107 protein-coding genes, 2 rRNA genes, 1 pseudogene and 3 riboswitches (2 of these 113 running past the window's edge) are annotated in these 113,631 nt (G+C 33.8%); of the genes and pseudogenes, 59 read left to right on the top strand and 51 right to left on the bottom strand.

The genetic code is table 11. The features are described from left to right. The 5 genes from ACR9ES_RS02715 to nadB all read left to right on the top strand — a co-directional run. A 23S ribosomal RNA gene (locus tag ACR9ES_RS02715) occupies positions 1-2,564 on the top strand (it extends 309 nt beyond the left edge of the window). 156 nt (positions 2,565-2,720) lie between these two features. After that, positions 2,721-2,829 (top strand): 5S ribosomal RNA (gene rrf / locus ACR9ES_RS02710). Between the two features lie 241 nt (positions 2,830-3,070). Beyond that, a complete protein-coding gene (locus ACR9ES_RS02705) occupies positions 3,071-4,354 on the top strand; it encodes an acetyl-CoA hydrolase/transferase family protein (protein WP_435255011.1) in 1,284 nt (427 codons plus the stop codon). Positions 4,355-4,523: 169 nt separating this feature from the next. Beyond that, positions 4,524-5,450: a quinolinate synthase NadA gene (nadA, locus tag ACR9ES_RS02700; RefSeq protein WP_435255010.1), complete on the top strand. Its 927-nt coding sequence runs from the start codon at positions 4,524-4,526 to the stop codon at positions 5,448-5,450. 1 nt (position 5,451) lies between these two features. Beyond that, positions 5,452-7,035: an L-aspartate oxidase gene (gene nadB / locus ACR9ES_RS02695; RefSeq protein WP_435255009.1), complete on the top strand. Its 1,584-nt coding sequence runs from the start codon at positions 5,452-5,454 to the stop codon at positions 7,033-7,035. 83 nt (positions 7,036-7,118) lie between these two features. On the opposite strand, the gene ric is transcribed toward nadB, so the two are convergent. Continuing rightward, positions 7,119-7,838: an iron-sulfur cluster repair di-iron protein gene (gene ric, locus ACR9ES_RS02690; protein ID WP_435255008.1), complete on the bottom strand. Its 720-nt coding sequence runs from the start codon at positions 7,836-7,838 to the stop codon at positions 7,119-7,121. 5 nt (positions 7,839-7,843) lie between these two features. Further along, on the bottom strand, positions 7,844-9,079 hold the full coding sequence (locus ACR9ES_RS02685) for an alginate export family protein (protein ID WP_435255007.1): 1,236 nt from the start codon (positions 9,077-9,079) through the stop codon (positions 7,844-7,846). A 213-nt stretch (positions 9,080-9,292) separates the two neighbouring features. Between ACR9ES_RS02685 and msrB the strand changes: the two genes are divergently transcribed. From msrB to cysM, 19 genes are all read left to right on the top strand, one after another. Next, positions 9,293-9,739 (top strand): peptide-methionine (R)-S-oxide reductase MsrB, encoded by a 447-nt coding sequence (gene msrB / locus ACR9ES_RS02680; RefSeq protein ID WP_435255619.1) that lies wholly within the window; start codon positions 9,293-9,295, stop codon positions 9,737-9,739. A gap of 2 nt (positions 9,740-9,741) precedes the next feature. Then, positions 9,742-10,269, top strand: a complete 528-nt coding sequence (gene msrA, locus ACR9ES_RS02675) for a peptide-methionine (S)-S-oxide reductase MsrA (protein WP_435255006.1) — start codon at positions 9,742-9,744, stop codon at positions 10,267-10,269. 9 nt (positions 10,270-10,278) lie between these two features. Then, entirely contained in the window at positions 10,279-11,844 is a 1,566-nt protein-coding gene (locus ACR9ES_RS02670) for a protein adenylyltransferase SelO (RefSeq protein WP_435255005.1), read from the top strand. 184 nt (positions 11,845-12,028) lie between these two features. After that, positions 12,029-12,141, top strand: a riboswitch (SAM riboswitch). Positions 12,142-12,272: 131 nt separating this feature from the next. Beyond that, positions 12,273-13,565, top strand: coding sequence for an O-acetylhomoserine aminocarboxypropyltransferase/cysteine synthase family protein (locus ACR9ES_RS02665; protein WP_435255004.1), 1,293 nt, complete (start codon positions 12,273-12,275; stop codon positions 13,563-13,565). Positions 13,566-13,695: 130 nt separating this feature from the next. Next, positions 13,696-17,094 (top strand): bifunctional aspartate kinase/homoserine dehydrogenase I, encoded by a 3,399-nt coding sequence (thrA, locus tag ACR9ES_RS02660; RefSeq protein WP_435255003.1) that lies wholly within the window; start codon positions 13,696-13,698, stop codon positions 17,092-17,094. A 99-nt stretch (positions 17,095-17,193) separates the two neighbouring features. Further along, positions 17,194-18,360: a trans-sulfuration enzyme family protein gene (locus ACR9ES_RS02655; protein ID WP_435255002.1), complete on the top strand. Its 1,167-nt coding sequence runs from the start codon at positions 17,194-17,196 to the stop codon at positions 18,358-18,360. A gap of 23 nt (positions 18,361-18,383) precedes the next feature. Then, positions 18,384-18,791 (top strand): RrF2 family transcriptional regulator, encoded by a 408-nt coding sequence (locus tag ACR9ES_RS02650; protein ID WP_299002628.1) that lies wholly within the window; start codon positions 18,384-18,386, stop codon positions 18,789-18,791. Between the two features lie 117 nt (positions 18,792-18,908). Then, a complete protein-coding gene (locus ACR9ES_RS02645; protein WP_435255001.1) occupies positions 18,909-19,163 on the top strand; it encodes a DUF2061 domain-containing protein in 255 nt (84 codons plus the stop codon). An 11-nt stretch (positions 19,164-19,174) separates the two neighbouring features. Beyond that, a complete protein-coding gene (locus tag ACR9ES_RS02640; protein ID WP_435255618.1) occupies positions 19,175-19,783 on the top strand; it encodes a phosphoadenosine phosphosulfate reductase family protein in 609 nt (202 codons plus the stop codon). A gap of 11 nt (positions 19,784-19,794) precedes the next feature. After that, on the top strand, positions 19,795-20,700 hold the full coding sequence (gene cysD / locus ACR9ES_RS02635) for a sulfate adenylyltransferase subunit CysD (protein ID WP_435255000.1): 906 nt from the start codon (positions 19,795-19,797) through the stop codon (positions 20,698-20,700). 123 nt (positions 20,701-20,823) lie between these two features. Then, entirely contained in the window at positions 20,824-22,071 is a 1,248-nt protein-coding gene (locus ACR9ES_RS02630) for a sulfate adenylyltransferase subunit 1 (protein WP_435254999.1), read from the top strand. Positions 22,072-22,083: 12 nt separating this feature from the next. Continuing rightward, the gene (locus ACR9ES_RS02625) at positions 22,084-22,431 is read left to right on the top strand and encodes a 4Fe-4S dicluster domain-containing protein (RefSeq protein WP_435254998.1); all 348 of its coding nucleotides are present in this window, start codon (positions 22,084-22,086) and stop codon (positions 22,429-22,431) included. A 38-nt stretch (positions 22,432-22,469) separates the two neighbouring features. Then, positions 22,470-24,572: a HEPN domain-containing protein gene (locus tag ACR9ES_RS02620; RefSeq protein ID WP_435254997.1), complete on the top strand. Its 2,103-nt coding sequence runs from the start codon at positions 22,470-22,472 to the stop codon at positions 24,570-24,572. Positions 24,573-24,586: 14 nt separating this feature from the next. Then, a complete protein-coding gene (gene cobA, locus ACR9ES_RS02615; RefSeq protein ID WP_435254996.1) occupies positions 24,587-25,354 on the top strand; it encodes a uroporphyrinogen-III C-methyltransferase in 768 nt (255 codons plus the stop codon). Continuing rightward, positions 25,354-25,929, top strand: coding sequence for a precorrin-2 dehydrogenase/sirohydrochlorin ferrochelatase family protein (locus ACR9ES_RS02610; protein ID WP_435254995.1), 576 nt, complete (start codon positions 25,354-25,356; stop codon positions 25,927-25,929). Before cobA ends, ACR9ES_RS02610 begins: the two co-directional genes overlap by 1 nt. Positions 25,930-25,936: 7 nt before the next feature. Next, positions 25,937-26,992 carry an NAD(P)/FAD-dependent oxidoreductase gene (locus ACR9ES_RS02605; protein ID WP_435254994.1) on the top strand — a complete coding sequence of 352 codons (1,056 nt, stop codon included), beginning with the start codon at positions 25,937-25,939 and terminating at the stop codon, positions 26,990-26,992. Next, positions 26,992-27,324 (top strand): ferredoxin, encoded by a 333-nt coding sequence (locus ACR9ES_RS02600; protein ID WP_435254993.1) that lies wholly within the window; start codon positions 26,992-26,994, stop codon positions 27,322-27,324. Before ACR9ES_RS02605 ends, ACR9ES_RS02600 begins: the two co-directional genes overlap by 1 nt. Positions 27,325-27,347: 23 nt before the next feature. Next, the gene (epsC, locus tag ACR9ES_RS02595) at positions 27,348-28,091 is read left to right on the top strand and encodes a serine O-acetyltransferase EpsC (RefSeq protein WP_435254992.1); all 744 of its coding nucleotides are present in this window, start codon (positions 27,348-27,350) and stop codon (positions 28,089-28,091) included. Between the two features lie 19 nt (positions 28,092-28,110). Next, entirely contained in the window at positions 28,111-28,998 is an 888-nt protein-coding gene (gene cysM / locus ACR9ES_RS02590; protein ID WP_435254991.1) for a cysteine synthase CysM, read from the top strand. 96 nt (positions 28,999-29,094) lie between these two features. Here the strand turns inward: cysM and ACR9ES_RS02585 are convergent, their stop codons facing one another. The 6 genes from ACR9ES_RS02585 to ACR9ES_RS02560 form a co-directional block, all read right to left on the bottom strand. Next, positions 29,095-29,382 (bottom strand): type II toxin-antitoxin system RelE/ParE family toxin, encoded by a 288-nt coding sequence (locus ACR9ES_RS02585; protein ID WP_435254990.1) that lies wholly within the window; start codon positions 29,380-29,382, stop codon positions 29,095-29,097. Then, the gene (locus ACR9ES_RS02580; RefSeq protein ID WP_274633768.1) at positions 29,375-29,614 is read right to left on the bottom strand and encodes a ribbon-helix-helix domain-containing protein; all 240 of its coding nucleotides are present in this window, start codon (positions 29,612-29,614) and stop codon (positions 29,375-29,377) included. Before ACR9ES_RS02580 ends, ACR9ES_RS02585 begins: the two co-directional genes overlap by 8 nt. 78 nt (positions 29,615-29,692) lie before the next feature. After that, positions 29,693-30,151, bottom strand: a complete 459-nt coding sequence (locus tag ACR9ES_RS02575; RefSeq protein WP_435254989.1) for an SRPBCC domain-containing protein — start codon at positions 30,149-30,151, stop codon at positions 29,693-29,695. A 55-nt stretch (positions 30,152-30,206) separates the two neighbouring features. Then, complete coding sequence (locus ACR9ES_RS02570; RefSeq protein WP_435254988.1) at positions 30,207-30,563, bottom strand: hypothetical protein; 357 nt, start codon at positions 30,561-30,563, stop codon at positions 30,207-30,209. A 24-nt stretch (positions 30,564-30,587) separates the two neighbouring features. Next, the gene (locus tag ACR9ES_RS02565) at positions 30,588-31,103 is read right to left on the bottom strand and encodes a hypothetical protein (protein ID WP_435254987.1); all 516 of its coding nucleotides are present in this window, start codon (positions 31,101-31,103) and stop codon (positions 30,588-30,590) included. 177 nt (positions 31,104-31,280) lie between these two features. Beyond that, positions 31,281-31,886, bottom strand: coding sequence for a hypothetical protein (locus ACR9ES_RS02560; protein ID WP_435254986.1), 606 nt, complete (start codon positions 31,884-31,886; stop codon positions 31,281-31,283). Positions 31,887-32,155: 269 nt separating this feature from the next. Then, positions 32,156-32,260, top strand: a riboswitch (SAM riboswitch). A gap of 50 nt (positions 32,261-32,310) precedes the next feature. On the opposite strand from ACR9ES_RS02560, the gene ACR9ES_RS02555 reads away from it, so the two are divergent. The 3 genes from ACR9ES_RS02555 (at position 32,311) to metF (ending at position 37,303) form a co-directional block, all read left to right on the top strand. Further along, entirely contained in the window at positions 32,311-33,339 is a 1,029-nt protein-coding gene (locus ACR9ES_RS02555) for a homocysteine S-methyltransferase family protein (protein ID WP_435254985.1), read from the top strand. A 124-nt stretch (positions 33,340-33,463) separates the two neighbouring features. After that, a complete protein-coding gene (gene metH / locus ACR9ES_RS02550; protein WP_435255617.1) occupies positions 33,464-36,118 on the top strand; it encodes a methionine synthase in 2,655 nt (884 codons plus the stop codon). A gap of 228 nt (positions 36,119-36,346) precedes the next feature. Continuing rightward, positions 36,347-37,303: a methylenetetrahydrofolate reductase [NAD(P)H] gene (metF, locus tag ACR9ES_RS02545; protein ID WP_435254984.1), complete on the top strand. Its 957-nt coding sequence runs from the start codon at positions 36,347-36,349 to the stop codon at positions 37,301-37,303. A 172-nt stretch (positions 37,304-37,475) separates the two neighbouring features. On the opposite strand, the gene ACR9ES_RS02540 is transcribed toward metF, so the two are convergent. Beyond that, positions 37,476-39,038, bottom strand: a complete 1,563-nt coding sequence (locus ACR9ES_RS02540) for a hypothetical protein (RefSeq protein WP_435254983.1) — start codon at positions 39,036-39,038, stop codon at positions 37,476-37,478. 132 nt (positions 39,039-39,170) lie between these two features. On the opposite strand from ACR9ES_RS02540, the gene ACR9ES_RS02535 reads away from it, so the two are divergent. The 7 genes from ACR9ES_RS02535 (at position 39,171) to ACR9ES_RS02505 (ending at position 46,261) form a co-directional block, all read left to right on the top strand. After that, the gene (locus ACR9ES_RS02535) at positions 39,171-40,346 is read left to right on the top strand and encodes a 2-isopropylmalate synthase (protein ID WP_274633775.1); all 1,176 of its coding nucleotides are present in this window, start codon (positions 39,171-39,173) and stop codon (positions 40,344-40,346) included. Then, positions 40,346-41,728: a 3-isopropylmalate dehydratase large subunit gene (leuC, locus tag ACR9ES_RS02530; protein WP_274633776.1), complete on the top strand. Its 1,383-nt coding sequence runs from the start codon at positions 40,346-40,348 to the stop codon at positions 41,726-41,728. Before ACR9ES_RS02535 ends, leuC begins: the two co-directional genes overlap by 1 nt. A 1-nt stretch (position 41,729) precedes the next feature. Further along, positions 41,730-42,311 carry a 3-isopropylmalate dehydratase small subunit gene (leuD, locus tag ACR9ES_RS02525; RefSeq protein WP_274633777.1) on the top strand — a complete coding sequence of 194 codons (582 nt, stop codon included), beginning with the start codon at positions 41,730-41,732 and terminating at the stop codon, positions 42,309-42,311. A 10-nt stretch (positions 42,312-42,321) separates the two neighbouring features. Beyond that, positions 42,322-43,437 (top strand): 3-isopropylmalate dehydrogenase, encoded by a 1,116-nt coding sequence (gene leuB / locus ACR9ES_RS02520; RefSeq protein WP_435254982.1) that lies wholly within the window; start codon positions 42,322-42,324, stop codon positions 43,435-43,437. A 175-nt stretch (positions 43,438-43,612) separates the two neighbouring features. Continuing rightward, positions 43,613-44,353: a hypothetical protein gene (locus tag ACR9ES_RS02515; RefSeq protein ID WP_435254981.1), complete on the top strand. Its 741-nt coding sequence runs from the start codon at positions 43,613-43,615 to the stop codon at positions 44,351-44,353. A 70-nt stretch (positions 44,354-44,423) separates the two neighbouring features. Beyond that, positions 44,424-45,482, top strand: a complete 1,059-nt coding sequence (locus ACR9ES_RS02510) for a sensor histidine kinase (protein WP_435254980.1) — start codon at positions 44,424-44,426, stop codon at positions 45,480-45,482. Further along, the gene (locus ACR9ES_RS02505) at positions 45,479-46,261 is read left to right on the top strand and encodes a LytR/AlgR family response regulator transcription factor (RefSeq protein ID WP_435254979.1); all 783 of its coding nucleotides are present in this window, start codon (positions 45,479-45,481) and stop codon (positions 46,259-46,261) included. Before ACR9ES_RS02510 ends, ACR9ES_RS02505 begins: the two co-directional genes overlap by 4 nt. Before the next feature lie 45 nt (positions 46,262-46,306). On the opposite strand, the gene argH is transcribed toward ACR9ES_RS02505, so the two are convergent. The 9 genes from argH to ACR9ES_RS02460 all read right to left on the bottom strand — a co-directional run bounded on the left by argH (position 46,307) and on the right by ACR9ES_RS02460 (position 55,311). Continuing rightward, the gene (gene argH, locus ACR9ES_RS02500; protein ID WP_435254978.1) at positions 46,307-47,584 is read right to left on the bottom strand and encodes an argininosuccinate lyase; all 1,278 of its coding nucleotides are present in this window, start codon (positions 47,582-47,584) and stop codon (positions 46,307-46,309) included. 80 nt (positions 47,585-47,664) lie between these two features. Further along, positions 47,665-48,726, bottom strand: coding sequence for a M20 family metallo-hydrolase (locus tag ACR9ES_RS02495; protein WP_435254977.1), 1,062 nt, complete (start codon positions 48,724-48,726; stop codon positions 47,665-47,667). Continuing rightward, positions 48,723-49,499 carry an acetylglutamate kinase gene (gene argB, locus ACR9ES_RS02490; protein ID WP_435254976.1) on the bottom strand — a complete coding sequence of 259 codons (777 nt, stop codon included), beginning with the start codon at positions 49,497-49,499 and terminating at the stop codon, positions 48,723-48,725. The genes ACR9ES_RS02495 and argB overlap by 4 nt, the downstream gene beginning before the upstream one ends. Continuing rightward, the gene (locus tag ACR9ES_RS02485; protein ID WP_435254975.1) at positions 49,496-50,431 is read right to left on the bottom strand and encodes an acetylornithine carbamoyltransferase; all 936 of its coding nucleotides are present in this window, start codon (positions 50,429-50,431) and stop codon (positions 49,496-49,498) included. The genes argB and ACR9ES_RS02485 overlap by 4 nt, the downstream gene beginning before the upstream one ends. A gap of 177 nt (positions 50,432-50,608) precedes the next feature. Continuing rightward, positions 50,609-51,736: an aspartate aminotransferase family protein gene (locus ACR9ES_RS02480; protein ID WP_435254974.1), complete on the bottom strand. Its 1,128-nt coding sequence runs from the start codon at positions 51,734-51,736 to the stop codon at positions 50,609-50,611. Further along, positions 51,736-52,533 (bottom strand): pyrroline-5-carboxylate reductase, encoded by a 798-nt coding sequence (proC, locus tag ACR9ES_RS02475; RefSeq protein ID WP_435254973.1) that lies wholly within the window; start codon positions 52,531-52,533, stop codon positions 51,736-51,738. The genes ACR9ES_RS02480 and proC overlap by 1 nt, the downstream gene beginning before the upstream one ends. A 10-nt stretch (positions 52,534-52,543) precedes the next feature. Continuing rightward, positions 52,544-53,521 carry an N-acetyl-gamma-glutamyl-phosphate reductase gene (gene argC / locus ACR9ES_RS02470; RefSeq protein ID WP_435254972.1) on the bottom strand — a complete coding sequence of 326 codons (978 nt, stop codon included), beginning with the start codon at positions 53,519-53,521 and terminating at the stop codon, positions 52,544-52,546. A 3-nt stretch (positions 53,522-53,524) separates the two neighbouring features. Next, entirely contained in the window at positions 53,525-54,703 is a 1,179-nt protein-coding gene (locus tag ACR9ES_RS02465; protein WP_435254971.1) for an argininosuccinate synthase, read from the bottom strand. Then, positions 54,700-55,311, bottom strand: coding sequence for a GNAT family N-acetyltransferase (locus ACR9ES_RS02460; RefSeq protein WP_435254970.1), 612 nt, complete (start codon positions 55,309-55,311; stop codon positions 54,700-54,702). The genes ACR9ES_RS02465 and ACR9ES_RS02460 overlap by 4 nt, the downstream gene beginning before the upstream one ends. 900 nt (positions 55,312-56,211) lie before the next feature. On the opposite strand from ACR9ES_RS02460, the gene ACR9ES_RS02455 reads away from it, so the two are divergent. The 6 genes from ACR9ES_RS02455 (at position 56,212) to ilvA (ending at position 63,993) form a co-directional block, all read left to right on the top strand. Then, positions 56,212-57,099 (top strand): branched-chain amino acid transaminase, encoded by an 888-nt coding sequence (locus tag ACR9ES_RS02455; RefSeq protein ID WP_435254969.1) that lies wholly within the window; start codon positions 56,212-56,214, stop codon positions 57,097-57,099. Between the two features lies 1 nt (position 57,100). Then, on the top strand, positions 57,101-58,777 hold the full coding sequence (gene ilvD, locus ACR9ES_RS02450) for a dihydroxy-acid dehydratase (RefSeq protein ID WP_435254968.1): 1,677 nt from the start codon (positions 57,101-57,103) through the stop codon (positions 58,775-58,777). Positions 58,778-58,927: 150 nt separating this feature from the next. After that, positions 58,928-60,661 (top strand): biosynthetic-type acetolactate synthase large subunit, encoded by a 1,734-nt coding sequence (ilvB, locus tag ACR9ES_RS02445; RefSeq protein WP_435254967.1) that lies wholly within the window; start codon positions 58,928-58,930, stop codon positions 60,659-60,661. Between the two features lie 6 nt (positions 60,662-60,667). Next, positions 60,668-61,195: an acetolactate synthase small subunit gene (gene ilvN / locus ACR9ES_RS02440; protein ID WP_299002316.1), complete on the top strand. Its 528-nt coding sequence runs from the start codon at positions 60,668-60,670 to the stop codon at positions 61,193-61,195. Between the two features lie 24 nt (positions 61,196-61,219). Further along, on the top strand, positions 61,220-62,722 hold the full coding sequence (gene ilvC, locus ACR9ES_RS02435; RefSeq protein WP_435254966.1) for a ketol-acid reductoisomerase: 1,503 nt from the start codon (positions 61,220-61,222) through the stop codon (positions 62,720-62,722). A 5-nt stretch (positions 62,723-62,727) separates the two neighbouring features. Beyond that, complete coding sequence (gene ilvA / locus ACR9ES_RS02430; RefSeq protein ID WP_435254965.1) at positions 62,728-63,993, top strand: threonine ammonia-lyase IlvA; 1,266 nt, start codon at positions 62,728-62,730, stop codon at positions 63,991-63,993. A 119-nt stretch (positions 63,994-64,112) separates the two neighbouring features. On the opposite strand, the gene ACR9ES_RS02425 is transcribed toward ilvA, so the two are convergent. Further along, positions 64,113-64,478 carry a YchJ family protein gene (locus ACR9ES_RS02425; protein WP_435254964.1) on the bottom strand — a complete coding sequence of 122 codons (366 nt, stop codon included), beginning with the start codon at positions 64,476-64,478 and terminating at the stop codon, positions 64,113-64,115. 5 nt (positions 64,479-64,483) lie between these two features. Further along, positions 64,484-64,843, bottom strand: coding sequence for a hypothetical protein (locus ACR9ES_RS02420; protein WP_435254963.1), 360 nt, complete (start codon positions 64,841-64,843; stop codon positions 64,484-64,486). A gap of 110 nt (positions 64,844-64,953) precedes the next feature. Here ACR9ES_RS02420 and ACR9ES_RS02415 point away from each other — a divergent pair, with 110 nt between their 5' ends. Both ACR9ES_RS02415 and ACR9ES_RS02410 read left to right on the top strand, forming a co-directional pair. Next, complete coding sequence (locus ACR9ES_RS02415; protein WP_435254962.1) at positions 64,954-65,862, top strand: DnaJ C-terminal domain-containing protein; 909 nt, start codon at positions 64,954-64,956, stop codon at positions 65,860-65,862. Positions 65,863-65,866: 4 nt separating this feature from the next. After that, entirely contained in the window at positions 65,867-66,157 is a 291-nt protein-coding gene (locus tag ACR9ES_RS02410) for a chaperone modulator CbpM (RefSeq protein WP_299002328.1), read from the top strand. 89 nt (positions 66,158-66,246) lie between these two features. Here the strand turns inward: ACR9ES_RS02410 and ACR9ES_RS02405 are convergent, their stop codons facing one another. The 6 genes from ACR9ES_RS02405 to ACR9ES_RS02380 form a co-directional block, all read right to left on the bottom strand. After that, a complete protein-coding gene (locus ACR9ES_RS02405) occupies positions 66,247-67,293 on the bottom strand; it encodes a DKNYY domain-containing protein (RefSeq protein WP_435254961.1) in 1,047 nt (348 codons plus the stop codon). A 426-nt stretch (positions 67,294-67,719) separates the two neighbouring features. Beyond that, entirely contained in the window at positions 67,720-67,899 is a 180-nt protein-coding gene (locus ACR9ES_RS02400; protein WP_274633800.1) for a hypothetical protein, read from the bottom strand. Positions 67,900-68,125: 226 nt separating this feature from the next. Continuing rightward, positions 68,126-68,650 carry an endonuclease III domain-containing protein gene (locus tag ACR9ES_RS02395; protein ID WP_435255616.1) on the bottom strand — a complete coding sequence of 175 codons (525 nt, stop codon included), beginning with the start codon at positions 68,648-68,650 and terminating at the stop codon, positions 68,126-68,128. 138 nt (positions 68,651-68,788) lie between these two features. After that, on the bottom strand, positions 68,789-69,277 hold the full coding sequence (locus ACR9ES_RS02390; RefSeq protein ID WP_435254960.1) for a DUF1905 domain-containing protein: 489 nt from the start codon (positions 69,275-69,277) through the stop codon (positions 68,789-68,791). 140 nt (positions 69,278-69,417) lie between these two features. Beyond that, complete coding sequence (locus ACR9ES_RS02385; protein WP_435255615.1) at positions 69,418-70,218, bottom strand: type 1 glutamine amidotransferase domain-containing protein; 801 nt, start codon at positions 70,216-70,218, stop codon at positions 69,418-69,420. A gap of 55 nt (positions 70,219-70,273) precedes the next feature. Next, positions 70,274-70,858: a Crp/Fnr family transcriptional regulator gene (locus tag ACR9ES_RS02380; protein ID WP_435254959.1), complete on the bottom strand. Its 585-nt coding sequence runs from the start codon at positions 70,856-70,858 to the stop codon at positions 70,274-70,276. A gap of 283 nt (positions 70,859-71,141) precedes the next feature. Here ACR9ES_RS02380 and ACR9ES_RS02375 point away from each other — a divergent pair, with 283 nt between their 5' ends. Together ACR9ES_RS02375 and ACR9ES_RS02370 are read left to right on the top strand one after the other, a co-directional pair. Then, positions 71,142-71,768: a putative quinol monooxygenase gene (locus tag ACR9ES_RS02375; protein WP_435254958.1), complete on the top strand. Its 627-nt coding sequence runs from the start codon at positions 71,142-71,144 to the stop codon at positions 71,766-71,768. 81 nt (positions 71,769-71,849) lie between these two features. Then, complete coding sequence (locus ACR9ES_RS02370) at positions 71,850-72,713, top strand: helix-turn-helix domain-containing protein (protein ID WP_435254957.1); 864 nt, start codon at positions 71,850-71,852, stop codon at positions 72,711-72,713. 142 nt (positions 72,714-72,855) lie between these two features. Here ACR9ES_RS02370 and ACR9ES_RS02365 read toward each other — a convergent pair whose 3' ends face one another. Next, positions 72,856-73,062, bottom strand: a complete 207-nt coding sequence (locus ACR9ES_RS02365; RefSeq protein WP_435254956.1) for a helix-turn-helix domain-containing protein — start codon at positions 73,060-73,062, stop codon at positions 72,856-72,858. 2 nt (positions 73,063-73,064) lie between these two features. After that, positions 73,065-73,610, bottom strand: coding sequence for a DUF2975 domain-containing protein (locus tag ACR9ES_RS02360; RefSeq protein ID WP_435254955.1), 546 nt, complete (start codon positions 73,608-73,610; stop codon positions 73,065-73,067). A 460-nt stretch (positions 73,611-74,070) separates the two neighbouring features. Between ACR9ES_RS02360 and ACR9ES_RS02355 the strand changes: the two genes are divergently transcribed. Then, entirely contained in the window at positions 74,071-75,036 is a 966-nt protein-coding gene (locus tag ACR9ES_RS02355) for an IS110 family transposase (protein ID WP_435254953.1), read from the top strand. Positions 75,037-75,086: 50 nt separating this feature from the next. Here ACR9ES_RS02355 and ACR9ES_RS02350 read toward each other — a convergent pair whose 3' ends face one another. From ACR9ES_RS02350 to ACR9ES_RS02335, 4 genes are all read right to left on the bottom strand, one after another. Further along, positions 75,087-76,130, bottom strand: coding sequence for a tetratricopeptide repeat protein (locus tag ACR9ES_RS02350; protein ID WP_435254954.1), 1,044 nt, complete (start codon positions 76,128-76,130; stop codon positions 75,087-75,089). Between the two features lie 144 nt (positions 76,131-76,274). Continuing rightward, positions 76,275-76,688 carry a hypothetical protein gene (locus ACR9ES_RS02345; RefSeq protein ID WP_073153808.1) on the bottom strand — a complete coding sequence of 138 codons (414 nt, stop codon included), beginning with the start codon at positions 76,686-76,688 and terminating at the stop codon, positions 76,275-76,277. 52 nt (positions 76,689-76,740) lie between these two features. Then, positions 76,741-77,634 (bottom strand): IS3 family transposase, encoded by an 894-nt coding sequence (locus ACR9ES_RS02340; RefSeq protein WP_435255614.1) that lies wholly within the window; start codon positions 77,632-77,634, stop codon positions 76,741-76,743. Continuing rightward, positions 77,592-77,963 (bottom strand): transposase, encoded by a 372-nt coding sequence (locus ACR9ES_RS02335; RefSeq protein WP_099570149.1) that lies wholly within the window; start codon positions 77,961-77,963, stop codon positions 77,592-77,594. Before ACR9ES_RS02335 ends, ACR9ES_RS02340 begins: the two co-directional genes overlap by 43 nt. Before the next feature lie 384 nt (positions 77,964-78,347). On the opposite strand from ACR9ES_RS02335, the gene ACR9ES_RS02330 reads away from it, so the two are divergent. After that, positions 78,348-79,313 carry an IS110 family transposase gene (locus ACR9ES_RS02330; RefSeq protein ID WP_435254953.1) on the top strand — a complete coding sequence of 322 codons (966 nt, stop codon included), beginning with the start codon at positions 78,348-78,350 and terminating at the stop codon, positions 79,311-79,313. 24 nt (positions 79,314-79,337) lie between these two features. Here ACR9ES_RS02330 and ACR9ES_RS02325 read toward each other — a convergent pair whose 3' ends face one another. After that, complete coding sequence (locus ACR9ES_RS02325; RefSeq protein ID WP_435254952.1) at positions 79,338-79,808, bottom strand: hypothetical protein; 471 nt, start codon at positions 79,806-79,808, stop codon at positions 79,338-79,340. Between the two features lie 204 nt (positions 79,809-80,012). Then, positions 80,013-80,726 carry a hypothetical protein gene (locus ACR9ES_RS02320; protein ID WP_138259773.1) on the bottom strand — a complete coding sequence of 238 codons (714 nt, stop codon included), beginning with the start codon at positions 80,724-80,726 and terminating at the stop codon, positions 80,013-80,015. A gap of 175 nt (positions 80,727-80,901) precedes the next feature. Between ACR9ES_RS02320 and ACR9ES_RS02315 the strand changes: the two genes are divergently transcribed. Then, a complete protein-coding gene (locus ACR9ES_RS02315) occupies positions 80,902-81,966 on the top strand; it encodes a DUF481 domain-containing protein (RefSeq protein WP_138259772.1) in 1,065 nt (354 codons plus the stop codon). A gap of 41 nt (positions 81,967-82,007) precedes the next feature. Here ACR9ES_RS02315 and ACR9ES_RS02310 read toward each other — a convergent pair. From ACR9ES_RS02310 to ACR9ES_RS02265, 10 genes and pseudogenes are all read right to left on the bottom strand, one after another. After that, positions 82,008-82,586 (bottom strand): annotated as a pseudogene (locus tag ACR9ES_RS02310) (amidohydrolase family protein); the annotation flags it as partial. 383 nt (positions 82,587-82,969) lie between these two features. After that, positions 82,970-83,386 (bottom strand): DUF2541 domain-containing protein, encoded by a 417-nt coding sequence (locus ACR9ES_RS02305; RefSeq protein WP_138259771.1) that lies wholly within the window; start codon positions 83,384-83,386, stop codon positions 82,970-82,972. Positions 83,387-84,008: 622 nt separating this feature from the next. Continuing rightward, the gene (locus ACR9ES_RS02300) at positions 84,009-84,965 is read right to left on the bottom strand and encodes an META domain-containing protein (RefSeq protein WP_435254951.1); all 957 of its coding nucleotides are present in this window, start codon (positions 84,963-84,965) and stop codon (positions 84,009-84,011) included. Positions 84,966-85,137: 172 nt separating this feature from the next. After that, positions 85,138-86,910: an amidohydrolase gene (locus ACR9ES_RS02295; protein WP_435254950.1), complete on the bottom strand. Its 1,773-nt coding sequence runs from the start codon at positions 86,908-86,910 to the stop codon at positions 85,138-85,140. 13 nt (positions 86,911-86,923) lie between these two features. Continuing rightward, positions 86,924-87,646, bottom strand: coding sequence for a hypothetical protein (locus ACR9ES_RS02290; protein WP_435254949.1), 723 nt, complete (start codon positions 87,644-87,646; stop codon positions 86,924-86,926). A 162-nt stretch (positions 87,647-87,808) separates the two neighbouring features. Further along, positions 87,809-88,909 carry a tyrosine-type recombinase/integrase gene (locus tag ACR9ES_RS02285; protein ID WP_435254948.1) on the bottom strand — a complete coding sequence of 367 codons (1,101 nt, stop codon included), beginning with the start codon at positions 88,907-88,909 and terminating at the stop codon, positions 87,809-87,811. Positions 88,910-88,983: 74 nt separating this feature from the next. Next, a complete protein-coding gene (locus ACR9ES_RS02280; protein ID WP_274634880.1) occupies positions 88,984-89,775 on the bottom strand; it encodes a TrmH family RNA methyltransferase in 792 nt (263 codons plus the stop codon). A 306-nt stretch (positions 89,776-90,081) separates the two neighbouring features. Then, positions 90,082-91,380 (bottom strand): amidohydrolase family protein, encoded by a 1,299-nt coding sequence (locus ACR9ES_RS02275; RefSeq protein WP_435254947.1) that lies wholly within the window; start codon positions 91,378-91,380, stop codon positions 90,082-90,084. Between the two features lie 19 nt (positions 91,381-91,399). Beyond that, positions 91,400-94,342 carry an amidohydrolase family protein gene (locus ACR9ES_RS02270; protein ID WP_435254946.1) on the bottom strand — a complete coding sequence of 981 codons (2,943 nt, stop codon included), beginning with the start codon at positions 94,340-94,342 and terminating at the stop codon, positions 91,400-91,402. A gap of 76 nt (positions 94,343-94,418) precedes the next feature. Continuing rightward, positions 94,419-95,468: an oxidoreductase gene (locus tag ACR9ES_RS02265; RefSeq protein ID WP_435254945.1), complete on the bottom strand. Its 1,050-nt coding sequence runs from the start codon at positions 95,466-95,468 to the stop codon at positions 94,419-94,421. A gap of 64 nt (positions 95,469-95,532) precedes the next feature. Between ACR9ES_RS02265 and ACR9ES_RS02260 the strand changes: the two genes are divergently transcribed. Genes ACR9ES_RS02260 through ACR9ES_RS02250 form a run of 3 tightly spaced genes read left to right on the top strand, consistent with a single transcriptional unit; the run spans position 95,533 to position 98,135 of the window. Continuing rightward, entirely contained in the window at positions 95,533-96,486 is a 954-nt protein-coding gene (locus tag ACR9ES_RS02260; protein WP_274640001.1) for a patatin-like phospholipase family protein, read from the top strand. A gap of 2 nt (positions 96,487-96,488) precedes the next feature. Next, positions 96,489-97,382, top strand: a complete 894-nt coding sequence (locus tag ACR9ES_RS02255; RefSeq protein WP_435254944.1) for a DUF72 domain-containing protein — start codon at positions 96,489-96,491, stop codon at positions 97,380-97,382. Between the two features lie 30 nt (positions 97,383-97,412). Next, positions 97,413-98,135, top strand: a complete 723-nt coding sequence (locus ACR9ES_RS02250; protein WP_435254943.1) for a hypothetical protein — start codon at positions 97,413-97,415, stop codon at positions 98,133-98,135. A gap of 61 nt (positions 98,136-98,196) precedes the next feature. On the opposite strand, the gene ACR9ES_RS02245 is transcribed toward ACR9ES_RS02250, so the two are convergent. Next, positions 98,197-99,645: a S41 family peptidase gene (locus tag ACR9ES_RS02245; RefSeq protein WP_435254942.1), complete on the bottom strand. Its 1,449-nt coding sequence runs from the start codon at positions 99,643-99,645 to the stop codon at positions 98,197-98,199. Between the two features lie 250 nt (positions 99,646-99,895). Between ACR9ES_RS02245 and ACR9ES_RS02240 the strand changes: the two genes are divergently transcribed. The 7 genes from ACR9ES_RS02240 (at position 99,896) to ACR9ES_RS02210 (ending at position 106,648) form a co-directional block, all read left to right on the top strand. Continuing rightward, positions 99,896-100,405, top strand: a complete 510-nt coding sequence (locus ACR9ES_RS02240) for an RNA polymerase sigma factor (protein ID WP_028891866.1) — start codon at positions 99,896-99,898, stop codon at positions 100,403-100,405. Beyond that, a complete protein-coding gene (locus ACR9ES_RS02235) occupies positions 100,392-100,862 on the top strand; it encodes a hypothetical protein (RefSeq protein ID WP_274634871.1) in 471 nt (156 codons plus the stop codon). The genes ACR9ES_RS02240 and ACR9ES_RS02235 overlap by 14 nt, the downstream gene beginning before the upstream one ends. A gap of 40 nt (positions 100,863-100,902) precedes the next feature. Beyond that, entirely contained in the window at positions 100,903-101,418 is a 516-nt protein-coding gene (locus tag ACR9ES_RS02230; RefSeq protein WP_435254941.1) for a DUF4252 domain-containing protein, read from the top strand. 55 nt (positions 101,419-101,473) lie between these two features. Beyond that, positions 101,474-102,034: a DUF4252 domain-containing protein gene (locus ACR9ES_RS02225; RefSeq protein WP_435254940.1), complete on the top strand. Its 561-nt coding sequence runs from the start codon at positions 101,474-101,476 to the stop codon at positions 102,032-102,034. A 118-nt stretch (positions 102,035-102,152) separates the two neighbouring features. Further along, positions 102,153-104,600 carry a M1 family aminopeptidase gene (locus ACR9ES_RS02220; protein WP_435254939.1) on the top strand — a complete coding sequence of 816 codons (2,448 nt, stop codon included), beginning with the start codon at positions 102,153-102,155 and terminating at the stop codon, positions 104,598-104,600. Between the two features lie 107 nt (positions 104,601-104,707). Further along, positions 104,708-105,907: a hypothetical protein gene (locus ACR9ES_RS02215; protein WP_435254938.1), complete on the top strand. Its 1,200-nt coding sequence runs from the start codon at positions 104,708-104,710 to the stop codon at positions 105,905-105,907. Between the two features lie 132 nt (positions 105,908-106,039). Beyond that, entirely contained in the window at positions 106,040-106,648 is a 609-nt protein-coding gene (locus tag ACR9ES_RS02210; RefSeq protein WP_435254937.1) for an alpha-ketoglutarate-dependent dioxygenase AlkB family protein, read from the top strand. Positions 106,649-106,802: 154 nt separating this feature from the next. Here ACR9ES_RS02210 and ACR9ES_RS02205 read toward each other — a convergent pair whose 3' ends face one another. The 6 genes from ACR9ES_RS02205 to ACR9ES_RS02180 all read right to left on the bottom strand — a co-directional run bounded on the left by ACR9ES_RS02205 (position 106,803) and on the right by ACR9ES_RS02180 (position 111,523). After that, on the bottom strand, positions 106,803-107,396 hold the full coding sequence (locus tag ACR9ES_RS02205; RefSeq protein ID WP_435254936.1) for a hypothetical protein: 594 nt from the start codon (positions 107,394-107,396) through the stop codon (positions 106,803-106,805). Positions 107,397-107,568: 172 nt separating this feature from the next. Next, the gene (locus tag ACR9ES_RS02200) at positions 107,569-108,681 is read right to left on the bottom strand and encodes an ABC transporter substrate-binding protein (protein ID WP_435254935.1); all 1,113 of its coding nucleotides are present in this window, start codon (positions 108,679-108,681) and stop codon (positions 107,569-107,571) included. A 12-nt stretch (positions 108,682-108,693) separates the two neighbouring features. Next, a complete protein-coding gene (cobC, locus tag ACR9ES_RS02195; RefSeq protein WP_435254934.1) occupies positions 108,694-109,221 on the bottom strand; it encodes an alpha-ribazole phosphatase in 528 nt (175 codons plus the stop codon). Beyond that, on the bottom strand, positions 109,206-109,976 hold the full coding sequence (locus tag ACR9ES_RS02190; protein WP_435254933.1) for an adenosylcobinamide-GDP ribazoletransferase: 771 nt from the start codon (positions 109,974-109,976) through the stop codon (positions 109,206-109,208). The genes cobC and ACR9ES_RS02190 overlap by 16 nt, the downstream gene beginning before the upstream one ends. 2 nt (positions 109,977-109,978) lie before the next feature. Beyond that, positions 109,979-111,016, bottom strand: coding sequence for a nicotinate-nucleotide--dimethylbenzimidazole phosphoribosyltransferase (cobT, locus tag ACR9ES_RS02185; RefSeq protein WP_435254932.1), 1,038 nt, complete (start codon positions 111,014-111,016; stop codon positions 109,979-109,981). A gap of 3 nt (positions 111,017-111,019) precedes the next feature. After that, a complete protein-coding gene (locus ACR9ES_RS02180; RefSeq protein ID WP_435254931.1) occupies positions 111,020-111,523 on the bottom strand; it encodes a bifunctional adenosylcobinamide kinase/adenosylcobinamide-phosphate guanylyltransferase in 504 nt (167 codons plus the stop codon). Between the two features lie 101 nt (positions 111,524-111,624). Here ACR9ES_RS02180 and ACR9ES_RS02175 point away from each other — a divergent pair, with 101 nt between their 5' ends. Together ACR9ES_RS02175 and ACR9ES_RS02170 are read left to right on the top strand one after the other, a co-directional pair. Then, positions 111,625-112,563: an ABC transporter substrate-binding protein gene (locus ACR9ES_RS02175; protein ID WP_435254930.1), complete on the top strand. Its 939-nt coding sequence runs from the start codon at positions 111,625-111,627 to the stop codon at positions 112,561-112,563. Positions 112,564-112,572: 9 nt separating this feature from the next. Beyond that, a riboswitch (cobalamin riboswitch) is annotated at positions 112,573-112,767 on the top strand. A 31-nt stretch (positions 112,768-112,798) separates the two neighbouring features. Then, positions 112,799-113,631, top strand: partial view of a TonB-dependent receptor plug domain-containing protein gene (locus ACR9ES_RS02170; protein ID WP_435254929.1) — the start only. The gene runs 1,039 nt beyond the window's last position; the window shows 833 of its 1,872 coding nt (coding positions 1-833); its start codon is at positions 112,799-112,801; the stop codon falls past the right edge of the window.

Below are 113,631 nucleotides of genomic sequence, written 5' to 3'. Positions count from 1 at the left end.
AAGAGAACTGGAATCGTTTGGAAAGACGAACCGAAGAGAGTGATAGTCTCGTACAGGTAATCGAAGAGGATATAGCAGTACCCTGAGTAGTGCGGGACACGTGTAATCCTGTATGAATCCACCGGGACCATCCGGTAAGGCTAAATACTCCTGAAAGACCGATAGTGAACTAGTACCGTGAGGGAAAGGTGAAAAGAACCCTAAGTAAGGGAGTGAAAGAGAACCTGAAACCGTACGCCTACAAGCGGTCGAAGCACATTAACTGTGTGACGGCGTGCCTTTTGCATAATGAGCCTACGAGTTACTGTTACTAGCAAGGTTAAGATTTTAAGGATCGGAGCCGAAGCGAAAGCGAGTCTGAATAGGGCGCGATTAGTTAGTAGTAGTAGACGCGAAACCGAGTGATCTACCCATGGGCAGGTTGAAGCTGTGGTAACACACAGTGGAGGACCGAACCAGTTGACGTTGAAAAGTCTTTGGATGACCTGTGGGTAGGGGTGAAAGGCCAATCAAACTCGGAAATAGCTCGTACTCCCCGAAATGCATTTAGGTGCAGCGTTGAATAAAAGTTTTATAGAGGTAGAGCTACTGATTGGATGCGGGGGCTTCACCGCCTACCAATTCCTGACAAACTCCGAATGCTATAAAATGTTTTTCAGCAGTGAGGGCATGGGTGCTAAGGTCCATGTCCGAGAGGGAAAGAACCCAGACCATCAGCTAAGGTCCCCAAATATATGTTAAGTTGAAAAAACGAGGTTTGACTGCCCAGACAGCTAGGATGTTGGCTTGGAAGCAGCCATTCATTTAAAGAGTGCGTAACAGCTCACTAGTCGAGCGGTCGAGCATGGATAATAATCGGGCATAAACATATTACCGAAGCTATGGACTTTTAAAAGTGGTAGGGGAGCATTCTATATGTGCTGAAGGTGTGCTGTGAGGCATGCTGGAACGTATAGAAAAGAAAATGTAGGCATAAGTAACGATAAAGGGGGCGAGAAACCCCCTCACCGAAAGACTAAGGTTTCCTCAGCGATGCTAATCAGCTGAGGGTTAGTCGGGACCTAAGGCGAATCCGAAGGGAGTAGTCGATGGACAACAGGTTAATATTCCTGTACTTCTTATAACTGCGATGGGGTGACGGAGTAGTGAAAGCACCGCGAACTGACGGAATAGTTCGTTGAAACATTTAGGTATTAGACTGGTAGGCAAATCCGCCGGTTTAGCTGAAGTGTGATAGTACCACAAGTCTTCGGATGCGTGGATAGTGTGCCTAAAAACTTCCAAGAAAAACCTCTAAGCTTCAGGTTATAAGAACCCGTACCGTAAACCGACACAGGTAGTTGGGATGAGAATTCTAAGGTGCTCGAGAGATTCATGGCTAAGGAACTAGGCAAAATAGACTCGTAACTTCGGGAGAAGAGTCGCCAACAGCAATGTTGGCCGCAGTGAAAAGATCCAGGCGACTGTTTATCAAAAACACAGGGCTTTGCTAAATTGAAAGATGATGTATAAGGCCTGACACCTGCCCGGTGCTGGAAGGTTAAGTGGAGTTGTTAGCTTCGGCGAAGCAATCAAATGAAGCCCCAGTAAACGGCGGCCGTAACTATAACGGTCCTAAGGTAGCGAAATTCCTTGTCGGGTAAGTTCCGACCTGCACGAATGGTGCAACGATCTGGATACTGTCTCAGCCATGAGCTCGGTGAAATTGTAGTATCGGTGAAGATGCCGATTACCCGCAGCGGGACGAAAAGACCCCGTGAACCTTTACTATAGCTTCGTATTGACTTTGGATAAGTAATGTGTAGGATAGGTGGGAGACTTTGAAGCAGCGTCGCTAGGCGTTGTGGAGTCATCCTTGAAATACCACCCTTTGCTTATCTAGAGCCTAACTCAGCAATGAGAACAGTGCGTGGTGGGTAGTTTGACTGGGGTGGTCGCCTCCAAAAGAGTAACGGAGGCTTCTAAAGGTTCCCTCAGCACGCTTGGTAACCGTGCGTAGAGTGCAATGGCATAAGGGAGCTTGACTGAGAGACATACAGGTCGATCAGGTACGAAAGTAGAGCATAGTGATCCGGTGGTTCCGCATGGAAGGGCCATCGCTCAAAGGATAAAAGGTACTCCGGGGATAACAGGCTGATCTCCCCCAAGAGCTCACATCGACGGGGGGGTTTGGCACCTCGATGTCGGCTCGTCACATCCTGGGGCTGGAGAAGGTCCCAAGGGTTGGGCTGTTCGCCCATTAAAGTGGCACGCGAGCTGGGTTCAGAACGTCGTGAGACAGTTCGGTCTCTATCTGCTGTGGGCGTTAGAAATTTGAGTGGATCTGACTTTAGTACGAGAGGACCGAGTTGGACTGACCTCTAGTGTATCTGTTGTCTCGCCAGGGGCACTGCAGAGTAGCTACGTCGGGAAGGGATAAGCGCTGAAAGCATATAAGCGCGAAACCCACCACAAGATGAGATTTCTTTAAAGGGTCGTGGAAGATCACCACGTTGATAGGCTATAAGTGTAAGTGCAGTAATGTATGTAGCTGAGTAGTACTAATAACCCATAGGCTTATGTACAAGCCCCCTCTAGCTCCCCCGAAGGGGGAGGATAACTAGAGGGGCGCAGAACTCTTTGAAAGATTTATGATATGATTTTACTAATATGTTAACTTATTTGCAGCGAAGCTGCGCTATAAGCCAAAAGCTAAGAGCTACAGGCTAATAGCAACGATTTAAGGTGATTATCGCAATGGGGCTCACCTCTTACCATTCCGAACAGAGAAGTTAAGCCCATTAGCGCCGATGGTACTGCCACTGGTGGGAGAGTAGGTCGTTGCCTTTCTTTAACAAACCTCAATCTTTTACTAGATTGAGGTTTTTTTTTGCACTTTTTTTTAGAATATCATAGCATATCCGTAATAGAGAATTCTATTAAAGGTAACTTTAGAATAGCTATGAAAGAAAACCCTAGAAAAACCTATAAAATATGCTTTTGTTTTACTTAAAAATAAGCCTATGTATGATTTTTGTCATTCATTTAACTTAATTATATATGGATCTTTGTATTTTAAAACTAAAAATTCATGGCAAATAAATTGAGTATGGTTACTGTTGAAGAAGCGGTAGCATCTGTACAATCAAATAATAAAATCTTTTTTCAAGGAGCAGCAATGACTCCTAATTTATTAATAGATAGTTTATGTAATCGCTATCAAGAGCTATCAAATGTAGAAATAATTCAAATCCATACGCATGGTAATGCTAAATATTTAGAAGAGCCTTATAGTAAGTCTTTTAAGCTTATAAGTTGTTTTGTAGGCGATAATGTTAGGAAAGGAGTAAATACGAATAATGGAGATTATATTCCTATCTTTTTAAGCGAAATTCACTGGTTATTCCGTCGTAATATTTACGAGTTAGATGTAGCTTTTATTCAGGTTTCTCCGCCAGATAAGCACGGTTATTGCTCGTTAGGTACATCAGTTGATATTACATTACCTGCTATTCAAACTGCTAAAAAAGTGATTGCTTTGGTAAATCCGAATGTACCTAGAACTCATGGAGACGGAATTATTCATGTAAGTAATATCGATTATGCTGTTGAAGTAAATACACCAATACACGAATCTGTTTCAGGAACTCCTTCTGAAATAGAAACTAAAATAGGAAAAAATGTAGCAGGATTGATTGAAGATGGAGCTACATTACAAATGGGAATTGGAAATATACCAAATGCAGTATTGCATAACTTAACCAATCATCAACGTTTAGGAATTCACACCGAAATGTTTTCTGATGGAGTATTACCATTAATAGAAAGAGGTGTAATTACTGGTGAAGAAAAAGAAATTAAAACAGGAAAGATAGTAACTTGTTTTGCTGTAGGTTCACAAAAATTATACGATTTTATAGACGATAATCCTTTAGTACACTTTAAAGAAGCAGGTTATACAAATGATACTTCTATTATTAAGAGAAATCCGAAAGTAACCGCAATAAACAGTGCTATTGAAATTGATTTAACAGGACAAGTTTGTGCCGATACAATTGGGCAATACCAATATTCTGGAGTTGGTGGTCAAATGGATTTTATTAGAGGAGCTTCTTTATCAAAAGGAGGAAAGGCTATTATAGCAATGCCTTCTATTACTACCAAAGGAGTTTCTAAAATTACCCCATTTTTAAAAGAAGGAGCAAGTGTAACTACTACAAGAGCGCATGTGCATTATGTTGCTACAGAATACGGAGTTGTTAACTTGTTTGGAAAAAGTTTAAAAGAAAGAGCAAAAGCACTAATTTCTATAGCGCATCCTAATTTTAGAGAGGAGTTAGAAAGGGAAGCTTTTAACCGATTTAAAAAACTATAAAGAAAAGGGAGGGGAGTATCTAAGTACTCCCTTTTTTATTAAAAAGACCTTCTTTTTAGAAGTTTTTATCTTTTTTAAAACCGTCTTGTTAATAGGAACAAAGATGATTTAAATCATATTTTTCTTATACCCTCAATGTTATTTTTGTTACTGCTAAAAATAAAAATAGATGGACATTATAGAGGAAATTCAAAGACTAAAAAAGGAGAAAAATGCTGTGATATTGGCGCATTATTATCAAGAGCCGGCGATACAAGAAATAGCAGATTATGTAGGAGATAGTTTAGGTTTATCGCAAAAAGCAGCGGAAACAGATGCTAGTATTATTGTTTTTGCAGGTGTTCATTTTATGGCAGAAACTGCTAAGATTTTAAATCCGACTAAAAAAGTGCTTTTACCAGATTTAAATGCAGGTTGTTCTTTAGCAGAATCTTGTCCGCCAGAAGCATTTGAAGCATTTATAAAAGCACATCCAAACCATACGGTAGTAACTTATGTTAATTGTAGTGCAGAAGTAAAAGCGTTAACCGATATCGTTTGTACTTCCTCAAATGCCTTAAAAATAGTGGAATCTATTCCTGAAGAAACCCCAATTATTTTTGCTCCAGATAGAAATTTAGGAAAGTATATCATGCAAAAAACAGGTAGAGATATGGTACTTTGGGATGGAAGCTGTGTGGTGCATGAAGCATTTTCGATAGAAAAATTAATTCAATTGCATAAAAAGTATCCAGATTATAAAATTATCGCACATCCAGAATCTGAAGAACATATTTTAAAAACAGCGACTTATATTGGTTCTACAGCAGGAATGATTAATTACGTTAAAGAACATGCAGATGAAAAATTTATAGTAGCTACCGAAGCAGGAATTCTACATAAAATGCAACAAGAAGTTCCAAATACCGAATTGATTCCAGCTCCTGCTAAAGAAGATAATACTTGTGCTTGTAGCGAATGTGCGTATATGAAAGTAAATACGATACAGAAGTTATATAATTGTTTGTTAAATGAAACTCCGCAAATTGAAGTACCAGAAAATACACGTAAAAGAGCTTTAATTCCTATTGAACGAATGTTAGAACTTTCTAATTAAAATGATTACTACGGATTATTTAGTTATCGGATCAGGAGTAGCTGGTTTAACTTTTGCAATTAAAATTGCTGAACATTTTCCCCATAAAAAGGTACTTATTGTAACTAAAGGAGAAAAAGAAGAATCTAATACCAAGTATGCACAAGGAGGTGTTGCTGTGGTGATTGATAATTGTGAAGATTCTTTTCAAAAACACATTCAAGATACGTTAATTGCAGGAGATGGCCTTTGTGATAAATCCGTTGTAAAAATGGTGGTAAAAGAAGGACCTAAACGATTGCAAGAATTGGTGGATTGGGGAGCAAACTTCGATACCAATTCCAACGGAAATTATGATTTAGGAAAAGAAGGAGGTCATTCAGAATATAGAGTAGTACATCACAAAGATATTACTGGGTACGAGATAACAAAAACATTACTAAAACGTATACATCAGCTAGAAAATATAACGATATTATCGCATCATTTTGTTATCGATTTAATTACTCAACATCATGTAAAAGTAGTTCAAGAGAAAGAATTAACATGTTATGGAGCCTATGTGTTGAATGAAAATGACAATACAATCAATACAATACAAGCAAAGTACACGTTATTGGCTTCTGGAGGTATAGGTAAGGTTTACGGACATACGACGAACCCCGCAATTGCTACAGGAGACGGAATTGCCATGGCATACAGAGCGAAAGCGCGTATAAGAGATATGGAGTTTATACAGTTTCATCCAACAGCATTGTATAACGAAGAAGGAGCCTCTTTATTCCTAATTTCTGAAGCAGTTAGAGGTTTTGGAGCTTATCTTCGAAATAAACAAGGAGATAGGTTTATGTTTACTTATGATGAAAGAGCAGAATTAGCATCTCGAGACATTGTATCGCAAAGTATTGATAAGGAACTAAAAATATATGGAGAACCCCATGTGTATTTAGATTGCACGCATCTAGATATTACAGAGTTTAAAAAGCATTTCCCTAATATTTATCAAAAATGTAAAGATTTACAAATTGACATTAGTAAAGATTGGATTCCTGTAGTACCAGCATCACATTATGTGTGTGGTGGAATTGAGGTTGATACCTACGGAAGAACAAGTGTCAATAATTTGTTTTCTTGTGGCGAATGTTCAAGAACAGGGTTACATGGTGCTAATAGGTTGGCTTCTAATTCTCTTTTAGAAGCGTTGGTGTATTCACATAACATTTTTAACTACTTAACAAGTAATTCAACGGTATTTTATGAAGTAAAAATTCCAGAGTGGATTGATAGTGGAACAGAGGTGCCGAATAGCGATGTATTGATACAGCATAATTTAGAAAAGTTGCAATCACTTATGAGAAATTATGTAGGTATAGCTCGTAGTAATAATGAATTGAAAGAAGCCAAAACAAAGCTTAATAGTATATACCAAGAAGTAGAAGAGTTATATAAAATTTCGAAGGTAAACACAGCGCTTTGTGAATTACGGAATATGATAAATGTAGCGCATTTAATTATTAATCAATCTTTAGAGCGAAAAGAAAATAAAGGAGGTTATTTTAATATTGATAATGAGCACAACAATATTTTAGTTACTAGTAATAACTAACGTCTAGATAAATAAAATATTTAAAAAAAACAGCGTACTAAAACTTATATGTTTTGTTACGCTGTTTTCTATTGTAACATCTATTATGAAATACTCTTTTCCAGTAAAATAGCTTTAGGATGTAAAATATTATTTTCTAGATGTATATGTTTGTATAAATCTTGTTCAAATTCTTCTAACTTGGCATATAACGCTTTAAAAGTATTACAAGCTTCTTTTGGAGGAGTGTAATTATTAGACAGCCTTGTTATTTCTTTAAAAATATTTCCAGCACTTTCATGCTCGTGTTCCATCATTAGTATAGGGTTGATAACAGTTCCAAAAGAAAGTGTTGTATTTTCCTTTCCTTGTTTTTCTGCTTTTACTAATTGTTTTATAAAAGGAAATAAGACCTGTTCTTCTTTTTGCATATGCGATAAAAGCTCATTAGCAGCCTTATGAAACAGCTGATTTATTTCTACTACTTCAACATAATGATGTCCGTGTACTTTAGCAACTTTATTAGCGTATTGTGAAATGATAGGAAGACTTTCTCTAATATATGTATGATGAACATTTTCAATATAAATCATTAAAAAATTCAATTCCCATTTATCATAATCTTCAATAAGATCTTTTACAACGTCTACTTCAGCAAGCTCTTTTTCAAGAGTTACTTGATCTACATTATTTTTTGTGCAGGCTTTTTCAATTGTTATACCACCTCCACAGCAAAAATCAATTCCGTGTTTCTTAAAAATATGTGCTGTTTTTATATTTTCAGTCACATAATCAGCCACTGTTTTGTTACTAGATATTACCATGATTTTTAGTTTTTAGATGTAAATAAAGTTGGTTTAATAGTTACCATAACCCAAGCCCAGTTATTCGTATTGTTATCTGAGTTTGCTTTTAAAACTTCCAATCCTTCAGAAGGAAATAAGTGAGAGTATCCAGCTTTAAAGCCAATATCTTTTGTAAAAGTATAGTTATATACAAGATCTATTTCTGTACCTAATTGATTAGAAACAGAGTTGCTAATATCTGCAGCTGCAGAAAAATTATGAACAAAAGCTGTTAATCCAGATTTAGAATTTAATGTAAAGTTAGCTTTGGCATATAGGTCTAGTAAACCAACACTGTTTATATGATTTCCTACGTAGAAATAATCCATAAAACCATTAAACTTATGATTTGTTCCATAAAAAGGAGTAAAAGCGTTGTTTTCATCAGTAGGAGTGTTGTAATCGTTCCCACTTTGCAATTCAACACCTAAACCAACTTTTGTTTTGTCAGAAGCCTTAAACATAGCTTCTAAACCAAGTAAGTAAGCACTTAATTCTCTATCCAAAGCATCATTTCCTAATTGATAATACAAGTTGGTAGCAATATTGAACTTATCTTTTTTAAAGGTTAAATGTGTTCCTAGGGTTTGACTATACTTAAGTCCGTTAGGAGATTGCATTCCGTTGTTTAAAAACAGAAAACTACCAGAAAAGTCACTCCAGTCTTTATGCAACCATGCATATTGCATTGCTTTATAAGTATTTGGTGTAGTTAAATCTGTACCTGTTAAATTTTCACTAGATTGATTGAAAGCCAAACCAATATCAAGCTTAAAATCATTTTTTGCATACTTCAACATTGCCATATCGTGGCTACGACCTTGTTGAGCCCAGTTGACATTACCAAAAATTCTGCTATCGTCATAAATTACTTCTTGACGACCTAGTTTTACAGAAAAATTAGCATCTAATAATAGTTCCCCCCAAGCTTGGTGTACACTTAAACCATTATTATCAGCAGTATTTAGTTGCGGAACATCTCCCCAAACTCTTACATCTTGAAAACTAAGATAAAAGTTTAGTTTTTCAGTTTTATAAGTAGTATTAAGTCGAGTTCTTTGAGAAACAAAAAGAGCAGGATTAGCATTATCGGGAAATAAAGTTTTAAATCCATGTCTATATTCAGCACGAGGGCGTAGTTCTGCATCAATTGTTAATTGAGCAAATGTTGTAGAAGTAGCAAAAAAGAGGAATGCTATTAGTATTTTTAGTGTTTTCATGATTTTTTAAATTACCATTACCCCAAATTTCTAGATAAATGCTAGGATAAAACATGATAAAAATCAGGTAGATGTAAAAAAGGATAAAAACATCCTTTATAAATAATAGAAATTAAAATGAGTATAGTTAATAATGAATCATAGATTTGTAAGTAGTAATAAAAAGAAGCTACTAATAAGATAATAATAGAATTTTTAGGAATGAGCGATAAAATATTAACTTGGAAAGATATTATTTACTTTGCTGTAAACGGAAATCCAACACCTGATAGCAGAGTAGAAAAAACTCCTGAAGAATGGGCAGCAATACTAACTCCTGAACAATTTAGAATAACAAGAGAAAAAGGAACAGAGCGACCAAATTCCGGAGCTTTATGTAGTGTGTACGATGCAGGTAAGTATAAATGTGTATGTTGTGGTACTCCTTTGTTTGATTCAACGATTAAATTTAGTTCAGGTACTGGTTGGCCTAGTTTTACACAACCCATTAAAGAAAATGTCATTCAATATGAAAAAGACACTACTTTTGGTATGGTGCGAGTAGAAGTGATGTGCAATACTTGCGATGCGCATTTAGGTCATGTTTTTCCTGATGGACCAGAACCAAGTGGCTTACGTTATTGTATCAACTCTGCATCAATGATATTAGATACCGAATAAATATGGAAGTATTAACTGTTGGAGGTGGTTGTTTTTGGTGTGTTGAAGCCATTTTTAACCAAATAAAAGGTGTAGAGAAAGTAGTTTCTGGTTATATGGGAGGAACTGTTCCAGGTACACCAACCTATAGAGAAGTATGTTCTGGATTAACAGGACATGCAGAAGTAATTCAAGTAACGTATAATCCTGAGATTATAAGTTATGAAGAGCTATTGGTGATTTTTATGACGAGTCACGATCCTACAACTTTAAATAGACAAGGAGCCGATGTAGGAACTCAATATCGTTCGGTTATTTTTTATCATTCTGATGAACAACGAGCAATAGCAGAACAAGTAATTAAGGAGTTAAAACCTTATTTTGAAAGTACTATTGTTACAGAAGTTAGTCCAGCTACTACATTTCATGCTGCGGAAGAATATCACCAAAATTATTACGAAAACAACAAAGAACAGATGTATTGTGCAGCAGTGATTTCTCCTAAGTTGGCTAAACTGAGAAAACTGCATGCAAGCAAATTAAAAGAATAATAAAACGTGTTGAAATTCAATATACAAAATACCTTTACAAACGAATTACCTTCGGATCCAATTCAAGAAAATACAAGAAGACAGGTAACAGGAGCTTGTTTTTCGTATGTAACACCTAAAAAAACTTCCAACCCTAAAGTTTTACATGTTTCTGATGAAATGGCAAAAGAATTAGGGCTTTCAGCAGAGGAAATAACTTCCGAAGAGTTTAAAAATGTATTTACAGGTAATAAAGTGTATCCGAATACAGAACCATATGCAATGTGTTATGGAGGACACCAGTTTGGGCATTGGGCAGGTCAGTTAGGAGATGGAAGGGCTATTAATTTGTTTGAGACAGTTCATAAAAATAAAAACTGGGCATTACAATTAAAAGGAGCTGGAGAAACACCGTATTCACGTACGGCAGATGGATTGGCGGTATTGCGATCTTCTATTCGTGAGTATTTGTGTAGCGAAGCCATGCATCATTTAGGTGTACCTACTACAAGAGCTTTGTCGTTGGCATTGTCGGGAGATCAGGTGTTAAGAGATGTGATGTACAACGGAAATGCAGCCTACGAAAAAGGAGCTATTGTATGTAGAACCGCCGAATCTTTTTTGCGCTTTGGAAACTATCAAATTTTAGCAGCTAGAGGAGATGTGAAAACCTTGAAAACACTGGTAGATTATACGATTACTCATCGTTTTTCTCATTTAGGAAAACCTTCCAAAGAAACGTATATTTCTTTTTTTAAAGAAGTTGCAGATCGCAGTTTAGAAATGGTGATTCATTGGCAGCGCGTTGGATTTGTACATGGAGTAATGAATACTGATAACATGTCGATTCTTGGGTTAACTATTGATTATGGTCCTTACGGATGGTTAGAAGGTTATGACCATGGGTGGACGCCAAATACCACCGATAATACCCACAAACGTTATCGATATGGTTCGCAACCAGAAATAGTTTTATGGAATTTATACCAGCTAGCAAATGCCTTGTATCTTCTAATTGAAGAAGCTAAACCTTTAGAGGCTGTTTTGGAATATTATCAAGAGAAATTTCCTGAAAAGTATATGCAAATGATGCGAGATAAATTAGGGCTTTTTTCTTCAAATGAATCAGATGGAAAATTAGTTTCAGATCTTGAAGAAGTACTTCAAAAAACAGAAACGGATATGACTATTTTTTTCCGATTATTGGCAGAAATTTCAAAAGAAGATACAGTTGAAAATGCCATCAAAAAAATAGAAAAAGCATTTTATACACCATCAGAAATTGTTGATGAAGTTAAATTATTTTGGGAAACTTGGTTTCAAAATTACTTGGATAGATTGCAAAGTGAAACTGTTTCAAATGAGGAGAAGGTGACTAAAATGAATGCTGTAAATCCGAAATATGTACTTCGAAATTATATGGCTCAACTAGCAATAGATGATGCTGATAAAGGAAATTATTCGCTGTTAAATGAGTTATATTTGCTCCTTAAAAATCCCTACGATGAGCAAGCAGAAAACGAAAAATGGTTTGCAAAACGACCAGAATGGGCTCGAAATAAAGTAGGATGCTCCATGTTATCTTGTAGTTCTTAAGATAAAACAGGTGTTAAACAAATTATTTAAGTTATTGTTTTTAAGTTGCTGGTTTTGAGTGTTTTTATTTTTTGTTTTAAAAATAATTCAAAAAGATTTTTTCAATAAAATTCAAAATAAATTTGGAAAATCCATTTTTATAATTAAATATTTGTGCTCGTAAAAGTTCAAACACTTATTGACGATGTTATCAAGAAAGGTGGAGGGATTAGACCCTATGAAGCCTTAGCAACCCTTTATGAAAATAAAGAAGGTGCTAAATTCTACCAGAGTGCAAAACTCGAGGATAGATAACCCAAAGAAGTTTCTTTAATAACTACAAGAAGCTCCTTATAATTTCTTAATAACATTTTTCTAGTAAGCAACATCTAACAAAGATGTGTTTTGGCTTTTGGTTTAATTTTTTATTAACTCAAAAAACAAGAAAAATGAGTACACAAAAATTCGCAACAAATGCGTTGCATTCAGGTCACGATGTAACACAAACAAGTGGAACGCGAGCAGTTCCAATTTATCAAACTACGTCGTATGTTTTTAACGATGCAGAACATGCAGCAAATTTATTTTCGTTAAAGGAACTCGGGTTTATTTATACCCGATTAAACAACCCAACCAATCAAATTTTACAAGATCGTTTAGCTGCTATTGAAGGTGGTATTGGCGCTGTAGTTTTTGCTTCGGGTACGGCAGCAATTTCAACAGGATTATTAACCTTGTTAAAAGCAGGAGATCATATTGTAGCTTCGAGTAGTTTGTACGGCGGAACCTACAATTTATTAAATGTTACTCTCCCAAGATTAGGAATTACCACAACCTTTGTAGATGCTTCAAACCCTGATAATTTTGAAGGAGCAGTACAAGAGAATACCAGGGCTTTCTTCGTAGAATCTTTAGGGAATCCGAAGTTAGATGTATTGGATTTAAAAGCGATTTCTGCTCACGCTGAAAAAGCAGAAGTTCCTTTTATTGTAGATAATACCGTAGCAACTCCAGCTTTGTTAAATCCGATTGAACACGGAGCGAATATTGTAATTCACTCATTAACAAAATATATTGGCGGACAAGGAAATTCGTTAGGTGGAGCCATTATTGATGCAGGAACTTTTAACTGGGCAAATGGAAAGTTTCCTGAGTTTACAGAGCCTTCAGCAGGATATCACGGATTGGTATACCACGAAGCTTTAGGAGTAGCATCGTACACGTTTAAATTAATTTTAGAAGGATTACGTGATTTTGGTGGCGCTTTAAGTCCTACAAATGCTTTTAATATTATCCAAGGATTGGAAACCTTAGACGTGCGAATTAAAAAGCATAGTGAAAGTGCTTTGGAATTAGCGAAATGGTTACAAGAGCAAGAAGAAGTTGCTTGGGTAAATTATCCAGGACTGGAAGGAAACCAATACAAAGCTTTAGCAGATGAATACTTACCAAAAGGTCAAAGTGGATTGGTAACTTTTGGTGTTAAAGGAGGTTACGAAGCCGCTAAAACGATTGCCGATAACACAAAATTGTTCTTATTACTAGCAAATATTGGAGATACTAAATCCTTAATTATTCATCCAGCGAGTACTACACACCAACAATTAAGTGATGAAGCACAAGGAAATGCAGGAGTAACAAAAGACTTAATCCGTTTATCGGTTGGTTTGGAAAATATTGAAGATTTAAAAACCGATTTACAAGAAGCATTTGCTAAAATTTCTAAAGAAATATTGGCTTAAAACACCCCGCGTTAGGGATTGAAGTGGAAATCCTTTTTGTGTTGTCATTCTGAGCTTGTCGAAGAAAGCAATATAAAAAGATTGAAACGGAAAGCCCGACCCTTTAGGGTAACGCCCAAAAATATCGGTAATGAAAAGCGATTTACAACACATACATATTCTTAGTTATACCACCACAAGCGGTACACAATTCGATACAATTCCGTTGAGCTATCAAGTTTTCGGAAAAGCATTAGGTACCGCTCCTGTGGTATTGATTAACCATGCACTTACAGGAAATAGCAATGTTGCTGGAGCCGAAGGTTGGTGGCAAGATTTAATAGGAGAAAACAAGGTTATTAATACTAATGAGTATACCATTTTGTGCTTTAACATACCGGGAAATGGGTATGACGATTTTTTAATTGATAACTATAAAAGTTTTGAAGCACGCGATATTGCCAACATCTTTTTACAAGGACTACAACAGTTGCAAATTGAAAAGCTATTTGCATTGATAGGAGGTTCTTTAGGAGGTGGGATTGCGTGGGAAATGGCCGTGATGAATCCGAAAATTACCGAGCATTTTATTCCAGTAGCGACTGATTGGAAATCGACCGATTGGTTGATAGCGAATTGTCAAATACAAGAACAATTTTTAACCAATTCTAGCAATCCGGTACACGATGCACGTATGCATGCCATGTTGTGTTACAGAACACCAGAATCGTTTAAAAAACGTTTTCAGCGTTCAAAAAATGAAGAATCCACGCTTTTTAATGTAGAAAGTTGGTTGTTACACCATGGAAAAAAGTTACAAGAGCGCTACCAATTAGCTTCTTACAAATTGATGAATCAGTTATTAAAAACCATCGATGTAACCAAGGGAAGAGAAGGGTTGGATGTATTAGAAACCATCGAAGCAGACATCCATATTGTTGGCGTAGATTCCGATTTGTTTTTTACTGCGGAAGAAAACAGAGAAACACACAAACAACTGGCATCATCTCATGCGAATGTAACCTATAATGAGATTAATTCAGATCATGGGCATGATGCTTTTTTAATAGAGTATAAGCAATTAGAAAAAATTATTGAACCGATATTCAATCAAAAATCAACAAATAAGAGAATGAAAATTTTAAAGTTTGGCGGAAAATCTTTGTCGAATGAAGGAATACAAAATGTAGTATCTATCATAGAACAGAAAATTAATGAAGGAGAAAAAATAGCTGTAGTAGTATCTGCAAGAGGAAATGCTACGGATGAGTTGGAAGATCTGTTAGAAAAAGCCGCTAAAAATGAAACTTTTAAAGAACAATTAGAGGCGTTTCGATTTGAGCAAACCAAATTAACTCCGTTGGTAGATTTTTCTACGGAATTTAATCGCTTAGAAAAGTTGTTTGAAGGAGTGAGCTTGTTAGGTGATTATAGTCAAAAAATAAAGGATGAAGTACTAGCACAAGGTGAGTTATTGTCTATAAAAACGGTAACCGACTTGTTGCAGCAAAAAGGAATTAAAGCGCATGCAACGGATTCAAGAGCGTTGTTAAAAACAGATGAGATAGTTGGAAAAGGGCAATCGATTGTTGAAGTTTCTAAAGAAAATGTGTTAAATCACTTTAAGCAACACAACGGAACAACAGTGAATGTAGTAGCAGGATTTATAGCGTCGAATTTAAAAAATGAAACTACTACTTTAGGTAGAAACGGAAGTAATTATACAGCTTCGTTGTTAGCAAACTATTTAGATGCTGAAGAGTTGCAAAACTACACACATGTAGATGGAATTTTTACTGCAAACCCTGATTTGGTTGCTGATGCTAAGAAAATAGAAGTATTATCATATTCTGAAGCGAATGAATTGGCAAACTTCGGAGCGAACATTTTACATGCTAAAACCATTATTCCGTTGTTAGAGAAGAACATCAATCTTCGAATTTTAAATACCTTCAATCCTAACGATAATGGGACATTGATTACAGCAAAATCAACTTTAAAAGGTATTAAATCTTTATCGGTTTTAGACAAGGTTGCTTTGATCAATTTTGAAGGAAGAGGTTTGTTAGGAAAAGTAGGAGTAGATGCACGTATTTTTAAGGCGTTAAGCAATCACGGAATTAGTGTAAGTATCATTTCACAAGGTTCATCAGAAAGAGGTATTGGTTTGGTGGTAGATAAATCGAATGCAATTGCAGCAGTAAAAGCTTTAGAGCAAGAGTTTGAAAACGATATACAAACAAAAGATGTAAACCAGATTTCGATTCAAGATGAAGTATCGGTAATTTCAATAATTGGTCAAGATTTAAGCGAGTTTCATCACCCGTACAATGCGTTGATTAAGAATCAAATAGTTCCGTTATTGTTTAACAATACCATTACAGGTAAAAATGTGAGTTTGGTAGTGAAGAAAGAGCAATTACACAAGGCGTTGAACGTGATTCACGGTCAAGTATTTGGGGTTGCTAAAAAGATAAACATTGCTGTTTTTGGTAAAGGATTAGTTGGCGGAACTTTGATTGAGCAAATTCTAGAGAACTCAAAATCAATTTTAGAAAGACGTAAAATACACCTGAATATTTTTGCCATTGCCAACTCTAAAAAAGTGTTGTTGACTAAAAACGGAGCTGATATAAATTGGTCAAACGAGCTTGAAAAAGCAGTAGGAGATGAGCATACAGTTGATAGTGTAATTGACTATGCAAAAGAACATCATTTAGAAAATTTAATCGCAATAGATAATACGGCGAGTTTAGATTTTATTGAGAATTACATTCCGTTAGTCAATGCTGGATTCGATTTAGTTTCTTCTAACAAAATAGCCAATACAGTTTCGTACGATTTTTATAAAGAGTTACGAAAAACCTTAGATAAAAATAAGAAGAGTTACCTGTATGAAACCAATGTAGGTGCAGGGTTACCGTTGATAGATACGATTAAACTATTACACGATTCAGGAGAGAATATAACCAGAATTCGAGGAGTATTCTCAGGGTCTTTAAGTTATTTGTTTAATAAGTATTCTGCGGAAGACGTACCGTTTTCAAGGGTGTTACAAGAAGCCATTGATAAAGGATTTACAGAACCAGATCCTCGTGAAGATTTATGTGGAAATGACGTCGCTAGAAAACTATTGATTTTAGCTCGAGAATTGGATTTAGAAAATGAATTTGAAGATATTCAGATAGAAAATTTGATTCCAGAGGAGTATAGAGAAATATCTTCTGATGAGTTTTTAGGAAACTTAGAAAAACTAGACACTACGTTTCAACAACAAAAAGAAACACAAGAAGAGAAGCATGTACTGAGATACATTGGTGATTTACACGGAGATCTACAACAATCGAAAGGAGAATTGGATGTAAAATTAGTATCGGTACCAGAGAGTTCGCCTTTAGGAAGTTTAAAAGGGTCTGATGCAATTTTTGAAATTTATACAGAGTCATACGGAGCACAACCTATTGTCATTCAAGGAGCAGGAGCAGGATCAAAAGTTACTGCAAGAGGCGTATTTGGAGATATTTTACGATTAGCAAAGAATAATAACTAGATAGACTAGAGAATAAAGAAGTGAGAATAGAGAGAAAAAATAAGAGAGTCTCACTTCTTTGTTCTAACAGCGAAGCGGTCTAACATCTAAAAAAACAACATGAGTCAACATTTCGAAACCCAAGCCATACGAACGCAAACAGAGCGCACTCAATTTTCAGAACATTCAACACCCTTATACTTAACCTCAAGTTTTGTGTTTGATGATGCTGAAGATATGCGAGCATCGTTTGCCGAAGAAAAGGAGAAGAATTTATACAGTAGATTTTCAAATCCGAATACCACAGAATTCGTTAATAAAATGGTAGCAATGGAAGGAGCAGAGGCAGGATATGCTTTTGCAACAGGTATGGCTGCGGTGTTTTCAACGTTTGGGGCTTTGTTAAATGCAGGGGATCATATAGTTTCATGTCGTTCTGTTTTTGGGTCAACCCATAGTTTGTTTACCAAATATTTACCAAAGTGGAATATTGAAACGAGTTACTTTAAAATTAATGAAGTAGATAAAATTGAAAGCCTAATTCAGTCGAATACCAAAATATTATATGCAGAAACTCCAACCAATCCAGCAGTAGATATTTTAGATTTAGAGTTGTTGGGAAGTATTGCAAAGAAGCACAATTTATTGTTGGTAATTGATAATTGCTTTGCAACGCCTTATTTACAGAACCCAATCAAGTTTGGAGCAGATTTGGTCATTCATTCAGCAACGAAGTTAATAGACGGTCAAGGGCGTGTTTTAGGAGGAGTAACAGTAGGAAAAGAGGAATTAATCAGAGAGATTTATTTGTTTTCAAGAAACACTGGACCAGCAATGTCGCCATTCAATGCTTGGGTATTATCTAAGAGTTTAGAAACCTTATCGATACGAGTAGAAAAGCACTGTGAGAATGCGTTGAAGGTAGCACAGTTTTTAGAAGAACACCCAAAAGTAAATTTGGTAAAGTATCCATTTCTAAAATCACATCCACAGTATGAAATCGCAAAAAAACAAATGCGACTGGGAGGAAATATTGTCGCTTTTGAAGTAAAAGGAGGTATTGATGCTGGACGTAATTTTTTGAATAGCATAAAACTATGCTCATTATCAGCAAATTTAGGAGATACACGAACGATTGTAACGCATCCAGCATCAACAACGCATAGTAAGTTAAGTGAAGCAGACCGATTAGAAGTAGGAATTACTGATGGTTTAGTACGATGTTCGGTAGGATTAGAAAATGTAGAAGATGTAATTAACGATTTAAATCAAGCATTAAATAATTAGGAAGTAAAGTATATATTTGTAATATGCTTTCTAAGAAAACAAAATATGGAATTAAGGCGCTTACTTTTATTGCTAGGCAAGAAAAGGGCACTATGGTACAAATTGCGACCATTTCAGAAAATGAAAATATTTCGCACAAGTTTTTAGAAAGCATATTACTTACCTTACGAAAATCAGGAATTTTAGGAGCAAAAAAAGGAAAGGGTGGAGGCTATTATTTGCTTAAGCCATCCAACGAAATTAAAATGACTGAGGTTATTAGAACACTTGAAGGACCCATAGCAATGGTACCCTGTGTTAGTTTGAATTATTATGAAAAATGTGATGACTGCCCTGATGAGGAGGCATGCTCAGTACACAAATTAATGATTCAAGTAAGAGATAATACGCTACAAGTACTTCGTAATAACACACTTGCAGATTTAGTGTAGTATTAACAAATTGTAAAATTCAAATATTTTTTTGATTTCCCCTTGGAGAATTAAAAAGCATCTGTATATTTGTCGACTTAAAACCTAGTATTCCGATAGGGTAATGGTATTTTAAAAATGATTGTAGAACAAGTAGTAGAAAATAAAGCTAATTATAAAGAAGATAAGCTTTCTGAAAAACCAGTAAGAAGCATTATAAAGTCAATAAGTTGGAGAGTTGTTGGTACCGTAGATACAATATTAATATCATGGGTAATTACAGGACAAGTAAAAACAGCTTTTTCAATTGGAGCTGTAGAATTAGTAACAAAAATGCTATTGTATTTTTTTCACGAAAGAGTTTGGAACAGTATTAAATGGGGCAAAAAATGAGTATAGAAACAATGAATTTAGAAGCAGTAAATGCAGAGTTAAAAAACAAATCTCCAAAAGAGATTATTGTTTGGGCATTACTACAAGCAAATAAAGCCGTAGTAACTACAAACTTTCGTCCCTATGAAGGAGCCATTTTACACGCAGTAGCATCAGTAAAAAGTAGTATAGATGTTATTTGGTGTGATACAGGATATAATACACCACAGACCTATAAACATGCTGAAGAGTTAATTGAAAAACTACAGTTAAACATTCAGTTGTATGTTCCTAAACAAACGGTAGCACACAGAAATATCACTTTAGGGTTACCAACAGTTGATGATCCTAAACATGCGGTATTTACTGAGCAAGTGAAGTTAGAGCCTTTTAAAAGAGCGATGGAAGAACATAAGCCAGATGTTTGGTTTACGAACTTAAGAAAAGGACAAACAGCTTTTAGAGATAGTATTGATATTGTTTCAAGAAGTAAAGATGGAATATTAAAAGTGAGTCCGTTTTACCATTGGTCAGATGAGAAGTTAGATGCTTATTTAGAAGAGCATCAATTACCTAACGAGTTTAAGTACTTCGATCCCACAAAAGTAGAAAGTAACAGAGAATGTGGTTTACATATTTAAAGAACATGATTATGAATACAGAAACGATACAAGTAGGAGCTTTAGAAAGTGAAGCCATATATATATTAAGAGAAGTAGTCGCGCAATTTGAAAAACCGGTGTTATTGTTTTCGGGGGGCAAAGATAGCATAACACTGGTGCGACTTGCTCAAAAAGCATTTTATCCAGCAAAAATTCCATTCCCTTTATTACATATCGATACAGGACATAATTTTCCTGAAACGATTGAATTTAGAGACCGTTTGGTAGAAGAATTAGGTGTTGAGTTAATAGTACGTCAAGTACAAGACAATATTGATGCTGGTAAAGTAAAAGAAGAAACAGGAAAGTACGCTAGCCGAAACATGTTACAAACCGAAACGTTATTAGATGCCATTGAAGAATTTGGTTTCGACGCATGTATCGGTGGAGCGCGTAGAGATGAAGAAAAAGCGAGAGCTAAAGAGCGTATTTTTTCAATACGAGATGATTTTGGACAATGGGATGAAAAGAATCAGCGCCCAGAGTTGTTCGACATGCTAAATGGAAGAATTGATTTAGGTCAAAATGTACGTGTTTTTCCAATTTCTAACTGGACAGAGTTAGATGTATGGTCGTATATACAACAAGAACAAATTGAAATTCCATCCATCTATTTCGCTCATAAAAGAGCCACTTTTATTAGAGATGGGTTAATTTGGTCTGCAAATGATGAAGTTGTGTATAGAGAAGAAGAAGAAGAAGTACGTGAACGCATGGTACGTTTTAGAACCGTAGGAGACATGAGTTGTACAGCAGCAGTCTTATCAAATGCGATAGATATTGATACGGTAGTAGATGAAATTAGAGAGTCAACTATATCTGAAAGAGGAGCAAGAATAGACGATAAACGCTCTGAAGCAGCGATGGAAAAACGTAAACAACAAGGATATTTTTAAAAAAAAGATGTTAGCTATTAGTCTTTGGCTGTTAGCATTATAAAACTTAATAATATAAACTAAGCAAAAGTAGCTAAGAGCTAAAAACCAAAAGCTAATAGCCTATTGCCAACAACATAAAAAATGAACGTAGTAAAAATAGCAACAGCAGGAAGTGTAGATGACGGGAAGAGCACACTAATAGGGCGAATTTTATACGATACAAAATCATTAACCCAAGACAAATTAGAAGCGATAGAAGAAAAAAGTAAACAACGTGGATTTGATTACTTAGACTTTTCTTTAGCAACAGATGGATTGGTAGCAGAACGCGAACAAGGAATCACTATTGATGTAGCTCATATATATTTTTCAACACCAAAAACCAGCTTTATCATAGCCGATACTCCAGGTCATATAGAGTACACTAGAAATATGGTTACAGGAGCTTCAAATTCTCAAGCTTCTATCATTTTAGTAGATGCAAGAAACGGAGTAGTAGAGCAAACCTATCGTCATTTCTTTATCAATAATTTATTGAGAGTAAAAGACGTGATAGTAGCTGTAAACAAAATGGATTTGGTAGATTTTTCAGAAGATAAATTCAACCAGATAAAAGGAGAAATAGAATATCTAGCTAAGAAGAGTGAGTATCAAAATCAAAATATAACATTCATACCGCTATCAGCTTTAAAAGGAGACAATGTCGTGAAGTCTTCAGAAAACACTCCATGGTATAAAGGAGAAACATTATTGAACCATCTTGAAAACTTAGGGGCTGAAGATACACAAGAAGAATCAAAAGCACGTTTTCCTGTGCAAACAGTAATCCGCCCTAAAACAGATGAATACCATGATTTTAGAGGATATGCTGGGAAATTGTACGGAGGAGATTTAGCAGTAGGAGATCCTGTAACGGTATTACCATCGGCAACAAAATCTACCATAAAAAGTATTCAGTTTTTTGATAAAGAATATGCAAGAGCAAAAAGAGGAAGCTCTGTAAACATCACTTTAGAAGATGATGTAAATGTAAGTAGAGGAGATATGTTGGTTAAAACAGGTGAAGAACCATCTGTGGTAAAACAGTTAGAAGCTACTATTTGTTGGATGGATAAGGCACCATTACAAGCCTCTCAAAAATATTATATCAAACACGGAGTAAATGATGTACAAGCAAAAATAACCGAACTAACAGCTTTAATTCGTACTGATTTTACAGGAAAAGAAAAAGCTCCATCTCAATTATTACTAAATGAAATAGGAGAGGTGAGTTTAAAGGTTAGCAAACCTTTGTTTGTTGATTCGTATGAAGAAAATAAAGCAAACGGAGCATTTATAATCATCAACCCTAAAACCAATACTACCTCAGGAGTTGGTTTTATCAAGTAAATAATAAAAGTTATGGCAATAATCATTACAGATGAATGCATCAACTGTGGAGCTTGCGAACCAGAATGCCCAAATACAGCTATTTATGAAGGAGCAAGTGATTGGAAGTATAGTGAAGGAACTTCATTACAAGGTAATATAGAGTTACTTGATGGAACTTCTGTAAATGCTGATGAAGATAATGAACCAGTATCAGACGAATACTATTTTATAGTACCTGATAAATGTACTGAATGTAAAGGATTTCATGAAGAACCTCAATGTGCAGCAGTATGTCCTGTAGATTGTTGTGTGCCAGATGATGCACATGTAGAAACCGAAGAGCAATTGTTAGCAAAACAAGAACTCTTACATAACTAATATCAACGCTTTTACAAGCAAATTAAGGAGTATAACAGATGCAAAGTTTTAGATCAGAAATAGAAAACCCTTTAGTAGAAAAGGATATCCTAGAGTTAGAGCGTAAAATACGCTTGTTTAACGAAGGAAAAATAGATGAAGAACGTTTTAGAAGCTTACGCTTAGCCCGAGGAATTTACGGACAACGCCAATTAGGAGTACAAATGATTCGTATCAAATTACCGTACGGTAAAGTAACGAGTGAACAGTTACATAGAATAGCAGATGTTTCTGATGAGTATTCACGTGGCCGTTTACATATTACCACACGTCAAGATATTCAAATTCACCATGTAAGTTTAGACAGAACGCCTGAGTTATGGGCGCAGTTAGAGAAAGACGATATTACGTTGCGTGAAGCATGCGGTAATGCTGTACGAAATGTTACGGCTTCAGAAACTGCGGGAATCGATCCGAAAGAACCGTTTGATGTAACACCATACGCACATGCTACTTTCCAATTCTTCTTACGTAATCCAATCTGTCAAGAAATGGGAAGGAAGTTCAAGATGTCTTTTTCTGCAACAGAAGAAGATACCGCATTGAGTTTTATTCACGATTTAGGATTTATTGCTAAAACAAAAATAGTAGAAGGTAAAGAAGTAAAAGGATTCAAAGTATTATTAGCTGGTGGATTAGGTTCACAGCCACGTCATGCAGATGTAATTTATGACTTTTTAGAAGCAGACTTATTAATACCAACTATCGAAGGTGTTTTACGAGTGTTCGATCGTTATGGAGAGCGTGCTAAAAGAGCCAAAGCCCGTTTAAAATTCTTGGTAAAAGATTTAGGAGTAGAAGCTTTTCTAGAATTAGTAGCTGAAGAAAGAGCAGCATTAGCGTATAAAACGTATCCGATAGATACTACCGATTTTGAGCAAGACTCTGTTTTTGAAACCAACGAGGTTCCATCTGTAGTAATAGAAGATGAAGAAGCATATCAAAACTGGAAAGCAACTAATGTTTTCAAGCAAAAGCAAGACGGACTATATGCTGTAGGGATTAAAGTACTTTTAGGAGATTTTTATACCGATAAAGCACGTTTGTTAGCAGATTTAATCAAGAAATATGCAGCGAATGAATTACGCTTTACGTTACGTCAAAATATTTTAATTCGTCACGTAAGAGAAGAGTTTTTACCGTTTTTCTATAGTGAATTACAAAAATTAGGCTTTGCAGATGCAGGATATAATAGTTTGAATGATATCACAGCATGTCCGGGAACGGATACGTGTAACCTAGGTATTGCAAGTAGTACGGGAATTGCAGCAGAGTTAGAGCGTGTGTTAAAAGCTGAATATCCACAGTATGTAAATAACAAAGACATCACTATTAAAATTAGCGGATGTATGAACGCATGTGGACAACACAACATGGCACATATTGGTTTTCAAGGAATGTCTGTAAAAGTAGGTAAATTGTTAGCTCCTGCCTTACAAGTATTGGTAGGCGGTGGAGTTTTAGGAGATGGAAGCGGACGTTTCTCTGATAAGTTAGTGAAAATTCCAAGTAAAAGAGGACCAGAGTCCTTACGAGTTTTGTTAAACGATTTTGAAAGTAATAAACAAGAAGCGGAAGACTTTTTAAATTATTATGATAGACAAGGAAAATCGTATTTCTATGATCTTTTAAAAGAACTATCAGACACTACCAATTTAACAGAAGACGATTTTATTGATTGGGGACACAATAAAAACTATGTAAAAGCCATAGGAGTAGGAGAATGTGCTGGAGTGGTGATAGACTTAGTAGCAACCTTATTATTTGAAAGCGAAGAAAAGCTAGAAAATGCATCAGAAGCCTTGAGTAGTCAACAATGGTCAGATAGTATTTACCACGCTTACGCAGCTATGGTAAACACAGCCAAAGCTTTGTTAACAGCAGAAGGAGCAAAAACAAACACACAAGCAGGAATTATAACCAATTTTGATGAACTGTTTGTAGCAAATAAAAAAATAGAATTATCAAGTTCATTTGCAGAATTGATTTATCAAATCAATGAAAATGAACCTACGGAAGCCTTTGCAAAAAGGTATTTAGAAGAAGCGTCATCATTTTATAAAACCATTGATGCGTACCGTAAAGTAGCCGTAGAAAGTTAAAAAAAGAGAGTCCAATGAAAAATCAACCGAAATTAACCGTATTAGGTGCAGGACCAGGAGATGCTGATTTAATCACCTTAAAAGCTATCAAAGCATTAGAACAAGCCGATGTGGTATTGTATGATGCGTTGGTAAATAACGAATTGTTAGAATATGTAAATCCGAGTGCAGAAGTAATCTTTGTAGGAAAACGCAGAGGATGTTACCGATATCAACAAGAACAAATTAATGAGTTGATTGTTGCAAGAGGATTTTCTCACGGACATGTAGTACGTTTAAAAGGAGGTGACCCTTTTATTTTTGGTAGAGGATCAGAAGAAATGGAATACGCAGCTAAACACGGGTTAGAAGTTGCTGTAGTACCGGGAATTTCATCTTCATTAGCAGTACCAGCATATCAGAATATTCCATTGACAAAAAGAGGAAGCTCAGAAAGTTTTTGGGTAATAACAGGAACTACAAAACAGCACCAATTGTCAAACGATGTTGCTTTAGCAGCAAAATCAAGTGCAACGGTTGTTATTTTAATGGGTATGGGGAAACTCTCAGAAATCATTCATCTTTTTAAAGAAGAAGGAAAGAATGAATTACCGGTAGCAATTATTCAAAATGGAACAACTCCTGAAGAAAAAATAGGAATTGGTACTGTAGATACGATAGAAGAAGTAGTGGCTAAAAACAACTTGAGTAACCCTGCTATTATTGTGTTAGGAGAGGTGGTAAATCACAGGCAGCAATTGCTTCAAGTGCAACAAGAAGTAGCTTTAAAAGAGGTGGTGTAATGGAAGAAAGAAATAATTTATACCCAATTTTTTTAAAGACTAAAGAATTGGAAGTGCTAATTGTTGGAGGAGGATTTGTAGCAGAGGAAAAACTACGATTTTTATTAAAATCGAGTCCAGATGCTAAAGTAACGATGGTCGCTCCTTTTTTTAGAGATGAAACTGTTGCTATTGCTCAAAAAGGTAAGGTGAATATGATAAAGGATAGCTATAACGATACGTATTTACAAGAAAAACATTTGGTGATTGCAACTACAGATGTTCCAGAGGTAAATATGCAGGTGTATAAAGATTGTAGAAGCCAACATAAATTGGTGAATGTAGCAGACAATCCACCGTATTGTGATTTTTATATGGGTGGAATTGTCACCAAAGGGAACGTAAAAGTAGCTATTTCAACCAATGGAAAATCACCCACAACGGCTAAGAGATTGCGTCAGTTTTTTGAAGAAGTAATTCCAGAAGACATCAATCAATTAGTACAAAACTTAAATAGTTATAGAAAAACCATCAAAGGAAACTTTGAACAAAAAGTAGAAACATTAAATAAACTGACAGAGAGTTTAGTGAAATAGAGTAGAAATGATACAAACAGATATATTAATTATTGGAGCGGGTCCAACAGGACTATTTACAGTTTTTGAAGCAGGATTATTAAAACTACGTTGTCATTTAATTGATGCCTTACCGCAACCAGGTGGGCAGTGTTCAGAAATTTATCCGAAGAAACCTATTTACGATATTCCGGCATATCCAGAGATTTTAGCAGGAGATTTAACCAAGAACCTGATGGAGCAAATCAAACAATTTGAACCAGGATTTACCTTAGGAGAACGAGCGGATACTATTGAAAAGCAAGACGACGGAACGTTTATCGTAACTACCAATAAGGGAACAAAACATCAAGCACCTGTGGTAGCGATTGCAGGTGGGTTAGGAAGTTTTGAGCCACGTAAACCTATCATCCCAAATATTATCGATTTTGAAGATAAAGGAGTGGAGTACATGATTAAAGAACCAGAATTGTATCGTGATAAAGATGTGGTAATCGCTGGAGGAGGAGACTCTGCTTTAGATTGGTCTATTTTCTTAACAGATGTGGCTAAATCGGTAACCTTAATTCATAGAAGAAACGAGTTTAGAGGAGCGTTGGATTCTGTAGAAAAAGTTCAAGAATTAAAGAATTTAGGAAAAATCAATTTGATAACGCCTGCTGAGGTAAAAGCAGTGTTAGGGAAAGAGCACGTAACAGGAGTTGTAGTAGAGGAAACAGGTAAAGAACCATTTATCATTGATACAGATCATTTCATTCCATTATTTGGATTGGCACCAAAGTTAGGACCGATTGCCAATTGGGAATTAGAAATTGAGAAGAATGCCATTAAAGTAAACAATGCGTTAGATTATCAAACGAATGTTGAAGGTGTTTATGCGATTGGTGATGTGAATACTTATCCAGGAAAATTAAAATTGATTTTATGTGGATTCCACGAAGCAACGTTAATGTGTCAGAGTGCCTATAAGCGTATTCATCCAGATAAAAAATACGTGATGAAGTATACAACAGTAGGAGGCGTAGATGGTTTTGATGGTACTAGAAAAGAAGCACCAAAAGCAGTAGTAAAAGCGATTCAGTAATGGAGCAGGATGTTACAATAAAAATTACCGATCGTGATGGCGTATTGCACGAGGTAATTGCTCCGACAGACATGGCAATGAACTTAATGGAGGTGGTTCGATCGTACGAATTAGCTCCTGAAGGAACTATCGGAATTTGTGGTGGAATGGCAATGTGTGCCTCTTGTCAGTGTTATGTGAAGTCGAATCATGAATTACCAGAAATGAATGATGATGAAGATGCAATGCTAGCAGAAGCGTTTCATGTGCAAGAAAATAGCCGATTAGGGTGTCAAATTCATATAACTCCTGAATTAGAAGGATTAGAAGTTGAGTTAGCTCCCGAAAGTTAATTATTTTTGTAAAAATTTATCACATGGGATTCAAGCAGTACGATTTATCATTAAAAGATGATGTAGAAGTTTTTACAAAACAATTATTTTATACCTTGTTTAATGATGTATGCCAAGAAAAAGCAAATCATTTAAAAGAAAAGTTTGAAAAAATTTTAAAGGGTTTAGCTATTAAAAATACTTCGGAAGTATGGGCAGCATATCAACAAACGTTTTGTGAAATACGAGAAAAGTTAGATTTAGATGCCAAAGCATTTGAAAAGACAGATCCTGCCTGTAAAAGCTTAGGAGAAGTGTATTTAGCCTATCCAGGATTCCATGCGATTGCCGTATATCGATTGAGTCATGAATTGTACAAAATGGAAGTTCCGATTTTACCAAGAATGATGAGCGAATATGCACATGGATTAACAGGAACGGATATTCACCCAGGAGCAACTATTGGCGATTCGTTTTTTATAGATCACGCAACAGGAATTGTGATTGGAGAAACCACGATTATTAAAGAAAACGTAAAAATATATCAAGGAGTTACCTTAGGAGGGATTCAAGTAAAAAAAGAATTAGCATCCACAAAAAGGCATCCAACGATTGAAAATAATGTAACCATTTACGCCAATGCAACTATCTTAGGAGGCGATGTAGTGATAGGAAGAGATAGTATAATAGGTGCAAATGTTTGCGTAACCACCTCTGTACCCGAAGGATCTATTGTGACCTATGAGTCAGAAAATAAAATAACCACTAGAAAATCCTATGTTAAATAATGTAGGTATAAAAATCAACATGAAAACTAAAACGATAATAGATAGCATAGGAAATACACCACTCATAGAAGTTTCTAACATTCTTCAAAAAGAAGGAGTGAAGTTATTGCTAAAATTAGAAGGAAACAATCCTGGTGGAAGTGTAAAAGACCGAGCAGCCTTTAATATGATTGCTGAAGCTATCAAAAGGAAAAATATCCGTTCAGGAGATTATTTAGTAGAAGCAACTAGTGGAAACACAGGAATTGCGTTAGCGCTCATGGCAAAAATATTAGGAGTAAATATGGTATTGGTTATGCCTGAAAATTCTACCGAAGAACGTGTAAAAACGATGCGTGCTTACGGAGCTGAGGTTATTTTAACGGATGCAGAAAAAGGAATTGAAGGTTCTAGAGATGTTGCCTTAGAACTACGTTATAAAAAAGGCTATTTTATGTTGAACCAGTTTGAAAATACCGATAACTGGAAAGCACATTACAAAACCACAGGTCAGGAAATTTGGAATGATACTGAAGGAGAAGTAACACATTTTGTATCTGCCATGGGAACTACAGGAACCATCATGGGAGTTTCTACTTATTTAAAAGAACAAAATCCTGAGGTACAAATTATTGGAGCGCAACCTAAGGATGGAGCAAAAATTCCAGGAATTCGTAAATGGACACCAGCTTATCAACCAAAATTCTTTAACAAAAGTAAGGTAGATCAAGTGGTTGAACTAGACGAAAACGATGCTAAAAACATGACGAGAAGACTAGCACAAGAAGAAGGTGTTTTTGCAGGAATGAGTAGTGGAGGAGCGGTACATGCAGCGTTAGAAATAGCCAAAAATATTGATAAGGGCGTAATTGTAGCGGTGATTTGCGACAGAGGAGATCGCTATTTATCTTCGGATTTGTTTCAATAGATTGTCAAGACTTACTTTATAATACAAAAATTCCCGCTTAGGCGGGAATTTTTATTTAAAAAATAATTTTCTGATAAAGTTATGAATGAACAGTTTTTATAGTTTTTGGTTCAAATCTTGTTGCCCTACGATAGCCATTATTTCGACATTATTTTCTGTTATTTTAAAATAAATACTATCAACTCCACAAACACAACGTCTATATCCTTTTTTTATGTGGTCTACCGCTTCAAATGAGAAAGGGCTTTGTGCAATAATATCAAAATAATCAAAAAATGTTTCAAAGTATTTGTCTGCTTGAGTCATTCCAAATTTTTCTATTCCGTAATGATGAATCCGAATAAGATCAATTTTAGCTTCGTTACTTAATCGGTATTTAGCCATTTAACAAAGACTTAGATAGGGCTAAAATTTCTTCTTTACTATCATTTGTAAATCCACTTTGTTCAGCCTTTTCTAGTTTAGTTCGGATCCAGTCAACTTGTACTTGCTGTTTTCTAGCTTGTCTAATTAAGTCATTTATCAATTCGCTCTTACTCGAATATTCTTTACCGTCTATTTGGGTTTTTAACCATTCATCGTTAGGTTCGGTAAATGATATGCTTTGTCTTGCCATGATTTTATTATTTGGTGTAAAAATACATCAAATATGCATCAATTCCAAATTTTGATAAATAGCTATTCTGCTCGTACACTATTTTTCTGAAATCTCTTTTAGTTTATTCAAAGCTTTATCCCAAGTTGAGTTAAAATAATCCAGATAATCTTCTGCTACATCACAATCTATTGTCACTGTGGTGACTCCATTATGTTCGTGAAATGAATAATTTTCCAGTGAACCTGCCCATTTTTCAACCTCAGCACCTTTGGTAATTTCATTATCACCATCTAAGATTCCGTTATGACGAATGGAAATAAACTGAAAAGGAATATTATCTACAATTTCAGAGACCATTCCACCTTTTTTACCATTTTCATCCGTTCCTACAAAATAGATTTTGCTTCCTTTTTCCCAGCTTCCTTCATAGGTTGAGGTTGGGTTAAACTCAGCTGTCCACTGCTGGTAGGTTTTAATAGTATCAATACCAAGCATGGTGTTATACACTTTCTCAGCAGATGCATTAATGTCTTTTTTAAATTGTAGCTTTTTCATGATTTTGTGTACTTGGTTAAAGGTTTAGTTTTTTGACGTAGGCGAGAACAAGTAATTATTTATACCCATTGTTAGCGGTAGTTTTCTTTTCACATTTTTTTCCAAAAGATTCTTTGTCGAAGAAAACATATTTTTTTGTGTCTTTAAAAAAAATCTTTATGGTGATGTTTTTGTCAATTAACCAGTTTCCATCACTATCTTTTATACATTTGTAATTATCATATGTTCCAGCCCAAATAGCCCAACCTCTAGAAATAGTATGTATTTTAACGAGTTCTAAAATTAACTTGCTCATTTTTGTTTTTTCAGGAAATTCTGTAAATTTATTATGTCTTGACATATCATCTCCCATACAGACACTATCTCTGTCTGATTCAATTATGACTTTTTTGTTGTTAAATAAATCCCACATAATTAATTTAATAGTTTTAGCTTTTTATGAACTCCATCCAAAGTGAAGGGCATAAATTTCTTTTTCACTTTCAAAGAGAATATCATCTCCAATCATATCTCCGCCTATTTCATGGGCGAAATATGTGTCAATTCCTTCAAGTTTATAAGTCTTCAAGTCTCTCCTGCTTGATAAAAACTCAAAAATTGAGGTTTTAAATAATTTCTCTTTTGAGTAATAAAATTCAGTTAACTCTTCTCTGCAATCTAAACCTGTTCTATGTTCCCTCCAATATTTTAATTTGACATCAATTAAACTTTTAAAATCTTGAATTGGTATTAGTTTCAAGTTCTCAACTTTTCTTCCTTCAACGACTTTTTGCTCGTTATCAATTACAACTAAAGGCACTTTGTACGCTTCAATTTTCAGCAAATAAGATTTAAGTCGATTTATTAAATTCTCTCCATGTGGCAGGTTTACTTTTGTGAAATGATATTGACCTCCACAGTTTGGAGATTCTTCTTGCATTTCGTTTAAATATGAGTTTACTTTTTCTTGCATTATTGTAATTACCGCTAACGGTTTTGGCTATGGTTTCGTTGCGTGAAAATCCGCAGGATTTTCCGCCGTAAACCGAAGATAGCAAATTTGCGAGGACTTTCCGAGAGGAAAGTCAGAAGCAATGAACTATAGCCGGTGTTGCCTTTTAGTTGCTTTTTGTTTTTAAGTTTTCAATTATCAATATGGAAGATATTCCGAATTTCCAACTTTTGATTTTAGACATTCCGAAAATCCTTTTCCAAATAATCTATCATATAACTGGCTGTCAAAGTCCTTAAAAGTTAATATTTTCCATACTTTATCTTTGTCAAAAATTAAAATACGCTCTTCCTGTAATCTAGTTTGTAAAATTTTTGAACTCGGATTAAAATTCACATTTTCTTTTCCGTAATTTTTATAATTCAATTCTAATGCTGTCGAATCCAAATATGGTGTCATTTGTGTTTTGTCAACTATGTATTTAACTTTATAAAAATACGTTGAGTTACATTTATTAATATCTTGTATTTTTAATTCTCCAATGTCATTAAACATTATTGGAAATTCACTTTCCTTTCTTGATTCATAGATTTCTTGAAGTTTTTTTCTAAATCCTTCTTCTCCATATTCCTTTAAGTATTTTATAGGAGTATTGTCGTATTCATACTCAAAATCATTTTTGTTAAAAGCAATATATTCTTTGTTTACTTTATCTTCTATTTCAGTGAAAGTCAGTTTTGGAGCACAACTAAATAATATCTGAAATATTAATGTGAAAAGAATTAATTTGTGTTTATTAATCATATCCGGTTTTTAGTTCTGCGGTTTTTTCAGCAATTAAAGGCAACTCATTAATAAAAGAACTAAAACTTCTTTTATCTGTATATATAATTGTGATAAGTGGAATTTTTAGCAATTTTATTCTTCTTATTTCAAGCACCGAATATAAAATAAAAATATGTTGTTACCTAGCAGTAATCTGTTCTTTTTTTGGGTGTCAATTTAATTCCAAAATAAAAAATTGGGTAAATAAAAAATAATACTATAACTTTGCTCCGTTCATTAACGTATTGATGTTATCAAGAAAGGTGGAGGGAATAGACCCTTTGAAACCTTAGCAACCCTTTGTGCAAACAAAGAAGGTGCTACATTCTACTGCTTCGGCAGAGAGATAACGAAAAGAATTTTACTTCCTCTTTTCCTGATAACAGTACACTAAATATCAGGAATGTCAAACATTTATCAAGAAATACAAAAACGAATCCTCGTGCTCGATGGCGCTATGGGAACCATGCTTCAGGAATATAAATTTTCTGAAGAAGATTTTCGTGGAGAACGTTTTAAAGACTACCCAACTCCGTTGCAAGGAAACAACGATTTGTTATCCATCACGCAACCCGAAGCCGTAAAAGAAGTACACAGAAAGTACTTTGCGGCAGGAGCAGACATTGTAGAAACCAACACTTTTTCTGGAACCACCATTGCCATGGCAGATTACCAAATGGAAGAGTTGGTATACGAGTTAAATTACCAATCTGCTAAGATAGCCAAAGAAGTAGCAGAGGAGTTCACTGCAAAAGAACCACACAAACCTCGTTTTGTAGCAGGTTCTATCGGACCTACAAACCGTACGGCAAGTATGTCTCCTGATGTAAATGACCCAGGCTACAGAGCCGTAACTTTTGATGAATTACGAATTGCTTATAAACAACAAGTAGAAGCTTTAATTGATGGCGGTTCAGATATTTTATTGGTAGAAACCGTATTTGATACCCTAAATGCCAAAGCGGCTTTATTTGCTATTGAAGAGGTAAAAGCTGAACGCAATATAGAAGTGCCTATTATGGTTTCAGGAACCATTACCGATGCTTCAGGTAGAACCTTGTCTGGACAAACAGCCGAGGCGTTTTTGATTTCGATTTCTCATATTCCGTTGTTATCCGTAGGATTTAATTGCGCTTTAGGAGCCAATTTATTACAACCACACTTAGAGGCAATTGCTTTTAAAACGGACTTTGCCATTTCTGCACATCCAAATGCCGGATTACCGAATGCCTTTGGAGAATATGACGAAACCCCCGAAGAAACTGCAAATCAGATAGAAGAATATTTAAAGAAAAATTTAATCAATATCATAGGAGGGTGCTGTGGTACCACACCTAAACATATTTCAGCGATTGCAGCAGTAGCAGCGAAGTACAAACCACGAAATGCCCAACCCTCAGTCTCTTCCCAAAGGGAAGGGAAGTTAAGTTAGTGATGATTAAGAATGGTGTATTTCATAAAAAACAGTAAAGATAGAGATGAGTGATAGAGATATAAAAAATACTACAACAAAAGCCTCTTCCCTTTGGGGAGAGGTTGGAGAGGGGCAGAGATACATGAAATTATCGGGGTTAGAACCACTGATTATTACTCCAGAAAGTAATTTTATCAATGTTGGTGAGCGAACAAACGTAGCAGGATCGCGTAAATTTCTTCGATTGATTAAAGAAGAAAAGTTCGACGAAGCCTTGGCAATTGCACGTCATCAGGTAGATGGAGGAGCACAAATCATCGACATTAATATGGATGATGGTTTAATTGAAGGGAAAGAAGCGATGGTACGTTTCTTAAACTTAATAGCTTCTGAACCTGATATTGCCAGAGTTCCTATTATGATTGACAGTTCTAAATGGGAAATCATCGAAGCTGGATTACAGGTAGTACAAGGTAAATCGGTTGTAAACTCTATTTCTTTAAAAGAAGGTGAAGAAAAGTTTATTTGGGAAGCTACCCAGATAAAAAGATACGGAGCTGCTGTAATTATCATGGCTTTTGATGAAGTTGGGCAAGCCGATACCTACGAACGAAGAATCGAAATTGCAGAGCGTTCTTATAATATATTAACCGACATCGTCGGTTTTCCGCCAGAAGATATCATTTTCGATTTAAATATTTTTCCTGTAGCTACGGGAATGGAAGAGCACAGAAAAAATGCGTTGGATTTTATAGAAGCTACTCGTTGGGTACGTGAAAACTTACCGCATGTTAGTGTGAGTGGTGGAGTGAGCAACGTGTCGTTTTCTTTTAGAGGAAACAATGTGGTACGTGAAGCAATGCATTCGGTATTCTTATACTATGCCATCAAAGCAGGAATGAACATGGGAATTGTGAATCCGACGATGTTAGAAGTCTACGATGATATTCCGAAGGATTTATTAGAACATATTGAAGATGTTGTTTTAGATAGAAGAGATGATGCTACTGAACGCTTATTAGAATTTGCCGAAACGGTAAAAGGGGCTAAAGCAGAAAACAAAGAGCAGGTTTTAGAATGGAGAAGTTTACCACTTCAAGAACGTATTACACATTCTTTGGTAAAAGGAATAGACGCTTTTATTGAAGAAGATGCTGAAGAAGCTCGTTTGAGTGTTGCAAAACCACTACATGTAATTGAAGGACATTTAATGACCGGGATGAATGTGGTAGGTGATTTGTTTGGTGAAGGAAAAATGTTTTTACCTCAGGTTGTAAAATCTGCCCGAGTAATGAAAAAAGCCGTAGCCTATTTGAATCCTTTTATTGAAGCAGAAAAAAGTGAGGAGCAAAAAGCTATTGGAAAAATATTAATGGCAACCGTAAAAGGAGATGTGCATGATATTGGTAAGAACATCGTATCTGTAGTATTAGGTTGTAACAATTATGAGATTGTAGATTTAGGAGTAATGGTTCCTCCAGAAAAAATCATAGAAACTGCCAAAAGAGAAAAGGTAGATGCTATTGGTTTAAGTGGATTGATAACACCTTCGTTAGATGAAATGGTGTATTTAGCCAAAGAAATGGAACGTCAAAATTTGGAGATTCCTTTATTAATAGGAGGAGCAACAACTTCTAAAGCACATACTGCTGTAAAGATTGATACACAGTATAAAAACGCAGTAGTACACGTAAACGATGCATCAAGAGCAGTAACAGTAGTAGGAGATTTACTAAATAAAGAAACCTCTAACGAATATGTTGCCAAGTTGAAGAAAGATTACGAAGAGTTTCGTGATAAGTTTTTGAAACGAGGTAAACAAAAGCACTACATACCTATTTCGGAAGCCAGAGAACGAAAATTCAAAATAGATTGGGAAACCACTAATATTAGTAAACCAAAAGAACTAGGAGTACAAAAACTAGAGCAAGTAAGTTTAAAAGACTTGGTACCTTATTTTGACTGGAGTCCATTTTTTCGTTCGTGGGATTTACACGGAAAGTTTCCTGATATTTTAGAAGATGAAGTAGTAGGAGTAGAAGCAACCAATTTGTTTGCAGATGCTCAGAAGATGTTACAACTCATCATAGAAAAACAAGCATTAAAACCTAAGGCAATCTTCGGTTTGTTTGAAGCAAACACAATTAACGACGACGATATTTCAGTTCAAAAGAAAGGAAAAGAAATCGCAGTGTTTAGAACCTTACGTCAGCAATTAAAAAAGCGTGAAGGAAAACCAAGTTTCGCTCTGGCAGATTTTATTGCTCCAAAGGAAACAGAAAGAACAGATTATATAGGAGCTTTCTGTACCGCCATTTTTGGCGCTGATGAATTAGCCTTGCAGTACAAAGAAAATCACGATGATTACAATGCTATTATGGCACAAGCCATTGCCGATCGTTTTGCAGAAGCTTTTGCAGAATACTTGCACCACAGAGTGAGAACTAAGCATTGGGGCTATGCTTCCGAAGAAAATTTAACCAACGATGAGTTGATAAAAGAAGAATATAAAGGTATTCGTCCTGCACCTGGTTATCCAGCTTGTCCTGATCATCTTGAGAAAGAGACGATATGGGAATTGTTACAAGTTGAAGAGCATATAGGAGTAACTCTAACAGAAAGTTTAGCTATGTGGCCAGCAGCAGCCGTTTCAGGGTATTATTTTGCCAATAATGAAGCTAAATATTTCGGTTTGGGTAAAATAACTGACGATCAGGTAAGAGATTTTGCAGAACGAAAAAACATTCCTTTAGAAAAAGCCAGAAAATGGTTGCATCCAAATATATCAGACAATTAATAATAAATTAAAAAACCAATAAAAAGAGCGTATTTAATTAACAATAAGTTTTAAGTAAGTTAAGATAAAAGCTAAAAAGGCATAGTAATATTGCAGTGTAAAAATCAGATGTAATGAAGAAATATCAATTAGAAATCAGGTTTGCAATTCAACTAGCAATTATGGCAGTTTTATCGTTGTTTGCAGCTTCGCTGATGTAAGTTAAATATGCCTTTATAAGCTATACTTATGAAGGTAACAGAACATTTAGAAAAAGCTAACGGAACATCATTGTTTTCGTTTGAAATTCTTCCACCATTAAAGGGAGATAATATTGATTCAATATTCAAAAATATTGATCCGTTAATGGAATTCAATCCGCCGTTTATAGACGTAACTTATCATCGAGAAGAGTATGTGTATAAAGAGTTAGAAAGCGGATTGTTAAAAAAGCAAGTAGTAAAAAAGCGTCCAGGTACGGTAGGTATTTGTGCGGCAATTCAGAATAAATACCAAGTAGATGCCGTTCCACATATTTTGTGTGGAGGGTTTACCAAAGAAGATACCGAGAATTTCTTAATAGACCTCGATTTTTTAGGTATTGATAACGTAGTTGCGTTGCGTGGTGATGCTGTAAAAAGCGAAACTTATTTTAAGCCAGAAAAGGACGGACATGCGTATGCAAGTGAGTTAGTAACTCAAATTGAAAACTTAAATAAAGGAAGATATTTAGATGATGACTTGCAAAACTCCTCAAAAACTGATTTTTGTATCGGTGTAGCAGGTTATCCAGAAAAACACATGGAAGCACCAAGTTTAGATTCTGACATTCATTTTTTAAAGAAAAAAATAAAAAACGGAGCAAGTTATATAGTAACACAAATGTTTTTTGACAATCAAAAATACTTTGAGTTTGTAGATAAATGTAGAGAAGAAGGTATAACAGTTCCTATCATTCCAGGATTAAAACCAATCTCAACCAAAAAACAATTGAATTTAATTCCTCATCGCTTTAAAGTAGATTTACCAGATGCGTTGGTAAAAGAAGTAATTAAATGCAAAGACAATAGCGAAGTTCGACAAGTTGGGATCGAATGGTGTATTGCACAAAGTAAAGAGTTGAAACAAAAAGGAGTGCCTATTTTACACTATTATTCAATGGGAAGATCAACGAATATTCAACAAGTTGCTGAAGCCATTTTTTAAATAAATCGTTATTTCGAACCGAGTGAAACGAAGTGTGAGAAACCTTATGAATATAAGTTATTTGTTTTAATGAGATTTCTCACTTCGGTCGAAATGACAGGTTAGTTTTTAATATTTCTTACGTCATAACGAGGGGTATAACGACATGGTTATCTCATTAAGAGACAAAACGTTATTTTTGAGTGCTAACAAACTTCTCCTGAATAATTTGTGCTACAGGTTTGTTTTCTATTTTGCTTTCCAGCCAAGAAAGAATGTCCAAATACAAAAAAGCTCTTTTTTCATAAGGATGATTCTCATATACTTTTAAGCGATCGTATATCTTCTTAAACTCCTTTTTTATTTGATGTGGGTAAACATCACCTAATGCTTTTATAGAAGAGATAAATTCCTTTTGAACCTCTTGAAGATTTTCCATTTTTAGTAAAAAACGATAGGTGTCTTTAAACTGCCGTTCTAAATCGTAATCTAACCCACATTCATAATGAGCAATTAAGCACAACACTCTAGCAAAACATTGTAAATCTTGTGCGACATCAATATGTTTAGATTTGATGATTTTATTTAGGTATAAAATGCACTCTTTGTTTTTGCCCATACCAAAGTATAAACAAGCTATTTTATAGTAAAATACAACGATATGATGTGTGTCTAAACGATCTTTGTACTCATCAATTTTTTCATTGATAATGTCTACTAAATATTCACCTTCTGAAAAGTTACCTTCTAAGAAATGTAGGTGTAATTTATTGGTATAATAGTATAAAAAGGTAAGGATTTCAGTATTACTATTCTGAGGAATAGTTTTAGCCTCAATCTCATCTTCAAACAAAGAAAGTTCTTCTTTAAATTTATCATAGTGCTTGATAAAAAATAAGCTTTCTAATAAATAATTTTTCCCTTTCAAATAAAAAACAGGGTGTAAAGAAATATTCTTAGCGTCGTTTTTAAATAAATCTACCCATTTGTTGGCGTACTTGTAACTCTGTAAAAAATCCTGTGTTAAAAAACTATGCCACAAGTGTGCTTTGTATAGCCATAACTTTTCTCTAAATCCTAATTTTTCATACGAATATTCGGGTAACTTAGAATTGAAATAAGAATTTACGCGTTGCAGTTCTTCATCATTTTTTACGTACCCGTTTTTTAATAAGGTTCCATACAATTGCAGTGATAAGTTAGATAGTTTACTAGCTATTACATTTTGCTGACTGAGCTCTTTCGCTTGAATAGCTAGCTCATCTGAACGCGTGTCGATACTTCGGGTTATATATTGACTTTCAATCACTTTTTCCAACTCAACAATTTCATAGGCAATATTTTTTTCTTCATTTTCAATTGCCATATTTTTTGCTTTCTCAAGCAATTTTAAACTTTGTTTGTACAATCCTTTTTGATATAAAACAGTAGCAAAATCTAACTGCTCACGTATTTGAATTCTGATGTTTTTATGGGCAGGATTCATACGAAGACTAATTAGTATTTGCTTATATAAGTGAGCTTTTAAATTGGAAAGTTGCTGTTTGCTAACAACACCACTATCAATAATTGCTTTTTCGTTGTAACATTTTTGTTTTTCTAACAATTTAAAAAGGGAAAAGAACTTCGCATCTACATTACCACCTAAACGACCTACATATAAATTAAATTGACGTTTTTCTGATTTTGATAACGACTTTATCAAAACAAATAATGCGTCATTTTGTTGGTTGGAGAATGTAATTGGTTTACGCATAACTTTTTGTCTTTCAGTAGTTTGTTTTTGTTTTTTGTTGTTTTGATATCGTAACTAACCCATTTAAAAAGAGTTTGTTAGAAAAGCCAATATATACATTTGGATTTTATTCTGATAATCATAGTTAGATTTATGCACAACGATAAAATTCAAATTTTTGATACCACTTTACGAGACGGGGAACAGGTCCCAGGATGTAAATTAGATACCCAACAAAAATTAATTATTGCCGAAAGACTCGATTTTTTAGGAGTTGATGTAATTGAAGCTGGTTTCCCTGTGTCGAGTCCAGGTGATTTTACTTCGGTACAAGAGATTGCTAAACTGGTTAAAAACGCTTCAGTTTGCGGATTAACCAGAGCTGTAAAAAAAGATATAGAAGTTGCTGCTAATGCTTTAAAGTTTGCTAATAAACCTAGAATTCATACAGGTATTGGTACTAGCGATTCTCATATTCAATACAAGTTTAATGCTTCAAAAGACGAAGTGATTAGACGAGCTAAAGAAGCAGTTTCGTATGCAAAGAACTTTGTAGATGATGTAGAGTTTTATGCTGAAGATGCTGGTAGAACTGATAATGCTTTCCTAGCAAAAGTTTGCGAAGAGGTTATCAAATCAGGAGCAACAGTGTTGAATATTCCAGATACTACAGGGTATTGTTTGCCAGAAGAATACGGAGCAAAAATCAAGTACTTAAAAGAACACGTAAAAGGTATTGAGAATGTAATTATCTCTTGCCATTGTCATAATGATTTAGGATTAGCTACTGCTAATTCTATCGCTGGAGCTATTAATGGAGCACGTCAAATAGAATGTACAATTAACGGAATTGGTGAGCGTGCAGGAAATACTGCATTAGAAGAAGTAGTTATGATTTTAAAACAACATCCATATTTGAATCTTCAAACAGATATTAATACCAAATTGTTATATGATACGAGTATCATGGTTCGCGAAAAAATGGGAATGCCTGTTCAGCCTAATAAAGCCATAGTAGGAGCAAATGCTTTTGCACATAGTTCAGGAATTCACCAAGACGGAGTGATTAAAAATCGTGAAACGTATGAAATTATCAATCCAGCAGATGTGGGGGTTAATGAAAGTGCTATTGTGTTAACAGCACGAAGCGGAAGAGCAGCCTTGGCATACCGTGCCAAAAAGATTGGATACGAATTAACCAAAATTCAATTAGATACTGCTTATAAAACCTTCTTACAGTTTGCTGACAGACAAAAAGAAGTGATTGATGAAGACATTCATCAAATTATGAAACAAGTTAACAATATTTCAAAAATAGCTATAGCTTAATGGGAAAGACATTATTTGATAAAGTTTGGGATGCGCATGTGGTTGATAGCATTAAAGACGGACCACAAATTCTATATATTGATAAACATTTAATTCACGAGGTAACAAGTCCACAAGCATTTAATGAATTAAAAGAACGTAATATTCCGATTGCAAGACCTGATAAGATTGTAGCAACGGCTGATCATAACACACCAACTGTAAATCAACATTTACCAATAAAAGACGAGTTGTCTCGTAATCAATTAGAACAGTTGACCAAAAACTGTGAAGAAAATAACATCACCTTATACGGATTAGGTCACCGCTATAATGGAATTGTCCATGTAATGGCTCCTGAATTAGGAATCACACAACCGGGAATGACGATGGTTTGTGGTGATAGTCATACCTCAACGCATGGTGCTTTCGGTACCATCGCTTTTGGTATCGGTACAAGTCAGGTTGCACAGGTATTTGCAAGCCAATGTTTGTTGTTAGAAAAACCTAAGAGTTTACGTGTAAATGTGAATGGAAAGTTGAAAAATGGAGTATTACCAAAAGATGTAATCTTATATATCATCGCCAAACTAGGTACGAATTCAGGTACGGGATATTTTTGTGAATATGCTGGAAATGTATTCGAAGAAATGTCTATGGAAGGACGTATGACCGTTTGCAATATGAGTATTGAAATGGGAGCAAGAGGAGGTATGATTGCTCCAGATGAGACTACTTTTGACTACGTAAAAGGACGTGAGTTTGCTCCAAAAGGAGAGGAGTTTGATAAAAAAGTAGCGTATTGGAAAACGTTGAAAACGGATAAAAATGCAGTATTTGATAAAGAATATTCGTTTGATGCAGAAGATATTGAACCAATGGTAACTTATGGAACCAACCCAGGAATGGGGATAAAAATTTCTGAAAATATTCCTCTGTTACATGATGCTTCCTTTGAAAAATCGTTGCAATACATGGATTTTCAAAAAGGAGAAAGTCTTGTAGATAAGACAATTAATTATGTGTTTATTGGAAGTTGTACAAACTCTCGAATTGAAGATTTTAGAGTCGCTGCCAATTATGTAAAAGGAAAGCAAAAAGCATCTAATGTGCATGCATGGTTAGTGCCTGGGTCACAACAAGTGGCGAAACAAATTAAGTTAGAAGGATTACAAACCATTTTTGAAGAAGCAGGTTTTCAATTACGACAACCAGGATGCTCCGCATGTTTGGCAATGAACGATGATAAAATTCCAGCGAAAGAATATTGTGTTTCTACATCTAATAGAAACTTTGAAGGACGTCAAGGGCAGGGAGCACGTACTATTTTAGCAAGTCCTCTTGTAGCAGCAGCTACAGCTATTGAGGGTAAAATAATTGACATTACTAAACACCTAAATTAAGATGGAAAAGTTTGTAAAATTGATTGATACAGCCATACCGTTACCAACAGAAAATATTGATACTGATCAAATAATACCTGCACGCTTTTTAAAATCGACCGATAAAAATGGTTTTGGTGATAATGTGTTTAGAGATTGGCGTTATAAAAAGGATGGGAGTTTGAATGAAGATTTTGTATTAAATAATGATAATTATAGCGGAAGTATTTTAATCGCAGGAGATAATTTTGGTTGTGGTTCTAGTAGAGAACATGCAGCTTGGGCATTAGCTGGTTATGGATTTAAGGTAGTCATCAGTAGTTTTTTTGCTGATATTTTTAAAGGAAATGCGTTGAATAATGGCATTTTACCTATACAAGTTCCGAAGGAATACTTAGTAAAGCTATTACAAAAAGTAACTAATGTACCCGATACTACTATTATTGTCGACTTAGAAAATCAAGTAATAAAGACTCCTATTGGAAATGTAGATTTTGAAATTAATTCGTATAAAAAACTATGCTTGTTAAATGGGTATGATGATATTGATTTTTTAATCAGTAAAAAAGATAAAATAACAGCTTTTGAAGCAAAAAAGGTATAAAAAGAAATATATGAAGTACAATATAACCGTAATTCCAGGAGATGGAATAGGACCAGAAGTAACTGAGCAGGCTAAAAAAGTGCTAAGAGCCATAGGTAATGTGTTCGACCATACTTTCTTATTTGAAGAAACATTAATGGGGGCTTGTGCTATTGACCAAACGGGAAATCCTTTACCCGAAAAAACCATTGAGTTATGTAAAAAAAGTGATGCCATCTTGTTTGGAGCGATCGGAGATCCAAAATATGATAACGACCCTACAGCTAAGGTGCGTCCAGAGCAAGGCTTGTTACGTTTACGAAAAGAATTGGGCTTGTTTTGTAATGTACGTCCTGTAAAAGCATATGATACATTAATTCATAATTCACCTTTAAAGAAAGAGAGAATTGAAGGAACAGATATCGATATTTATAGAGAGCTGACTGGAGGGATTTACTTTGGTATAAAAGAACTAAGTGATGATGGAAAGCATGCTTTTGATGGTTGTTCTTATACGGTTGAAGAAATAGAACGAATGGCACATTTAGCTTTTCAGTCAGCTCAAAAAAGACGTAAAAAGCTAACTTTGGTAGACAAAGCTAATGTATTAGAAACTTCAAGATTGTGGCGCAAAACAGTTACGGAGATGGCAAGTGAGTACCCTGATGTAGAAGTTGACTTTTTATTTGTAGACAATGCAGCGATGCAGTTGATATTAAATCCAAAACAGTTTGATGTAATTTTAACAGAAAATCTTTTTGGAGATATTCTTTCGGATGAAGCTAGTGTAATAGGAGGTTCTATAGGTTTGTTAGCATCGGCATCTATAGGAAAAGAAAATGCATTGTTTGAGCCAATACATGGTTCTTTTCCACAAGCAAAAGGGAAAGATATTGCGAACCCATTAGCTTCAATCTTATCAGCTGCGATGTTATTAAAACACTTAGGTTTATTACAAGAAGCTCAAGTAGTAGAAGAAGCAGTTGAAAAATCATTAGAATTAGGAATTACAACTCAAGATATTAATCCGGAAAACCCATTTTCAACAAGTAAAGTTGGCGATTTTATTGCTGATTACATCTATAATCAAGAAGATAGCAATATCAACTTTCAAAATGTGCATATGGGACAAAGTACCATTATTTAAACAATTAGCTATTTTTTTTCAGAGAAAGGCTACCTATTTTATAGGCAGCCTTTTTTCTTTTAAAGAAGAACTTCACGCGTTTATCAGAAAATTTCCTGAGTTCATAAAATAGCTGTTTTTAAAACGATATGGCTGAAATACTTTTGACATATAAATCATAAAAAACTATAAAAAAATGAATACAAAAAGAGAACTTATATTTTTAAGAACATTCGCAGTAAGTATTACAGCTATAATAGGAGTATTAACAACAGTTGCTTTTAAAAGTAAAGGAAACACACAGTTTGATACCATTGATGTAAAAAGAATTAATATCATCGAAAATGACGGGACAGTAAAAATGTTGATTACCAATGCAGCAAACTTTCCAACTAAAGGAGATGAAATTAATGGAAGAGTATATCATGAGAGAAAGAAAAGAGCGGGTATGCTTTTCTTTAATGAAGAAGGAATAGAGTGTGGAGGGTTCATTTATGATGGTAAAAAAACTGAAAAAGGACATAGTTCAGGTTTATCATTAACATTTGATCAATATGATGGAGATCAAGTAATGCAGTTAATAACAACTGATGCAAAGAAAGACGGAAAAAGATACAAAGCAGGAAGATTAGTGTTTAATGATAGAGGTGATAATGAAACCCAAGAAATGTCTCAAAAAATAGGAGAGGAATTAAAAGCAATTCAAGATCCAGAAAAAAGAAGAGCGAAGTTTCAAGAATATCAACAAAAAGGAATGATAGGAGGAGTTCCTAGAGTAGCTTTGGGACAAACACCGGGAAAACAAAATGGATTGTTTTTATATGATTCTAACGGAAAAACAAGAGCGAAGTTTATTATAGATGAGGATAATAAAATAAAACTAGAGGCTTATGATGATAAGGGTAATGTAATAAGTACTTGGCCAGAAGGCAAATAGTAGATTATAATTTGCGATGAGATTATTCTAAAAATCTCATCGCAAATTTGATATATTTGTGATTAACGATATGAAAACAAATACCTCCTTTTTTAGAGAAAATATTGCATTTTTAATCTTTCTCTTCCTTTTTTCTTGGATAGTTATTTTAAAGAATCAATTTGGGGTTTCAAGTTCTTGGGAAGATTTTATTTTTTATCCAGATGCTCCTTTTTGGTTTTTCTTAAAAGCTGTTTTTATTTTCTGGTGGGTTAGCTTTATTAAAAAGAGGATTAATAAAAGTTCTAAAAAGCAAACTCCATCGTTAAAAAAGTACCTGTTGTTTTTTGGGATAGGGTTATTATCTTATTTAGTCATCGGAAATGTTTTTGGATTAATAATCTCTTTTATTTTTGATACCTATTCTAGAAATTTTGGTACGTTATATCACTTGGTTTATAAAAATATGGGGTCGACAATGGACTTTATTATTTTTGGAGGATTTTCGTTAGCTTATTTGTACTATAAAGAAAATGTAGTTTATCAAAAACAGGCAACTGCTTATGAGATAAGTAAGGCCAAAAGTGAAATTACTCAGTTAAAAACTCAATTAAACCCTCATTTTTTATTTAATAACTTAAATGTTTTAGATCAACTTATAGAAGAGGATACAGAGAGAGCTTCTTTATTTTTAAATCGTTTTGCAGAACTATATAGGTATAGTTTACATAGTGCAGATAAACAATTGGTTCCATTAAAAGAAGAACTGTTTTTTGCAGAAGGATATTTCAAGTTAATGGAAGAGAAATATCAAGGATATTATCAATTAGAAATTCAGGAAACTCTTTATCAAGAAAATATTTTAGTTCCTCCATTTTGTTTACAAGTCCTTATAGAAAATGCAATTACTCACAATAAAGGAACACTCGAAATTCCTGTACATATTGCAATAACAGGAGGTAATGGAATAAAAGTAACAAATAATAAAGCATTATATTCTAAAAGAGTAAAAGGTAACGGAGTAGCGTTGGCTAACTTATCAAAACAATTTGAGTTGCTTACCGGTACAAGTATTCGCATAGATGAAAAGGAAGATAAATTTGAAGTGGTGTTACCATTAATAAAAACAAACAGGCATAACTTAAAATGATAAAAGCAATCATAGTAGAAGATGAATTACCAGCAAGGAAGAAGCTGAAAAAATACATTGAAAGTTATAAAGAGTCTATCACTATTGTAGAAGAGTTTGAAACAGTAGAAGAGGTTTTAGGTTTTTTTGAAACACCAACAGATATCGATTTGATTTTTTCAGATATAGAGCTAAGAGATGATAATGCTTTTGAGGCCTATAAAAAGCTAAATGTTAAAGCACCTATCATTTTTATTACTGCCTATAATCAGTTTTGGATGGAGGCTTTTGAAACAAGTGGGATTGAATATTTATTAAAACCCTATTCGTTTGAACGTTTTGAAAAAGCTGTAGATAAATATGTGAGTTTAAAAAATTCTATGACTGTTGATGGTAATGAAAGCGTATTGCAAAAATTAGAAACCTATTTAACAAATCAAACAGTACAAGTACTAAAAACGTATCAAGAGTTTATTGCTGTTAAATCTTCTCAATACACCTATTTTTTAAAGATAGAAGAAGTAGTGTACTTTCAAGCAGATTACGGAATTGTAGTAGCATATGATGTACACAACAAAAAACATATTTTGAATCAATCTTCTCTAAAAATGTTAGAAGAATTGATAAATCCTGCTGTATTTTTTAAAATCAATAGAAGTGAACTACTCAATAGAAATTATATAGAAAAAATAAGCAGGTATACTAAAAATATAATAGCTATTAACTTAAAAAATAACGAGACAGTTTTAAAAACCAGTCAAAATAAAACGGCTGAGTTTACTAAGTGGCTTGGGATATAAAAACAATAAAAGCAAGATGATTTCTATCTTGCTTTTATAAAAATGTTAGACTAAATTAAGTTTCTCACGGATTTTATTCAAACACAAATTATCAATACCTCCTATATGCGTATGTTTTTTTGAAGTATCAGGAGTGTAGGTTCCGTTGACAACTTCGCCACCAATTTTTTGGTAAGCTTCTCTAAAACTCATTCCGTTTTCTACCAGTGTATTAATATTGTCAACAGTAAAAAGATATTTGTACTTTTCATCTTGTAAATCAATGTCTTTTACAATAATTTGCTGAATAGCATAATCAAAAATATCTAGCACATCTTTTAACTCTTCAAAAACATTGATGATGTTTTCTTTTAATAATTGGTAATCTCTATGATATCCACTTGGTAAATTGTTAGTGATTAATAAGGTTTCGGTATACAACGCTTGAATTTTATTACACTTTCCTCTAATCAATTCAAACACATCAGGATTCTTTTTATGGGGCATAATGCTACTACCTGTAGTCAATTCATCAGGAAAAGAAATAAAATCAAAATTCTGACTCATATACAGGCAGATATCCATCGCAAAACGAGCTAAGGTGTTACTTACACTTCCTAACGCCATGGTAAGTGTACGCTCACTTTTTCCTCTGCTCATTTGTGCTGCCACCACATTGTATTTTAAGGTTTCGAAGCCCAATTCCTTTGTGGTGAACTCTCTATCAATAGGGAACGAACTACCATATCCTGCAGCAGAACCTAACGGATTTTGATCTACCGTTTTTAAGGCTGCATTAACCATGTGCAAATCATCAATTAACAATTCGGCATAGGCAGAAAACCACAATCCGAATGAGGAAGGCATAGCCACTTGCAAATGGGTATAACCTGGTAATAGCTTGGTTTTATATTGCTCTGCTAATTGCAATAAGGTGTTAAAAAGCGTTTTTGTTTTCTCAGAAATCAACTGTAAATTGTTTTTATAATACAATTGTAACGCTACCAAAACCTGATCGTTTCTTGAACGTGCTGTATGAATTTTCTTACCAACTTCACCATACATTTTAGTCAATTCGAACTCAATTTTAGAATGTACATCTTCAAATTGAGCATCAATTATAAAAGTATCGTCTTCAATTTGCTGTTGTAGCGTAGCAATTCCACTAGTTACTTGCGCTAATTCTTCCGAAGTAATAATACCGATGGATGCTAGCATTTTAGCATGTGCTAACGATGCTTGCAAGTCATATGGTGCAATGTGTATGTCTATTTCTCTGTCATTACCAACAGTGAAATGTTCTATTTTTTTATCTATGGATAATCCTTTGTCCCAAAGTTTCATAATCTTAGTGTTTTTTTAGAGCCAAGAGAATAGATCGCTTCGCATAAGTCTTTGTTCTTGACTCTTTGTTCTATTTTCTTCTACAATACTTTATTCAATAATTTTATATACAACTCAATTCCTTCTTCAATTTCTTGAAGATAAATAAACTCATCAGCGGTGTGTGAACGTGTGCTGTCTCCAGGCCCTAATTTTAACGACGGACAACTTAATACTGCTTGGTCAGATAGGGTAGGAGAACCATAGGTTTTTCTTCCTAAAGCAATACCTGCTTGTACTAATGGATGTTCTTTTGGTATTGAAGATGAATTCAAATTCAAGCTGCGTGGTTGTATGTTGCAAGGTGCGTGTTCTTGTAAAAAGTCACTGATTTCTTGATTGGTATATTGATTGTTTACACGAACATCTATTACCAATTTTACTTCGGAAGGAACGGCGTTGTGTTGTTTTCCCGCGTTGATTTGTGTTACCGTAAGTTTTACGTCTCCTAAGGTTTCCGAGGTTTTTTCAAATTCAACATCTTTAAACCATTGTAATACTTCAATAGCGTTATAAATAGCATTGTCGTGATTCGGATGTGCGGCATGACTTGGAGTTCCTTTTACCTCAGCATCAAAAACTACTAAGCCTTTTTCAGCTATGGCTAAATTCATTAAAGTAGGTTCTCCTACAATCGCTACATCAATCTTTGGTAAAGTTTTTAGTAATCCATTTAAACCGTTAGGACCACTGCTTTCTTCCTCGGCAGTTCCTGCAAAAACAAGGTTATAAGTCAAGTTTTCTTTCTGGTAGAAATGGGTGTAGGTTGCCAATAACGAAACCAAGCATCCACCAGCATCGTTACTTCCTAATCCGTAGAGTTTGCCATCTTCTACAATAGCTTTAAACGGATCTTTAGTATAGCCATTGTTTGGTTTTACCGTATCGTGGTGCGAGTTGAGTAACAACGTAGGTTTGTTAGTATCAAAATGTTTGTTTACCGACCATACATTGTTCTGGTTTCTGGTATATGGAATGTTGTATTCCTGAAACCAGTTTTCTAACAGTTGCGCGGTTAGGTCTTCTTCCGAAGAAAAAGAAGGCGTTTCTATCAGATTTTTTAATAGGCCAATGGCTTTTATAGTAAGTTCTTGTATCGTCATAATGTTAATGCGGTGTGTTTAATAGTTGGATTGAATATGATGTCAGTATTTCCTATATGTACTTTATGTACGTTGTGCTGTAAGGCATGGAAACAATTGTCTAATTTAGGAAGCATTCCTTCAAAAATAACACCGTTAGTTTTTAATTGAGTATAGTTTTTGGTGTTGATGTGTTCAATAATTGAGTCATTGTTGTCAACATCGGTTAATACCCCTGGTTTTTCAAGACAGTAATACAATTCTGTATTAAAATGTGCAGATAAGCCTATAGCAATTTCCGAGGCTATGGTATCTGCATTTGTGTTTAGTAACTGTCCATTAGCATCGTGTGTAATCGCACAAAACACAGGAGTTACTTCGTTATTAATTAGTATTGTTGGTATTTGCGGATTTACGGTAACAACGTCGCCCGCAAATCCGTAATCTATAGGTTCAGCAGGACGTTTGGTTGATATAATAGTATTTCCGTCGGCTCCTGTAAACCCCACAGCATTGGCGTTGTGCGCTTGTAACTGCGCAACAATTTGCTTGTTGATTTTTCCGGCATATACCATAGTAATCAAATCTAAAGTTTGCGTGTCGGTTACACGTCTGCCTTCAATCATTGTTACCGGAATGTTGAGCTGACTGGCTAGTTCAGAAGCCAATTTTCCTCCACCATGAACTAATACTTTCGGCCCTTTTAACTGAGCAAATTTAGCTAAGAAATTGTTCAAAGTTTTTTCGTCGTTAATAATGTTTCCGCCAATTTTAACAATCTTTATAGTTTTCATAATTCTCCTAAAATTTGTTGTAAAACTATTTGAGCTGCAAAGGTTCTGTTGTTGGCTTGTTCAATAACCAGAGAATTATCAGCATCTAAAACAGCATCTTCCGCTATTACATTTCTTCTAATGGGTAAACAGTGCATAAATTTAGCAGTACCTATTTTTTCCTGAGTAATCATCCAGTTGGGGTCTTCATTTAGTATTTTACCATACTCATTAAAAGAACTCCAGTTTTTAGCATAGATAAAGTCGGCATTCTCAAAAGCTTTCTGTTGGTCATATTCAATAGGAAACTGTTGCGTGATTTCTGGGTCTAGCTCATATCCTTTCGGATGAGTAATTACAAAATCGACCTCCATATTATGCATCAAATGCACAAAAGCATTGGCAACCGAATGTGGTAATGCTTTTGGATGTGGAGCCCAAGACAACACAACTTTAGGTTTGTCAACTTTTTTAGTTTCCGTAATAGTAATCGCATCTGCCAAGGCTTGCAACGGATGGTCAGTAGCACTTTCCATATTCACAATAGGCACTGTGGCGTATTTAACAAAACTATTGAGTACTGTTTCAGCTCTGTCTTTTTCTTTGTCTTCTAAAGTAGGAAAAGCCCTAACCGCAATAATGTCGGCATATTGAGAAATCACCTTAGCAGCTTCTTTAATATGTTCAGAAGTGTTTAAATTCATCACAGCACCATCTTCAAATTCCATATTCCATGCATTGGTAACGTTTAATACACTTACTTGCATTCCTAAGTTTTTAGCTGCTTTTTCAGTACTTAATCTAGTACGTAAACTAGCATTGAAAAAAAGCATGACTAAAGTTTTGTGTTGTCCTAAATCAGAAAATTGATAAGGGTTCTTTTTTAATTGAATTGCTTTTTGAATGGTATCTGAAAGATTCTCAATATCGTTTATAGTGGTATATTTTTTCATGATTACTTTGGGTTGATTGTCTGTTTGACAATCTTTATGTGGTTTTTACATCACCCTGATTCCGAAGTTTCGGAACGGGGATTGGTAATAAGGTTGTTTTTATATTTCATTACTAATTGTGTTATTGTATATAAAAAGCTTTTCCGTGATTTTAGTTTCATGCTACTTGTGGTATTATTAGTTAAGTTCTTTTTTTAAGGCGATAATAAAAGCATCTACATGTTCCTTTTGTAAGGTTAAGGAAGGTAAAATTCTAAGTAGATTAGGATTTTTAGCACTTCCCGTAAAAACATGCTGATTGAATAATAGCGATTTTCTTAAGTTGGCAATAGGAAAATCAAATTCTAAGCCTAACATTAAGCCTCTACCTTTTACAGCTTTTAGTTGTGGAATGGTTGAAACTTGTTCGATAAAGTAAGTTGAAACCTCTTGGACGTTTTTCATCAACTGTTCTTTTTCTATAGTGTCAAGCACTGCTAAAGATGCCGTACAGGCTAAATGGTTACCACCAAAGGTAGTTCCTAACAAACCATAAGAAGCTTGAATGCTTGGATGGATTAAAATTCCACCTATAGGAAATCCATTTCCCATTCCTTTTGCCATAGAAATGATATGCGGAGTAATTCCATGCTTTTGAAAAGCAAAGAAATCACCTGTTCTACCAAAACCGCACTGAATTTCATCAGCAATAAGTACGGTGTTGTATTGTTGGCACAAGTTTTCCAACCCTTTATAAAAAGCTGTTGAAGCTTCGTCTAATCCTCCAATACCTTGAATAGTTTCAATAATAATAGCACAAACATCATTGTTCTGTAAAGCCTTTTCACCACCTTCTAAGTCTTCAAACTCTAAAAAGATAACTTCTTGTTGTGCGTTGATAGGCGCTACAATCTTAGGATTGTCGGTTACCGCTACAGCAGCAGAAGTACGTCCGTGAAACGAGTTTTTAAAAGCAATTACTTTTTGCTTACCCGTATGAAAAGAGGCTAGTTTTAAAGCGTTTTCATTAGCTTCAGCCCCCGAATTACATAAGAATAACTGATAGTCTTTACAACCCGATAGTTTTTCTAATTGGTCAGCCAATTCAACCTGTAACGGATTTTGAATAGCATTGCTGTAAAAACTTAACTTACTCACTTGTTCGCTAATATTTTTAACATAAGTAGGGTGTGAGTGCCCTATAGATATTACAGCGTGTCCACCATATAAATCTAAATATTTAGTGCCTTTATCGTCGTATACATATACATCGTTGGCAGTTACTGGGGTAATATCAAATAGAGGATATACGTCAAATAAACTCATTAGTTTTCTTTTTTTATGGTGTTAATTTTGTTGAAAGAGGCAACCATTCCCTGTATTAATGCAGCACTTAACCCTTTGTGTTCCATTTCATTCAAACCTTCAATAGTACAGCCTTTTGGGGTGGTAACTTTATCGATTTCTTCTTCAGGATGATTTCCTGTAGTTATGAGTAAGTGGGCAGCACCTTCGCTGGTGTGCATCGCTAATTCTTGTGCTTCTTTGGCATCAAAACCTAGCTGAATAGCCGCCTGTGTGGTAGCACGTATCAAACGCATCCAAAAGGCAATACCACTGGCACATACTACGGTAGCTGCCTGCATTTGGCTTTCAGGAATCACCATAGAAGTACCTAATTGATTGAAAATAGTGGTTGCGGTTTGCAAGTGCGCTTTTCCTTGCGTATTACTACAGATACAGGTCATAGATTTACCTACTGCAATAGCTGTATTAGGCATAGCTCTGATAATAGTAGTATCTGAACCAATAAGCGCTTCCATTTTTTCAATAGAAAAACCAGCAACTGTAGAAATCACTAAATGATTGTCTGATAAGAGAGGAGCAGTTTCTTTTAAAAGAGCTTCTAAATGTGTTGGTTGTACAGCAAAAATTAATACATCAGATGCTGTGATTGCTTCCTTGTTATTAGAACTAATGAAAACGTTGGGAACTTCTTTAAATTCATTGAGTTCTTCAATATTTCTCTTGGTTAAGTAAAGTTGAGAAAACGAATTGTTTTGTGTCAATCCTTTAGCGATCGATTTTCCTAAGTTACCTGTTCCTATAATTGCTATTTTCATGTCTTTTATTTTAAAAATAAGTTGCTTTTAGTTGTAATCCTGTTTCCTCTTGAAAACCAAACATCAAGTTCATGTTCTGAATTGCCTGTCCAGAAGCTCCTTTTAATAAATTGTCAATGATGATGGTAATTAGTAATTTATCTCCGTGTTTGTGTACATGAATTAAACACTTATTGGTGTTGACTACTTGTTTTAAATGTAGTTCTTGGTCTGCCATATGTGTAAAAACAGCATCTTTATAATACTCTGTATATAATTGTTTCGCTTCGTCTAAGCTTCCCTCAAAATGAGTGTACTGAGTAGCGTAAATACCTCTAGAAAAGTCTCCTCTGTTAGGAAGAAATAAAACCTCCGATTCAAAATTTGATTGAAGCTTATGTAAGGTTTGATTGATTTCTCCTAAATGTTGATGCGTGAAAGGTTTATAGTAGGAAAAATTATTATCTCTCCACGTAAAATGCGTAGTAGAAGATAATGAAGTTCCTGCTCCAGTAGCACCAGTAACTGCATTGATATGCACATCATCTTGTAACAAACCTGCATTGGCTAAAGGTAGTAACCCAAGTTGAATAGCAGTAGCAAAACAACCTGGATTGGCAATATAAGAGGCGTTTTGTATGGCTTCTTTTTGAAATTCAGGTAACCCATATACAAACTTTTTTCCTTCAAAGGTACTGTCTGCTTCCAGTCTGAAATCATTTCCTAAATCAATAATCTTAGTGTGATTTGAAAAAGTATGTGTTTCTAAAAATTGTTTAGAATTTCCATGTCCTAAACATAAAAACAGTACATCTACAGCTGTATTAATTTCATTTGTAAAGGTTAATTCAGTACTTCCTACCAAATCCTGATGTACATTCGCTATTTTATTACCCGCATTAGAAGTGCTATACACAAAATTAATAGCTGCTTTTGGATGTTGTAATAAAAGCCTAATTAACTCTCCTGCTGTATAACCTGCACCTCCAATGATTCCTGCTTGTATCATAATTTAGCTATTTACTTGTTGATATATTTTATTCTGATTTCCTAATAACTTAATAAAACCTTTAGCATCATCAGCTGTCCATCCGTTGTTTAGTTCACCATAACTACCAAATTTAGCATTCATTAAATCGTGAGGAGAATCAATTCCATCTAAGGTAAAGTGATACGGTTTTAACGTTACAAAAACATCGCCAGTTACTTTTGTTTGACTATTTGTAAAGAAGGCTTCCATATCTCTCATTACAGGATCTAAATACTGACCTTCATGTAAGTGCATACCATAAAAACTTGCTAAATATTCTTTGTGTTGTAATTGCCATTTGGTTAGGGTGTGTTTCTCTAATAAATGATGTGCTTTAATGGTAATTAATGCAGCTGCAGCTTCAAAACCAACTCTTCCTTTAATTCCAACAATGGTATCGCCTACGTGAATATCTCTACCAATTCCGAATTTTGAAGCTAGGGCATTCAATTGTTCAATGTTTTGTACAGGAGCTTTTTCGTCATCATTAATTGCCATTAATTCACCCTTTACAAAAGAAAGCTTTACTTGTTCAGGTACTGTTTTTGTTACTTGAGAAGGGTAGGCGTGTTCTGGTAACGGATGTTCTGAAGTTAAAGTCTCTTCACCTCCCACACTGGTTCCCCACAAACCTTTGTTGACAGAATATTTAGCTTTTTCCCAAGACAAATCAATGCCGTTACTTTTTAAGTACTCAATTTCTTCTTGTCTTGAAAGTTGTAAATCTCTAATAGGAGTTATAATTTCAATTTCAGGAGCAATCGTTTGAAAAATCATATCAAACCTTACCTGATCGTTCCCAGCACCTGTACTACCATGCGCAATATAACTAGCATCAATACTTTTAGCATAGTTTACTATTTCTATAGCTTGTATAATTCTTTCAGCACTTACTGAAAGCGGATACGTGTTGTTTTTTAATACGTTACCAAAAATTAAGTACTTAATTACTTTGTTATAATAATCAGTTACGGCATTGATGTTTTTATAGGTAGCCACACCCATTGTGTAAGCGTTGTGTTCAATCTTTTTAATTTCTTCGGAAGAAAATCCGCCAGTGTTCACACTAACAGCATGAACTTCATATCCTTGTTTTGATAAGCTTACCGCACAGTACGAAGTATCTAATCCGCCACTATAAGCAATTACTAATTTTTTCATTTTTTGTCTTTTTTTAGGAAGATGGTTTCCTTGATTCTTTTTAGTCTTTGAAAGACTTTATCTTTTACTTTTATGTCTTGAGATTTTTTGTTAGGATCGTATAACATACCTATACACAAACACATTTTTTGCTGTGTACGTTGTAAAACATCATAGTTTTTACAGGTTTGACAACCATTCCAAAAAGATTGATCTTCTATAAGTTCAGAAAAGGTAACAGGTTTATAGCCTAACTCACTATTAAGTTTCATTACTGCTAAACCAGTAGTAATACTAAATATTTTGGCATTGGGAAACTTGGTTCTAGAATGCTCAAAAACTACTTTTTTAATTTTTTTGGCTAAACCGATACCTCTGTAATCTGGATGTACAATTAATCCAGAGTTCGCTACAAATTTGCCATGACTCCAGGCTTCGATATAACAAAACCCAGCAAATTTGTCTCCGTCTAGCGCTATAACAGCATTACCATTTTCTAGTTTTGTAATAATATATTCTGGTTTTCTTTTGGCAATTCCTGTACCTCTAACCAGCGCAGCTTCGTCAATAGTTTGACAAATAATTTCTGCATACTTACTATGCGATTGATCAGCAATAACAACTCTCATTGAAATTGATTTTAAATATATTTTCTGTTAATAACCCTTGGTTTGAAAGAAGAACCGGACGCACCTAAGTTCCCAAAAAGAAGTAATACCCTTACGGGCGACGTCGGATAAAAGTAGTGCGTACAGCAGTTGCGTTATTGAAAGTAATAACACTAATTTGTAACAATAAAAAAATGTAAATGATTGAAATCACAGATAAAAAATAAATTATACAATACTCAGTTTAGGACAAAAGGAAGACTAGCGTCGGTTGTAAGACCGCACTAAAAAACTGGGTGTATTATTGTATATTTTACTTGTTTGCATGATGCCGCAAATCTATAAAATAAATTTTGATAAATACTAAATAAAAAATAAAAACTTATATAAGTGTAAGTAGTACAGTGGGTTATGAGGTGTTTTTTTGTGTGTGGAAATAAAAAAAACAAAAAAATATTAGGATTACTAAAAAATATTTTCAAATATTTGTGACATCAAATGAAGAAACAAGTATTAAATATCATTTCTATTATTATTGTCATTGTGATTATTTCGCAAGGATAAGGAAGTGGTATTTTATTATTAAATTATATAAATTTTAAAAAGGCTTCCTAAATTTTAGGAAGCCTTTTTTAGTTACAAAAAACATGAATCAATTTTTTAACATCGTGGTAATTATTATTGTCATTATTAGCTCTCCACCGAGTTGATACAGATAGTTATTGCCTATATGGAAAGCCTGTATCTAACTCTAGATACAGGCTTTTTTTATTCCGTGAATATCATAAGACAAAAACATTAATTAATTGATTTTTAATTTATTATGTTTTTAAAAGATAGGTTAGAAATCATTAAAGTATTGAAAAATAGAAACTAAAGTAAAAAGCGAAAAATAATTTTGAACAGTAAAAACAACTAAAAATGTACTATAACGAGGAAACAGTAATTTTTTACAACGGACAGTTTATCAAAGCAAAAGATGCTAGCGCTAATTTGTATAGCCAGAGTTTACACTACGGAAATGGAGTTTTCGAAGGTATCAGAGCTTATAATACAACCGAAGGAACTAAAGTCTTTAAGTCGTATGAGCATTACAAGAGGCTAAAATACGGAGCAGAAGTCATGAATATTCAATTGGATTATTCTGAAGAACAACTTACGCAAATTACTTACGAATTGTTAGAGCGTAATGGTTTAAAAGACGCATACATCCGTCCGTTGGTAACCACAGGATCAGATATGAGTTTATTTACTTCTAAAGAAACCAACTTAGCTATTCAATGCTGGGAATGGGGAAAATATATGGGAGATAAATTACTACGTGTAAAAACGTCTTCGTTCCAACGTCCGAATCCGAAGTCATGTTTTGTAGAAGCAAAAGTAACAGGGCATTATATCAATTCAATACTATCAACGAACGAAGCAAAAAATAATGGTTATGATGAAGCACTGTTGCTAGATATGAATGGTAATGTAGCAGAGTGTTCAGGTGCTAACATTTTTATGGAGAAAGAAGGGAAACTATATACACCACCTAGAGGCCATATCATGGCAGGTATTACTCGCGCTACGGTAATTGAGTTATGTGAAGAAGAAGGAATCTTTGTTGAAGAAAAACATTTCAGTTTAGAAGAATTAAAAAATGCGGATGCTTGCTTTTTTACAGGAACTGCAGCCGAAGTAGTAGGATTACAGTCGCTAGATGACTATCAATTTCCACTAGCGTGGGAAAAATCACAAGGATATAAATTGATGAAAGTATATAAAGCCGAAGTAGTAGGCTTACGTCAAAAACGAAAAGCAAGCTAACATGGAACTAAACAAATTTAGTAAACAAGTAACTCAAGACGACACTCAACCAGCAGCACAAGCTATGTTGCATGCCATAGGATTGTCAAAATCAGATTTGGAAAAACCGTTGGTAGGAATTGCAAGTACAGGATATGAAGGAAATCCGTGTAATATGCATCTAAACGATTTAGCAAAATTGGTAAAAGAAGGAACTGAAAATGCTGATTTAGTAGGATTGATATTTAATACCATCGGTGTTTCTGACGGAATATCTATGGGAACACCAGGAATGCGCTATTCACTTCCTTCTCGTGATGTCATTGCCGATTCTATGGAAACGGTAGTACAAGCGATGTCGTATGACGGATTGGTAACCGTAGTGGGCTGTGATAAAAACATGCCCGGAGCATTAATGGCAATGTTGCGCTTAAACCGTCCTTCGGTTTTAGTATATGGAGGAACTATTGCTTCAGGATGTCATGAAGGAAAAAAGTTAGATGTAGTATCTGCTTTTGAAGCATGGGGGGAGAAAGTGGCAGGAACCATTACTCAAAAAGAATATCAAAATGTGATTGAGAAGGCATGTCCAGGAGCAGGAGCTTGTGGAGGAATGTACACCGCAAATACTATGGCATCAGCAATTGAAGCTTTGGGTATGAGTTTGCCTTACAATTCATCGAATCCTGCAATTAGCAACGACAAAGAACAAGAATGTGTCAAGGCAGGAGAAACATTACGTGTATTACTAGAGAAAGATATCAAACCATCGGATATCGTTACAAAAAAATCGTTGGAAAATGCAGTACGATTGGTAACGGTTATGGGAGGCTCTACCAATGCTGTATTACACTTTTTAGCGATAGCAAAAGCGGCAGAAGTAAAGTTTACCTTGGGAGATTTTCAACGTATTTCAGATGAAACCCCATTCTTAGCCGATTTAAAACCTAGTGGAAAATACTTGATGGAGGATGTGCATAAAGTAGGAGGTACACCAGCAGTTTTAAAATATTTACTAGAAAAAGGGTTGTTACATGGAGATTGTTTAACTGTAACAGGAAAAACGTTAGCTGAAAATTTAGCATCGGTTCCTAGTTTAACAGAAGGACAAGATGTAGTACAGCCAATAGAAAATCCTATTAAAGCTACAGGCCATTTGCGAATGCTCTATGGAAACTTAGCTAAAGAAGGTTCTGTAGCGAAAATAACAGGAAAGGAAGGATTGTATTTTTCAGGAAAAGCAAAAGTTTTTGAAGGAGAATATGAGGCTAATGACGGAATACGAGATGGTAAAGTTGAAAAAGGAGACGTTGTGGTAATTCGTTATGAAGGTCCTAAAGGAGGACCTGGAATGCCAGAAATGTTAAAACCAACAGCTGCTATTATGGGAGCAGGGTTAGGTAAAGATGTTGCTCTAATTACAGATGGTCGTTTCTCGGGAGGAACTCACGGATTTGTGGTAGGTCACATTACACCTGAGGCGCAAGAAGGTGGGGTAATTGCTTTAGTAAAAGATGGAGACACTATAACCATTAATGCTGAAACGAATACGATTCATGTAGATGTTTCGGAAGAAGAATTAGTCAAAAGAAAACAAGAATGGATAGCTCCACCTTTAAAAGTAAAAAGAGGAGTATTATATAAATATGCAAGAACAGTAGCATCAGCATCTAACGGATGTGTAACCGACGAATTTTAATCGCAGGGCGATAGCCAGATGGTAAATAAAGGTATTTGATTTTTAGATAAAGACAAGAGAATTAAGATTCAAGACTACACATAGTAGCGTTAAAAATTTAATAAAATAACTAAGCATATAGCTAAAAGCTAAAAGCATAAAGCTAAGTTTATGGAAACAAAAACGAAACAACAAACAGAATCAGAAACAACACAGAGTGTAACCATTACAGGTGCAGAAGCTGTAGTAAAATGTTTACTAGCAGAAGGAGTCGATTTGTTATATGGGTATCCAGGAGGAGCTATTATGCCTGTATATGATGAGTTGTATAAATATAAAGATAAACTACATCATGTATTAACACGTCACGAGCAAGGAGCAACGCATGCGGCACAAGGATATGCCCGAGCTACAGGTAAAGTAGGAGTAGCGATAGCAACTTCAGGTCCAGGAGCGACCAATTTAATCACAGGAATTGCTGATGCGCAGATAGATTCTACCCCAATGGTATGCATTACAGGACAAGTAGGAGCACATTTATTAGGTTCTGATGCGTTTCAAGAAACGGATATCGTTGGAATTTCAACTCCAGTAACGAAGTGGAATTATCAGATAACTAAAGCGAGTGAGATACCCGAAGTAATGGCGAAAGCATTTTACATTGCCCGCTCAGGAAGACCAGGACCTGTTTTGGTTGATATTACTAAAAATGCGCAGTTTGAAGAGTTTGATTTTGAATATAAAAAATGTACTTCAGTGCGAAGTTATCAACCTGTTCCGAATATGAATATGCAAAGCGTTGAAGCAGCTGTTGAGTTGATTAACAATGCTGAAAGACCGTTTGTTGTCTGGGGGCAAGGAGTAATACTTGGAGAGGCAGAAGAAGAATTCAAAGCCTTTATTGAGAAAGCAGGAATACCATCGGCAAGTACATTATTAGGCTTATCAGCTTTACCAACTAAACACCCTTTGTATGTAGGTATGGTAGGAATGCATGGTAACTACAGTCCGAATAAACTTACCAATGAATGTGATGTGTTAATAGCTATCGGAATGCGTTTTGACGATCGTGTTACAGGGGATTTGAACCGTTATGCGAAACAAGCTAAAGTGGTGCATTTTGAAATAGATCCTGCGGAAGTTGATAAAAACGTAAAAACAGATGTAGCTGTTTTAGGAAACGTAAAAGAAACCTTAGCGGCAGCACTTCCTCTTTTAGAAGAAAAATCACACAAAGAGTGGTTACAAGAATTTAGAAATCTCGATGCAGTCGAGTTTGATAATGTGATAAAAAATGATTTGTTTCCAACCAAAGAAGGTTTAACAATGGGAGAAGTTATCAAGCAAATAAATGAAGCTTCTGAAGGAAAAGCTATTGTAGTTACCGATGTGGGGCAACATCAAATGGTAGCAAGTCGTTATGCGGAATTTAATCAAACAAAAAGTAATATTACTTCAGGGGGATTAGGAACTATGGGTTTTGCTTTACCTGCGGCAATTGGAGCAAAAATGGGAACCCCAGAACGTGAGGTGGTTGCTGTTATTGGTGACGGAGGTTACCAAATGACCATACAAGAACTCGGAACTATTTTACAAACCAAAGCAGCAGTTAAAATTGTAGTACTGAATAATGAGTTTTTAGGAATGGTACGACAATGGCAGCAGTTGTTTTTTGACAAACGATATGCTTCTACAGTAATGACAAACCCTGATTTTGTTGTCATTGCTAAAGGATATCATATAGCAGCTAATAGAGTTACTAAAAGAGAAGAATTAGTAACAGCTGTTCAAGAAATGATGCAATCCAAAGAAGCCTATTTCTTAGAGGTTTGTGTAGAAAAGGAAGATAATGTATTTCCAATGATTCCAACAGGAGCATCAGTATCTGATGTTCGATTAAAATAAGAAAATATGAATACAAAAAACACCTATACAGTATCAATTTATACAGAAAATAATGTTGGATTGTTAAACAGAATATCAGCAATATTTCAACGAAGACATATCAATATTGAAAGTATCAATAGCTCGTCATCAGAAATTAAAAGTGTATCAAGAATTACACTTTTAGTGAAGGTAACCGAAGAGCAAATCAAAAAAATCATTGGTCAAATAGAAAAGCAAGTAGAGGTAATCAAAGCTTTTTATCATACGGATGAAGAGACGATTTACCAAGAATCGTGCTTATTCAAGCTAAGTACGGATTTGCTAACAGATAATGATGAAATTCAAACAATTATCAATCAAAGTAAATCAAGAGTTATCAATGTAAATAAAAACTTTTTTGTTCTTGAAAAATCAGGAACCAAAGAAGAAGTCGAAGAACTATATCACATTTTAGATAAGCATGGTATCATGCAATTTGTTCGGTCTGGTAGAATAGCTATTACAAAAGATGAAATGCCAGTATCAAAATTATTACAATTAATAAAAGCATAAACAAACAACACAAATACAATAGAAATGAAAAATTATTTCAACCAATTATCATTAAGAGAGCAGTTAGAACAATTAGGAAAATGTAGATTTATGAATGCTGAAGAGTTTTCAGAAGGAATAGCTGCATTAGAAGGAAAAAAAGTGGTAATTGTAGGATGTGGAGCACAAGGATTGAATCAAGGGTTAAACATGCGTGATTCAGGATTAGATATTTCATATGCATTACGAGAAGCAGCTATTAAAGAAGAACGTCAATCCTATAAAAATGCAACAGAACACGGTTTTGAAGTAGGTACCTATGAAGAACTAATTCCTACTGCTGATTTGGTGTGTAATTTAACACCAGATAAACAGCATACTCAAGTTGTAAATGCAGTAATGCCATTAATGAAGTCAGGAGCGACTTTATCATATTCTCACGGATTTAATATTGTTGAAGAAGGAATGCAAGTCCGTAAGGATTTAACCGTAATTATGGTAGCGCCTAAGTGTCCTGGAACAGAAGTAAGAGAAGAATACTTGAGAGGATTTGGGGTACCTACATTAATTGCGGTACATCCAGAAAATGATCCAGAAAATAAAGGATTGGCACAAGCAAAAGCCTATGCTTATGCTACAGGAGGTCATAAAGCAGGAGTGTTAGAATCGTCGTTTGTTGCTGAGGTAAAATCAGACTTAATGGGTGAACAAACCATTTTATGTGGAGTGTTACAAACAGGGTCAATTTTATCGTTCAATAAAATGATAGAAGAAGGAGTAGAGCCCGCGTATGCTTCTAAGTTAATTCAATACGGATGGGAAACAATTACCGAGGCATTAAAACACGGAGGAATAACTAATATGATGGATCGTTTATCGAATCCTGCAAAAATTAAAGCCTATCAACTTTCTGAAGAATTAAAAGAAGTATTGGCTCCGTTATTCAACAAGCATATGGATGATATTATGTCAGGACATTTTTCAAAAACTATGATGGAAGATTGGGCAAATGATGATGTGAATCTATTAACATGGAGAGCAGCTACTGGAGAAACGCAATTTGAGAAAACAGCTGCTACTTCTGAAGAAATTTCAGAACAAACCTATTTTGATAAAGGAACTTTATTAGTTGCTTTTGTAAAAGCAGGAGTTGAGTTGGCTTTTGAAACCATGGTGAAATCAGGAATTATCTCAGCATCGGCATACTACGAATCGTTACATGAGTTACCGTTAATAGCCAATACGGTAGCACGTAAGAAGTTGTTTGAAATGAATCGTATTATTTCTGATACTGCTGAATACGGATGTTATTTATTCGACCATGCAGCAAAACCAATATTAGCTGATTTTATGAAATCAGTAAGTACAGATGTTATTGGAAAAGAATACAGTACTACGAATGAGGTAGATAATCTTGAATTAATAAAAGTGAATAAAGCAATTTGCAATCATCCTATTGAAAAAGTAGGTGCAGAATTGCGAGAAGCAATGACTGCTATGAAGGTAATCAAAACCAATGTCAGTCAAGAAGAACCCGTTTTAGCATAAATAGTATGGAAGTTCAAAAAGAAACGTATTTTCCTAAATTAGAAGCAATAGAGCAAGCTGCTACAACTTTACAAGAAGTTGTGGCGGTTACTCCGTTGCAAGAAAATTTCAACTTATCTAGACAATTCGGTGCAAATATATTTTTAAAAAGAGAAGATTTGCAGCAAGTTCGTTCGTATAAAATTAGAGGAGCTTACAATAAAATTAGTTCTTTAACAGAAGAGGAACTGGCAAATGGAATTGTGTGTGCTAGTGCAGGAAATCATGCACAAGGAGTTGCCTTAGCATGTAGAAAAAAAGAAATCTACGGAACTATTTATATGCCTGCACCAACACCAAAACAAAAGGTAGAACAGGTGAAAATGTTTGGTGGTGATTTTGTAGATATTCGATTGATAGGTGATACGTTTGATGACGCTTATAAAGCAGCAAAACTCTTATCGGATAGTTTACAAAAAACGTTTGTACATCCGTTTGATGATGAAAAAATTATTGAAGGACAAGCCACTGTAGGCTTAGAGGTTTTAGAACAAGCACAACAACCTATAGATTATGTTTTTGTACCTGTTGGTGGTGGTGGATTGGCTTCTGGTTTATCAAGTGTTTTTAAATTGTTGTCACCAAAAACAAAGATTATAGGAGTAGAGCCAGCTGGAGCACCTTCTATGAAAAAGTCGTTAGAAGAAAACAAAAATGTCGTACTAGAAAATATAGATAAGTTTGTTGATGGAGCGGCAGTACAGCAAGTAGGGGAGTTGACCTATAAAATTTGTAAAGAAAATTTATCGGATATGATTACCGTTCCCGAAGGAAAAGTGTGTCAAACTATCTTAGAAATGTATAACAAAGAAGCAATAGTAGTTGAGCCTGCCGGAGCTTTGACGATAAGTGCACTTGATTTTTACAAAGAAGAATTGAAAGGTAAAAATGTAGTGTGTGTTATTAGTGGGAGCAATAATGATATTACTCGTACCGCTGAAATAAAAGAACGTGCATTGTTATACAGTAAATTGAAGCACTATTTCATTGTTCGTTTTCCACAACGTGCAGGTGCGTTAAAAGAGTTTGTAGCTGAGGTATTGGGTGAAAATGATGATATTACTTTTTTTGAATACTCTAAAAAGACCAATAGAGAAAATGGTTCTGCTGTTGTTGGTATAGAACTAGAGAGAAAAGAAGATCTACAACTATTAATTTATCGAATGAAACAGCGAAACTTTTATGGTGAATACCTAAACGATAAACCTAATTTATTTGAATTCTTAGTGTAATATAAATACGACTGTATAAAATGTCATTCCGAACGAGGCACGAGGAGGAATCTCATACAAATGAGAAACAAATATTCAAATGATTTCTCCCTTTGGTCGAAATGATGTTTTATACAGTCTTATTTTTGACCAAGATATACCCAATGGTCATTTTCTTTACAAAAAACAGAGTTTTCGTGAATCACATCTATACTGCCGTTTTCCATAAAAAAAGCTTTAAACTCAACAGTGGTTTCTGTAGTGTGCAGCACATCTAGCTTTATCCAATTAACAGTTTTTGTCCAAGCTAAAATCTCTTTCTTTTCTCGCTTAGAAGGTCTGGTGCTGCTATGGTGACTTTTTTGTAAGTAATCAATATTTGCTAACACAAAAGCACTATATCTTGAACGCATTAAAGCTTCAGCTGAGGTAACTGAATGAATGTTTTGATGTGCTTTTTGACAGCAATCGCAATATTGTTTGTTAGGGTTACATGGACACTGCATACTAATTAATTGATTAATTCAGGTTGTTCTTGTACTCTAAAGCAACGTTCTTCACCAAGAAATAAAGGATTTCCATGTTTTTCAGACCAAAATCCGTCTAAAATATCTTTAGAAAGACAAGAATATACTACTACACCTTTGTAAATAGTGTTATCATCACCTAAGTAGTTAAAATTGATAGCTAAAATATTATTCTTAAAGAAGCCAGTTCCAAACTGTTTCTGTTCGTTGTTGATTAACCATTTGGCAACTATTCTGTTATTTTCGTCAAGAGTCAAAGAAAGTGTTCCTTTATACGTATTAGTACTTTCGTCTTGGTTGCTACCAATAATGTTGTAGGTTCCTATTAAATCTTCTATCGTCATAAATCTTCTTAAAAATGCAAAAATAAGAATAAATTAAGTGGAGGTTATAATTAGTTTAGCACGATAATATTTCGTATATTTTCGAGTGTTTTATACTAGTTATCAATACTATGGAGTTTATAGATTATTACAAAGTTTTAGGAATAGATAAAACAGCGACTGCTGCTGATATTAAAAAGGCCTACCGTAAACTAGCCAGAAAATACCATCCTGATACGAATCCGAATGATGAGGAAGCTAAGAAAAAGTTTCAGCAAATTAATGAAGCAAATGAAGTGTTAAGTAATCCTGAAAATCGAAAAAAGTACGATGAGTATGGTGAACATTGGCAACATGCCGATGCTTATGAAGAAGCTAAAAAACAACAAGGGTATCAAAGCGGATTTGGTGGAGGAGGTTCTTATCAACAATACTCATCCTCAGATTTTGATGGAACTGATTTTTCTGATTTCTTTAATTCTGCCTTTGGAGGTGGAGGAAGAAGAGGTTCTAGCAGACGTTCATCTCAATTTAGAGGTCAAGATTTTAACGCTACGTTGCACTTGAACTTAAGAGATGTATATACATCACAAAAACAAGTATTGACGGTAAATGACAAGAAAATACGAATTACGATTCCCGCTGGAGTAGAAAATGGACAAACCATTAAGATAAAAGGACATGGAGGTGAGGGATTGAACGGAGGACCTAAAGGAGATTTATACATTACTTTTGAAATAGCTCCGGATATAAACTTTAAACGTGATGGTGCTGATTTGTACACAGAGCAAACTATTGATTTATACTCAGCAGTGTTAGGAGGAGAGGTGGTTATAAATACTTTTACAGATAAAGTAAAGCTGAAGGTAAAAGAAGGAACTCAAAATGGAACCAAAGTTCGATTGAAAGGTAAAGGCTTTCCGAAGTATAAAAAAGAAGGTCAGTTTGGTGATTTATATGTTACTTATAAGGTGGATATTCCAACGAATTTAACAGATGAACAGCGCGATTTATTTACAAAACTTTCTAAAATAAAATAATAAGATGAGCAACAAAGAACTAATAAGTATACAGAAAGTGATTGTTCATCATAATTTAGATGAACAATTTATAGAGAGTATTGAGTCTTTTCAATTAATAGAATTTGTGGTAAAAGACACAGATAAGTATGTGTATGTAGAACAACTACCAACTTTAGAAAAAATTATTCGATTGTATTACGATTTAGAGGTGAATATGCAAGGGATTGATGTGATTAATAATATGTTGGATAGAATGGATATGATGCGTAAAACCATTCAACAATTAGAAAACAAGCTTAAATTATATGAGTAAAATAGGGTTAGAAAACCTATTGATTAAAAACTCCAAACGATATCAATGATAAAACATATTCAGATAAAGTTTGGAAGTTTTTATTAGGCTTACTTGTCTTCTACAATTTGATCACCACGATACGTGTGGTTTTTATCTTTGTATAATAAAGAGTGTTTTTCACTTGAAGGACCAAAAGTAGCTACATCTGCTCCTTTTAATAATTTTCCGGAAGCAAATACATGATTTTTGTCTTTTGAATAATAAGAAACTTCAAAAATACTGAACGTTTCAGGATCAGCTTCTTCAATAATTCCCCCAAAATAAAACACATGATTTTTGTCTTTAGCGTAAGGAAATTGAATGACTTTAAAAGAAGAAATATCCGCATTTTCAATTTTAGCTCCATCATAAATAATGTTGGAATCAAACAATAAATATTTGTCTTCTAAGATTGTTAAATCCTCAATGTTTTGGTAAGGGATTGATGTTAGAGAGTCTACCTTTTTACCGTTTTTATATTCTTGAAAGTCGTGAACTCCATTTTTATCAACAATATATCGATCATTGATTTTTTTGCTTGTTGTAGGGTCTATTGTTGTGGCAACTAATAATTCGTAGCTTTTTAGTAAATACACCTGATTTTGGTCTTTGGCAAAGCTTTTATTCAAAACTTTAAAAGAATCATAATCTACATTTACTGGAACGTAATTATAAAAATAATGTTTATCGTCTTTAGACCAATCCTGATCAATTTTTTGAAATGTTTTAGGATTGGCTTTTGCTACCTTCCATAGATGTTTTTTCTCTTGATGTAATCCATCTATTTCTTGTGGCATGTAGTTTATAGCAATATATACATGGTCTTTGTCAAAACAGGTGTAATCGTCTTTAGCTACATAAAAAGTAGCGACATCTACCTCATTATCTATAATATTAGTCTTGAAGTATAAATGATTTTTGTCTTTTCCAAAGTCTCTTCCTAAAACCTTAAAACTTTTAACATCGGCATTTAGATTGGTGTTTCCTAATGAAAACCAATTTCCCATAGGAGAATAACGAATTTCTTTTTTTGATTTTGAGTAGTAATACGAATCTGAAATAGATTCATCAACAGGACCATCAAAAGGACTACAAGCTTGGGCAATAATTGCCATTATAAACAAGGACAATTTTGCTATAGGGGAGTGTTCAGCTCGTGTAATTTTCTTTATCATAAAATTCAAAATAAGTATAATTATGATGATTGATATATAGGGATATTGTGTAATTAAGTTCATTAAGCAACTTAGTTTTCTGTTGGTGTTTTTACTATTTTCTTTATTCAAGGAAAGAATAAAAAAAGTAGTAGCAATTTTTATTCTTTTCTATTTAGCAAAAGCTAAGATAAAACAAAAAACCGTACAAAAATGTACAGTTATAAGGTGTGTTATTGGGTTTGATATGAAATTTTTGAACCCGAATAATGGGATATATAGTATTAATATTTCGTTTTTAATCAAAATAATTATCAGATTTCAATAATCCTTTTTTTTCTGATTCCCATATCATTGATAGAATCTTCCACTCATCATTTATTTTGACTAGCTGAAAATTAATGATTCATTTTTCCACATCAATAAGTATTTCGTAACACTTTCATTCGGTTGAATTCGGTCAATTTTTATCACGTCTAGTTTTTCCGATGTTGTAAATTCTACATTAGTTATCGGTTCGCTTGATTCGTTTTTAATTTTTACTTCAATTCCGTTTTTTTTGAACATAAAACAAGAGTTCAATGATAGAATAACCAATATTACGAGCAATTTTTTCATATTGAGGAAAAAGGACTAGATTATGAGTAGTTGCGTGGGTTAGTTCTTAACTTTGCAAGTACGCACCAAGCTGAAAATCCGTGAGTCCCGAAGCTTCGGGATTCAGAAGTAGGCGAGAACAAGCAATTACTTATAGCCATTGTTACCTGCAGTATTTTTTGTTTTTTTGTTGCTTTTAACTTGCCTTTTCGTAGTAGCCACATAAATCGTAAACGATACATTCTTCGCAATTTGGCTTTCTCGATTTGCAGATGTTCATTCCGTGCTGTATGAGCCATTCGTGAGCGTGCTTTTTGTATTTTTTCGGTGTCAGTTCGTTGATTTCGTCAGCGGTCTGTTCATTAGTTTTGGTGTCCACAATTCCAAGTCGGTTCAAAACTCTGTGGACGTGTGTGTCAACTGCGATGGTGTCGCCACCAAAGTTAAAGTTCATTAAGATGTCCGCACATTTTCGTCCAACGCCTTGTAATTCCAAAAGTTTTTTTTCAGTACGTGGGACTTTCCCATCGTGATTGTCAATCAGTTGTTGGCACATTTCCTTTAGATGTTTTGTCTTTCTGTTGTAGTGTGCAACCGGCTTAATCAACTCGGTCAGTTCATCATCGCTTAAGTCCAATATTTCTTTTGGCGTTGTGGCTTTTTCGTAAAGAGCATTGCAAGCTCTGATTACCCTTTTTGTGTGGGCCATTGTCGAGAGCATTACTGACACTAAACTTTTAAAATCGGTACTGTTCAGTCCGTTTTTTTTCCACTCGTTGTCGTTTTCAGCGAAGATATCGTATTCGTCGCTTAATTTCTCGTAAATTTTTTCAATTTTTTTTTGCCACTTTTCAAATGTTTAGTTTAGTAATTGATTAATAATTATGTTTATTTTATCTATCTGTTCTTCCTCTGTATTTTGCTCGTATATGCTGACAATAATCTCTTTTTTTCTCTTATCGTTTACAGCTTGAAATTTGTCAAGTACGCCTGCATCTTTAAAACATTGAAAAATTTCTAAATCTTCGTTTATTCTATTTTTTGTGTGTAAAAATAATGTTACCATAACTTTGTCTCCACCACCTTTGCCAATCTCATCTCTGATTTCCTTGTTTATGGAAATCATTTTATCCTTTTCCTTACGAGGTGCCAAATTCATTGGTTTTAACTCGTAATTATCTATTCTGCCTGAAACTTTTAGTGAGCCCCATTTGCCCTCAATTTCGGCAGTATTTGGAATAACAATATGATAGGTCCAAGCACCTTTGCCTCGTTCATATATTAGTTCGAGTTGTTTATTGTCAATCAGTTTTTTCAATCTACATCCGTTTTTTATCCTTGCTTGCATATAACCGTATTTGTGTATGAGTATTAGCGAAATTTTTGCGATCACTTTCGGTAAGTAATTTACAAAATAAAAAAGAATAGCGACTTGAATTAAAAAACCAAGTCGCTATTACTTATACTCGCGTTGTTGTAATTAGTTTTTTACTTTAACTTTTCTAGTAATAGTTCGGCAACTGGTTCTGAAGATGCAGGATTTTGTCCAGTTATTAATAAACCATCTTCGACCGCATAAGGACTCCAGTCTGCTTTTTTAGTGTAAATTCCACCATTACTCTTTAACATTTCTTCAACCAAAAATGGAACAACAGAAGTTAGTTGAACAGCTTCTTCTTCTCCGTTTGTAAATCCAGTTACTTTTTTCCCATTAACCAAAGATGTCCCATCCGTATTTTTTGTGTTTTTAAAAACTGCAGGAGCGTGACAAACAGCAGCAATAGGTTTATTGTTGTTGTAAAAATCTTCTATTAAAGCAATGGAGTTTTTATCTTCAGCTAAATCCCATAAAGGACCGTGTCCACCAGGATAAAATACTGCGTCATAATCTGCTTGATTAACAGTTTCCAATTTTATTGTTTTAGATAAGATCTCTTGAGTTTCTTTATCATCATTAAATCTTATGGTTGCTGGAGTTTGGAAATCTGGTTCATTACTTTTTGGGTCAATTGGAGGTTGTCCTCCTTTTGGAGATGCCAAAGTAATTTCAATTCCTTTATCTTTTAATAAGTAATAAGGTGCTGCAAATTCTTCAATCCAAAAACCAGTTTTCAATCCAGTATCTCCTAAATCTTCGTGATTAGTTAATACAAATAATACTTTTTTCATTGTTTTGCTTTTTTTTGTGTTAATACTTAATTTTTTTTCATTAGAATTATTTTCTTTTGTGTTTTTACCACAAGAGGAAAATAAAGCTAAAGCGATTATAATTGTTGTTATTCTTTTGATTAGAGACAAAATTACTGTCAAATTAAGTACTGAAAATTGATGTATGGTAATAAAATCAATTATGAGATATTTCTTTTCTAATTCTACTTAAGCTTTCGGTAGTAATTCCTAGATAAGAAGCTATATGGTAATTTTTTACAGCCTGTTCAATATTTGGGTAAGTGCTAATAAAAGAAACGTATCTTTCTTTAGCTGATTGGGCTAAATTTGCTAATATTCTGTTTTGAAAGCTAGCAAAAGCTCTTTCCATTTTTTTTCTGAAAAAAGTTTCTAATTGTGGAATCTCTACAAATAATTCTTCCATACTTTTTTTGGAAATTTCATATAAAGTTGCTTCCTGAATAGTTTCAATATACATAATCGCTTTGGATGCCGTGAAGAAAGCCGTATAATCGCTTATCCACCAATCATTAATGGCGAATTGCAAAGTATGTTCTTTACCAGATTTGTCAATAAAGTAAGTTCTTAAACATCCATTGTAAACATAATATTGATTGTTCACTTTATCATCTGCTTTTAATATTGTAGTCCCTTTATTTAACTTGAGTTTTTTAAGTTTACTTTCAATAAGATTCATTTCTTTTTTTGAAAAAGAAATGCCTTTAAAAATTTCTAATATTATTGAATTTTCGATGTTCATTTAAATTACTCGCAACGTTAAGTATATGAAGCGTAGCGCCCGAATGGGAGCTATGATTTTATAAACAGTGTTATGAGCTTTTTTACATTCTTCATTGTCACTGGAAAATTGTCCATGCTTAAGTCTCTTATCTCCATTCCAAGGCCCCTTATTTAGTTCTACATTTGTAGTGTAACAAAAATAAGTCAAAATGAAATTTAAAAGTTTAATCAAATTAAGTAGCCTAGTTCTAATTCTAGGGATAACAATTCAAGCATTTTCTCAATCTAAAAAAAGTAATATTATGGACAACACAAAAAATGAAAACATCGGATTATTAGTAATCATGAAAGCGAAAGAAGGTAAGGAGCAAGAAGTGAAAGAGTTTCTTCTAGGTGGTTTATCATTGGTAAATGCAGAACCAAAAACTGTATCTTGGTTTGCATTTCAAATAGATGAACAAACTTTCGGAATTTATGACACATTTGAAACTGAAGAAGGCAGACAGGCACACTTAAAAGGAGAAGTGGCAAAAGCCTTATTGGCCAATGCTGGAGATCTTTTAGAAGGTTTTGATGCTAGCAGAGACATTAAGACTGTTGATGTTCAAGCAAGTAATCATAAAGTGGGTGATCAGAATAACGGATTGTTGGTGACTATGAAAGCCAAAGAAGGAAAGACATCTGCAGTAGAGGATTTCTTACAAGCGGGCAAGTCATTGGTAAGTTCTGAGCCTGCAACTTTATCTTGGTATGCTTTTAAAATCAATGAAGAAACCTATGCCATTTTCGATACGTTTGCAGATGACGCTGGCAGAGATGCTCATTTATCAGGGAAAGTAGCAGCAGCGTTGATGGAGAATGCACCTGTAATTTTGGAAGGCTTTGATGCTTCCGCAATTCAAAAAATTAACATTCTAGCTTCAAAATAAATATTTGACTTAAGAAAGGAGAGGAGTGCTTTTGGCACTCCTTTTTTTTTAAATTTGAATGAGCTAAAAAATAAATTTAGTATGGCCCAAATAATTATAGACAAACAAAACGGGGAACTTGCGTTTAGATTAGAAGAGTTAAACGACCTAAGCCAGTTTGATCATTTACAAAGAAGAAATTATTATTCTATCGTTTTGTTATGTGGAATTAGCTATGAACTAAGCGTTGATTTTCAAAGTTTTGAATTGCATGGAAATCAAATGATTTGTTTGGCTCCGTATCAACCTTTCATGATACGTTCTGAAGAAAAGTGTCAGGGTTATTTATTGAATTTTCATCCCGATTTTTTTTGTACATATAGACATCAAAACGAAATAGAGACCGAGGGATTCCTTTTTAATAATTTTCATGGTTTACCCTATTTTACTGTAAACGAGCAAAGCCTATTTCTTAATTTGATTGATCAAATTTCGAAAGAGATGGACAAAGACTCTATCGCTCAGCATGAAGTTCTTGTGGCATTTTTAAAAGTGTTTTTAATAGAAGCGGTCAGACATAAGAAACAATTTGATCAAGAATTGACTCCCAGATCGTCAGATTCAAAAACAGAAATTTTACAAAATTTAGTCGATGCAATTGAGAGTAATTATTGCAAACTCCATTCTCCCCAAGAATACGCAGATGAACTAAGTGTAAGTCCTAAAACTTTAGCCGGTATCGTTAAGAAATACCTCAATCAAACGACTTCATCCTTAATTTCAAATAGGATCATTATTGAGGCGAAACGAGAACTTTATCTAACTTCTAAACCAGTGAAACAAATTGCTGCTTTTTTAGGTTATGACGATGAATTCTATTTCAGTCGTTTTTTTAAAAAGAAGGTAGGAGTATCACCTGATATTTATCGTAAGACAGTTGGTTTTGCTAAACTAGAGTCTAATTAATTGTTCATAACGGTTTGTGTATGATTAGTGACGTGATTTCAGCACCTAACTAAGCAAATAAAAACCGAATAGCAAATTTGCGAGGATTTTCAGAAGTGGGCGAAAACAAGCAATTACTTATAGCCATTGTTGTGTGTAGTTTTTATTCTTTTTTATATTCTAAAATATCTCCTGGTTGACACTCTAAAGCCTCACAAATTGCCTCAAGTGTTGTAAATCGTATCGCTTTTGCTTTACCTGTTTTTAATATCGAAAGATTTGCTGGTGTAATTCCGAGAATTTCAACCAATTCTTTCGATTGCATTTTTCTTTTGGCAAGCATTACATCTAAATTAACTACAATAGCCATAATTATATAGTTAATTCGTTCTCCTCTTTTAGAGTTATCCCTTCTCTAAAAATGTCCGCTAAAAAGTACATCAGATAACCTAAAATTATAAATACTATTAATTCAGTTGACAATAAGTCAATTACTCTATTAGATGTTTGTGCCCAAGCTAAAACAGCAATATCAATAATCAGTGTTCCGAATGCAAATGCAAGAAATGATTTTCCTGCTCTTTTAAAAGCTGAACTAACTTCTTTTTGAAAAATGTTTTTTTCTGCAAACAATTTTGCCGTTTTATTCAGTTGGTAAAGTCCTAAAAATATGAACCCAAATACAATAATGTAAGCAATGGCAAAAATCAAATAAGCTGTTATTGAAATTTCTACATCACTATTCATCAAGTTTACTTTAGAGAAAAAGGGCTCTTCTGGCAAATTCCACTTTCTTATTAATTGAAAAGTCCATTGTAAATACTCAATTAATTTTATTCCTGCGAAAACAATTCCAAAAATGTAGATTGTGTTGAAGGCTTTAATTCCTTTGTCCGTGTTTTTTGTTTTATTGTTCATTTTGATTAATTTTATTATTGCAAATCTATAATAAATTATCGAAAAACAATAATTAAATGTTTAAAAAGAATAATTTAATTTGTATTCTATTGATTTTCAAATGTTTATTTTTTTGGTCGAATTACACACAACGGTTTTGTATATGATACGTTGCGTGGTTTAGCACGTAATTTAGCAAATAAAAACCGAATAGAAAATCCGCGAGGATTTTCGTAAGTAGACTAGTACTAGCAATGGATTATATACGTCTTAAGTTAGCAATTGTTTAAATTTAGTAATAAAAACCAGAAAGAAAAAAGCGTAGAGTAAGGTTATGATATACGTTGAAACCTAGATTTCGTCAACATTGATAGTCCCTACGCTTTACTACTTTAAATTCGTTCAGTTCTGTGAGACCAAGATCTCGATTTCAAGTTGTTGAATTGATAATAGTTATTTTTCTTTCCAATCCTTTTTTCTTATGAGTAAAAATAAACAATTTTTAGGAATCGATGTAAGTAAAGATGTTTTAGATGTGTATGATTATCAAGGTAATTGGTATCAGTTTACAAATAACACATCAGGCTTTAAAGAGCTGTTGTTAATCACAAGTGATTTAACTCATTGTATAATGGAAGCCACAGGGTATTATCATGTACGATTAGCTTATTTTTTAACAGAAAAAGGAGTTTTGGTATCTGTAGAAAATCCGTTGAAGATAAAACGTTTTATTCAAATGAATTTATCAAAAGTAAAGACGGATAAGAGTGATGCAAAGCAGCTATATAATTATGGTGTAAGTCAAGCCCCTTCTATATGGAAAGGAGAAAGCAAGGAACAACAAGAATGTTTACAAATAGTACGTTTGTTGAGTGTTTATACGAAACAATCTACTCAATTAAAGAATAAGCTTCATGGCGAATCAGTATTAGGAACTCCATCAAAATTGGTAGTTAGTTCCTTAAAAAGGCAACTAAAAAATATACAAAAAGAGATGGTTAAATTAGAAGATTTGTTGCTAGAGAATGTAAAAAAGAGCTATCAAGAAGAGGTGACTTTATTAAAGTCTATTCCAGGAATAGGAGGTAAAACAGCATTAATGTTATTAGTTTTTACCGATGGATTTAAGCGCTTTACTTCGGCAAAGGAGCTGTGCAGTTACGCAGGTATAACTCCTGTTATTAGAGAGTCAGGCAGTAGTATAAAAGGAAGACCTCGAATAAGTAAAATGGGTAATCCAAAGCTTAGAAATTTATTGTTTATGTGTAGTTTTAATGCTTGTAAATACAACAAAACATGTAGAGAACTTTATGACCGAATTGTAGCTAAGGGTAAGAGTAAAAAACTTGCTTTAATAGCGGTGTGTAATAAGCTACTAAAACAAGCTTTTGCAATAGTAAAAAGTGGTTTGCCTTATGATGCAAATTATAAAAGTACTTTGGTTTAAAAAAGTATAAAATTTACTTGTTTTTTACCTCAGTTCTTTGTTGTAAACAGTTATTTATTCAGTTGTTTATTAAATTCAGATATTATTTTTTTCAATTCAGCTCCATAAATCAATTCAGCATTTTCGTAAGATTGATTTTTACATAATTCAAGAAACTTTTTTTTGTCAAGCAAAATCAAATACTCAACAAATGCTCCAGCAACTGGATATAAAATTTGTTCGGAATAGTTATTTCCATTATTCCAGAAATCCTTAATGTCAATCTTTTGGTTTTGGGTTTCCTTTTTGGCTTTTTCTAATCTGTTCATATTAGTTTGGTCAAAGTAAACTCCAATTCCCTCATTTATTAGTCTATTTCTCTTATTTGCTTTGTCCAACCAAAAAGAGATACTATGTGTGATTTCGTGTCCTTTAGTTTGATTGTCTCTATTATACGAAATACAATATTTTGGTTCTGTAAAACCCAATGATTTGTTTAAGACTTTAATTGCCTCTTCATTCGATTTCCAAACGAAAAAATCAATTTTTTTAGGTAATTCCGATTGAAAAAAAGCATTGATATTTGAAAACGCTTTTTGTCTTTCAGCAATATATTTTTCTTTATTAGGAATTGAATTGCTATTTTGAAAATGGAAAATGATGTTTTCTGTTTCCATTATTTCCCAATTCTCGTATACTTTGTCAAACCCAAACAACAAGGCTAAACCTCTCAATTTTTTCGTAGAATTTTTAGTTCCTTTGTATTCTAAAGATTTTTTATAGTATTTTTTTGCTTGTTCAATTTTCCCAATAGCGAAATTTGATTCCATTAATTCAATATTCGCCCAAGCGAATTGCCAATCCTGTTTCGCACAATTTATTGCTTTTTCTAAATAAGTGTTGGCATTTTCAAATTTATTAAGAAAGTTATATGCTTTTCCAATTCCTAAAAGTCCGTCAAAGTCATTTGGTTCAGATTCGAGCACTTGCTTGCCTAATTCAATTACTTTTTCAAACTCTTTGTTCTTGAAAGCATTGCTCATTTCAGATTTTTGAGAAAAACCGAAAGCACAAAATGCAATTAAAAATATTATTTGAAGTAAGAGTTTTTTCATAATTGTTTACAACGGTATCGGCTATGAGTAGTTGCGTGGTTTAGCACTTAACTTTGCAAGTAGACACCAAACTGAAAATCCGCGAGGATTTTCAGAAGTAGGCGAGGACAAGCAATTACTTATAGCCATTGTTGTGTAGCGTTTTTATAATTTAATTGTCGTATCTTTTTTTAATTCGGTAAGAATTTCGTTTTCAGATCCAATTCCTTTTTGAAAAACTAACTCCATTACAGTTCCAGATGATTTTTTAAATCTTTTTTCAAGTGCAGTAGCATTTCGAAGCATCAAAGCAGTATCATTAATTTTGTCAATCATTTCTTTTATTAATTCCAATGCTCTTAAATCACTTATTTCTTTCCAGTCTTTTAATTCAGGCATTGCTATAATCCGAACAAAATCATCCAATCCGTCACTTCTCCAATAATTTTCTAATTCATATCGAGTAATTTCCTTATCCGAAAGCTTTTTTATTTGGGATATAGCTAATTCAATATCCAAATTTCCGTTTTCTAATTCCAGAATAATTCTCTTTATTGATTCAAAATTTTCAAGATTCATTCGTTTGTTTTTAATGTCTAGTCCTGAAATATGGCTACAGGTTAAAATTGATTTAGGCTGTTAATTTGTATACCATATTTGGTGTTTTATAATCTAAAGATACATGTAATCTAATTTGGTTGTATAGATTAATAGCACTTTTTGTAGCTTTTTTTGCGTGTTGTACGCTATTAAAGGTTTGGTCGAGATAAAACTCGTCTTTTAGGATGCCGTTTACACGTTCAGCAATAGCATTTTCGTAGCAATGATTTTCTTCTGTCATACTAATTTTGATATTTTTTCTCTTTAAAATTTGCGTGTATAGATTGCTACAATACTGTATTCCTCTGTCCGAGTGGTGTATAAGGTTCTGAGTGTTTTTAGCTTGATATAAAGCCTTTTTAAGCGCTCTGACACAACCGCTAAGCTCAAGGCTATCACTAAGGTCATAGCCAATGATTTTCCTTGAATACATGTCGGTTATGAGCGCCAAGTAACAAAATCCTTTTACGGTTCTGATATAGGTAATATCAGATACCCAGACTTGATTAGGTCTATTAACAAGTAAATCTTTGATGATGTTTTTATGTTTATAAAACCTATGAAAAGAGTTGGTAGTTCTATAGCTAGGTTTCTTTCTGGTTATAAGCATATTGTGTTTTCTAAGGATGTTGAAAAGCGTGTCTCTGCCTACTTTGAGGTTAGCTTTATCAAAATCGTTTTGTAAAGATATTTTGAGTTTACGTACACCTTCTCTAGGCAAGGATCTACGTTTTTGGTTTACAATTTGAATGACCTGTTGTTCAAGTTTTAAACGTTTATCAGCTCTGTATTTATACTTGTAATAAGCATCACGTTTAATCCCGAAAGGCTTACAAATAGTGGTTAAAGACGCAAATCCTTTAGCTTTGTCTTTAGTTTTACTTACCGCTCTATATTTAACTTTTTTTTTAGTTCGGCAACCGATTTATAACCAAGGTCTTCTGCAGCAACTTCCAGGTATGAATCTTGAATCATGGCATCCAGATCTTTCTTTAACAAGAGTTTTTTAAGTTGTTCAATCTCTTTTTGAAGTTCTTTTATACGTGTTATTTCGTCTTTGGTTTTCACTGTTATTCTAGTGTTCATAAGGTCTTTACGGTTGTACTTCCTGATCCATTCATTAATGGTAGTTGGTGCAATACCATATGCCTTACCTAATTGATACTTGTTTAGTTTTCCAGTTGTAAGTTCGTCTAAAATTTTCAGTTTAAAAGGTTCTGAATACCGTCTGATGACTTTGTCGTTTTTATACATAATGTTTAAAATTATGTAGCCTTTATTCAGGACGGGTCATAATGCTACACAACGGTTTCGTATAACCGTCAGTTACGGGTTAAAGTACGCAAATTTTTCGGTTTAGCACTGATGTTAGCAATTCCGAGTGGATTCGGACGTAGTCGAATCCGCCGTAATTGCGGTTATACATCTTAAGTTAGCAATTGTTTAAATTTAGTAATAAAAACCAGAAAGAAAAAAGCGTAGAGTAAGGTTATGATATACGTTGAAACCTAGATTTCGTCAACATTGATAGTCCCTACGCTTTACTACTTTAAATTCGTTCAGTTCTGTGAGACCAAGATCTCGATTTCAAGTTGTTGAATTGATAATAGTTATTTTTCTTTCCAATCCTTTTTTCTTATGAGTAAAAATAAACAATTTTTAGGAATCGATGTAAGTAAAGATGTTTTAGATGTGTATGATTATCAAGGTAATTGGTATCAGTTTACAAATAACACATCAGGCTTTAAAGAGCTGTTGTTAATCACAAGTGATTTAACTCATTGTATAATGGAAGCCACAGGGTATTATCATGTACGATTAGCTTATTTTTTAACAGAAAAAGGAGTTTTGGTATCTGTAGAAAATCCGTTGAAGATAAAACGTTTTATTCAAATGAATTTATCAAAAGTAAAGACGGATAAGAGTGATGCAAAGCAGCTATATAATTATGGTGTAAGTCAAGCCCCTTCTATATGGAAAGGAGAAAGCAAGGAACAACAAGAATGTTTACAAATAGTACGTTTGTTGAGTGTTTATACGAAACAATCTACTCAATTAAAGAATAAGCTTCATGGCGAATCAGTATTAGGAACTCCATCAAAATTGGTAGTTAGTTCCTTAAAAAGGCAACTAAAAAATATACAAAAAGAGATGGTTAAATTAGAAGATTTGTTGCTAGAGAATGTAAAAAAGAGCTATCAAGAAGAGGTGACTTTATTAAAGTCTATTCCAGGAATAGGAGGTAAAACAGCATTAATGTTATTAGTTTTTACCGATGGATTTAAGCGCTTTACTTCGGCAAAGGAGCTGTGCAGTTACGCAGGTATAACTCCTGTTATTAGAGAGTCAGGCAGTAGTATAAAAGGAAGACCTCGAATAAGTAAAATGGGTAATCCAAAGCTTAGAAATTTATTGTTTATGTGTAGTTTTAATGCTTGTAAATACAACAAAACATGTAGAGAACTTTATGACCGAATTGTAGCTAAGGGTAAGAGTAAAAAACTTGCTTTAATAGCGGTGTGTAATAAGCTACTAAAACAAGCTTTTGCAATAGTAAAAAGTGGTTTGCCTTATGATGCAAATTATAAAAGTACTTTGGTTTAAAAAAGTATAAAATTTACTTGTTTTTTACCTCAGTTCTTTGTTGGCTACAGTTTTTTCTTTTCCGTTTTCACTTTTGTTCAGCCATTTCAAGCTTAATTTTATTCCGATTAAAATACTAATTCCCCCAACAAATAAATTCGTGCTTTCTCCATCAAATGTTTGATTAAAAACTCCGACAACTATAACATTTACAAGTCCCGAACTTATCCACCAAAAAGCAATAAATTGAAAAAAATTAAAACTCTTTGAGAATTTAAAAGTAATAGGATTTTCATTCCAATTCGGTTTTTCAAATTTGAATCCGAATAAACTCCAAAATTTTGAGATTAAGGGAAGGAATAGAGCAAAGAATAAAAAAGTCAGAATAATAGTTACGATGTGAAAGTCATTTTTTGATTCAGTTTCCCCATTAAAACTCAGAAGAGATAATGATAAAACACAAAGAATCATAATCACTAAACTTTTTATTTTTCCGATTTTATTCCAATTTTTCATTTTTTGCGTGTGATTGGTAATTGTAGCCAACGGTTTAGGCTATGAGTATTTGCGTGTATTAGAATTTAACTTTGGAAATACAACCAAACTGAAAATCCGAGAGGATTTTCAGAAGTAGGTGGGACTAAGCAATTACTTATAGGCATTGTTGGCAATATTTTTTTATCTGGTTATGTGATTCTTTTGAAATATTATTTTCTTATCCTAAAGAAAAAACGTTGCTCCAATTCTAATTGTATTTATATCATTTGTAAAATTAGGATACCACCCTGTGTTGACTTTAAATTTATTTGGGGTAATTATGTAGTTAAAGTTAACTTCAGCTTGCCAAATAGTGTCAAAATCAAACATTGTAACAATAGGATTTAAAAACACAAATGCTTGTTTACTAAAACTTAAGCTCATGTTGGTTTGAAACCCTAAACCACTTTCTTTAGGCTCTGTTAAATACACATAATTAACTCCAGGAAACAAGGATATGTTTTTATTCAAAACAAGCCCGACCACTCCACCTACCGCAATAGACCAGGTGTCAGAGCCAAGACCCTTTTCAGCTGAACCTGTTGGAATTGTAATATCAGTAAATGGCGCAATGGCTATAATAGTGCTTGATATATTTCTTTTTACTACGTTAAAGTAACGCAATCTAACATCTGAAAGCCCAAATTCATTTGTTGCATCATTATACAATAGCGGTACTTCTCCTAATAAAAGATTATTAGGATTGAAAGCATATTGAAAATTAACTCTTGTACCATAAGTTGCAAAACCGTCATAAGCGTTATATTCACCTAATGTGTTAATTTGTGTGTAAAGATTAGTAGGCTTGGAAGGGTCTATTTCTTCTTTTGTATTTTGTGCTTTTATACTATGAAAACAGAAAGCTATCAAGATCAAACTTAAAAATTTATATTTCATATTATTTATTTTTGAGAGAATTCTTTAGTAAAAGACTAATAACAAGACAACAATTATTATAATGCTTTTTTCGCCTTTGTTATGTACAACATTTACATTTTATTATTATTTAAATAAACAAAAATTTTATATTTACTAATTAATAGAATGTTTTCATAAATTTTTTTTAAATATAATGAATAAACTTTTCACACTTTTCTTATTAATATTTGTTATTCACTATACAAGTTTCTCACAAAATGATTCTCTCGTGCTAAATAACGGAGATTTTATTGTAGGAGACTTAAAAAGTATGTTCAAGGGTGTTTTGACTATTGAACCATCATATTCAGACTCAGATTTTAAAATTAAATGGAAAGACGTTAAAGAATTAAAGGCAACTCAGCGTTACTTCATAGCGCTTTCTGATGGGCTAAGAACTAATGGAACATTAAAAAGTTCAGGTATTGGAAAACTAATAATTCACAAAGGGGAAGGGGATTACCTAACTGTTAATCAAAGTGATGTTGTTTACATAAAAAGTATAGATAGTGGTTTTTTAAGCCGTCTTTCTGCTAATATAGATTTTGGTTTCACATTAACTAAAGCTAATAACCAACAACAACTAAACGGTAATTTAAGGATGGGATATTTGGCGGATAAGTGGACGACTAGACTATTTTATAACACGTTATTGACCAAACAAGATGATGCGTCAGATATACGGAGAAATGATGCTGGAATTGAATTTCTCTATATTTTGCCTGAAGATTGGGTTCTTGGCGCAAGCGTAAATCTACTATCAAATACAGAACAATCCTTAGACTTACGCTTAACAAGTAAAATGGGAATTGGTAATTATTTAAAATATTCTAATACGATGTATTGGAATGTTTTGGCTGGTTTTGCGTATAATACTGAAAGCTTCTTACCTATTTTAAATCCAGAGCAAGGAATTACTACAACAACACCGAATAGAAAATCATTTGAGGGATTTTTGAAAACAGAATTAAACATATATGATCTCGGTGATTTAGAGCTTTTCACCAATATAATTCTATACCCTACAATTTTTTCAGATACCAATGTTAAGTCTGGTCGCACTAGAGTAGACTTTAGATTCGATGTAAAGTATGATGATCTCTTTATTGAGGATTTTTACATCAGAGCAGGTTATAATCTCAATTATGATAATAGACCAGCTGAAGCAGGAAAAGCATTAGATTATATCTTTACTACAGGATTTGGCTGGGAATGGTAAATTCTACTACAATCAAAAAAACACCAAACTTGGTATTAGGGTTACCTTTTATAAACTTGTTTACCCTCTTTATAAGTTTCTAAAACTATAATGTTTTTTATTTCTTCTTCAGGCACTTTTAAAGGGTTTTTATCAAGAATAACTAAGTCGGCAAGCTTACCTTTTTCAAGAGTTCCTTTGGTGTCTTCTTCAAAATGCTGATAGGCTGACCAATCTGTAATGCCTTTGAGCGCTTCGTAGGGAGTTGTCTTCTCATCCGCACCAATCACTTGACCTGAACGGGACTTTCGCTCAACTGAAATCCCGACCATCCTCATTAAATTTGGCAGGGCTACAGGTGCATCTGTATGGATGGTTATCCTCAAACCTTTATCCAAGGCTGTTCTGGTAGGACTGATAGAGTTTCCAAGGCTATCTCCAATAATCTGTTTGTGCCAGTCTCCCCAGTAATAGGTATGTAGCGGAAATAATGAAGCAATGACATTCAATTCCATAAAAGAATCAAGTTGATCTTCCCGAACATATTGACCGTGGATAAGAACACTTCTTCGGTCATCATTTCCAAATTCTTCTATGGCAGGCTTCATTGTACGTATCATCTGGTCCATTGCCGCATCACCATTGCCATGGGTGAAAACTTAACAGTTGTTTTTAAACGCTTTTTTATACAATGACGTCACAACACTATCACTAGGAATTGCTGGATAACCGCTGTAATCTAGGTCTGCCCCATCTGGTGGAATTAAATACGGCTGAGTTTGCCAAACTGTTCTTCCCTATGGAGATTCATCAAGTGTTAAAAAGATGCAAAGCACAGCAAGTAATTAATTACGTTTTATTCACATAATAATTCCTATTTAATCATTTTTATAAACGCTTTTGCCTTCTTCTATGCATTCTGTAATCTTTGTTGAATGTATTTGCATTGGATTTATTTTTAATGAGTTTTCATCAAAAATAAACAAGTGGGCCAAAGCTTACTTTTTCAAACGTTTACTTTCATTTATTCTCGTAATTTGGCCCATATTTCAACTTTTGCCCTTTTAGTAAATATGATATTCCCAGCTGAGTCATAATCAATTTCTAATTCTTTTAATTTAGTATCATTTCCAGGTAGCTTAAACGCAAAAGATGACATCCCATTGGTAAAAACACCGGTGCCTTTTGGAGAGAATTCTTTTTCTGTGCCGTCGGACATTTTGACGCGTAGCTTTTTAAGCTTAACGGTTCCCCGAATACACTTTAACTTTATTGTAGAAATGTTTTGTTTTTTGCCAAGCATATTGACTTTATCTGTTTCAGCCATGTAAGACACAGTTTTTTCCGATAGTTTTATCCAACCCTTTTCTTCAGACTGCGCGAAGGAACGAAGCCCAAACGCAACAATCAATACCAGAGCTAATAGAATACTTTTTTTCATTTTATTGATATTTTAATTTTGTTAACCGACAACAGCGGTTCAATTCTTTGAGTGTTTTCAATCCAACTTATTTAAATTAATCATAACCTTTTTGGTCAAAAAGAACTGTACAACCATACCAGATTTGATCTTGGTGATAGGATTTATTCTTAATTTCGGTTAAGCCATTTAGCTTCAGGCGGTTGGTTTAAATTGCCCACAACGACCTGCTAAACGCAGTTCAGGTATGATAACGAAGATACAATAAAATGGATAAAAATGCCATGATATTGGACTGTTGGCATCATGGCATTGTTTGTCAATTAGATGGCGCAGCTATCGTGGATTGCCATTTTATTGAATTGGGAGTTAGAGTGCCTGATCCAAATTGCATTTAGCTCCGTGTTATGGCACGTTGAGCACTTGAGTGCGTCAGCTGGAGCTGTAGATAATAGAAAGGGTTTTAGCAATTTGGTTTAGCAGGTCGTTATGGTCACACTTGCTTGTGGGGCGGGAGTGCGCAGCACGTAGCCACGCAAGTCAGCTTCAGCTGATTGTGACCATAACGGTTTGTGCAAATGCAGTAACCGACGTTTGGAGGATGTTGGCATTTTGCACATTGTTGGCATCAGTTATCTTCTTTTTAATCTCCTTTTAGAAAAGCCAATACTTCTTCATTTTCTTCATTCATCAAAATCAAATTCAGTCCTTCTAATTTATAAAAGGCTACTTGATTAATTGCTTTGATAAAAGCCTCAGCAGTATCCATTTTATGGCACATTTTCTTGGTGGAGGCAAGATTTCCAAAAACAATTTGGTTTTCGGTCACTTTCTTTATCCCTCCTGAGTATTGATTGCATCCATCATATCCGAACACCTTCAGGTCGGTTAGGTTAATTTCCATTCTCGGTATCGGTGACATACGGTTAATGGGGTTTCCATTTATTCTTGTAGTTACCCAAATATCATGAAGTCTTTGATTTGGATTATTTGGCTTTTCTTTTATGAATTCAAGAATTTTCTTTTCCGTTTTATCAAAAAATATAACCGTCTCGCCTTGTATTTGATAAGTCGATATGGAGTTAAGTGTTTTTTGAAACTCAGGTTCAACATTTTTGTTGATGCACGCTTTTTTAGTACCTGCCACTGTTCCTAAAGATATTTCGGAAGCAGTCAGAGTCTCTATTTGACCTGTAAAATTATTGCAACCTCCATTTGCTGCCAATACTTTTTTAGAGAGTTCAATGGTGATAGTTGGTATAGCTACCATTCTGTTAAGTGGTGCATTGTTCAGTTTTACTAAAGTCCAATCACCGTTCAGTTCTGAGCGAATATCTTTTTGCTTATCCAATACTTTTATAAGTTCGTATTTAATAGAAGAGCCGTCAGCAGGTACTTCGTTTTTATCTAATCGGGTTTCCTTGACCTCAATCTTTTGAAGATAACCTTCTTCAAATTCAAAGCCTTTTATAGAAGCATAGAAGTTTTCCCAATTAGGGTTGTTTATATCTTCTCCCCTATAAATGTTTAAACATTGCATTTTCCCTGCTCCCGCAGAACATTCGGTTTTTATACCGCTTACCCAGAAAACTTTATTCATTTTGTTTGAGCATGATTGAATTAGTACCAGTAAAAATAAAATTAAAAGTAATTTTGTCAGATTCATTATTATTGATTTTACTTTTTTTAATTGATGCCAACGGCTTAGTATATACGCAGTGCGACCGTTTAGGGAGCATTGTCGTATATACTTTGTTGGCAACAGTTTTAGGTTATTTTAAGTTTGAAGTCTTATTGATACGAAATTGCCCTTTATGAACTACGCCCTTCACTTTAATATCTTTAATTTCGATTGAATTTATCTTAAAAGGATTTTTATCCAACAAAACAAAATCTGCTTGCTTTCCTTCTCTTATAGAACCAATTTTATCTTCCAAACTTAGCGTCCTTGCCGCAGAAATAGTTATTCCTTTCATGCCCTCAAATACACTAAGTCGTTGGTCTTGTGAGAATTTGTTCTCTTCAGAAGTAACACGGTTGATGGCGGTCCAAGCTAAAGTTAAAGGTTCTATGGGTGCCATGGCAAAATCTGAATGAAAGGATACTGGAATACTTCGGGAAACCAAAGATTTTGTTCTTACTAGATGCTCTCCTCTATCTTTTCCTAAGCCTATTTCAGAGTACTTATCTGCTAATGCCCATAAATAATAAGGGTTTACAGAAGCCTCAATTCTTAAATTTGCAATTTGTTCAGCCATTTTATCAGTAAAATAACCCATATGGTGTAAGGTGAGTTGGTGATCTGTGCGATAAATATTCTTCTGTAATTCTTCTACATTATCTACCACCATTTGTATACCTAAATCGCCATTGGCATGGATATGTATTTTATACCCATCTTCCCAATACAAATTCATTTGTTCTTTAAATAGGTTGAGTGGTGTCATCCATTCACCGTGATGACCATCTGTATAACCATCTTTCATTTGCATAAGCTGTGAATATATTGCCCCATCAGCAAAGAGTTTTATTTGTTTGGGCAAGAACTTAATATTATCAGTATTATATTTTTCTGCCAAAGCTTCAGCATAGTCTTTAGCTTGCTCATTGCTGTTTCCATTCATGCCGTATAACTGTGTTCCATTAGGAATTAAGTAGATGTCATAAGGAGGTTTTTTGTCCATTTCTGCTTTTAAATAGTTGTATTCCAAATCAAAATTTGAACTCGGAAAACCAGGCTCGGCTATGGTAGTAATACCATTTTTTAGAATTAACTGAGACATTTGATTTAATCCATTTAAGTATTTATCTTTAGCAAAGAACAGATGCCCAACTTTAGGTACTAATGCTAACCATCCTCCTTCAAAAAAGTGTCCTTTCTTCCAGTTTACTTGCGGATGGTCATTGAAGTCACCTTCTTGAATACCCATTTTTTCAATAGCAGCGTCATTCACAAATATTTCGTGAAAGGAACGGTGTATAATTCCGATGGGTTTATTAGGCGCTATTTTGTTTAAAATATCCCGATTAAGCTCTCCATGCCATAGCTGATGGTAACCCCAAATGAAGTAAATAGCGTCTTCGGTTGCATTATTATTAATTGACTTTGTGATTCTAGCAATGTAATTATCATGCCCAGAAACACCTTTTTTTGTCTCCGTCGGTAAAACCCAATCATATGGAGCAATAATGTCATTGGGTAATATAGTAGCTGCAATTGAAGGATGAACATGGGGCTCTATAAACCCAGGCATCATGGTTTCTCCGTTAAGGTTGTGTTTTTTTGCTTTTCCTTCAAACTGCTTAAAGGCTTCTTCTTTGCTACCCACAAATATGATTTTGCCTTCTCTTTGTACTACAGCTTCCACGTATTCGGGTTCATCTCCTTCCATTGTGATAATATCTCCACCATAGTAGATGGTTTGTTGTAGTTTGTAGGGTTCTGCTACGGCTTTTGTCTTGCTTTGATTATTTTTAGTATCGTTGTTACATGCCGATAATAATATAACAAATAGGCTTACCTGTAATAAATGTTGTGTTTTCATTTTAATTATTGTTTTAGAAATAAAAAGTTGCCCCTGTTCTAATGGTATGTACATTTTGCGTGAATAAGGGGTAATATCCAATATTTAGTTTTAGCTTATTGGGTTTTGCCATATAGTTAAAATTGAACTCTCCTGACCACAATGCATCATCTAAAATTGTTACAATTGGGTTGACAAATACAAAAGCTCTTTTACTAAATTTGACACTCATATTGGTTTGAATGTTAATGCCATTTTGAGACTCTCCATCAAATTTTGAAGGTTCTGTGATATGAACATATCCGATGCCAGGAAACAAGGCAATCTGCTTTGTAAGCACCATTCCAACTACTAACCCTCCAGAAAGTGTCCAAGAGCTACTGCCTAATCCTTTATCAAACTTTCCTGTTGGAATGGTTATGTCTGCATATGGTGCAATGGCAATTATGTTTTTTGATAGATTCCTTTTAGCGGCATGAAAGTATCTTATTCGTGTATCTGACAATCCAAACTCTTCTGTGCCTGAATTGTATAACAGAGGGAATTCAACTAACAGTAGATTATCAGGGTCAAAAGTATACTGTGCATTTATTCTTGTACCATAAATGTTATCTCCAGATTTATGGTTTTGATATTCCAAAACAGTATTTATTTGAGTGTATAAATTAGTAGGTTTTGAAGCATCTACTTCCGTTTCTTGGGCTAAGATATTTTCAAAAAACAGTAACACAGTCAAAATGCATATTATTATTTTCATCAGTTAAGTTTTAATTGTTGCCAACTAGTTTATATACGTATATTTTTGCTTTATAGCTTCCTTTTTTGGAAGGATATGCGGAATAATAATTGTTTTTTATATGACTATGATTCAGCAATTTTTAAAAGCAATTTTTTCATTTAAACCAAAAATAATAAAAATTTATAAATTCTCAAAAGGATTTTTAATATTTGATAATTTCTTGCTAGAAACATGCGTGTAAATCATCGTGGTTTTCGGACTACTATGCCCTAACAACTCTTGAATATAGCGAATATCAGTGCCGTTTTCTAACAAATGTGTAGCAAAACTATGACGTAAAGTATGTAAAGTAACAGGTTTATGAATTCCTGATAAGTGTAAGCTCTTCTTTAATACTTTTTGCGAGCTCGTAGCCGAATACATCAACCCATTTTTTCCTTCAAATAAAAAATGGGTTGGTTTATATTGCTTATAATATGTTCGTAACAAAGTTAAAAATGAAGGAGCCAATAATGTGTATCGATCTTTTTTACCTTTTGCATTTTTAATATGAATAAGCATTCTTTTACTATCAATATCCTTTAACGTTAATTGTAAGGCTTCACCAATTCGCAATCCGCCAGAATACAATAAGCTAAGCAGGGTTTTGTGTTTTAAATTATGAGTGTTATCTAATAACAACTTAACTTCCGAAAGACTTAAAACCACAGGTAATTTCTTTTCTTTTTTAGGACGTTGAATAGCTAAGCTCTCTATTTCTAAGTTTTTATATTCTAAATATTTTTTAATACCGTTAATACATTGATTTTGGTAAGAAATAGATCGGTTTTTTCGTACAATAAAATCGTAATTAAATTGCTCTATTAGCCTTTTGTTATAGTCAAAGTTGTTTTTTAAAACACAATATTTAATAAAAAAGTGAGCTACTTCAATATAAGTATTTACAGTATTTTCACTATACCTTTTTTCTTGAAGCCAACGTTTAAATCGTTTTATATCAGTCAATTTTTCATAAGGAATAATAACCGTGTGTATATCATTTTTTTGAGGAAGAGAATTTATGACGCTCCAATTGTTGTTTTTTATATGCTTAAGAAGTTTTTCTTCGTTTTTTAATGAATAAGGAATGTAAAAAGTTTTATGAGTTTTACTCCATTTTAACGTTTCAATAGATTTTATAGATGTCTTTATATCATCATGATAGCCAAATTTAATAGCAATTTGTAAATGTCCTTTATGATTAAAGAGGCATAAGGTAATTTCTTTGGATAACTTTTTCATACTGCAACTATTACACTATCAAAAATAGCAAAAAAATATTTTATTTGATAATAAGGGCTTTATAAGCACAATTGTTAAAACCCTCGTTGTCGTTTGGCTTCAAAAGTTAAGATAGCTGCAGCAACCGATACATTCATGGAATCAATTTCACCTTGCATTGGGATGTTAATATTTTGAGTAGCCTCGTCTCGCCAAATTTGTGTTAAGCCTGTAGCTTCGGTACCTACTACCAAAGCCGTAGCTTTTGTGTAGTCGTTTTTATGGTATTCGTTTGAGTTTTGTAGCGTAGCACTATAAATATGGATGTTGTGCTTTTGTAAAAAAGCAATAATTTCTTCAGAAGAACCTACACCAATTTGATTGGTAAACACACAGCCTACACTAGAGCGAATGATGTTGGGATTGAATATATCCGATTTAGGATTTGCAATAAAAACAGCATCTACATTCGCAGCATCGGCAGTACGTAACATCGCACCTATATTTCCTGGCTTTTCAATACCTTCCATAACCAAAACGAGTGGAGTAGTGGTGTTGAATTCAATAGCGTCTAAATCAAAACTTTTAGATTTAACCACAGCAATAATGCCTTCGGTAGTATCGCGATAGGCAAGTTTTTGATATACTTCTTTCGTAATTTCGATGCAATTAGCCGTTTGGTTTTTTATTTCAGTTAGATTTTCTTCTGTGAAAAGTTCAGGTACAAAAAGTACAGTGTCAATTTCATATCCACCTTTGAGTACTAACGAAATTTCGCGTTGTCCTTCAACTAAAAAAAGTCCTTTTTTCTTACGTTCACGCGATTTTTCTTGAAGCTTTAAAAGCTCTTTTATATAGGCGTTTTGTGTACTGCTAATCTGTTTCATTCTTGCAAAAATACGAATATAGACTTAATCAATTACCTAGAGAGAAATACATGAGTGTAGAAAAGAAATGATTTAAAGTCAAGTCACAATAAATTAACTATTTGGCTATCGTTCTACGATAAAAAAAGCTCGGTTGCCCGAGCTTTTTTGAGAAAAAATTATTGTCATTTCAAACATAAGTGAAATGGAAGGAGAAATTTGAATTAGATTTAGCTTCACTGAACCTTGCGGTTTCTAGCTATTACTCGAAATGACTAGATGAATTGTTATCTAGATTCCTTCGCCAAACTTCCTCAGAATGACGTTCTATTGATTTTTATATTTATCAGAATAACGTTTCCATAATTTGGTTTGGTGCGATTCTAAACTAATCTTTCTTCCTTGAATAAAAGCTTCGTTTAAAATATTTGTACGCATATCTAAAGCATCTCCTTCAGAAATAAATAGGGTAGCATCTTTACCAACTTCTAAAGTACCTACTTTATCATCAATTCCTAATATCTTGGCATTATTACCTGTAATTAGCTGAACTGCTTTTTCTTTATCTAATCCGTAAGCAGCGTAAGTACCTGCATAAAAAGGAAGGTTACGCGTACTCATACGTTCCATTTCTCCTTCCATACCTAAACCTACTAAGATACCTGCATCAGCTAATATTTTAGCTGCACGATAAGGTCTGTCATAATCAGTATCTTCACCATTAGGTAAACGGTGCGCACGTTCTAAAATAACAGGAATGTTGTTAGCGTTTAATAAATCGGCTACTTTTTCAGCTTCTTGTCCGCGTACGATTACGATGTTTTTAATACCTAATTCTTTACAAGTATTTACCGCGTCGGTAATTCCTTTTTTACCAGATACGTGTACAAACATTTTTTGAGAACCGTTTAAAACACCTTGTAAAGACTCATAAGGTAAGTTTTTAGTAGACTTATTGCTGGCTAAATAGCTTTTTGCGTTGGCAAAAAAGTCTTTAAATTCCTCAATGTTTTTTTGATAGTTTTTATTTGGTTTTAAACCAGGATCTTCCCCCATCCACCAACGACCACGGCTAAAAGCATTAGGCCAATTCATGTGAATTCCGTCATCAGTTTTGATAGAAGCGTCTTCCCAATTCCAAGCATCTAGTTGAACGATAGAAGAGGTGCCAGAGATAACTCCACCACGAGGCGCTACTTGTGCCATTAACACTCCGTTAGGACGCATCGTTTCTACTACTTTGCTTTCGGTATTGTAAGCTATAATACTACGTATGTGAGGCAACATGGTACCAACTTCGTCAACATCTCTTGTAGCACGAACGGCATCTATTTCAGCTAATCCTAAAGAGGTGTTTGCAGCAATAAATCCTGGATATACATGTTTTCCTTTTGCATTAATAACGGTACCCATGCGGGCAATTTTCATTTTAGCACTTCCTACAAACTTAATTTTTCCGTTAGAGAACATAATTAAAGAGTTTTCAATCACTTCTCCATTACCTAAATGTGCCGTAGCACCTTCAATAGAATAATCTTGAGTTTGCTTAGGTGCTGGTGTTTGTTGGGCTAGCATGTTTCCTAAGAATAAGAAACATACCAAACTATATATTAATTTAATTTTCATGTTTTGTATTTTTAAGTTCTTATTCTGTATCACAGTGAAATAATTTTTGAGTTTTTTTCTTAGGAGCTTGTGTTTTACCACCTTTTAACTTCTCTTGTAACATCATATTGATCAATTTAGCACGTTCTGCTTTGATAGCTTTACGTTTTTCTAAATCTTTTTCAATATCGAAGTATACTGCTCCATCAATAATTGTTTTCTCTGCTTTTGAGTACACAGATAAAGGATTTCCGCTCCATAGAACTACATCGGCATCTTTACCAACTTTAATACTTCCTGTACGATCGTTTAAGTGCAATAATTTTGCAGGATTGATAGTTACCGTAGCCCAAGCTTCTTGCTCGCTCATTCCACCGTACTTTATCAATTTAGCAGCTTCTTGGTTTAATCTACGAGACATTTCAGCATCATCAGAATTAATAGCAACGGTAACTCCTTGGTTGTGCATAATTGCCGCGTTGTAAGGAATAGCGTCGTTTACTTCATACTTGTATGCCCACCAGTCAGAGAAAGTAGAACCACCAACTCCGTGTTCTTTCATTTTATCAGCAAGTTTATATCCTTCTAAAATATGAGTAAATGTGTTGATGTTAAAGTTGAATTGTTCAGCTACCTTCATCAACATATTAATTTCTGATTGAACATAAGAGTGACAAGAAATGAAACGCTCTTTGTTAATGATTTCAGCTAAGGTTTCTAACTCAATATCTTTACGATACGGTTGTCCACTTTTCTTTTTAGCATCGTATTCTTTAGCTCTTTGGAAGTAATCGATATATACTTGTTCAACTCCCATACGAGTTTGTGGGAAACGAATGGTGTTAGAATCTCCCCAGTTAGATTGTTTTACGTTTTCACCTAAAGCAAACTTGATAAATTTAGGGGTATTGTTGTATAATAATCCGTCAGCATTTTCTCCCCATTTTAGTTTAATAATAGCAGAGCGTCCTCCAATAGGATTGGCTGAACCATGTAAAATTTGAATAGAAGTAACACCACCAGCGATGTTTCTATAAATATTAATATCGTTAGGATTAATCACATCTTCAATAGTTACTTCAGCAGAAGAATTATGACCTGATTCGTTAATTGCTGACGCAGCAATATGTGAGTGTTCATCAATAATACCAGCGGTAAGGTACTTACCTGTTCCGTCAATAATTTTTGCACCTCTACTAGATAAATTAGATCCTATTTTTGAAATTTTTCCGTCTTTGATTAACACGTCAGTATTGTTCAATACTTCGTTGTTTTCAGAAGTCCAAACAGTAGCATTTTTAATTAAAATAGTTTCGTTTTGAGGCTTAGCAGCGTTACCATAACCTACATTAGGGAAAGAAACAGCAAAAACTTCAGGTGTTTTGTCGTCTTTTTTATCTTTTTTCTTTTTCTCATCTACTTTTGAAGTATAAGTAGCTGACCATTTACTTTCGTTTCCGTTATTATCAATAGCGGTACCTTTAATTTGTTTATTGTCTAATTGACCCGTTAAGCGTGTAAAATTATCACCTTCTCTTAGAGTGATGTTTATCCAATCATTAGCAAATGAAAAGTTTGAATTGATTTTCTCTTCACCTTTTTTAATTTCTGCAGTTTGTTTAGCTCCTGAACCTGTAATTGCCATGGTATACGTTGAACCATTAACATTTAAGGCATAATTACCCGTAATATCTTTGATATCCATTGGATTGATAACATTCTTAGCTCCTTGAACCCAGTTTTCAAATAGGGTAGTTTTTGAATCAAAAATATCTCCAGAAGTAATTAAAAAGTTAGCATAGCTTCCAGCTTTTAAGTTTCCTATTTTAGTATTATTTAAAATGTTAGCAGGAACCGTTGTCAATGCTTCTAAAGCAGTAGTTTTATCTAATCCGTGAGCAATGGCTTTTTGTAAATTAGCATTAAAATCTTTTACATTTTTTAAATCATGTGTAGTTAATGCAAAAGGAATTTTATTTTGAGCAAACACAGCAGGATTTGAAGGCTCTTGATTCCAAGCGCGCATATCACTCAACGCAATTTTATCCGTTAAAAATGGGTTAGATACATCGTAAGCTTTTCTAAAATTAATAGGAAGGATATAAGTAGCATTGGTTGCTTTTATATCATTAATTCTTTCGTACTCATTTCCTCCACCTAAGATAGTGTATTGAATACCGAATTCATCTCCAATTTTATCAGCTCGTAAATTATCTAAATAACCACCTGCATTAAAAATTTGTGGTAAGTTTTTGTTATTATTTAAAGCTTCTAAAGCTAAGTCAGTATTTTTAGCATTTCCATTAGCATACCAATCAGCATCTAAATAGGTTTGGCGCAGTAAAGCCATAGTTCCCATACGTGAAGTTGGGTAACTTTGACGTGATTTTACACTTTTAGAAAACGACAAGTAGTTCCCTGATTTTTTATCTAGAATTCGATACGCGTCAGTATTGTTCGGATTTAAGGCAACTAGCATTCCGTTACCTCGCATTATACCGTCTGCTACGTGTGTATTAACAGCACCGAAACCTAAAGACAATAATTCTTTGGCTTTTTTAGCATCAAAGTTAAACTCAGCAGCAGCATCTACATCAGGACGAATATGATCGTTCCAATAATATCCTTTTCTGCCAGCATCGTATTGAGGTCCTTGTCCGCGACCACCTTCTCTTTTTGGTTTTTCAATACCAAAAGTGGTATAAACATCTACAAAAGAAGGATAAATAGATTTGCCATCAAGATCGATAGTTTGTGCTTCGTTAGGAATGGAAACAGATTTTCCTACAGAAACCACTTTTCCGTCTTTTACAAGTAATGTTCCTTTTTTTATTACTTGATTAGGAGTAACATAAATGGTAGCATTGGTAAATGCATACACATTGTTTTTGGATGACTTTACTCCTGTGTTAGTAGGAAAGTACTCTTGTGCAAAAGAACTACTAATACACAAGGATAAGAGTAAGAATAGTATTTTTTTCATTGATTATTGAGTTGATTAGTTTATAAAAGTATGTAGTAAAAAAGGAATAAAATTCCTTTTAACAAAACATTAAGAATTAGTTAAGAATTAATTTCCCAATTTTTTCGTGACCTGATAACCAAGCAGTATTGCTGTCTACAAATTGAATAGTATAGTATTCTTCTTTACTAACATCCGTCCAAGTGTGTCCACCATCATTAGAAAATGAAACGCCAGTTTTTCCAACCGCAAAAACTTCTTTACCGTTAGTATTAGGTACATATTGCACACAGCTTTTATAATTAGGGTTCGTGTTGTTAGCTACAAGTGTCCATGTTTTTCCTCCATCAGAAGTAACTGCTTTGTTAGCAAGATTATCTTCAGGTTTTGAATAGTTTCCTCCGATGGCGATTCCGTGGTTTTCATCGTAAAAATCGATTGAGTAAATTCCTTGTGGACCATCTCCCTGAACTATTGGTGTGTCAAAAATCTCCCAAGTGTTTCCAAAGTCGGTAGATTTTAAAATACGTGCTTTTGTTCCTCCAGATCCAATCCAAACCGCGTTGTTTACTATCGAAATGTTGGTGTTACTAGCGGCAAAAAAGGCTTCACCTTCTTCAAAAGTTGGTAATTGAGAGCATGGTAGTTTAGTCCAAGTATTTCCTCCATCCGAAGTAAGAATAATAGATGGACAATCTTCTGTAGGATCACCAACTGCAATTCCGTGCTTTCCATCGGCAAAGAATTTCATACTGTCGTAAAATACTTTTTCATTTTTTTCAATATAAACCAATTGAAACTCTTCTTGACTTTTTTTGTATAGAAGAGCTGGATTAGCTACCGATAGAACAAAAACATTGTTATTATTTTGAGCAATACTTCTAAAATGTGGGATGATAGAATCATTGTATTTCAGTTTTTGAGTGCTCCAAGTTTTACCTCCATCTTCAGTGGTTGTAATATCTCCTATAGAACCAGCATAGGTTAGTTTATTGGCATCAATAGCTAGTATAGCTCTAATGCTAGTGCTGTCTCGCTTTATTTCTGTAATCGTAACAGAGTTAATAGTTCTTGGGGTGTATTGTTTTTCAGTTTTACAAGAAATTAACACGCAAAAGAGAAAGAAAAGTACAGATAGTTGTTTCATGTGTTTGGTTGCTTTTTTTTGATATTTTTACAGAACTAAAAATAGATAAATCAAACTTAATTCAATGAAAAAAGCCTTGGTAATTTCTGGAGGAGGAAGTAAAGGAGCGTTTGCAGGCGGAGTTGCACAATACTTAATGAAGCATAAAAATAAAGATTACGATATGCTTTTAGGTACTTCTACAGGTAGTTTAATGGTATCGCATTTGGCTTTAGGTATGGTTGATGAATTGAAAGAGGTATATACTTCGGTAGATCAAAAAGCTATTTTTAGTAACAGTCCGTTCAGAGTAAAATCAGTACATGGTGAAAAGGTGGTGTCAATAAGACATAGAAACACGTTTTGGAACTTTTTAAATGGAAGTAAAACCTTTGGGGAGAGTAAAAATTTACGTAAGCTCATAAAAAATAGCATAACCAAAGAAATGTATGATGAGATTAGAAGATTGAACAAAGAAGTTGTAGTAACAGTTTCCAATTTAACAGCGAATCAAATTGAATACAAGTCGATTTTAGAGTGCGAATATGAAGATTTTTGCGATTGGATTTGGGGTTCATGTAATTATGTGCCGTTTATGAGTTTGTTAGAAAAAGATCACTGTCAGTATGCAGATGGAGGTTTTGGAAGTTTAATACCTATACGAGAGGCAATTTCTAGAGGAGCTACAGAGGTAGATGCAGTAATTTTGGCTACCGAGGTAACACAAATGAATAGATTGCCAGCAAAGAACCCATTTTCATTGATGATGGACACGTTTGATTTCATGTTAGAAAATGTAGAGCGACATAATATTACCATAGGAAAACTATCAGCAAAACAGCACGATGTAAAGTTAAATTTATACTATACACCAACGGTTTTAACTACAAATTCTCTAGTATTTGATAAAGAGAAAATGAAACAATGGTGGAAGTCAGGATATAATTATGCTAAAAAGCTAAATGATGATAGAATGACAGAGTTTAGACCAGAAATGGTAGATAATCAGGAAATCGAAGAAGGAATAGAAAACAATTAAGTATGAAGTTTGGAAAGGTAGAACACCCTGAGTTAATAGATTTTACATTACCTGAAACTCACCCTAAAACAATAGAGTTATTAAGTTCTTATGAAAAGAGTGATAAACCAAGTGTTTTTGTAGGATGTGCTAAGTGGAACAAAGCCGATTTAAAAGGGTTTTATCCGAGAGGCACAAAAGATGAATTAGAATATTATTCGAAGCAATTTAATTCTATCGAATTAAACGCTACTTTTTATCGTCAATTTTCTGCGGAACAATTTGCTAAATGGAAAGAAAAGACTCCAAAAGGGTTTAAGTTTTTTCCAAAGTTAGGGCAGGAGATAAGCCATTGGAAACGACTAGAAGGTGTTCAAGATGCGGTGAATATTTATTTAGATAATGCTTCAAATTTAGAAGAAAAATTAGGAACCATCTTTTTACAATTACATTCTAATTTTGGACCTAAAAATTTTGATAAACTACAAAATTTTGCTGTGAGTTGGCCTAATGGAATTCCGCTTGCCATAGAAGTTCGTCACCCTGATTGGTTTGAAGATATAGAAGTGTTTGATGAATTCACTCAGTTGTTAGAAGAAAATAATATAGCTAATGTACTGGTTGATACGGCAGGTAGACGGGATATGGTACACATGAGATTGACCAATAATGAGGCTTTTATACGTTATGTAGGAGCAAATCATCCAACAGATTATTCACGTTTAGATGAGTGGGTAGAAAGACTAAAAGAGTGGAGCGATTTAGGATTACAAAATATTAATTTTTTCATTCATCAAAATTTAGAAGTAGAATCTCCTTTGTTAGCAGCATATTTTATAAAAAAGTTGAATAAGGAACTAGGAGTTAATTTAAAAATACCTAATGAAGAAAATAATCAACAAATGAGTTTGTTGTAATAAAAAAGCTAACGAATATTAATAATAACTATGACAAATGAAAATATACAAGAATTTATAGACAGGTTGAATAATGGTCAGTTTAAAGATACTATTTTATTAAGACAAATTAGTGAGTATGTTTTTGTGTCAAAAGTAAGGCAAAAGAAAAATGATTTAAGAAATGAACCTAAATTTTCATTAACTTATTATGACTTTTTTTTTATTAAAAATGATAATGGGGAATTTGTAGGTGCTGTAGTAGATATGTATTCAGATTTACATTGGTACATTACACCAAAAAATAGAAAAAAAGGATATCTAGTTAATGCTTTAAGAAGTGCTATTTTACCTTACATATTTTATGATGATAATAAAAATTTAGAAACTCAAAGAATTACTATCACTAAATCAGAAATAGGAGAATTAAACTATCATAATTCTAAAAAAGTAGCATTAAAATTAGGTTTTAAGGCGACCAATAAAGAAGAGTCTGAATTTTTACTTACCAGAGATAGTTTTGATTGGTCTGAAGAAAATATCAATGAGATAAATACATGTTTGAATGAAGAAAAACTTAATGAGTTTAGAAAAAGAATATCATATATTTATCAAGATTTAGAATCTATGACACATGAGTTACAAATGGCGTATGGAGATATTTATGAGCTTGAAAGTTTGAAAGAACTCTCAAATAAATTATGTTGTTCGAAAGCGACGATTGAAGATATTATTTGGGAAAACAATAAAGTTTATAACAAAAGAAGACCTTAGTTGTTCAGAAAAATAAAATCCAGCTGAATAAGCTGGATTTTATTTTATATCGTTTTGTTCTTTATTTCAACTCCACATACATATTGTTATAATCAGGGCGCATCATATTTGAATTCCATGATGGAGAAATTTGATAACCTTTTCGCAATGTTGGTAGTCCTTTAGCTCCTGTTGTAATATATTGTATTGTTCTTTCTAATAAAGGTTCTGTGGGATCACCTAAGACACCTAAATTCCCAGGATCTTCATCTATAAGAATATCAGGAGTAAATCCTTCAGGAGAATTTTCTCCATCAACATTTTGAATTTCAGAAACAATAGGCTGTAGAGCCCAAGTATGACTTTTTAAATTATCTCCATATCGAGTATAATCGTCAGAATCGTATAAAGTTATCGAACCAACATGCTTTCCATAAGTTTGAGCTCCTACCAGCTTAATATCAATATATGGTTTTAGAGAATTGATTACGACTTCAGAAGCTGAGGCAGAATTACCAGAAACAATAAAATATACCGTTGTTAAATTCAAACTGTTAATGGTTTCTTCTAACACAATAGTTCCTTGCGAATTTGTATTTTTAATTTGATTCGTAAAATTGTTGATGAATGATTCAGCAGGGCGAGAGTTCATTACTTTTTGATTCCATAGTTGTTTTGCAAACAACTCATCAGTAAATTGTCCAGTAATCATACTACCTAAATAGGTAGCGGTTTGTAGAGAACCACCACCATTGTAACGTAAATCGATAATTAAATCGGTAATTCCGGCAGCTTTAAAGTTGGCAAATTCGGCATTTAAATCTCCATCGAAATCTTTAGAGAATTGATTGTAGAGTAAATAACCAATTGTATGACCCCCATTTGTAATTACATTGCTTACTTTAACAGGGTTTTCAGTTACTTGTGATTTGTTAACTGTGATAGTTGTTCCATTACTAATAGGATTTCCTCCGTTATAATCCGCCAAATGAATGGTAAATGTTTCATTGGCAAATAAATCATTTACATTAGCCCTAGTTAAAGTTGTTCCGTTAACTTCAGTAATAATCATACCTCTAGTTACTCCTTGCATTTCAGCATCAGAGCCATTAACAACATCGTATACGTAGACATAATAACCACCAGAACCGTCAGAAAAATCAGCACCTATAGCCTTCATACCACTTGTTAATCGTGTACCTGCAAAAGCCTGTTCAAGGGCAATATAGTCGTCTACAATCCAAGAATAAGTTTTATTAGGGTCTTGTGGATATTCATTATCCATATACAATAAGCTATAAAAAAGATCTACTGGGTCATCATAGCCCGATAAATAACTATATATTTCGTTATCGTTACTAAAACGTCTATCATCTAAATCAGGAACTAAATCTTGCCATAAGTAGTATGCATTTAAGCCTCTCCAAACAAAATGTTGAACTTCTATGTTTTTAGGGGCATCATCTTTTTCACTACAAGAAACAATAAGTATAGAAAATAAGAGAATAAGGGCTGTTTTTACTATTTTCATCTATTTTAGATTTTTGTAATTGTTTGTTTTATTAATGATTTAATCAAGTTATGTGAGTGTGGTATACCTAAATGCCCATTATGGACTTTTATAAGGAATGTGCTAACTGTAATACCAACGCAATTTAACGAATAATATTATTTTTTTTATTATTGATGTAACAAACTTGAAACTGCTTCGTCGTAGTTATGTAAGCCTGATAAATAAGAAGTGTTTATTTTAAAGGATTACGCAATTAATCAACTAAACAATGAACCAAACAGACTTTTTAAAAGTTGTATTACCATTTAAAGACAAAGTCTTTCGTTTAGCGAAAAGATTGTTGGTTTCTACAGAAGAAGCTGAAGACGCTACGCAAGAATTGTATTTTAAATTGTGGAGGAATCGAGAAAAACTGTCCGACTACAAAAATGTAGAGGCATTTGCAATGACGATGACAAAAAATTATTGTTATGATCGATTAAAATCGAAGCAAGCAAGTAATTTAACATTAGTGCATAGCAATTATAAAGAAAAAGAAACATCGCTAGAAAAGAAAGTAGAACATAACGATAGTGTAAACCAAGTACATCAGCTCATTGAAAAATTACCAGAACAGCAAAAAATAATCATTCAGTTACGTGATATCGAACAGTATGATTTTGATGAAATATGCAAAATGGTAGATATGAAACCTACCGCTGTAAGGGTAGCGTTATCAAGAGCGAGAAAAACAATAAGAGAAGAACTCATTAAAAAACATAACTATGGAGTTAGCTAACATAGAGAAGTTATTAGAAAAATATCTAGACGCAGAAACAACGTTGCAAGAAGAAAAGATGCTACAAGAGTATTTTACCTCAAACAATGTGGCACCTCATTTGCAAGAGTACAGTATGATGTTTGGTTATTTTAAACAAAGTAAAGATGAAACCTTTACCCAAACCATTCAGTTAAAACCTGAGAAAACTAAGAAGAACTGGAAATGGTTGTCGGTAGCAGCGTCAGTAGTCTTACTATTTAGTGTATTTATAGGTAACGAAGAATACCAAAAGTATCAACAACGTAAACAGTTTGCGCAAATTAAAGAAGCGTTACAACTAGTTTCAGTCAATTTAAACAAAGGAAACGAAGCTATATATGCCGTTTCAAACAACCTAAAAAAGGGAAGTGATGCAATTGAACATTTAGAAACCTATGAAGAAACAGTAAATAAAGTAATAAACACTGTAAATTAATAAAGAAACTAAAACCAAGTACTTATAAACAAAAGAAATCATGAAAAAAGTAATAGTATTATTAGCATTAACATTTGTATCTAACTTAAGTTTCGGACAATCAATTTTTGATAAGTTAGAAGATATTGATGAAGTTTCATCAGTTGTTGTAAACAAAGATGCTTTTGAAATTTTATCAAAATTTAAAGTAGAGTCTGAAGATAATGAAGCAATAGAAGTTTTTAAGATGATTCAAGACTTAGAAGAATTAAAAGTTTTTTCTACTGAAAATGCTGCCGTAGCAGCTCAAATGGAAAATATGGTAAAATCAGCAGTAGGAAAAAGTAACTTAATAGAGTTAATGCGAGTAAAAGACAAAGATTCTCGTGTAAAGATTTATGTTAAGACAACTAAAAACAAAGATTTTGTAAGTGAAGTGTTAATGTTTGTAAAAGACAAAGATTCTAAAAACGGATCACCAGAGTCAGTAATTGTTTCTTTAACAGGAAATATAGATATTAACAAAATGTCTAAACTAGCAGAAACGTTTTCTAAAGACGGAAAGAAAGATAAATAAAACAAACAGAGCAGCGTTAATTCGTTAATGCTGCTTTCAATCAAAAACTAAAACAATGAAAAAACTAGTTATATATTCAATGTTACTAATAGCATTTGTAACAGTTTCTTGTAAAACAGAATCGTTACAAAGTTATTTGGTAGAAAGTCAAGACAAAGAAGGTTTCATGTCGTTTGACTTACCAGCAAGTGCACTTCAATTAAGCATGGATAAAGCTTCTGAAGAAGATAAAAAAGCCTACGAAAGCATAAAAAAAATAAATGTTACAGGTGTTCCGTATAAAAACTTAGACGAGGCAAGTTATGAAGCTGAAAAAGAGAGGTTAAAATCTATTTTAAAGAAATCAAACTACAAAGAGTTGATGAAATTTAAAAAAGACGGAGCCAATGCAGCAATTTATTATTTAGGTGAAGCAGATTCTATCGACGAAATTGTAGCTTTTGGTTATGGAAAAGGAATGGGAGTAGGTGTAGCACGTGTTTTAGGAGAAAACATGGATGTTAACAAAATTATGGGAATGATGCAGAAAGCTAATTTCGATGCAGGAAATGTTGATCTAAAACAATTTAAAATGATTTTAGGAGATAGTGATATAGTCTCAGATAAAGCAGAGTAACCGCCATTATTAAAAATATTAAAAAGCCATCAGATTATCTGATGGCTTTTTCTTTTTAACGGGGCATTAACAAGCCTACCAATAGATTTTCCTATTTTTGGAGTCTAAACAAAAAAATATGAAGTTTCAAAAACTCCTTGTTGTCGTTGTTACCCTTTTTACAGTAACATTATTTTCTCAATCTGATAAAACCTACAGAGCAGAAAGAGACAAAGTTCATAGTTTAATTCATACGAAGTTAAAAGTAGATTTTAACTTTCAAGAACAAGAAATGAATGGAGAAGAATGGGTAACATTAAAACCACATTTTTACGAAACGGATAAAGTTACTTTAGATGCTAAAGCAATGGTAATTCATAAAGTAACGATGAATAACCAACCATTAGATTATAATTATGATGATTTTGAGTTGGTTATCAATTTACCTCGTAAATACAACAGAAACGAAGAGTTTACGCTGTATATTAAATATACTGCACGTCCTGAAAGAGTAAAGCAAAAAGGAAGTGCTGCAATAACTTCAGCAAAAGGATTGTATTTTATCAATCCGAAAGGCTTAGATAAAAACAAACCAACCCAAATCTGGACGCAAGGAGAAACTGAAGCGAGTAGTTGTTGGTTTCCAACGATTGATGCACCGAACCAAAAGACATCACAAGAAATTTACATGACGGTTCCGCAAAAGTATGTAACACTTTCTAACGGAAAATTAGAAAAGCAAAAAACAAATGCAGATGGAACTCGTACCGATTATTGGAATTTTACTCAAAAACACGCTCCGTATTTATTCTTTATGGGAGTAGGAGAGTATGAGATTATTAAAGACAAATACAAAGATATTCCAGTTGATTATTATGTAGAAAAGGAATATGCTCCGTATGCAAAAGACATTTTTGGAAATACGCCTGAAATGTTAGCTTTTTTCTCAAAAATTACAGGAATTGAGTATCCTTGGAATAAGTATGCACAAATAGTTGGTCGCGATTATGTTAGTGGAGCGATGGAAAATACCACAGCGGTAATTCATGGAGAAAACGCATACCAAAGACCAGGGCAGTTAATTGATGAAAACGTACAAGAAAATACGATTGCGCACGAAATTTTTCATCACTGGTTTGGTGATTTAGTAACTACTGAAAGCTGGAGTAACTTAACCGTAAACGAGAGTTTTGCGAATTATAGCGAATATTTATGGTTAGAGCATAAATACGGAAAAGATGAAGCTGATGCGCATTTGTTTGAAGACAGTGAAGCCTACAAACAAGGTCAAAATTATGATAAGCATTTAGTTCGTTTTTATTACGATGATAAAGAAGATATGTTTGATGCGGTGAGTTACAACAAAGGTGGCGCTATTTTACACATGTTGCGTAACTATTTAGGTGATGATGCTTTTTATACGACATTAAATACCTATTTAACCGATTATAAATACGGAACAGCAGAAGCACACCAATTGCGTTTGGCTTTTGAAAAAGTTACCGGAAAAGATTTAAACTGGTTTTTCAATCAGTGGTATTTTAATAGCGGTCACCCGAAGTTGTCTATTTCGTACGATTATAATAAGTTACGCAAAACGGTAACTGTAAATATCATGCAAACACAAATTAACGAGTTTAAATTCCCATTTGCAATTGATGTTTTTGAAGATGGTAAACGCACACGTCATAATGTTTTTGTGGATGGTAGAGATGCTTCGTTTACCTTCCCTTTTACTAAACAACCAGATTTAATTCAAGTAAATGCAGATGGAGTATTACTATGTGATATTTCAGAAAATAAAGTGTTGAGTGATTATATCCATCAATTAAAATATGCTCAAAATTACGCTCATAAAAGAGAAGCGTTGTTAGAAGTTGCAAAGCATCAAGATGATAAAAATGCGTTTAATGCAGTTGCTGGAGCGATGAATGACGATTTTTATAAAATCAGAATTTTAGCGTTGGAAAACATCAATCTAATTAATAAAAATTCAAAGAGAAATGTGATTGATAAAATTATGAGAATGGCTAATAACGATCCTAAAACATTAGTACAAGCAGCTGCTATTGAAACGTTAGGAAAGTTAACTGATCCTGCATTAAAATCGGTATTTGATAAAGGTTTACAAAGTAAATCATACTCAGTATTGGGTAAATCATTGGTAGCAATGTATTATATCGATAAGCAGTTGGCAATTCAAAAATCAAAAACCTTACCGTTAGAAGTAAAAAAGATTGTAGCCACTCCGTTAACACGTATTTATTTAGAAGAAAATGACGATACAGAGTTAAGTTTTATTGCGGGTAATGTAATGGCAGGAATGTTCTTAAGTCCGAATAAGAAAATTCAATCTTTATACAAAGAAGCGTTTGATAAAATTGGAAAAAGTAACAATACAGAAGCCATTCAAAATTTAGCGGATGATATTGTAGCGAAAGGATTGCAATACAAGCAATATAATTTTGATAAAGTAGGAATTAACTTGTTACGTCAATTAGTAGAAATGCAAAAGGCAAACAATCCTTCAAACATTGATAATAACTTACGAGTTATACAAATTGCAACAGCAAAATTATTAGAGTAAACAAAATTAAACTCTTAGCACATATTATATAAAATCATAAAGTTTAAGTTAAAAAGAATACTTAGTTTTGGCACAGAAATTGAATTTTCTAGCGAAACTTAAACTTTATGATTAAAAAAACTACCCTACTATCTATTTTTTCAGTGCTAGTATTAGCGTCTTGTAGTAGTGTTAAAACTACTGAGAAAGCGATTAATTCTGGTGATTACGAAAAAGCTATTTCTTTATCAATAGAAAATTTAACAAAGAACAAAACCAAAGAGAAAAATCAGCCGTATGTGTTGATGCTTCAAGAAGCTTTTGCTAAAGCGACTCAAAGAGATTTAGACCGTATTTCATTTTTAGAAAAAGAGCAAAATCCGTCGAATTTAGAATCTATTTATAATTTATACCAACGATTAAATAATCGTCAGGAAAGAATTAAACCATTATTACCGTTACGAATTTTATCATCAGGAAGAGATGCTAAATTCAAAATGGTTAGTTATGCTGATAGAATTATTGAAGCTAAAGAAAACTATGCCGATTATTTATACGAAAATGGAGTAGCCTTGTTGAATGACGGAAAACGTAATAAAATTAATTACCGACATGCTTTTGATGAGCTAAGACATTTAGATAAAATCAACCCGAATTATAAAGATACAAGAGCGTTAATTGAAGAAGCTCATGAGTTGGGGACAGATTTTGTACATGTATCAGTAAGAAATAAAACCAATCAGATAATTCCTAAAAGATTAGAAAGAGATTTATTGGCGATTGACACCTACGGATTAAATGATTTATGGACCGTATATCATGCAAATAAAGACAGAAAAATTCGTTACGATTTTGATTTGGAATTAGATTTTAGAAATATTGAAATTTCTCCTGAACAAGTTCGCGAAAAAGAAATCATTAAAGAAAAAAGAATTAAAGACGGTTATAAGTACTTGTTAGATAACAACGGTAACTACGTAAAGGATAGTTTAGGAAATAAAATAAAGGTAGATAAGTACAAAGTAATTCGTTGTAAATTATATCAATTTACGCAGTTTAAAAGCAGTCGAGTTAGTGGAGTTGTAAAGTATATTGATAACAGAACTAATCAATTAGTACAAAAGTTTCCTATTCAAAGTGAGTTTGTATTTGAGCACGTATATGCCGATTATGATGGTGACAAAAGAGCGTTAGAAACTTCACTGTTAGATTTATTGAATGAAAGAGTAGTGAGTTTTCCATCTAACGAACAAATGGTATACGATACGGGTACCGACCTAAAACAGAAACTAAAACATATTATCACACGAAATAAGTTTAGAAATTAAGACATCGTCATTCCGAATCCCGATTCCGAAACTTCGGAACGGGATGAAGGAATCTTTTTCTAAATGATGAGATAGCCACGTCGCTGTTGCTCCTCGCTATGACGTTCATTATTTAGTCGTATTTTTACAACGATGGATTTATTCTCTCAATTTAATGAAACTCCTAAAAATTTACTTCCGAAAGATGGAACGGTAAACTACTACGGAATTGTTTTGTCTAAGGAACTAGCAGACCATTATTACGAGGCTTTATTGAATTCTATTGAATGGCGTAACGATGAAGCTATTATTTTTGGTAAACGCATGGTAACCAAACGAAAAGTAGCTTGGTACGCAGAGAAACCTTTTGAATATTCGTACTCGAACATTACCAAAACAGCCTTACCCTTTACCAAAGAATTGTTAGCGCTAAAAGAATTAGTGGATAAGGAAACCAACGAAACCTATAACTCTTGTTTACTGAATTTATACCACGATGGTTCTGAAGGAATGGCGTGGCATAGTGATGGGGAAAAAGATTTAAAAAAGAACGGAGCGATTGCTTCGTTAAGTTTTGGAGCAGAAAGACGTTTTGGTTTTAAACACAAACAGACCAAAGAAACGGTGTATAAAGTATTGGAACATGGTTCGTTATTGGTCATGAAAGACGAAACCCAAACCCATTGGCTACACCGATTACCGCCTACAAAAAAAGTCCACCGACCACGGGTGAACTTAACGTTTAGAACGATTGTGAGGTAGGTTTTGTTATGAGTAAGTTGCTGGATTTTATAGTTACTATAAAATCCAATAGGATTTTCCATTGTAAATTAAAGAAAGGAAACTAAACTAATGAGTACTTTCCACAAGTAAAGTTAGAAGAAATGAACTAAAGCTGGAGGTATACTTAGTGTTTTTAATTACGGAATAATGCAATATCAATAGTAAGTTGTTTTTTCTTTAGTTCTAATTTTTTTGATAATAGTTCAATATTATAATTATCCTTAAAAGGAATTATTTGAAGTCCATAAATACTTAAATCAAAACCATTAACAGGGATTTCATTTTTATCTTGTTTCAATTTTATTGGTCTAAATAATATTTGACTTAAAGTCAACTGTATATATCTAATCCAATATTCGTCAAAATCTATTTTGCTCACAATTACCTTATTATTGATGTTTTCCCATAATATTTCTTTTATTTCAATAATTAATTTTTTTAATGATATTGCCTCATTAATTTTCTTTATTAATTCATTTTTGGAGTTGAAGTTTTGAAATGAGTTAGCAATATTTTGAATTATTGTAGATGGTAAATTTGTTCGGTCAAGCTCCTTGTGTAAAAGCCAATTACAATATAACGTTGTTATTGGATATTTAGATTTACAATCATCAATCTCTATTAAAATTCTTATAGATTGCATGATATAGCAAAGATTGTGAGTTGATAATTTTTCCCACACTAAAGATTGCTCGATTTGCTCTATAATATTTTCTCGTAACTTCATTTGGTATTGAAACTAGGCTCAGTTTTTTTGTATTATGTACAACATTATTTAAGGATATAATTTCAATTTAATAAATTATCTCCTTTAATAGCTAAGTTAATAGTTTAAACAATGAATCAACATAAATCTAATTTTTTAATCAATCGTAAATTATAATTCGTAATTCAAAAATTTACTCCACTTCCTTATAAAAAGTTAATTCATACTCAGGTAACAAATTAGGGTGCGTAATTTTTATCAAATCTTTCAATACCAAATCTGGTCGTATAGGAGAGAGTTCAAAGTAAATTAAACCGCCAGTTTCTCCTTTGTTATGCCCGATAGAAAATATCTTATTATTGTTAAATGCATCAAATTCTTTGTAATGAATATTTGCAGTAGTTAACTGTTCTTTGGTAGCATATAAGCCACAGTTAAACCAAAAATCGGCATGTTGTCCTTTTTCTAATACACTTTCAAAATTAAGTTGTAAACTACCCGTTCCGCTAGTTTCTTTCCATAAGTAATTAAGGTTTGCATCGTTAAAAAAGGTAGCAATGAAACTTTCACCAGCAGGTACATTCCAAACATCTTTAAACATACTTCCAGATAAAACTGTAGGTTGTTTATCGCTGTTTTTAGCAATTTCTTTTGCTTTTAAGTACTCTGTTTCTATGTTGGTAAAAATACTGTCTGCTTCTTTTTCTTTTCCGTATAAAGCCCCAAAAAACTTAATCCATTCCGCTCTTCCTAAAGGCGTTTCTTCTAGCCAATCGCCATTAAAAATCACAGGAATTCCCGTTTTTTTGATGTTTTGGTACAGTTTTGTGTTTGGATGCAAAGCAAAACCAATAACTAACTCAGGCTCTAAATCGATTAGTTTTTCGGTATTCATATCTTGTTCTAAACCTAATTCAACAATGTTACCTTCGTCAATTCTATTCCTTGTCTTTTTTGAAGAAACATATTTGGTATGCGGAAAACCAACAATAGTGTTTTCAGCATTCAAAAGTTCCAACATCGGAACATGTGTAGTACTGGTAACCACCATTTTTTCGATAGGAACTTTAATTTCATTTTTAGAAAGGTCGGTTTTATCAGTAAGTGTATAAGAATATAAGTCGTGTGAGCTTTGAAAAGCCTTTTTTATCACTAATTTTTTCACTCCGTTTTCTGAAATAATATCAAACCCCTTGGCGTATTTTACAGTGCTTTTGGTAGGTGTTTTTTCGGTAGTTTTTTTAGTTTCTTGTTTACATTGTGTAAAGAACACAAATAAGGAAAGAATAAATAAATAGCGTTTCATAGTAATTTGTTTTTATAGGTGGAAAGTTAACGTATCTCCGTAGCTTAGTTTTAATTCAAATGATTTTTCCAACGGAATTTCATTCATATAAGCCCAAAGACTTCTCATAACTCCCGCATGGGTAACAAGCACAACTTTTTGATGGTTTTTGGTTGTTAATTCGGTTAAAAAATTGGTAGTTCTGTTGTGTAAATCGATATAAGATTCTCCGTTTTTAGCAGGAGTTTTTACAAAATCGTTCATCCAAATATCGAGATCTTTTTTATCAATATCGTTCCATTTTTGGAGTTCCCAATCACCAAAATCAAGTTCTTTCAATCGGTTGTCAAAAATTACGTTAGCTGAAAGTTTTTCAGCCAAAAGCTTACAACGTTGTAAGGGACTGCTGTAATACGTTACATCAGCATCGTTAACAGGAACTTTTTTTAGAATACTGCTCACTTCTTCTTCAAAATTAGTTGTAACCCCAATATCAGCTTGACCATAGCATATACCTTTGGCAATATCAGGTGTGGTATGTCGTACTAAAATAACTTCCATAAGGCGAGTAGGCTTAGATAAAAAACAATTTCAGCTACTTGTTGTAAAGCACCCGCGCAATCTCCTGTTTGACCTCCAATCCATTTTTTAAAAAAGTGCCCCATGTACAAATAGGTAAGTAATAAGGGAAGTAATACTAAAAATACCATTGGTTTTTGAAAGAAAAATAAGGGTGCTATTCCAAAAATAGCAGATATGAGCAACGATTTACTACTCATTTGTTTGGTGGTTGGTTTTATTTTAGAACTGTCAATATCTCTTACATAGTCATGTGTGTATAATAGAACAGTTGCGATAAATCGGCTAATACTATGCCCCGAGATAATTACTAGAATTAAATTAACTGATAGGTTTTGTAAATGATATAGAGCTAAAAACTTTATCGCTAGGATAAAGACCAAACCACTCACACCAAAAGTTCCAAGCCTGGAATCTTTCATAATGGTTAAAATCTTTTCTTTGGTCCATCCGCCACCAAAACCATCGCAAACATCGGCAAATCCATCTTCATGAAAAGCTCCTGTAATCCAAATAGAACTTATCATGCTGATTACAATTGCAATATCCATAGAAAAAATATAAGCGGAAGCGAAATAAGTTAGTGCTGCAATGCTTCCGACTACAATTCCTACTAAAGAAAAATAACGACTGCTTTTGTTGAGTATTTCAGGAGAATGATCTACCCATTTAGGACACGGAATTCGTGTAAAAAATAATACAGCAGTTAAAAAATAATGGATTTGTCTCTTTATCATAACTAGGCTTCACTAACATTGGCACTTTTAAAAGTAGCCATTTCGTTTAAAAAGTTTACACTCGATTGAATAATAGGAAAGGCAACCGCACAACCTGTACCTTCACCTAAGCGTAAGCCTAAGTTTAAAAGTGGTTCAGCATTTAAAAATTCTAACATTTTTTGATGTCCTTGTTCACCTGAATTATGACAGAAAATACAGTAATCTAAAATATCAGATTCCATTGCATGAGCCGCTAATAGGACAGCAGTAACAATAAAACCATCAATAAGTAAGGTCATTTTTAAGGAAGCAGCTTCTAACATAGCTCCACACATCATTACAATTTCAAATCCGCCAAAAGCAGTCAACGCTTCCATAGGTGTTGAAATAGAATCGGCGTGTAACTTATAAACTTCACATAATGTGTCGATTTTTGTTTGTAGTCCTTTATCATCAACTCCAGTACCTCTACCAACACATTTTTCAATAGGTGTATTGGTAAAATAACTCATTAATAAAGCTCCAGATGAAGTGTTGCTAATTCCCATTTCGCCAAAACCAATAATATTGGAACCTTCACTATATACTTTTCTTACCAATTTTCTTCCTTTTTCCAGAGCTTCTTGACAGTGTTCTAGTGTCATGGCTTTAGTAGTACTATAATCTTGAGTCCCTTTAGCTACTTTAGCATCGGTAAGTTGAGGATGTGCTTCAAAATCAGTATTTACACCAGCATCTACAATGTTTAAAAGAATGTTATTTTGTTTACAAAACACATTGATGGCGGCACCTCCTTGCAAAAAGTTAAACACCATTTGTTGTGTAACCTCTTGTGGATATGGACTCACTTTTCCTGTGGTCGCAATTCCATGATCCCCTGCAAAAACCATAATAGTAGGTTTTGATAGTACAGGTGTAGTTGTATTTTGAATTAAACCAATTTGTAAAGCAATTTTTTCTAAACCGCCTAAAGCACCAATAGGTTTGGTTTTAAAGTTAATTTCTTCTTGAAGTTCGTTTTGTAGTTCTTTTGATAGAGGAGTTATAGTTGTTGTCATGTGTTATTTTAAAGTTAAAGGAAGTCCAGATACCATAAAAGTAGCTTTGTCAGCCAATTTTGCTATGTGTTGATTCGTCCAACCTTGTAGTTGTGTAAATTTTCTTCCAGATTCAGAATTGGCATGTAATCCCATACCAATTTCATTAGAAATGATGATAATATTAGCATCAATTTCAACCAATTTATTGATTTCTTCTTTAGCGATTTTTAGTACCTTTTCAATATCATATTTTGTATCCACAAAGAAGTTCGTTAACCATAGTGTAACACAATCAACAACTACGGTTTGTTTTTCAGAAATTACATTACTCAACCATTTTTCCTCTTCAACAGTGTTCCAGCGTTCATCTCTATCAGAAACATGCCTGTCAACTCGTTGTTGAAAGTCTTCATCCCAAATACGAGAAGTGGCTAGGTAAATAGGGGTATCAGATAAAGATTCGGCTAGCTTTTGAGCATAGCTACTTTTACCTGATCGTTCACCTCCTGAGATATAATATATCATGAAATCGTATTTTATATTGACACAAAGATTGGAAAGATTTTTAATAAAAAACAAATTAAAATAGAGAACTGTTTATTTTTGCAGAATTAAAACCACGAATTATGACAGTATCTTCTTTTATGCCAGCAGTAACCCAAATGATTTATGATATGGGCTTACAAAACCATTTAAACGGAATTACTTTTGAGTGTCCAGAAGTAGCTTTACAGGAAAAAGAAGTAGCTGTTCGATATAAGTTGGAAGGAAAAGTGTTAACGAGTAAAGAAATAACGGCTATTTTTTCTAAAACCAAGGCTGAAGGAAAGACCTTGTATTATGTGGATGAACCTGTTTTAGAGCGTATTGCTCCAGATATTGTTTTTACACAAGATGTATGTGATGTTTGTCAGATAGATACAGAATCTGTGGCAAAATCGGCGTATAAATTGCCAAAGGTTCCAGAACTAATATCAATTACTCCCAATTCTTTAGAAGATGTTTTTGATAATGCGTTAACCATTGCAAAAGCTATGAAGCAGGAAGCAATAGGAGAGGCATATGTAAGTGGATTGAAAAAGCGTATTTATGATATTGTAGATGTACAACGTGAACATAGAATCCAATCGAAAAGTGTGATGTTATTAGAGTGGATTGATCCGTTGTTCAACTGCGGACACTGGATTCCTCATCAAATAGGGTATGCAGGTGGAATCGATTTGTTATCGCATCCATCAGGAGATAGCATTGTAATTTCTTGGGATAAAATTGTAAAATACGATCCAGAGGTATTGATTATCGCTCCATGTGGATACGGAATTGAGAGAACACTTGAAGATATGAAGTTTTTAGAAGAGAGAGAAGAATGGACGTCTTTAAGAGCTGTAAAAAACAAACAAGTATACATTGCTGACTTCACCATGTTTACACAATCTTCTGCAGGGACTTTAGTAGAAGGAATTGAATGTTTGGCAAAAATGATTCATCCAACTTATTATACACTTCCAGAGAACTTACAAACAAAATTCGCAAATTATCATGATTTGATGGTTGCTAATTTATAAGAATACTATACATTTGCCGAGATTTTTGGTTTTTCTTTAATCATCTATTAAAGAGAATTAAAAGGGAATTCGGTGCAAAACCGAAGCTGTTCCCGCAACTGTAAGCTATTAAGCTTGTAACAAATACTCAAACCACTGTTTTTTAAATGGGAAGGTATGTTGCAAGACGCAAGCCAGGAGACCTGCCAATTATTATAATTTAATTAAAACTTTCGGGATAAAAGTTTGGTAGAATATGGCTAAAAAAGTATTTACATTTTTTTCTTTTTTTTATGTGGTTGTTCTGGTAGGACAAAATGATACAATTTCTTATCGGTTAGATGAAGTTATCATCAATGCTACAAAAAAATTAAAAGAAAACTCCATAGGTCAGCATGTGGTTAGTCTTTCAGATTCTGTGTTGACACGAAATATTGAGTCTTTTACTGATTTAATAAGATACAATTCATCAATTTATTTAAAGGAGTACGGAAAAGGAGGTACAAGTTCTGTGAGTTTCAGAGGTACAAGTGCTTCTAATACAGCTGTTGTATGGAATGGAATCAATATAAATTCTATAAATAATGGTCAAACAGGATTTAATTCTTTAACAGTAAGTTTAAATGACGCGATTGATGTAAGAAAAGGAGGAGGAAGTATAGAATATGGTTCAGGAGCAATAGGAGGAACGGTGCATTTAAATGATGTTTTAAATTATACAGAAGATTTTAATGTGAAAAATCAATTTGTACTAACAGGAGGAAGTTATAATACATTCAATTCTCTTTTTAAGTCAAAAATCTCCAATTCAAAGTATAGCATAGGGGTGGGAGTTTCTAGAAATTTTTCAAAAAATGATTTTAAATTGTTCGATTCTGAGTACAGAAATACCAATGGAGCTTATGAAAACTATGGAATTAACTTAGGCTTCGGATATAAATTCAATAATCAATCTGAATTAAAATTTTATAGTACGAGCTTTTCTGGCGAGCGTCATTTCTCAGGAACATTACCTAATCCAACATCTGCAAGAGAAAAATATATAGACTCTAACCAAAGAAACTTATTGGTGTATGGTTTTAAAAAAGG

This window comes from Tenacibaculum sp. A30 (assembly GCF_051200845.1).
GTDB lineage: Bacteria > Bacteroidota > Bacteroidia > Flavobacteriales > Flavobacteriaceae > Polaribacter.
Note: the sequence above shows the minus strand (reverse complement) of the source record. Positions and strands in the feature narration are given on the sequence as shown.

What these genes read in the sequence shown, in the direction of transcription:
- ACR9ES_RS02585 (WP_435254990.1), bottom strand. Translation starts at nt 29,382, where the DNA reads ATGGCTAAATACCGATTAAGTAACGAAGCTAAAATTGATCTTATTCGG.
- leuD (WP_274633777.1), top strand. Translation starts at nt 41,730, where the DNA reads ATGGAAAAGTTTGTAAAATTGATTGATACAGCCATACCGTTACCAACA.
- leuB (WP_435254982.1), top strand. Translation starts at nt 42,322, where the DNA reads ATGAAGTACAATATAACCGTAATTCCAGGAGATGGAATAGGACCAGAA.
- ACR9ES_RS02315 (WP_138259772.1), top strand. Translation starts at nt 80,902, where the DNA reads ATGAATAAACTTTTCACACTTTTCTTATTAATATTTGTTATTCACTAT.
- ACR9ES_RS02330 (WP_435254953.1), top strand. Translation starts at nt 78,348, where the DNA reads ATGAGTAAAAATAAACAATTTTTAGGAATCGATGTAAGTAAAGATGTT.
- ACR9ES_RS02415 (WP_435254962.1), top strand. Translation starts at nt 64,954, where the DNA reads ATGGAGTTTATAGATTATTACAAAGTTTTAGGAATAGATAAAACAGCG.
- cysM (WP_435254991.1), top strand. Translation starts at nt 28,111, where the DNA reads ATGAAAACTAAAACGATAATAGATAGCATAGGAAATACACCACTCATA.
- ilvB (WP_435254967.1), top strand. Translation starts at nt 58,928, where the DNA reads ATGGAAACAAAAACGAAACAACAAACAGAATCAGAAACAACACAGAGT.
- ACR9ES_RS02485 (WP_435254975.1), bottom strand. Translation starts at nt 50,431, where the DNA reads ATGAAAAAATATACCACTATAAACGATATTGAGAATCTTTCAGATACC.
- ACR9ES_RS02325 (WP_435254952.1), bottom strand. Translation starts at nt 79,808, where the DNA reads ATGAAAAATTGGAATAAAATCGGAAAAATAAAAAGTTTAGTGATTATG.
- ACR9ES_RS02230 (WP_435254941.1), top strand. Translation starts at nt 100,903, where the DNA reads ATGAAAAAAGTAATAGTATTATTAGCATTAACATTTGTATCTAACTTA.
- argH (WP_435254978.1), bottom strand. Translation starts at nt 47,584, where the DNA reads ATGAAACTTTGGGACAAAGGATTATCCATAGATAAAAAAATAGAACAT.
- ACR9ES_RS02630 (WP_435254999.1), top strand. Translation starts at nt 20,824, where the DNA reads ATGAACGTAGTAAAAATAGCAACAGCAGGAAGTGTAGATGACGGGAAG.
- ACR9ES_RS02390 (WP_435254960.1), bottom strand. Translation starts at nt 69,277, where the DNA reads ATGCAAGCAAGGATAAAAAACGGATGTAGATTGAAAAAACTGATTGAC.
- ACR9ES_RS02380 (WP_435254959.1), bottom strand. Translation starts at nt 70,858, where the DNA reads ATGAACATCGAAAATTCAATAATATTAGAAATTTTTAAAGGCATTTCT.
- ACR9ES_RS02610 (WP_435254995.1), top strand. Translation starts at nt 25,354, where the DNA reads ATGGAAGAAAGAAATAATTTATACCCAATTTTTTTAAAGACTAAAGAA.
- ACR9ES_RS02180 (WP_435254931.1), bottom strand. Translation starts at nt 111,523, where the DNA reads ATGATATATTATATCTCAGGAGGTGAACGATCAGGTAAAAGTAGCTAT.
- ACR9ES_RS02285 (WP_435254948.1), bottom strand. Translation starts at nt 88,909, where the DNA reads ATGAAAAAGTTATCCAAAGAAATTACCTTATGCCTCTTTAATCATAAA.
- ACR9ES_RS02200 (WP_435254935.1), bottom strand. Translation starts at nt 108,681, where the DNA reads ATGAAACGCTATTTATTTATTCTTTCCTTATTTGTGTTCTTTACACAA.
- ACR9ES_RS02465 (WP_435254971.1), bottom strand. Translation starts at nt 54,703, where the DNA reads ATGAAAAAATTAGTAATTGCTTATAGTGGCGGATTAGATACTTCGTAC.
- ACR9ES_RS02425 (WP_435254964.1), bottom strand. Translation starts at nt 64,478, where the DNA reads ATGCAGTGTCCATGTAACCCTAACAAACAATATTGCGATTGCTGTCAA.
- ACR9ES_RS02190 (WP_435254933.1), bottom strand. Translation starts at nt 109,976, where the DNA reads ATGATAAAGAGACAAATCCATTATTTTTTAACTGCTGTATTATTTTTT.
- ACR9ES_RS02655 (WP_435255002.1), top strand. Translation starts at nt 17,194, where the DNA reads ATGAGTCAACATTTCGAAACCCAAGCCATACGAACGCAAACAGAGCGC.
- ACR9ES_RS02455 (WP_435254969.1), top strand. Translation starts at nt 56,212, where the DNA reads ATGTACTATAACGAGGAAACAGTAATTTTTTACAACGGACAGTTTATC.
- ACR9ES_RS02645 (WP_435255001.1), top strand. Translation starts at nt 18,909, where the DNA reads ATGATTGTAGAACAAGTAGTAGAAAATAAAGCTAATTATAAAGAAGAT.
- ACR9ES_RS02665 (WP_435255004.1), top strand. Translation starts at nt 12,273, where the DNA reads ATGAGTACACAAAAATTCGCAACAAATGCGTTGCATTCAGGTCACGAT.
- argC (WP_435254972.1), bottom strand. Translation starts at nt 53,521, where the DNA reads ATGATACAAGCAGGAATCATTGGAGGTGCAGGTTATACAGCAGGAGAG.
- ACR9ES_RS02570 (WP_435254988.1), bottom strand. Translation starts at nt 30,563, where the DNA reads ATGTGGGATTTATTTAACAACAAAAAAGTCATAATTGAATCAGACAGA.
- ACR9ES_RS02255 (WP_435254944.1), top strand. Translation starts at nt 96,489, where the DNA reads ATGAAGTTTGGAAAGGTAGAACACCCTGAGTTAATAGATTTTACATTA.
- ACR9ES_RS02210 (WP_435254937.1), top strand. Translation starts at nt 106,040, where the DNA reads ATGGATTTATTCTCTCAATTTAATGAAACTCCTAAAAATTTACTTCCG.
- cysD (WP_435255000.1), top strand. Translation starts at nt 19,795, where the DNA reads ATGAATACAGAAACGATACAAGTAGGAGCTTTAGAAAGTGAAGCCATA.
- ACR9ES_RS02560 (WP_435254986.1), bottom strand. Translation starts at nt 31,886, where the DNA reads ATGATTAATAAACACAAATTAATTCTTTTCACATTAATATTTCAGATA.
- ACR9ES_RS02305 (WP_138259771.1), bottom strand. Translation starts at nt 83,386, where the DNA reads ATGAAAAAAAGTATTCTATTAGCTCTGGTATTGATTGTTGCGTTTGGG.
- ACR9ES_RS02225 (WP_435254940.1), top strand. Translation starts at nt 101,474, where the DNA reads ATGAAAAAACTAGTTATATATTCAATGTTACTAATAGCATTTGTAACA.
- ilvC (WP_435254966.1), top strand. Translation starts at nt 61,220, where the DNA reads ATGAAAAATTATTTCAACCAATTATCATTAAGAGAGCAGTTAGAACAA.
- ACR9ES_RS02495 (WP_435254977.1), bottom strand. Translation starts at nt 48,726, where the DNA reads ATGACGATACAAGAACTTACTATAAAAGCCATTGGCCTATTAAAAAAT.
- nadA (WP_435255010.1), top strand. Translation starts at nt 4,524, where the DNA reads ATGGACATTATAGAGGAAATTCAAAGACTAAAAAAGGAGAAAAATGCT.
- ACR9ES_RS02275 (WP_435254947.1), bottom strand. Translation starts at nt 91,380, where the DNA reads ATGAAAATTAAATTAATATATAGTTTGGTATGTTTCTTATTCTTAGGA.
- ACR9ES_RS02290 (WP_435254949.1), bottom strand. Translation starts at nt 87,646, where the DNA reads ATGAAAATAATAATATGCATTTTGACTGTGTTACTGTTTTTTGAAAAT.
- ACR9ES_RS02235 (WP_274634871.1), top strand. Translation starts at nt 100,392, where the DNA reads ATGGAGTTAGCTAACATAGAGAAGTTATTAGAAAAATATCTAGACGCA.
- ACR9ES_RS02640 (WP_435255618.1), top strand. Translation starts at nt 19,175, where the DNA reads ATGAATTTAGAAGCAGTAAATGCAGAGTTAAAAAACAAATCTCCAAAA.
- ACR9ES_RS02705 (WP_435255011.1), top strand. Translation starts at nt 3,071, where the DNA reads ATGGCAAATAAATTGAGTATGGTTACTGTTGAAGAAGCGGTAGCATCT.
- proC (WP_435254973.1), bottom strand. Translation starts at nt 52,533, where the DNA reads ATGAAAATAGCAATTATAGGAACAGGTAACTTAGGAAAATCGATCGCT.
- argB (WP_435254976.1), bottom strand. Translation starts at nt 49,499, where the DNA reads ATGAAAACTATAAAGATTGTTAAAATTGGCGGAAACATTATTAACGAC.
- ACR9ES_RS02260 (WP_274640001.1), top strand. Translation starts at nt 95,533, where the DNA reads ATGAAAAAAGCCTTGGTAATTTCTGGAGGAGGAAGTAAAGGAGCGTTT.
- ACR9ES_RS02460 (WP_435254970.1), bottom strand. Translation starts at nt 55,311, where the DNA reads ATGAGAGTTGTTATTGCTGATCAATCGCATAGTAAGTATGCAGAAATT.
- ACR9ES_RS02535 (WP_274633775.1), top strand. Translation starts at nt 39,171, where the DNA reads ATGCACAACGATAAAATTCAAATTTTTGATACCACTTTACGAGACGGG.
- ilvN (WP_299002316.1), top strand. Translation starts at nt 60,668, where the DNA reads ATGAATACAAAAAACACCTATACAGTATCAATTTATACAGAAAATAAT.
- ACR9ES_RS02515 (WP_435254981.1), top strand. Translation starts at nt 43,613, where the DNA reads ATGAATACAAAAAGAGAACTTATATTTTTAAGAACATTCGCAGTAAGT.
- ACR9ES_RS02370 (WP_435254957.1), top strand. Translation starts at nt 71,850, where the DNA reads ATGGCCCAAATAATTATAGACAAACAAAACGGGGAACTTGCGTTTAGA.
- ACR9ES_RS02400 (WP_274633800.1), bottom strand. Translation starts at nt 67,899, where the DNA reads ATGTTCAAAAAAAACGGAATTGAAGTAAAAATTAAAAACGAATCAAGC.
- ACR9ES_RS02345 (WP_073153808.1), bottom strand. Translation starts at nt 76,688, where the DNA reads ATGAATCTTGAAAATTTTGAATCAATAAAGAGAATTATTCTGGAATTA.
- ric (WP_435255008.1), bottom strand. Translation starts at nt 7,838, where the DNA reads ATGGTAATATCTAGTAACAAAACAGTGGCTGATTATGTGACTGAAAAT.
- ACR9ES_RS02625 (WP_435254998.1), top strand. Translation starts at nt 22,084, where the DNA reads ATGGCAATAATCATTACAGATGAATGCATCAACTGTGGAGCTTGCGAA.
- ACR9ES_RS02220 (WP_435254939.1), top strand. Translation starts at nt 102,153, where the DNA reads ATGAAGTTTCAAAAACTCCTTGTTGTCGTTGTTACCCTTTTTACAGTA.
- ACR9ES_RS02620 (WP_435254997.1), top strand. Translation starts at nt 22,470, where the DNA reads ATGCAAAGTTTTAGATCAGAAATAGAAAACCCTTTAGTAGAAAAGGAT.
- ACR9ES_RS02175 (WP_435254930.1), top strand. Translation starts at nt 111,625, where the DNA reads ATGACAGTATCTTCTTTTATGCCAGCAGTAACCCAAATGATTTATGAT.
- leuC (WP_274633776.1), top strand. Translation starts at nt 40,346, where the DNA reads ATGGGAAAGACATTATTTGATAAAGTTTGGGATGCGCATGTGGTTGAT.
- ACR9ES_RS02360 (WP_435254955.1), bottom strand. Translation starts at nt 73,610, where the DNA reads ATGAACAATAAAACAAAAAACACGGACAAAGGAATTAAAGCCTTCAAC.
- ACR9ES_RS02240 (WP_028891866.1), top strand. Translation starts at nt 99,896, where the DNA reads ATGAACCAAACAGACTTTTTAAAAGTTGTATTACCATTTAAAGACAAA.
- ilvD (WP_435254968.1), top strand. Translation starts at nt 57,101, where the DNA reads ATGGAACTAAACAAATTTAGTAAACAAGTAACTCAAGACGACACTCAA.
- cobT (WP_435254932.1), bottom strand. Translation starts at nt 111,016, where the DNA reads ATGACAACAACTATAACTCCTCTATCAAAAGAACTACAAAACGAACTT.
- ACR9ES_RS02335 (WP_099570149.1), bottom strand. Translation starts at nt 77,963, where the DNA reads ATGTATAAAAACGACAAAGTCATCAGACGGTATTCAGAACCTTTTAAA.
- ACR9ES_RS02365 (WP_435254956.1), bottom strand. Translation starts at nt 73,062, where the DNA reads ATGGCTATTGTAGTTAATTTAGATGTAATGCTTGCCAAAAGAAAAATG.
- ACR9ES_RS02650 (WP_299002628.1), top strand. Translation starts at nt 18,384, where the DNA reads ATGCTTTCTAAGAAAACAAAATATGGAATTAAGGCGCTTACTTTTATT.
- ACR9ES_RS02300 (WP_435254951.1), bottom strand. Translation starts at nt 84,965, where the DNA reads ATGAATAAAGTTTTCTGGGTAAGCGGTATAAAAACCGAATGTTCTGCG.
- epsC (WP_435254992.1), top strand. Translation starts at nt 27,348, where the DNA reads ATGGGATTCAAGCAGTACGATTTATCATTAAAAGATGATGTAGAAGTT.
- ACR9ES_RS02250 (WP_435254943.1), top strand. Translation starts at nt 97,413, where the DNA reads ATGACAAATGAAAATATACAAGAATTTATAGACAGGTTGAATAATGGT.
- ACR9ES_RS02205 (WP_435254936.1), bottom strand. Translation starts at nt 107,396, where the DNA reads ATGAAGTTACGAGAAAATATTATAGAGCAAATCGAGCAATCTTTAGTG.
- ACR9ES_RS02605 (WP_435254994.1), top strand. Translation starts at nt 25,937, where the DNA reads ATGATACAAACAGATATATTAATTATTGGAGCGGGTCCAACAGGACTA.
- ACR9ES_RS02505 (WP_435254979.1), top strand. Translation starts at nt 45,479, where the DNA reads ATGATAAAAGCAATCATAGTAGAAGATGAATTACCAGCAAGGAAGAAG.
- ACR9ES_RS02265 (WP_435254945.1), bottom strand. Translation starts at nt 95,468, where the DNA reads ATGAAACAACTATCTGTACTTTTCTTTCTCTTTTGCGTGTTAATTTCT.
- ACR9ES_RS02375 (WP_435254958.1), top strand. Translation starts at nt 71,142, where the DNA reads ATGGACAACACAAAAAATGAAAACATCGGATTATTAGTAATCATGAAA.
- ACR9ES_RS02245 (WP_435254942.1), bottom strand. Translation starts at nt 99,645, where the DNA reads ATGAAAATAGTAAAAACAGCCCTTATTCTCTTATTTTCTATACTTATT.
- ACR9ES_RS02575 (WP_435254989.1), bottom strand. Translation starts at nt 30,151, where the DNA reads ATGAAAAAGCTACAATTTAAAAAAGACATTAATGCATCTGCTGAGAAA.
- ACR9ES_RS02280 (WP_274634880.1), bottom strand. Translation starts at nt 89,775, where the DNA reads ATGAAACAGATTAGCAGTACACAAAACGCCTATATAAAAGAGCTTTTA.
- metH (WP_435255617.1), top strand. Translation starts at nt 33,464, where the DNA reads ATGAAATTATCGGGGTTAGAACCACTGATTATTACTCCAGAAAGTAAT.
- ACR9ES_RS02410 (WP_299002328.1), top strand. Translation starts at nt 65,867, where the DNA reads ATGAGCAACAAAGAACTAATAAGTATACAGAAAGTGATTGTTCATCAT.
- ACR9ES_RS02215 (WP_435254938.1), top strand. Translation starts at nt 104,708, where the DNA reads ATGATTAAAAAAACTACCCTACTATCTATTTTTTCAGTGCTAGTATTA.
- ACR9ES_RS02270 (WP_435254946.1), bottom strand. Translation starts at nt 94,342, where the DNA reads ATGAAAAAAATACTATTCTTACTCTTATCCTTGTGTATTAGTAGTTCT.
- ACR9ES_RS02580 (WP_274633768.1), bottom strand. Translation starts at nt 29,614, where the DNA reads ATGGCAAGACAAAGCATATCATTTACCGAACCTAACGATGAATGGTTA.
- ACR9ES_RS02600 (WP_435254993.1), top strand. Translation starts at nt 26,992, where the DNA reads ATGGAGCAGGATGTTACAATAAAAATTACCGATCGTGATGGCGTATTG.
- ACR9ES_RS02395 (WP_435255616.1), bottom strand. Translation starts at nt 68,650, where the DNA reads ATGCTCTCGACAATGGCCCACACAAAAAGGGTAATCAGAGCTTGCAAT.
- cobA (WP_435254996.1), top strand. Translation starts at nt 24,587, where the DNA reads ATGAAAAATCAACCGAAATTAACCGTATTAGGTGCAGGACCAGGAGAT.
- cobC (WP_435254934.1), bottom strand. Translation starts at nt 109,221, where the DNA reads ATGGAAGTTATTTTAGTACGACATACCACACCTGATATTGCCAAAGGT.
- metF (WP_435254984.1), top strand. Translation starts at nt 36,347, where the DNA reads ATGAAGGTAACAGAACATTTAGAAAAAGCTAACGGAACATCATTGTTT.
- ACR9ES_RS02540 (WP_435254983.1), bottom strand. Translation starts at nt 39,038, where the DNA reads ATGCGTAAACCAATTACATTCTCCAACCAACAAAATGACGCATTATTT.
- ACR9ES_RS02405 (WP_435254961.1), bottom strand. Translation starts at nt 67,293, where the DNA reads ATGGCAATTATTGCCCAAGCTTGTAGTCCTTTTGATGGTCCTGTTGAT.
- ACR9ES_RS02350 (WP_435254954.1), bottom strand. Translation starts at nt 76,130, where the DNA reads ATGAAAAAACTCTTACTTCAAATAATATTTTTAATTGCATTTTGTGCT.
- ACR9ES_RS02685 (WP_435255007.1), bottom strand. Translation starts at nt 9,079, where the DNA reads ATGAAAACACTAAAAATACTAATAGCATTCCTCTTTTTTGCTACTTCT.
- ACR9ES_RS02295 (WP_435254950.1), bottom strand. Translation starts at nt 86,910, where the DNA reads ATGAAAACACAACATTTATTACAGGTAAGCCTATTTGTTATATTATTA.
- ACR9ES_RS02320 (WP_138259773.1), bottom strand. Translation starts at nt 80,726, where the DNA reads ATGAAATATAAATTTTTAAGTTTGATCTTGATAGCTTTCTGTTTTCAT.
- ACR9ES_RS02555 (WP_435254985.1), top strand. Translation starts at nt 32,311, where the DNA reads ATGTCAAACATTTATCAAGAAATACAAAAACGAATCCTCGTGCTCGAT.
- ilvA (WP_435254965.1), top strand. Translation starts at nt 62,728, where the DNA reads ATGGAAGTTCAAAAAGAAACGTATTTTCCTAAATTAGAAGCAATAGAG.
- msrA (WP_435255006.1), top strand. Translation starts at nt 9,742, where the DNA reads ATGGAAGTATTAACTGTTGGAGGTGGTTGTTTTTGGTGTGTTGAAGCC.
- nadB (WP_435255009.1), top strand. Translation starts at nt 5,452, where the DNA reads ATGATTACTACGGATTATTTAGTTATCGGATCAGGAGTAGCTGGTTTA.
- thrA (WP_435255003.1), top strand. Translation starts at nt 13,696, where the DNA reads ATGAAAAGCGATTTACAACACATACATATTCTTAGTTATACCACCACA.
- ACR9ES_RS02355 (WP_435254953.1), top strand. Translation starts at nt 74,071, where the DNA reads ATGAGTAAAAATAAACAATTTTTAGGAATCGATGTAAGTAAAGATGTT.
- ACR9ES_RS02510 (WP_435254980.1), top strand. Translation starts at nt 44,424, where the DNA reads ATGAAAACAAATACCTCCTTTTTTAGAGAAAATATTGCATTTTTAATC.
- ACR9ES_RS02420 (WP_435254963.1), bottom strand. Translation starts at nt 64,843, where the DNA reads ATGACGATAGAAGATTTAATAGGAACCTACAACATTATTGGTAGCAAC.
- ACR9ES_RS02480 (WP_435254974.1), bottom strand. Translation starts at nt 51,736, where the DNA reads ATGAGTTTATTTGACGTATATCCTCTATTTGATATTACCCCAGTAACT.
- ACR9ES_RS02565 (WP_435254987.1), bottom strand. Translation starts at nt 31,103, where the DNA reads ATGCAAGAAAAAGTAAACTCATATTTAAACGAAATGCAAGAAGAATCT.